This window comes from Sphingomonas cellulosilytica, assembly GCF_052321755.1.
Taxonomy (GTDB): Bacteria; Pseudomonadota; Alphaproteobacteria; order Sphingomonadales; family Sphingomonadaceae; genus Sphingomonas.
Map to the genome: position 1 here is coordinate 1 of NZ_JBQRTT010000001.1, position 115052 is coordinate 115052.

At 67.6% G+C, this 115052-nt stretch carries 97 protein-coding genes, 3 pseudogenes and 1 other annotated feature (1 of these 101 running past the window's edge); of the genes and pseudogenes, 52 read left to right on the plus strand and 48 right to left on the minus strand.

Annotated elements, in window-relative coordinates; genetic code table 11:
- On the minus strand, positions 1-745 hold a 745-nt coding region (locus ACTZQ5_RS00005), incomplete at its 3' end, for an MFS transporter (RefSeq protein WP_443583102.1).
- A 198-nt stretch (positions 746-943) separates the two neighbouring features.
- Here ACTZQ5_RS00005 and ACTZQ5_RS00010 point away from each other — a divergent pair.
- Together ACTZQ5_RS00010 and ACTZQ5_RS00015 are read left to right on the plus strand one after the other, a co-directional pair.
- Positions 944-2032, plus strand: coding sequence for a glycoside hydrolase family 43 protein (locus tag ACTZQ5_RS00010; RefSeq protein ID WP_443583103.1), 1089 nt, complete (start codon positions 944-946; stop codon positions 2030-2032).
- Between the two features lie 126 nt (positions 2033-2158).
- Positions 2159-3151: an IS110 family RNA-guided transposase gene (locus tag ACTZQ5_RS00015; RefSeq protein ID WP_443583104.1), complete on the plus strand. Its 993-nt coding sequence runs from the start codon at positions 2159-2161 to the stop codon at positions 3149-3151.
- 23 nt (positions 3152-3174) lie between these two features.
- On the opposite strand, the gene ACTZQ5_RS00020 is transcribed toward ACTZQ5_RS00015, so the two are convergent.
- From ACTZQ5_RS00020 to manD, 4 genes are all read right to left on the minus strand, one after another.
- Complete coding sequence (locus tag ACTZQ5_RS00020; RefSeq protein WP_443583105.1) at positions 3175-6390, minus strand: TonB-dependent receptor; 3216 nt, start codon at positions 6388-6390, stop codon at positions 3175-3177.
- A gap of 108 nt (positions 6391-6498) precedes the next feature.
- A complete protein-coding gene (locus ACTZQ5_RS00025; RefSeq protein ID WP_443583106.1) occupies positions 6499-7695 on the minus strand; it encodes an SGNH/GDSL hydrolase family protein in 1197 nt (398 codons plus the stop codon).
- A 138-nt stretch (positions 7696-7833) separates the two neighbouring features.
- Positions 7834-9474 carry a GH35 family beta-galactosidase gene (locus ACTZQ5_RS00030; protein WP_443583107.1) on the minus strand — a complete coding sequence of 547 codons (1641 nt, stop codon included), beginning with the start codon at positions 9472-9474 and terminating at the stop codon, positions 7834-7836.
- 1 nt (position 9475) lies between these two features.
- Positions 9476-10687, minus strand: a complete 1212-nt coding sequence (gene manD, locus ACTZQ5_RS00035) for a D-mannonate dehydratase ManD (protein ID WP_443583108.1) — start codon at positions 10685-10687, stop codon at positions 9476-9478.
- 127 nt (positions 10688-10814) lie between these two features.
- Between manD and ACTZQ5_RS00040 the strand changes: the two genes are divergently transcribed.
- On the plus strand, positions 10815-12860 hold the full coding sequence (locus ACTZQ5_RS00040) for an alpha-glucuronidase family glycosyl hydrolase (protein WP_443583109.1): 2046 nt from the start codon (positions 10815-10817) through the stop codon (positions 12858-12860).
- 38 nt (positions 12861-12898) lie between these two features.
- Positions 12899-13540: a cell wall hydrolase gene (locus ACTZQ5_RS00045; protein ID WP_443583110.1), complete on the plus strand. Its 642-nt coding sequence runs from the start codon at positions 12899-12901 to the stop codon at positions 13538-13540.
- Between the two features lie 12 nt (positions 13541-13552).
- Here the strand turns inward: ACTZQ5_RS00045 and ACTZQ5_RS00050 are convergent, their stop codons facing one another.
- Positions 13553-14812, minus strand: a complete 1260-nt coding sequence (locus tag ACTZQ5_RS00050; RefSeq protein WP_443583111.1) for a metallophosphoesterase — start codon at positions 14810-14812, stop codon at positions 13553-13555.
- A gap of 358 nt (positions 14813-15170) precedes the next feature.
- Here ACTZQ5_RS00050 and ACTZQ5_RS00055 point away from each other — a divergent pair, with 358 nt between their 5' ends.
- The 5 genes from ACTZQ5_RS00055 to ACTZQ5_RS00075 all read left to right on the plus strand — a co-directional run bounded on the left by ACTZQ5_RS00055 (position 15171) and on the right by ACTZQ5_RS00075 (position 24540).
- The gene (locus tag ACTZQ5_RS00055; RefSeq protein ID WP_443583112.1) at positions 15171-18356 is read left to right on the plus strand and encodes a TRCF domain-containing protein; all 3186 of its coding nucleotides are present in this window, start codon (positions 15171-15173) and stop codon (positions 18354-18356) included.
- Between the two features lie 86 nt (positions 18357-18442).
- Positions 18443-22447, plus strand: a complete 4005-nt coding sequence (locus tag ACTZQ5_RS00060) for a Pls/PosA family non-ribosomal peptide synthetase (RefSeq protein ID WP_443583113.1) — start codon at positions 18443-18445, stop codon at positions 22445-22447.
- The gene (locus tag ACTZQ5_RS00065; protein ID WP_443583114.1) at positions 22444-23019 is read left to right on the plus strand and encodes a 4'-phosphopantetheinyl transferase family protein; all 576 of its coding nucleotides are present in this window, start codon (positions 22444-22446) and stop codon (positions 23017-23019) included. The genes ACTZQ5_RS00060 and ACTZQ5_RS00065 overlap by 4 nt, the downstream gene beginning before the upstream one ends.
- Positions 23016-23543, plus strand: a complete 528-nt coding sequence (locus tag ACTZQ5_RS00070) for a GNAT family N-acetyltransferase (RefSeq protein WP_443583115.1) — start codon at positions 23016-23018, stop codon at positions 23541-23543. Before ACTZQ5_RS00065 ends, ACTZQ5_RS00070 begins: the two co-directional genes overlap by 4 nt.
- 31 nt (positions 23544-23574) lie before the next feature.
- Complete coding sequence (locus ACTZQ5_RS00075) at positions 23575-24540, plus strand: 2-hydroxyacid dehydrogenase (protein WP_443583116.1); 966 nt, start codon at positions 23575-23577, stop codon at positions 24538-24540.
- Here the strand turns inward: ACTZQ5_RS00075 and ACTZQ5_RS00080 are convergent.
- The 6 genes from ACTZQ5_RS00080 to ACTZQ5_RS00105 all read right to left on the minus strand — a co-directional run bounded on the left by ACTZQ5_RS00080 (position 24530) and on the right by ACTZQ5_RS00105 (position 31472).
- Positions 24530-25699 carry an MFS transporter gene (locus ACTZQ5_RS00080; protein ID WP_443583117.1) on the minus strand — a complete coding sequence of 390 codons (1170 nt, stop codon included), beginning with the start codon at positions 25697-25699 and terminating at the stop codon, positions 24530-24532. The two genes, ACTZQ5_RS00075 and ACTZQ5_RS00080, sit on opposite strands and share 11 nt — an antisense overlap.
- A 59-nt stretch (positions 25700-25758) precedes the next feature.
- Positions 25759-27408, minus strand: a complete 1650-nt coding sequence (locus ACTZQ5_RS00085; protein ID WP_443583118.1) for a Na+/H+ antiporter — start codon at positions 27406-27408, stop codon at positions 25759-25761.
- A 135-nt stretch (positions 27409-27543) separates the two neighbouring features.
- Complete coding sequence (locus ACTZQ5_RS00090; protein ID WP_443583119.1) at positions 27544-27906, minus strand: DUF4440 domain-containing protein; 363 nt, start codon at positions 27904-27906, stop codon at positions 27544-27546.
- A gap of 56 nt (positions 27907-27962) precedes the next feature.
- Positions 27963-28427 (minus strand): DUF4126 family protein, encoded by a 465-nt coding sequence (locus ACTZQ5_RS00095; protein WP_443583120.1) that lies wholly within the window; start codon positions 28425-28427, stop codon positions 27963-27965.
- Positions 28428-28465: 38 nt separating this feature from the next.
- Positions 28466-30016, minus strand: coding sequence for a PAS domain-containing hybrid sensor histidine kinase/response regulator family protein (locus tag ACTZQ5_RS00100; protein WP_443583121.1), 1551 nt, complete (start codon positions 30014-30016; stop codon positions 28466-28468).
- A 139-nt stretch (positions 30017-30155) separates the two neighbouring features.
- Complete coding sequence (locus ACTZQ5_RS00105; RefSeq protein ID WP_443583122.1) at positions 30156-31472, minus strand: chloride channel protein; 1317 nt, start codon at positions 31470-31472, stop codon at positions 30156-30158.
- Positions 31473-31678: 206 nt separating this feature from the next.
- Between ACTZQ5_RS00105 and ACTZQ5_RS00110 the strand changes: the two genes are divergently transcribed.
- Positions 31679-34075, plus strand: a complete 2397-nt coding sequence (locus ACTZQ5_RS00110) for a hypothetical protein (protein WP_443583123.1) — start codon at positions 31679-31681, stop codon at positions 34073-34075.
- On the opposite strand, the gene ACTZQ5_RS00115 is transcribed toward ACTZQ5_RS00110, so the two are convergent.
- Both ACTZQ5_RS00115 and ACTZQ5_RS00120 read right to left on the minus strand, forming a co-directional pair.
- The gene (locus ACTZQ5_RS00115; protein ID WP_443583124.1) at positions 34056-34229 is read right to left on the minus strand and encodes a hypothetical protein; all 174 of its coding nucleotides are present in this window, start codon (positions 34227-34229) and stop codon (positions 34056-34058) included. The genes ACTZQ5_RS00110 and ACTZQ5_RS00115 overlap by 20 nt on opposite strands.
- 52 nt (positions 34230-34281) lie before the next feature.
- Positions 34282-34758, minus strand: coding sequence for an Lrp/AsnC family transcriptional regulator (locus ACTZQ5_RS00120; protein ID WP_443583125.1), 477 nt, complete (start codon positions 34756-34758; stop codon positions 34282-34284).
- 130 nt (positions 34759-34888) lie between these two features.
- On the opposite strand from ACTZQ5_RS00120, the pseudogene ACTZQ5_RS00125 reads away from it, so the two are divergent.
- Positions 34889-35299 (plus strand): annotated as a pseudogene (locus ACTZQ5_RS00125) (EamA family transporter); the annotation flags it as partial.
- Between the two features lie 519 nt (positions 35300-35818).
- On the opposite strand, the gene ACTZQ5_RS00130 reads toward ACTZQ5_RS00125, so the two are convergent.
- The 4 genes from ACTZQ5_RS00130 to ACTZQ5_RS00145 form a co-directional block, all read right to left on the minus strand.
- Positions 35819-37312, minus strand: a complete 1494-nt coding sequence (locus ACTZQ5_RS00130) for a SulP family inorganic anion transporter (protein ID WP_443583126.1) — start codon at positions 37310-37312, stop codon at positions 35819-35821.
- Between the two features lie 67 nt (positions 37313-37379).
- Positions 37380-37435, minus strand: a sequence feature (sul1 is cis-regulatory element that is thought to sense ions involved in sulfur or methionine metabolism; They are found in Alphaproteobacteria).
- A gap of 50 nt (positions 37436-37485) precedes the next feature.
- Complete coding sequence (gene xth / locus ACTZQ5_RS00135; RefSeq protein ID WP_443583127.1) at positions 37486-38262, minus strand: exodeoxyribonuclease III; 777 nt, start codon at positions 38260-38262, stop codon at positions 37486-37488.
- Positions 38263-38281: 19 nt separating this feature from the next.
- Entirely contained in the window at positions 38282-38467 is a 186-nt protein-coding gene (locus ACTZQ5_RS00140; protein ID WP_443583128.1) for a helix-hairpin-helix domain-containing protein, read from the minus strand.
- Between the two features lie 173 nt (positions 38468-38640).
- The gene (locus ACTZQ5_RS00145) at positions 38641-40275 is read right to left on the minus strand and encodes a ShlB/FhaC/HecB family hemolysin secretion/activation protein (RefSeq protein WP_443583129.1); all 1635 of its coding nucleotides are present in this window, start codon (positions 40273-40275) and stop codon (positions 38641-38643) included.
- Positions 40276-40479: 204 nt separating this feature from the next.
- Here ACTZQ5_RS00145 and ACTZQ5_RS00150 point away from each other — a divergent pair, with 204 nt between their 5' ends.
- Complete coding sequence (locus ACTZQ5_RS00150; protein ID WP_443583130.1) at positions 40480-42546, plus strand: FecR domain-containing protein; 2067 nt, start codon at positions 40480-40482, stop codon at positions 42544-42546.
- Positions 42547-42841: 295 nt separating this feature from the next.
- Here the strand turns inward: ACTZQ5_RS00150 and ACTZQ5_RS00155 are convergent, their stop codons facing one another.
- Both ACTZQ5_RS00155 and ACTZQ5_RS00160 read right to left on the minus strand, forming a co-directional pair.
- Positions 42842-43558, minus strand: a complete 717-nt coding sequence (locus ACTZQ5_RS00155; protein WP_443583131.1) for an IS6 family transposase — start codon at positions 43556-43558, stop codon at positions 42842-42844.
- Between the two features lie 197 nt (positions 43559-43755).
- Positions 43756-44442: a glutathione S-transferase gene (locus ACTZQ5_RS00160; protein ID WP_443583132.1), complete on the minus strand. Its 687-nt coding sequence runs from the start codon at positions 44440-44442 to the stop codon at positions 43756-43758.
- A gap of 121 nt (positions 44443-44563) precedes the next feature.
- On the opposite strand from ACTZQ5_RS00160, the gene ACTZQ5_RS00165 reads away from it, so the two are divergent.
- Positions 44564-45454 carry an alpha/beta hydrolase gene (locus ACTZQ5_RS00165; protein WP_443583133.1) on the plus strand — a complete coding sequence of 297 codons (891 nt, stop codon included), beginning with the start codon at positions 44564-44566 and terminating at the stop codon, positions 45452-45454.
- Positions 45455-45497: 43 nt separating this feature from the next.
- Here ACTZQ5_RS00165 and ACTZQ5_RS00170 read toward each other — a convergent pair whose 3' ends face one another.
- Complete coding sequence (locus ACTZQ5_RS00170; protein WP_443583134.1) at positions 45498-46442, minus strand: Gfo/Idh/MocA family protein; 945 nt, start codon at positions 46440-46442, stop codon at positions 45498-45500.
- 358 nt (positions 46443-46800) lie between these two features.
- Here ACTZQ5_RS00170 and ACTZQ5_RS00175 point away from each other — a divergent pair, with 358 nt between their 5' ends.
- The gene (locus ACTZQ5_RS00175; RefSeq protein ID WP_443583135.1) at positions 46801-47808 is read left to right on the plus strand and encodes a zinc-dependent alcohol dehydrogenase family protein; all 1008 of its coding nucleotides are present in this window, start codon (positions 46801-46803) and stop codon (positions 47806-47808) included.
- Between the two features lie 85 nt (positions 47809-47893).
- Positions 47894-48874: an aldo/keto reductase gene (locus tag ACTZQ5_RS00180; RefSeq protein ID WP_443583136.1), complete on the plus strand. Its 981-nt coding sequence runs from the start codon at positions 47894-47896 to the stop codon at positions 48872-48874.
- A 168-nt stretch (positions 48875-49042) separates the two neighbouring features.
- Here ACTZQ5_RS00180 and ACTZQ5_RS00185 read toward each other — a convergent pair whose 3' ends face one another.
- Positions 49043-49939: a LysR family transcriptional regulator gene (locus ACTZQ5_RS00185; RefSeq protein ID WP_443583137.1), complete on the minus strand. Its 897-nt coding sequence runs from the start codon at positions 49937-49939 to the stop codon at positions 49043-49045.
- A gap of 91 nt (positions 49940-50030) precedes the next feature.
- On the opposite strand from ACTZQ5_RS00185, the gene ACTZQ5_RS00190 reads away from it, so the two are divergent.
- Complete coding sequence (locus tag ACTZQ5_RS00190) at positions 50031-50894, plus strand: aldo/keto reductase family oxidoreductase (RefSeq protein WP_443583138.1); 864 nt, start codon at positions 50031-50033, stop codon at positions 50892-50894.
- Here the strand turns inward: ACTZQ5_RS00190 and ACTZQ5_RS00195 are convergent, their stop codons facing one another.
- Entirely contained in the window at positions 50895-51206 is a 312-nt protein-coding gene (locus ACTZQ5_RS00195) for an ArsR/SmtB family transcription factor (protein ID WP_443583139.1), read from the minus strand. It abuts the gene before it with no gap.
- A gap of 131 nt (positions 51207-51337) precedes the next feature.
- On the opposite strand from ACTZQ5_RS00195, the gene ACTZQ5_RS00200 reads away from it, so the two are divergent.
- A complete protein-coding gene (locus tag ACTZQ5_RS00200) occupies positions 51338-52072 on the plus strand; it encodes an SDR family NAD(P)-dependent oxidoreductase (protein ID WP_443583687.1) in 735 nt (244 codons plus the stop codon).
- 167 nt (positions 52073-52239) lie between these two features.
- Here ACTZQ5_RS00200 and ACTZQ5_RS00205 read toward each other — a convergent pair whose 3' ends face one another.
- Entirely contained in the window at positions 52240-52728 is a 489-nt protein-coding gene (locus ACTZQ5_RS00205; RefSeq protein ID WP_443583140.1) for a MarR family winged helix-turn-helix transcriptional regulator, read from the minus strand.
- A 209-nt stretch (positions 52729-52937) separates the two neighbouring features.
- On the opposite strand from ACTZQ5_RS00205, the gene ACTZQ5_RS00210 reads away from it, so the two are divergent.
- From ACTZQ5_RS00210 to ACTZQ5_RS00225, 4 genes are all read left to right on the plus strand, one after another.
- Positions 52938-54083, plus strand: coding sequence for an HlyD family secretion protein (locus ACTZQ5_RS00210; RefSeq protein ID WP_443583141.1), 1146 nt, complete (start codon positions 52938-52940; stop codon positions 54081-54083).
- On the plus strand, positions 54080-55597 hold the full coding sequence (locus ACTZQ5_RS00215; RefSeq protein ID WP_443583142.1) for a DHA2 family efflux MFS transporter permease subunit: 1518 nt from the start codon (positions 54080-54082) through the stop codon (positions 55595-55597). The genes ACTZQ5_RS00210 and ACTZQ5_RS00215 overlap by 4 nt, the downstream gene beginning before the upstream one ends.
- 4 nt (positions 55598-55601) lie before the next feature.
- Positions 55602-57059 carry an efflux transporter outer membrane subunit gene (locus tag ACTZQ5_RS00220; RefSeq protein WP_443583143.1) on the plus strand — a complete coding sequence of 486 codons (1458 nt, stop codon included), beginning with the start codon at positions 55602-55604 and terminating at the stop codon, positions 57057-57059.
- A 633-nt stretch (positions 57060-57692) separates the two neighbouring features.
- Positions 57693-57866 (plus strand): hypothetical protein, encoded by a 174-nt coding sequence (locus ACTZQ5_RS00225; protein WP_443583144.1) that lies wholly within the window; start codon positions 57693-57695, stop codon positions 57864-57866.
- A 597-nt stretch (positions 57867-58463) separates the two neighbouring features.
- On the opposite strand, the gene ACTZQ5_RS00230 is transcribed toward ACTZQ5_RS00225, so the two are convergent.
- Positions 58464-59318, minus strand: a complete 855-nt coding sequence (locus ACTZQ5_RS00230; RefSeq protein WP_443583145.1) for a transglutaminase family protein — start codon at positions 59316-59318, stop codon at positions 58464-58466.
- 218 nt (positions 59319-59536) lie between these two features.
- Here ACTZQ5_RS00230 and ACTZQ5_RS00235 point away from each other — a divergent pair, with 218 nt between their 5' ends.
- From ACTZQ5_RS00235 to ACTZQ5_RS00250, 4 genes are all read left to right on the plus strand, one after another.
- Entirely contained in the window at positions 59537-59743 is a 207-nt protein-coding gene (locus tag ACTZQ5_RS00235) for a cold-shock protein (protein ID WP_443583146.1), read from the plus strand.
- A gap of 304 nt (positions 59744-60047) precedes the next feature.
- Positions 60048-60812 (plus strand): spermidine synthase family protein, encoded by a 765-nt coding sequence (locus ACTZQ5_RS00240; RefSeq protein WP_443583147.1) that lies wholly within the window; start codon positions 60048-60050, stop codon positions 60810-60812.
- Complete coding sequence (locus tag ACTZQ5_RS00245; RefSeq protein WP_443583148.1) at positions 60809-61213, plus strand: hypothetical protein; 405 nt, start codon at positions 60809-60811, stop codon at positions 61211-61213. Before ACTZQ5_RS00240 ends, ACTZQ5_RS00245 begins: the two co-directional genes overlap by 4 nt.
- A gap of 251 nt (positions 61214-61464) precedes the next feature.
- A complete protein-coding gene (locus ACTZQ5_RS00250) occupies positions 61465-62130 on the plus strand; it encodes an HAD family hydrolase (protein WP_443583149.1) in 666 nt (221 codons plus the stop codon).
- Between the two features lie 78 nt (positions 62131-62208).
- On the opposite strand, the gene ACTZQ5_RS00255 is transcribed toward ACTZQ5_RS00250, so the two are convergent.
- A complete protein-coding gene (locus tag ACTZQ5_RS00255) occupies positions 62209-62517 on the minus strand; it encodes a hypothetical protein (protein WP_443583150.1) in 309 nt (102 codons plus the stop codon).
- A 62-nt stretch (positions 62518-62579) separates the two neighbouring features.
- Positions 62580-62900, minus strand: coding sequence for a hypothetical protein (locus tag ACTZQ5_RS00260; protein ID WP_443583151.1), 321 nt, complete (start codon positions 62898-62900; stop codon positions 62580-62582).
- Positions 62901-63088: 188 nt separating this feature from the next.
- On the opposite strand from ACTZQ5_RS00260, the gene ACTZQ5_RS00265 reads away from it, so the two are divergent.
- From ACTZQ5_RS00265 to ACTZQ5_RS00280, 4 genes and pseudogenes are all read left to right on the plus strand, one after another.
- A complete protein-coding gene (locus tag ACTZQ5_RS00265; RefSeq protein ID WP_443583152.1) occupies positions 63089-64267 on the plus strand; it encodes a zinc-dependent alcohol dehydrogenase in 1179 nt (392 codons plus the stop codon).
- 113 nt (positions 64268-64380) lie between these two features.
- Complete coding sequence (locus ACTZQ5_RS00270; RefSeq protein WP_443583153.1) at positions 64381-65397, plus strand: SDR family oxidoreductase; 1017 nt, start codon at positions 64381-64383, stop codon at positions 65395-65397.
- Between the two features lie 146 nt (positions 65398-65543).
- Positions 65544-66041: pseudogene (locus tag ACTZQ5_RS00275) on the plus strand (patatin-like phospholipase family protein); the annotation flags it as partial.
- Between the two features lie 111 nt (positions 66042-66152).
- Positions 66153-66419 (plus strand): DUF3734 domain-containing protein, encoded by a 267-nt coding sequence (locus ACTZQ5_RS00280; protein ID WP_443583688.1) that lies wholly within the window; start codon positions 66153-66155, stop codon positions 66417-66419.
- A gap of 528 nt (positions 66420-66947) precedes the next feature.
- On the opposite strand, the pseudogene ACTZQ5_RS00285 reads toward ACTZQ5_RS00280, so the two are convergent.
- Together ACTZQ5_RS00285 and ACTZQ5_RS00290 are read right to left on the minus strand one after the other, a co-directional pair.
- A pseudogene (locus ACTZQ5_RS00285) lies at positions 66948-67120 on the minus strand (IS6 family transposase); the annotation flags it as partial.
- Between the two features lie 125 nt (positions 67121-67245).
- On the minus strand, positions 67246-67947 hold the full coding sequence (locus ACTZQ5_RS00290; RefSeq protein WP_443583154.1) for an OmpW/AlkL family protein: 702 nt from the start codon (positions 67945-67947) through the stop codon (positions 67246-67248).
- A gap of 128 nt (positions 67948-68075) precedes the next feature.
- On the opposite strand from ACTZQ5_RS00290, the gene ACTZQ5_RS00295 reads away from it, so the two are divergent.
- Positions 68076-69398, plus strand: coding sequence for a radical SAM protein (locus tag ACTZQ5_RS00295; protein WP_443583155.1), 1323 nt, complete (start codon positions 68076-68078; stop codon positions 69396-69398).
- Positions 69399-69426: 28 nt separating this feature from the next.
- On the plus strand, positions 69427-70077 hold the full coding sequence (locus ACTZQ5_RS00300) for a Crp/Fnr family transcriptional regulator (protein WP_443583156.1): 651 nt from the start codon (positions 69427-69429) through the stop codon (positions 70075-70077).
- Between the two features lie 9 nt (positions 70078-70086).
- On the opposite strand, the gene ACTZQ5_RS00305 is transcribed toward ACTZQ5_RS00300, so the two are convergent.
- Together ACTZQ5_RS00305 and cydD are read right to left on the minus strand one after the other, a co-directional pair.
- Positions 70087-71700 carry an amino acid ABC transporter ATP-binding/permease protein gene (locus tag ACTZQ5_RS00305; protein WP_443583157.1) on the minus strand — a complete coding sequence of 538 codons (1614 nt, stop codon included), beginning with the start codon at positions 71698-71700 and terminating at the stop codon, positions 70087-70089.
- Positions 71697-73328, minus strand: coding sequence for a thiol reductant ABC exporter subunit CydD (cydD, locus tag ACTZQ5_RS00310; protein ID WP_443583158.1), 1632 nt, complete (start codon positions 73326-73328; stop codon positions 71697-71699). Before cydD ends, ACTZQ5_RS00305 begins: the two co-directional genes overlap by 4 nt.
- A gap of 120 nt (positions 73329-73448) precedes the next feature.
- On the opposite strand from cydD, the gene ACTZQ5_RS00315 reads away from it, so the two are divergent.
- The 4 genes from ACTZQ5_RS00315 to ACTZQ5_RS00330 are packed head-to-tail and all read left to right on the plus strand — an operon-like array spanning position 73449 to position 77071.
- Entirely contained in the window at positions 73449-75017 is a 1569-nt protein-coding gene (locus ACTZQ5_RS00315) for a cytochrome ubiquinol oxidase subunit I (protein ID WP_443583159.1), read from the plus strand.
- A gap of 16 nt (positions 75018-75033) precedes the next feature.
- Positions 75034-76173, plus strand: a complete 1140-nt coding sequence (gene cydB, locus ACTZQ5_RS00320) for a cytochrome d ubiquinol oxidase subunit II (protein ID WP_443583160.1) — start codon at positions 75034-75036, stop codon at positions 76171-76173.
- 15 nt (positions 76174-76188) lie between these two features.
- Complete coding sequence (gene cydX, locus ACTZQ5_RS00325; protein ID WP_443583161.1) at positions 76189-76305, plus strand: cytochrome bd-I oxidase subunit CydX; 117 nt, start codon at positions 76189-76191, stop codon at positions 76303-76305.
- A 55-nt stretch (positions 76306-76360) separates the two neighbouring features.
- Complete coding sequence (locus ACTZQ5_RS00330; RefSeq protein WP_443583162.1) at positions 76361-77071, plus strand: Crp/Fnr family transcriptional regulator; 711 nt, start codon at positions 76361-76363, stop codon at positions 77069-77071.
- A gap of 3 nt (positions 77072-77074) precedes the next feature.
- On the opposite strand, the gene ACTZQ5_RS00335 is transcribed toward ACTZQ5_RS00330, so the two are convergent.
- Positions 77075-77608: a hypothetical protein gene (locus tag ACTZQ5_RS00335; protein ID WP_443583163.1), complete on the minus strand. Its 534-nt coding sequence runs from the start codon at positions 77606-77608 to the stop codon at positions 77075-77077.
- A 133-nt stretch (positions 77609-77741) separates the two neighbouring features.
- Between ACTZQ5_RS00335 and ubiM the strand changes: the two genes are divergently transcribed.
- Positions 77742-78911, plus strand: coding sequence for a 5-demethoxyubiquinol-8 5-hydroxylase UbiM (gene ubiM / locus ACTZQ5_RS00340; protein ID WP_443583164.1), 1170 nt, complete (start codon positions 77742-77744; stop codon positions 78909-78911).
- Positions 78912-78967: 56 nt separating this feature from the next.
- Positions 78968-79729 carry a sterol desaturase family protein gene (locus ACTZQ5_RS00345; RefSeq protein WP_443583165.1) on the plus strand — a complete coding sequence of 254 codons (762 nt, stop codon included), beginning with the start codon at positions 78968-78970 and terminating at the stop codon, positions 79727-79729.
- 232 nt (positions 79730-79961) lie between these two features.
- Here the strand turns inward: ACTZQ5_RS00345 and ACTZQ5_RS00350 are convergent, their stop codons facing one another.
- On the minus strand, positions 79962-80849 hold the full coding sequence (locus ACTZQ5_RS00350; protein ID WP_443583166.1) for a LysR family transcriptional regulator: 888 nt from the start codon (positions 80847-80849) through the stop codon (positions 79962-79964).
- Positions 80850-80955: 106 nt separating this feature from the next.
- Positions 80956-81713, minus strand: a protein-coding gene (locus tag ACTZQ5_RS00355) for an IS5 family transposase (protein ID WP_443583167.1) whose coding sequence is annotated in 2 segments (ribosomal slippage) — positions 80956-81380 and positions 81380-81713 — 759 coding nt in all. Because the reading frame shifts where the segments join, the coding sequence is not laid out codon by codon here.
- Positions 81714-81792: 79 nt separating this feature from the next.
- On the opposite strand from ACTZQ5_RS00355, the gene ACTZQ5_RS00360 reads away from it, so the two are divergent.
- From ACTZQ5_RS00360 to ACTZQ5_RS00380, 5 genes are all read left to right on the plus strand, one after another.
- Entirely contained in the window at positions 81793-82659 is an 867-nt protein-coding gene (locus ACTZQ5_RS00360; RefSeq protein WP_443583168.1) for an SDR family oxidoreductase, read from the plus strand.
- Positions 82660-82926: 267 nt separating this feature from the next.
- On the plus strand, positions 82927-83700 hold the full coding sequence (locus ACTZQ5_RS00365) for an alpha/beta fold hydrolase (RefSeq protein WP_443583169.1): 774 nt from the start codon (positions 82927-82929) through the stop codon (positions 83698-83700).
- Between the two features lie 472 nt (positions 83701-84172).
- Entirely contained in the window at positions 84173-84832 is a 660-nt protein-coding gene (locus ACTZQ5_RS00370) for a hypothetical protein (RefSeq protein ID WP_443583170.1), read from the plus strand.
- Between the two features lie 188 nt (positions 84833-85020).
- Entirely contained in the window at positions 85021-85158 is a 138-nt protein-coding gene (locus ACTZQ5_RS00375; protein WP_443583171.1) for a hypothetical protein, read from the plus strand.
- 68 nt (positions 85159-85226) lie between these two features.
- The gene (locus ACTZQ5_RS00380) at positions 85227-91283 is read left to right on the plus strand and encodes a hypothetical protein (protein WP_443583172.1); all 6057 of its coding nucleotides are present in this window, start codon (positions 85227-85229) and stop codon (positions 91281-91283) included.
- Positions 91284-91666: 383 nt separating this feature from the next.
- On the opposite strand, the gene ACTZQ5_RS00385 is transcribed toward ACTZQ5_RS00380, so the two are convergent.
- The 3 genes from ACTZQ5_RS00385 to ACTZQ5_RS00395 all read right to left on the minus strand — a co-directional run bounded on the left by ACTZQ5_RS00385 (position 91667) and on the right by ACTZQ5_RS00395 (position 96048).
- Entirely contained in the window at positions 91667-92656 is a 990-nt protein-coding gene (locus ACTZQ5_RS00385; RefSeq protein ID WP_443583173.1) for an amidohydrolase family protein, read from the minus strand.
- A 41-nt stretch (positions 92657-92697) separates the two neighbouring features.
- Positions 92698-95064, minus strand: coding sequence for a membrane-bound PQQ-dependent dehydrogenase, glucose/quinate/shikimate family (locus tag ACTZQ5_RS00390; protein WP_443583174.1), 2367 nt, complete (start codon positions 95062-95064; stop codon positions 92698-92700).
- Between the two features lie 483 nt (positions 95065-95547).
- Complete coding sequence (locus tag ACTZQ5_RS00395; RefSeq protein WP_443583175.1) at positions 95548-96048, minus strand: MarR family winged helix-turn-helix transcriptional regulator; 501 nt, start codon at positions 96046-96048, stop codon at positions 95548-95550.
- 82 nt (positions 96049-96130) lie between these two features.
- Between ACTZQ5_RS00395 and ACTZQ5_RS00400 the strand changes: the two genes are divergently transcribed.
- The gene (locus ACTZQ5_RS00400; protein ID WP_443583176.1) at positions 96131-97027 is read left to right on the plus strand and encodes an alpha/beta fold hydrolase; all 897 of its coding nucleotides are present in this window, start codon (positions 96131-96133) and stop codon (positions 97025-97027) included.
- Positions 97028-97100: 73 nt separating this feature from the next.
- Positions 97101-97490, plus strand: coding sequence for a VOC family protein (locus ACTZQ5_RS00405; RefSeq protein WP_443583177.1), 390 nt, complete (start codon positions 97101-97103; stop codon positions 97488-97490).
- Between the two features lie 33 nt (positions 97491-97523).
- Here ACTZQ5_RS00405 and ACTZQ5_RS00410 read toward each other — a convergent pair whose 3' ends face one another.
- The 3 genes from ACTZQ5_RS00410 to ACTZQ5_RS00420 form a co-directional block, all read right to left on the minus strand.
- Positions 97524-98387: a SphA family protein gene (locus ACTZQ5_RS00410; RefSeq protein ID WP_443583178.1), complete on the minus strand. Its 864-nt coding sequence runs from the start codon at positions 98385-98387 to the stop codon at positions 97524-97526.
- Between the two features lie 169 nt (positions 98388-98556).
- Positions 98557-99030 carry a DMT family transporter gene (locus tag ACTZQ5_RS00415; protein WP_443583179.1) on the minus strand — a complete coding sequence of 158 codons (474 nt, stop codon included), beginning with the start codon at positions 99028-99030 and terminating at the stop codon, positions 98557-98559.
- 12 nt (positions 99031-99042) lie between these two features.
- Positions 99043-100437 (minus strand): amidohydrolase family protein, encoded by a 1395-nt coding sequence (locus tag ACTZQ5_RS00420; RefSeq protein WP_443583180.1) that lies wholly within the window; start codon positions 100435-100437, stop codon positions 99043-99045.
- 138 nt (positions 100438-100575) lie between these two features.
- Here ACTZQ5_RS00420 and ACTZQ5_RS00425 point away from each other — a divergent pair, with 138 nt between their 5' ends.
- Complete coding sequence (locus ACTZQ5_RS00425; RefSeq protein WP_443583181.1) at positions 100576-101487, plus strand: LysR family transcriptional regulator; 912 nt, start codon at positions 100576-100578, stop codon at positions 101485-101487.
- A 39-nt stretch (positions 101488-101526) separates the two neighbouring features.
- On the opposite strand, the gene ACTZQ5_RS00430 is transcribed toward ACTZQ5_RS00425, so the two are convergent.
- Positions 101527-102546, minus strand: a complete 1020-nt coding sequence (locus ACTZQ5_RS00430) for a zinc-dependent alcohol dehydrogenase family protein (protein WP_443583182.1) — start codon at positions 102544-102546, stop codon at positions 101527-101529.
- A 116-nt stretch (positions 102547-102662) separates the two neighbouring features.
- Between ACTZQ5_RS00430 and ACTZQ5_RS00435 the strand changes: the two genes are divergently transcribed.
- Positions 102663-103565, plus strand: a complete 903-nt coding sequence (locus ACTZQ5_RS00435) for a LysR family transcriptional regulator (protein WP_443583183.1) — start codon at positions 102663-102665, stop codon at positions 103563-103565.
- A 90-nt stretch (positions 103566-103655) separates the two neighbouring features.
- Here the strand turns inward: ACTZQ5_RS00435 and ACTZQ5_RS00440 are convergent, their stop codons facing one another.
- On the minus strand, positions 103656-103961 hold the full coding sequence (locus ACTZQ5_RS00440; RefSeq protein ID WP_443583184.1) for a winged helix-turn-helix transcriptional regulator: 306 nt from the start codon (positions 103959-103961) through the stop codon (positions 103656-103658).
- A gap of 195 nt (positions 103962-104156) precedes the next feature.
- Between ACTZQ5_RS00440 and ACTZQ5_RS00445 the strand changes: the two genes are divergently transcribed.
- Positions 104157-105092, plus strand: coding sequence for an alpha/beta hydrolase family protein (locus tag ACTZQ5_RS00445; RefSeq protein WP_443583185.1), 936 nt, complete (start codon positions 104157-104159; stop codon positions 105090-105092).
- A gap of 402 nt (positions 105093-105494) precedes the next feature.
- Positions 105495-106649 carry an extracellular catalytic domain type 1 short-chain-length polyhydroxyalkanoate depolymerase gene (locus ACTZQ5_RS00450; RefSeq protein WP_443583186.1) on the plus strand — a complete coding sequence of 385 codons (1155 nt, stop codon included), beginning with the start codon at positions 105495-105497 and terminating at the stop codon, positions 106647-106649.
- 28 nt (positions 106650-106677) lie between these two features.
- Here ACTZQ5_RS00450 and ACTZQ5_RS00455 read toward each other — a convergent pair whose 3' ends face one another.
- From ACTZQ5_RS00455 to ACTZQ5_RS00480, 6 genes are all read right to left on the minus strand, one after another.
- Complete coding sequence (locus ACTZQ5_RS00455) at positions 106678-107550, minus strand: transglutaminase family protein (RefSeq protein WP_443583187.1); 873 nt, start codon at positions 107548-107550, stop codon at positions 106678-106680.
- Positions 107551-107558: 8 nt separating this feature from the next.
- A complete protein-coding gene (locus ACTZQ5_RS00460; protein WP_443583188.1) occupies positions 107559-107798 on the minus strand; it encodes an antitoxin Xre/MbcA/ParS toxin-binding domain-containing protein in 240 nt (79 codons plus the stop codon).
- A 92-nt stretch (positions 107799-107890) separates the two neighbouring features.
- Positions 107891-108064 carry a hypothetical protein gene (locus ACTZQ5_RS00465; protein ID WP_443583189.1) on the minus strand — a complete coding sequence of 58 codons (174 nt, stop codon included), beginning with the start codon at positions 108062-108064 and terminating at the stop codon, positions 107891-107893.
- Between the two features lie 449 nt (positions 108065-108513).
- Entirely contained in the window at positions 108514-108888 is a 375-nt protein-coding gene (locus ACTZQ5_RS00470; protein ID WP_443583190.1) for a response regulator, read from the minus strand.
- A gap of 64 nt (positions 108889-108952) precedes the next feature.
- Complete coding sequence (locus ACTZQ5_RS00475) at positions 108953-110098, minus strand: PAS domain-containing sensor histidine kinase (protein ID WP_443583191.1); 1146 nt, start codon at positions 110096-110098, stop codon at positions 108953-108955.
- On the minus strand, positions 110091-110825 hold the full coding sequence (locus tag ACTZQ5_RS00480) for an alpha/beta fold hydrolase (protein ID WP_443583192.1): 735 nt from the start codon (positions 110823-110825) through the stop codon (positions 110091-110093). Before ACTZQ5_RS00480 ends, ACTZQ5_RS00475 begins: the two co-directional genes overlap by 8 nt.
- 301 nt (positions 110826-111126) lie before the next feature.
- Here ACTZQ5_RS00480 and ACTZQ5_RS00485 point away from each other — a divergent pair, with 301 nt between their 5' ends.
- From ACTZQ5_RS00485 to ACTZQ5_RS00500, 4 genes are all read left to right on the plus strand, one after another.
- Positions 111127-112608 (plus strand): ATPase domain-containing protein, encoded by a 1482-nt coding sequence (locus tag ACTZQ5_RS00485; RefSeq protein WP_443583193.1) that lies wholly within the window; start codon positions 111127-111129, stop codon positions 112606-112608.
- Entirely contained in the window at positions 112605-114626 is a 2022-nt protein-coding gene (locus ACTZQ5_RS00490; RefSeq protein WP_443583194.1) for a hybrid sensor histidine kinase/response regulator, read from the plus strand. Before ACTZQ5_RS00485 ends, ACTZQ5_RS00490 begins: the two co-directional genes overlap by 4 nt.
- A 139-nt stretch (positions 114627-114765) precedes the next feature.
- Positions 114766-114984: a hypothetical protein gene (locus ACTZQ5_RS00495; protein WP_443583195.1), complete on the plus strand. Its 219-nt coding sequence runs from the start codon at positions 114766-114768 to the stop codon at positions 114982-114984.
- Positions 114985-115052: the 5' portion of a hypothetical protein gene (locus ACTZQ5_RS00500; protein WP_443583196.1), read on the plus strand. The gene runs 259 nt beyond the window's last position; only the first 68 of its 327 coding nucleotides appear in the window; the start codon lies at positions 114985-114987; its stop codon lies beyond the right edge, outside the window.

The following is a 115052-nucleotide window of genomic DNA, read 5'->3' on the forward strand; positions in this document are numbered from 1 at the left end:
GGCGGATCTCGGCGACCTTGCGGTCCGCCTCGGCCGTGCCGAACAGGCGGACGAGCACGGCATGCGCATCCGCATCGCGCCCCTTGGCGACGAGATAGCGCGGGCTTTCCGGGATCACCAGCAGCGCGACGAGGTAGATGGCGGCGGGGATCGCCTGCAGCCAGAACATCCAGCGCCAGGCGGGAAAGCCCGCCCAGAAGGTGGCGGTGGAGCCGCCGGCATAGCGGGCGATGACGAAGTTCGCGACGAAGGCGCCGGTGAGGCCGGTGATGATCATCACCTGCTGCACGCTGGACAGGCGCCCGCGGATCGCGGCAGGCGTGACTTCGGAGATGTAGACCGGCGAGATGACGCTCGCCGCGCCGACGCCCAGGCCGCCGATGATGCGCGCGACGATGAACACCGCCGAACCGCTCGCCGCACCGGCGAGCAGCGCGCTGACGAGGAACAGCACCGCGGCCAGCATCATCACCCGCCGCCGGCCGATCGCATCGGCGAGCCGCCCGGCACCGAACGCGCCGATCGCCGAGCCGAGCAGGATCGCGCCGACATTGACGCCGATGCCGAGCCGGCCGAGCCCGAAGGCCGCCTCCAGCCCCTTTTGCGTGCCGTTGATGACGCCCGAATCATAGCCGAACATGAAGCCGCCGATCGTCGCCACCGCGACGATCGCCGCGATGAACCCGTGGTTCACGCTTCCGCCCGCGCCTGTCGCGCCGCCACCTGTCCTGCCGATGTCGCTCATCATCCCTCCCTCACCCGCCAGTCCGCGCCGGTCGATTCATCTGGTAACGCTAACGCTTGGCCCCCGCGCGTCAAGCGCCGGTTCAACGAGCCGTTCTTTGCTGATCAGGTTCGCAGCCCAGCTTGCAGGACAGTTTTCGACTGATATGGTAGCGGTATCCAGGCCACGACAGAAGGCCGTCATAGGGAAGGATCGATCATGCGCCTGCGCCTTTCACTCTGCCTTGGCACCGCCGCGCTGGCCACGCTCGGCACGCTCGCCATCGCCCAGACCGCAACCGGCAACGACGCGCGCAGCCCCGACGGGCGACGCTACCTGTCGCAACCGTTGGTCAGCGGCATCTACACCGCCGATCCATCCGCCCATGTCTTCAACGGCAAGCTCTACGTCTATCCCAGCCACGACGTCGACGCCGGCATCCCCGACGACGACCTTGGCAATCAGTATGCGATGCACGACTATCGCGTGCTCAGCATGGATCGGGTCGGCGGCCCCGTGACGGTGCATCCGGTGGCGATCGACGTGAAGGACATCCCCTGGGCTTCCAAGCAGACCTGGGCGCCCGATGCCGCCTACAAGAACGGCACCTATTACCTCTACATGCCCGCCCGCGACAAACAGGGCGTGTTCCGCATCGGCGTCGCGTCCTCGACATCGCCGACCGGTCCGTTCAAGGCCGAGCCGCAGCCGATCCGCGGCAGCTTCTCGATCGACCCCGCCGTGTTCACCGACGGCGATGGGCAGAGCTACATGTATTTCGGCGGCATCTGGGGCGGGCAGTTGCAGCGCTGGACGACCGGCCGGTTCGATCCCGCCGGCAGCGATACGGACTTGAAGCAGGACGACCGGCCGGCGATCGCGCCCAAGGTCGCGCGCATGGCCGCCGACATGAAGCAGTTCGCCGAGCCGCCGCGCGACGTCCTCATCACCGATGCTGCCGGCAAGCCGATCCTGGCCGGCGATCACGACCGTCGCTTCTTCGAGGCGGCATGGATGTTCAAGCGCGGCGGCAAATATTACTTCACCTATTCGACCGGCGATACGCATTTCCTGAACTATGCGATCGGCACGTCGCCTTACGGCCCGTTCCGCTACACCGGGCACATCCTGCTACCGGTACAGGGCTGGACCTCGCATCATTCGATCGTCGAATTTCAGGGCAGATGGTGGCTGTTCTACCACGACACGCAATTGTCGAACCGCAACCACCTGCGTTCGGTGAAGGTCACGCCGCTGACCTTCAATCCCGACGGCACGATCCGCCTGATCGACCCGTTCAAGAGCTGAGGGCGCGGACGGGGGCGGGGCCCCCGCCCCCCCTGTCTGTTTGTATGATGGTATAAGGCGGTTGCGGAAGGGAGCCCGTCCCCCCCGAGGGTCTGGAGCCCGATAGGGAGCAAGGGTCCCTTCCGCTTGGTCATCAACCTGAACAGTTGCTTGGGGCTGCTGATCCCGCACGACATGGACAGGAGCCTTACCATGCCACAGCCCGTTGTCGGCTGCGACCGCTCGCGTGCCTTTATCGACACCTGCGATCTGCCGTCGGGAAGAACCGACCGGATCGCCAACACGCCGGATGCCATCGGCGTCTGGCTCGACACGCTCGACCACGATGTCCGCATCGTCTTCGAGGCCACCAGCGGCTGCGATGGCGAACTGATCGCCGCTCTGGCGGCACGTGGCCATCCCTTCTCGCGCGTCAATCCACGTCAGGCACGCGAGTTTGCCCGGGCCACCGGCACCCTGGCCAAGACCGACCGCGTCGATGCTCGCGTGCTGGCGCAGATGGGCGCAGCGCTCGACCTGCCCGCAACGATACCGCTCAGTCCGGCCCGTTCCCGCCTGGCCGATTTCCTGCGTCGCCGCAGGCAGTTGGTCGACATGCGCAAGGCCGAAAAGCTGCATCGCCACAGCGCTGGTCAGCCCGAGATCGCACAGGCCATCGAAGCCATGATCGATCTCCTCAGCCAGCAGATCGCCATGCTCGACCGCCAGATCGCCGGCTTCATCGCCGAGGACCAGGCGCTATCCGAGCAGGCTCGGCTGCTGACCGCCGTGCCCGGCATCGGCCCCACCGTTCTTGCCACCCTGCTCGGCGAGCTGCCCGAACTTGGCACCCTGTGCCGCCGCAAGATCGCTTCCCTCGCCGGCCTTGCTCCCCACGCACGCGAAAGCGGAACATGGCGCGGCGCCAGACGCATATGGGGCGGGCGGCGAAAGGTTCGCGAGGCCCTCTACATCGCCGCCCTGAACGCCTCCCGACGCATTCCCGTGCTCACCGCCATGCGCGACAGGATGCGCGCCAACGGCAAGGCACCAAAGACGATCCTCATTGCCGTCGCTCGCCAACTCCTCGTCATCCTCAATGCCATGATCCGGAAACGTCAGCCCATTGCGCTCGGATGAACATCACAGTTGCCCCCCCCGACTCAGAACCGGCCGCGGATACCGACCAAGACGGTACGACCCGGCTGATATTGGTTGAAGGTCGCGTTGCTGAACTGGAAGTAGCTGCTCTGCACTTCCTTGTTGATGTTGATGACGTTCAGCACGACGGTCGGCAGATAGCTGTTGTCGAAGACCTTGCCGAGATCGAGATTACCCGAGAAATCGAGCTGACCGTAATCACGGCCGAAGATTGCGGCATTAGGGATGCCGTTCTGATTGAGGCCCGAGGCCTGCGACCCTTCGTTGTAGGTGTAGGTAAGGCGCGCCGACAGGCCGTGGCCTTCGTAATAGCCGGTCAGAGTATAGGTGGTCGGCGCGACGCCTAGCGCCACCGCCGGTGCACCCGAGCCTTCGCCCTTCTGGTCTATGATGGTCAGATTGCCTTGGAAACCGAACCCGCGCACACCGATATAGTGCGTCAGGAAATCGAGCGGCTGGGTGATCTGGAATTCGAGGCCGTTCACCTTGAGCTTGCCGTCTGAATTGACTTGCTGCTGGATGACGATGCTGACGTCGCGTAGGGATTGCCCCGGCGTCACCCGCGCCGCGAGAGCGTCGCGCTGCGCCTGAGTGAGCGAGTCGACGGTGATCCCATAAGGCTCGAGGAACGAGAACGGCACGGTGTTGAGGCCGTTGACGGTGAAGCCGGTGATCGATTTGCGAAAGGCAGCGACGGCGATGACGCCTTCTCCGCCTGTATAGAATTCGAAACCCAGGTCGATGTTGTTCGAGATATAGGGGTTTAGCGCGTTATTTCCGACGGTGCCGACGTCGGCGGACGGCTGGACGAAGCTGGCGCCCGGCAGCAGTGCATTGGGATCGGGCCGGGTCATCGTCCGCGACAGCGAGGCGCGCGCCACGGCCTTGCCGCCGAGGTCGAGGGCGGCGGAGGCGGAGGGGAGGAAGTTCGAATAGAGGCGCGTCGATTCGGGGAATGTGATGGTATTGGGATAACGGCCGCCGTCGGGGATCGCCGGGGTGGTCGCATTGCCGGCGTTGCGCGGATCGGGCACGCTGACGCGGCCGCCGACGATCTGCCGGGTGTGGACGTAGCGGACACCGCCGTTGAGGCGCAGCGTATTCTCGCCGAATTCGACCACGCCGTTCATCTCGGCAAAGGTCGCCGCGACCTTTTCATGGATCAGGCCACCGTTGGCACCGCTGCTCGACGCGCCCGTCTCGGTCGCGCCGGCGAGCAGCGCGTCGTAGCTGGTCGCCTTGCGGAACTTGTCCCAATCCACCGTGATGAAGCCGGTGCGCTGATCGGCGAGCAGGTAGCCCGGCACCGCGGCGGTCGGCACCACCGACCCCGCGTAGACGATCGGCGGCCCGCCCGCGGTCGCATTGGTGCCGTAGCCGGGGAAGGTCGGGAAGCCGGCCGGCGTCGCCGATCCCGGCTGGTTCAACCCGGTGCACGGCGTCGTCGCGGTGTTGGGCGAGAGCAACGTCACGTTCGGCCCGTTGCCGCAGATCAGGTTCTGCCAGACGTTGGTGTTGTCGAACGGCAGGATGCGTCGCAGCGTGTCGTCATAGGCGCCGCCGACCCGGACGCTGAACCGCTTTTCGTCACCGAAGATCAGGCTGCCGCGCACGCCCTTGTTCTCGGTTCGGCGTTCCTCGCCGTTGAGATTGACGCGGCCGCCGCCCGCCCAGCCGAAATTGGCCGGATTGTTGAGATCGATGTTGGTGGTGATCGACGGGATGCCGCCGGTGTTGGCATAGGTGACGGTGGTGCCGCTGCTCGGCGGGGTGATGACCAGCACCGTCGGGCTTTCACGGCGGAAATGGCTCTTGTTCCAATTCGCCTGGATGTCGCCCTTGATCCAGTCGTTGACGATGAAGTCGGCGCCGGGGTTGACGCTGTAGAAGTCCACCGTGTCGCGATACGGGCGATATTCCAGGAAGAATTGCGCATTGGCATACGTCCCGCCCGTCACCACGCAACCGGTGCTGCAATCGCTGCGATCGTAGGTCGTCTTGAGCGGAATCGACGCGCCGTTGCGCACCGCCCAGTTCATCGCCGAGCGGGTGAAATCGGTCGTCCGCTTGCCGTAGATGCCATCGACGTAGAAATGGAAGGCGTCGCTGGGCCGCCATTCGGCGGAGGCGATGAAATTGTGCCGGTCGCGCGAGCCGTCCTCGTAGCGCGGACGGCCGAGCCGCGGGAGCAGGCCATTGTCGATCTGGTCGATCGTCGCACCGGGATTGTTGGCGAGCAGGAACGCCTGGTTGATCGTCGCGCCGGGGGTGAGCCCGTTGCCGGCATTGACGGGCACCGTGGCGGGGATGGTGAAGTTGCCGCCGCCGGTCGGGTTGAGCGTGCCCGACGTACGCTGCGCCGCGCTGAGGTTGGGATTGGTCCAGCCGATGGTTTCGAAGCCGTCGACGCGGAAGCGGTTGCGGACGCTGGCGGCACCGAGCAGCAGGCCGAAATCGCCCCTGGTCGCGCTGGCCATGACATAGCCGCGATAGCCCCAGTCGTTGGCGATGCTGACCTTCGATCCCTGCAGGCCGTAGCTGATATAGGGTTTGGGATTGTCGAAGGGGCGCGCCGAGCGGAGATTGACGGTGCCGGCGGCGCCGCCCTCGACCTGCGCGGCAGTGGGCGACTTGCTGACCGTCAGCTGGGTAAAGAGTTCGGTCGGCAGCAGGTCGAGATCGACCTCGCGGTTGGTGCTCTGCGCGTCGAAGCGGACCGAGGCGGTGGCGACCGGCGCACCGTTGAGCAGCACGCGGGTGAAATTGGTACCGAGGCCGCGAATGGCGACGCTGGTCCCCTCGCCCGTGACTTCGCGCGCGATCGTGACGCCCGGAATGCGGTTCACCGATTCGGCGATGTTGGTGTCAGGAAACTTGCCGATATCCTCGGCGAAGATCGAATCCGTGAAGCCGACCGAGTTGCGCTTGGCGTTGGTCTGGCTCTGCAGCGACGCGCGATAGCCGGTGACGACGATATCCTCGTTACCGGTGGCGGATGGATCGGCGGGCGCCTGGGCGCTGTCGTCGATCGCCGTCGGTGCGGTCTGCCCCGCCCCGTCCTGCGTCGCGGCGTTGGGCGCGGTCGTCGCACTGCTGGATGAGGATGCCGTCGGCGGACCCGGCGGCGGCGTGGACTGTGCCAAGGCAGGCCAGGCGGTGGTAGCGAGCAACAGCGCGGCGGTGCCGCCGATACGACGAACCTGTCGATGCGTTTCCATGACGATTCTCTCCCAACGGCCGGGCTTGTCGACGCCCGTACCTGTCGGCACCGCAGGGTAATGATAGCGCTACCCATGTCAAGCCCGTTGGCTTGACCAATAATCGCGTCAGGGTCGGGGCCGTTTGAAGAGGGTCAGCGGAACGGCACGCGCCATCGCATCATAGCCGGCGGAACTGGGATGCAGGCCGTCGCCGCTGTCATAGGCAGGAGCGAGATAGGCGGGCCGGTCGGGATCGCGCATCGCCCGGTCGAAATCGATGACGCCATCGAAATGGCCGGGCGTGCGGATCCAGGCGTTGACGGCGGCGCGCATCCCCTCGGAACCGGCATCGGGGTGGTAATAGCTGTTGGCCATGAACGGCATGATCGTGCCGCCATAGACCTTGAGCCCGCGGGCATGGGCGCGGGCGATCATCTGCGCGTAGGCGCCGGTGATACGCTCGACCAATGCCGCCTGCTCCGCCGCGCTCGCCGGACGATCGCGCTGAAGCACGCCGATATCGTTGATCCCCTCCAGCACGATCACCGCGCCGATGCCGGGCTGCGACAGCACGTCGCGCTCGAACCGGGCGAGCGCGTTCGGCCCGGTGCCGTCGAGCAGCACGCGATTGCCGCCGATCCCCTGGTTGACCACCGCGACCCTGCCGCCCAGCCGCCGCGCCAGCGTGTCGGTCCAGCGCCGGTTGGTGTCGGGCTTCACGCCGTAGCCATCGGTAATCGAATCGCCGAGCGCGACGATACCGGGTGGTGCGCCGCAGCGCCGCACTTCGAGTCCGCTGACGAAGAACCAGTGCGTGTTCGTCTGCGCGGCCGGCAGCGTCGCGTCGCCGACATGCGCCCCCTTGGCGACATAGGAGGTCGCACGCGCACCGGGATGCGAGGTTTGCGTGTCGGGATCGCCGGGCAGGTAGAGGCTGACGGCGAGATCGTCGAACGACGCGACGCGGAACGCGACCGGATCGCTCCACCAGTCGGCGCCGGGCGGGATCACCACGTCGGGCCGGCCGGCGAAGGTCAACGTCCGCGGACGCGCGGTCAGCATGCCGCCCGGCGCGGCCTGGCCCACAGAGGCCGCGGCGATGCGCAGCGGCTGCCGGCCGAACGCATTGGACAGACGCACCCGCACCGCGTCGCCCCCCGCCGATGTCCGCATCACCTGCCGCAGGGTCGCATCGGCAAGTGTGCCCGACGGCAGTGCATTATCGGTGCCCGGCACCATCTGCGACGCGCCCCAGGTCGCCTGCCACGGGCAGGATTGCGCCGGTGCGGCGGTCGCGAGCAGCAGCGGAAACAGGACAGGCATCGGTGATCTCCTGGAGCGGATTCGAGTCGTAGTCGGTGTCGCAATCCGCTTCGGCGGGGGGATGGCGGCGAAGGGCATGAGCGTCATCCGTGCCGCGACGGAATCGGCGCGAACGGTCCGGATCGCGTCGTCATGCCATCAGCGATAGCGGTACAGGCGCACCTTCTGGATGCCCCATTCGCCCGGCGGCAAGCGGATATGGCGGCCCTGATGCGTCTGGTCGCCGTTGAGCACGCGGCCGGCGGTCCACTGCCCCGCGGCGTCGAACGTGCCCTCCTCCGCGCGCTCGATGCCGACCAGCGGCGGCCCGTCAGCGGCACCCGTGAAGGTCACGGTGATCCCCTGGCCGGCGATCAGGAAATCGTCGGGGCCGGTCTGGATCACCATGCCGCCATAGCCGGCGGTATCGGGGGTCATCGCCGGCCGCTCGATATCGGCGAAGGCGACCGTGAGGCGGTAGCCGCCGAAATCATGGCGCTGCGGCGCATAATCGAGCGATTCGTCATACCGCTGGTGCGGTTTGAAGCCCGCGATGCGGCCGGTCGCCTGGGCGGCGAGGATGGGGCGTTCGAGCTGCCGCAATACGGCATAGGCGCCGGCGAGCGCGCCGGGCTGCGCATCCACCGAGTCGATCGAGAACGGGCCGAAGCCGATCGCATCGCGCTGCCCGAAGGCGTAGAAGGCATTGGCGGGGACGACGGGATTGTCTGCATTGTGCGCCTCCGGCACGAACAACGGGTTGTCGGGCCGGTGATAGGCATCGGCGATCGCGGTGAAATTGGGGAAATAGATATCGGGCGCGAGCAGATCGAGCGAGGGCGCGCCCGCCTTCCACACGTCGATCAGGTGCGGCAGCGGGCCACCGCTGGGATATTGGCCGGGCAGACGCCCCGGCCGGTTGAGCGCGACGTTGACGTACATCGGCAGCGGATAGGCCGCCTTGCCCGCCGCGGCGAGCGTGTCGGCGAAACGCGCATAATGCCAGGCGGCGAACACCTCCGCCGCGGCATCGCCTTCCCCGAACAGATCGGTCCAGCTGCCGTGCGTGCGGGCACCGCGCGCGGTCCACATCGCCTGCATTCCCGGCACCAGCGTGGCGCGATGGCGGACGAGATAGTCGATCAACGCCTGCGGCACCGGCTGCGCGAAGGCGGCATCGGCGGCCGGCGAATGGTCGCGCGCCACCGGCAGCATGCCGATTTCGTTTTCCACCTGCACCATCACCACGGTGTTGCGTGCGCCGTCCACCGCCTTGAGGTGCGCCAGCATCGCGGCGAAGGCGCGGGCGTCGGCCCGCAGCGATGCGGCGCCGAAGGTCGACAGGATCTCGACCGACTGACCATCGGGCAGCGCCGCGCGGGGGAAGCGCGCCTGATCGCGCTTCACCCAGCCGGGCACATAGGTCGACATCGAATTCTTGTAGGCACCGAACCACAGCAGCACGAGCTTCAGGTCGTTGGCGCGCGCAGCCTGGATCATCGCATCGAGGCTCGCCCAGTCGAACCGCCCCTCCTGCGGCTCCACCAACTCCCAGGAGACCGGCGCGAGCACGGTGTTGAGGTGCATCGCGCGCAGCCGCGGCCAGTGCGGTGCCATATAGGCCGCGCTGGAGGCGGCCGAATTGCTCAGCTCCCCGGCGATCAGCAGTTTCGGCTCGCCGTTCACGACCAGCTGTGTCGCCTCGCCCCGCCGTTCGAGGCGCGGCGTGTCGGCCCGTGCCGGCGCCGTCTGCGACAGCATCGATGCCCATGTCAGGACCAGGGCCGCGGATCGCATCATCTCACCAGCTCCACAGGGTGCCGTCCTCCAGCCGGTTCACCGGCAGGTAGGCGCGGACATAAGGGTGTGTCGCCGCCAGCGCCTCGTCGATGTCGACGCCGAGGCCCGGCGCATCGCCGGGATGCAGGCTGCCGTCGGCGTAGCGATAGGCGTGCGGAAAGACCGCCTGCGTCACCGGCAGATGCGGCATCAGTTCCTGGATGCCGAAATTGGGGATGGCGAGGCCGAGGTGCAGCGCCGCCGCCATCGCCACCGGCGACAGGTCGGTCGCGCCGTGGCAGCCGGTGCGGACCTGATAGAGGTCGGCGAGCGCGGCGATCCGGCGCAGGTGGGTGATGCCGCCGGCATGCACGACCGTCGCGCGGATATAGTCGATCGACTGGCTCTCGATCAGCGCCTTCGCATCCCAGATGCTGTTGAACACCTCACCCACCGCGATCGGCGTGGTGGTGTGCTGGCGGATCAGGCGAAAGCCGTCCTGGTTCTCGGCGGGTGTCGGATCCTCGATCCAGAACGGGCGATAGGGTTCGAGGTCGCGGCCCAGCCGTGCCGCCTCGATCGGGGTGAGGCGGTGGTGCACGTCGTGGAGCAGGTGGATGTCCGGCCCCAGCGCCTCGCGTGCCGCGGCGAACAATTCGGGGACGATGCGCAGGTAACGCTCCGTCGACCATACCGATTCGGTGGGCAGCGTGCCGTCGGCAGGCTCATAGGCCTCACCCGGCCGGGCGACTCCATAGGTGCTGGCGAGCCCCGGCACGCCGCATTGCAGACGGATTGCGCGATAGCCTTCGGCGCGGTGGCGGAGCGCGGCGTCGACCGTGTCGGCGATCGTCGCGCCATTGGCATGACCATAGACCATGCAGCCATCGCGGCTGGCGCCGCCGAGCAGCTGGTAGACGGGCAGGCCCGCGACCTTGCCCTTGATGTCCCACAGCGCCATGTCGACCGCGGCGATCGCGGTCATCGTCACCGGGCCGCGCCGCCAATAGGCACCCTTGTAGAGATATTGCCAGATATCCTCGATCCGATGCGCATCGCGCCCGATCAGGCAAGGGACGATGTGATCGGCGAGGTAGCTCGCCACCGCCAGTTCGCGGCCGTTGAGCGTCGCATCGCCGACGCCGGTGGTGCCATCGTCGCACACGACCTTCAGCGTCACGAAATTGCGGCCGGGCGACGTCACGACGACGCGGGCTTCGGTGATGATCGGCACGGGCCTTGGTCCTGCTCCCACGGCAGCCGTCTGGCGCGGCTTGCCTGTTTCGGTGATAGCGGTAACATGATCCGCGACGCGCCGGCTTGTCAACGCCCGGTGCGCACGGACGACGGATGGAGGATGGATGAAGGCTTTGGCGAGGCTCGCCCTGGCGGCGGGGCTGCTGCTCGCGGCTCCGGCCGGGGCGGAGGACGGCTACGACCTGTGGCTGCGCATGCGCGCGTTTCCGGACGCCACCGTGCTGCGCCACGGCGACACGGCGACGCTGCGGCTGGCGGAGGCGGAATTGCGCCATGGGCTCGCCGCGCCGCTGCCGCTGGTGGTGACGACGGCGGCGGACCCGGCGCTCGCCCCGCTACGGCTGCCGTTCGCGGGACTGGGCGACGAGGGCTATCTGGTGCGGCCTGCGATGCTTGGCGGCCGGCAGGTACTGGTGGTGGCGGGAAACACCGACCGCGGCACGCTGTACGGCGCCTTCGCGCTGATCCGGCATGCCGCCACCGGCGGCGACATCCGCACCGCAGCGCTGCGCTCCGCGCCAAGGCTGCCGCTGCGCATGCTCGACCATTGGGACAACATCGATGGCACGGTCGAGCGCGGCTATGCGGGCCAGTCGCTGTGGGACTGGTGGACGCTGCCCGACCATCGCAACCCGCGCTACGCCGATTATGCGCGCGCCAACGCCTCGATCGGGATCAACGGCACCGTCCTCAACAACGTCAACGCGAAAGCCGACAGCCTCACCGCACCCTATATCGCCAAGGCGGCGGCGCTCGCCGACGTGTTTCGGCCGTGGGGGATCCGCGTGTATCTGTCGGCGCGCTTTTCCGCGCCGATCGAGCTCGGCGGCCTCAAGACCGCGGACCCGCGCGATCCCGCCGTCGCCGCCTGGTGGCGGACCAAGGCGGACGAGATCTACCGCGCCATCCCCGATTTCGGCGGCTTTCTCGTCAAGGCGAACAGCGAGGGCCAGCCCGGCCCGCGCGACTATGGCGCCAGCCATGCCGACGGCGCCAACATGCTCGCCGCGGCGCTTGCCCCGCACGGCGGCACGGTGATCTGGCGCGCCTTCGTCTATGCCGAAACCGATCCGACCGATCGCGCCAAGCAGGCCTATGAGGAATTCAAGCCGCTCGACGGCACGTTCGCGGCCAACGTGCTGGTGCAGGTGAAGAACGGCGCGATCGATTTCCAGCCGCGCGAACCGTTCCATCCGCTGTTCGGCGCGATGCCGAGAACGCGGGTGATGGCGGAATTCCAGATCACCAAGGAATATCTCGGCTTCGCGACGCATCTGGCCTATCTCGGCCCGCTGTTCGCGGAAACGCTGCGCGCGGACACCGGCCGGGGCAAGCAGAGGGTGGCCGATACGCTGGCGGGCATGGCCGGCGTCGCCAACATCGGACGGGATCGCGACTGGAGCGGTTCGACCTTCAACCAGGCGAACTGGTACGCCTTCGGCCGGCTTGCCTGGGACCCGTCGCTGGCGCCGGACGCGATCGCGCGGGAATGGGCGCAGCAGACCTTCGGCACAGACCCCGAGGTCGTCGATACGGTGACGGCGATGATGGCGGGATCGCGCGAGGCGGTGGTGGATTACACCGGCGCGCTCGGCCTCGCGCACCTGATGGCGACCGGCCATCATTACGGCCCAGGCCCGTGGGTGAAGGACCTCGCCCGGCCGGAATGGAACCCGGTCTATTACCACCGCGCCGATGCGAACGGCATCGGCTTCGACCGCACGCGCACCGGCAGCGATGCGGTGGACCAATATGCACCGCGGGTCGCCCGCCGGTTCGCCGATCCCCGCACGACGCCGGAACGCGATCTGTTGTGGTTCCACCATCTCGCCTGGAACCGGCGCATGGCCGATGGCCGCACCCTGTGGGAGGATCTGGTCGCGCATTACGACCATGGCGTCGCCTATGTCGACGGCATGGCGCACCAGTGGGCGACCCTGCGTCCGCATATCGACGCCGAACGCTGGCAGAAGACCGCGACGTTCCTCGCCATCCAGGCGCGCGAGGCGCGGTGGTGGCGCGATGCCAGCCTTGCCTATTGGATGTCGGTCAACCACCTGCCGCTGCCACCGGGCGTCGCAGCGCCGGCGCACGACCTCGCCTGGTACGAGGCGCAACGCTTTCCCCATGCGCCGGGCAATCCCAAGTGACCGCTTGAGCCGATCCGCCGAGGCGCTAGGGCGCTGGCATGGCGCGACGCGGCAGGACATCTCGATCGCGGCGCGACCAGTCGTCGGAGCGCTGGTTGCTGCTGCTCGGCATCGCCGCGGTGGCGGCGGTCGCGGTCGGCACGATCGGGCCGTGGCCGCGCCCGCCCGCACCCGGCCCCGCGAGGCCGCTGACCATGGCGGAGGCGCGCGCCGCCAACGCCGCCGTGCCGATCGACCGCGCCCGCCGCCTGCCCGCCGCACGCTACCGCTTCCGCGGCGGGCCGGCGGCGCGGGCGCAGGCGGTCGAATGCCTCGCCACGGCCGCCCTCTACGAAGCGGGCGACGACCGACGCGGGCAGCGGGCGGTGATCCAGGTCGTGCTCAACCGGGTACGCGCGCCGGGCTTTCCCCGGACGATCTGCGGCGTCGTCTACCAGGGCTCGACGCGCGAGACGGGGTGCCAATTCTCCTTCACCTGCGACGGGTCGCTGCAACGGCGCCCCATCCACCTCGGCTGGGGCGAGGCACGCCGGGCGGCGCGTCGCGCGCTCGCCGGCCGTGTCTTCGCCGAGGTCGGCCGGGCGACGCATTACCATACCGACTGGATGGTGCCCTATTGGCGCGATTCGATGGTCAAGGTGGCGAAGGTCGATACGCACCTGTTCTACGTGCGGGATTGAGGGGCGCCCCCCTCATCGCGGTACGCGCAGCGTGATCCGGGTCAGTTCGGACGGACGGCCGAGGCGCAGGGCGAATCCCGGCCACAGGCCGGTGCCGTTGCTGACGTAGAGGGTCATCCCATCCACCGCATAGCGGCCGGAGACGAAGCCCGCATTGGCCGGTGCCACCAGCCGGTCGAGGCCGACGATCATCCCGCCATGCGTATGCCCCGACAGTTGCAGCGCCACCCCGCGCGCCGCCGCGCCGCGCGCGCGCTGCGGCTGGTGATCGAGCAGCAGCACCGGCGCGCCCGCCGGCGCCCCCACGAGCGCTGCATCGAGGTTCGGGCCGGCATGGCCGGTGGCGGGGGCGGACAGGTCGGTGACGCCGGCCAGCACCACCCGTTCGTCACCACGCGTCAGGACCGTGTGCGTGTTGGGCAGGATGCGGATGCCCAGCGCGGCGATGTGGCGCATCCAGTCGTCGTAATCGAAGAAATATTCGTGGTTGCCGGGGACCGCATAGACGCCGTCAGGCGCGCGTAAGGCCTGCAACGGCGCCACGTCGTCCCGGCGCATCGCCACCGACCCGTCGATGAAGTCGCCGGTCACGACGATCAGGTCGGCGCCCGCCGCATTGGCGCGCGTCACCACCGCCGACGCCCAGGCCGCCGGGAACAGGCGGCTGATGTGCAGGTCGGTGAGCTGCAACAGGCGATAGCCATCGAACTGACGCGGCAGGCCGGGGATGGTCACCGCCACGTCGCGGATCGGCGGCACGCGCAGCGCATTGCCGACGCCGATCGCGGCGAGCAGCGCCGCCAGTCCCGCCGCGGCATAGCGCAGCCCATCGGGCAGAGCGACGCCGCCGCCGCGCCGCACGATCCAGGCGATCCCCAGCCCCACATCGAGCAGGATCTGGAGCACCGCCAGCAGCACGATCGCGCCGAACGCCCAGTTGAACAGGATCACGATCGCGCGCGGAAATTCGGGCGCGAATACCGACCCCGACGACAGCCGGCTCCACAGATGATATTGCGAGGCGGCGAGCAGCAGCAGGGCGACCCCGCCCTTCACCCATAGCGGAAGGCCGAGCGGCAGCAGCGTGCGGGCGATGACGTACAGGCTGGGGATCGTGAAGATGAGGTGAAAGATCGTTCGTCTCCGGGACGGGGCAGGCGCCTGACCGGCGAGAAACGCGCATAGGGACCGATAAGCCCCGGCGCCATCCGAACGGCTGAAAATCCCTTTCGTAGCGTGGCCGTCGAGCATCGCTCCAGGCCTGATCGACATTCAAGATGAGGGATCCCCTCCGTCCCCCCCCCCTGGCGAGCAGGGCTATCGCATAGGGGCTGTCTGATCCCCGGCGATGTCTGCACCCCTCCGTCATGCGGGACTTGGTCCGGCATCCACCGTGCCGCACACCCATACGCTGTGGGATTGGCGGCACGGTGGACCCCGGAACGAGTCCGGGGTGACGCAGGATATTGGGATGGCATGCGCCTTCACCCGCAGCCGGCAGCCATCCCAGCCATATGCGATAGGCCTCCCCTGGCAGGGGAGGATCGAATGTCGATGCGACTGGATCGTTCGGGAACGGGCGCGAGGCCCAGCCGTTCGCTGTTCCCCCTTGTCGAGGAACGCGACGCGCGTGCGCACTTTATCGGAAGCCGAGATCGCCACCCTGCCCCCCATCGATCATCAGCCCGTCCCCCAACCGGGTATCGCCGAAACCGCCGCGGCGGCGGCCGAGTTGCTCGGCGGCGGCGACCTGCTGCTGGCGGTGACCGACGAGGTGCGGGCGCTGGCCGTCAGCCGCATGCTCGCGGCGCTCTGCCCCGATGCCACCGTGCTGTTCTGCCCCGGATCGGACGCGTTGCCCGGCGACAGCGCGCCCGCCTCCCCCGCCAACGTCGGCCAGCGCGTGTCGGCGCTGCACGCGGCGCGCGCCGCGCAGGCGGCAAGGACGCGCGGGCGGATCGCGATCGTCACCTCCGGCGAAGCGCTGGCACGGGCGTTGCCGAGCCCGGAAACGTTCGACGTCGCGCCGCCCTGCGTCGCGGCCGGCGAGCCGCAGGATCTGGCCGCGCTGTACGCCATGCTGCTCGACCTCGGCTACCTCGCCGACGAACGCGTCGACGAACCGGGCGAAGTGGCCTTGCGCGGGCAGGTGCTGGACGTGTTCCCCGCCGATGCCGAACAGCCGCTGCGCATCGAGGTGGCGGACGGGGTGGTGACCGGCATCCGCTCCTACGATCCCGCCGACCAGCGCAGCACCGGCGAGGTCGCCCGGCGCGAACTCGGTCGCGTCGCCGAACCGGCGCTCGACAGCGGGGCGACGACCCTGCTCGACCATCTTGCGCAGGCGACGGTGGTGATCGAGCCTGCCGCGGACGAGCGGCGGCGCCGGCTGCTGCTGCTCAGCGCCGATGCCGCCAGGCGCGGATCGCGCCGCGCGGCGCGCGATATGATCGCCGATGCCGACTGGCAACGGGCGCTTGCCGACCGCACCACGGCGACGATCGCACGCGCCGGCGAACCGCCCGCCCGCTTCGTCGAGGCCCGCGCACCGATGCGCGCCTTTGCCAAGGTGGGACTGGCGGCGCTGGACGCGGGCGAACGGCTGGTCGTCATCGGCAGCGCGCGCGACCTGCGTTTCCTCGCCCGGCGGGTGGAGAAGGCTCTGGCGAAACCGGTCGTGCCGGCCGCGGACTGGGCGGCGGTGGCAGCGGCCCCCGCCGGCACCGTCCTGACGCTGGCGGCACCGGGCGAGCGCGGCTTTCGGCGGGAGGGACTGCTGGCGGTCACCGCCGCCGACCTGCTCGGCAGCCGCGCCGATCGCGAGGATGGCGGGGCGCGGCGCGTCGACCTGTCGCTGGTGCAGACGGCGGAGATCCGCGTCGGCGACACGGTGATCCACGAGGATCATGGCATCGCCACCGTCGCCGGTATCGAACCGCTCGACAGCGCCGAGGGCGTGTCGGGCGACGCGATCAAGCTGCTCCATGCCAAGGACACCGTGCGCCTGGTGCCGGTCGCCGATGCCGATCGGCTGTGGCGCTACGGCGCGGAGGACGATGCCGTCACCCGCGACACGCTGGACGGCAAGAGCTGGCGCGACCGGCGCGCCGGCATCGACATCGCCATCGCCGAGACGGCGCGGCGCCTGACCGAACTCGCCGCCGAACGCGCCGAGCGGACGGCACCGGTGCTCGACCCGCCGGTGGCCGATTACGAGCGCTTCGCCGCCGGCTTCCCCTATTCGGAAACGCCCGATCAGTTGACCGCGATCGAGGCGGTGCGCGGCGACCTCGCCTCCGGGCGGCCGATGGACCGGCTGGTGATCGGCGATGTCGGGTTCGGCAAGACGGAGGTTGCGCTCCGCGCCGCCGCCGTCGCCGCGCTCGCCGGCCGCCAGGTGGCGCTCGCCGCGCCGACCACGGTGCTCGCGCGCCAGCATCTCGAAAGCTTCGCCGCCCGGTTCGAGGGCACGGGCGTGACCGTCGCCGGCCTCTCCCGCCTGTCGACCGCCGCCGAGAAGCGGCAGGTGAAGCAGGGCCTTGCCGACGGCAGCGTGCAGGTGGTGATCGGCACCGGCGCCGTGGCGGGCAAGGGCATCGCCTACAAGGACCTCGCGCTCGTCATCGTCGACGAGGAACAGCGGTTCGGCGCCGCCGACAAGAAGCGGTTGCAGGACCTGTCCGCCGGCCACCTGCTGACGCTGTCGGCGACGCCGATCCCGCGCACGCTGCAATCGGCGCTGGTCGGCCTGCGCCAATTGTCGGTGATCGCCACCCCGCCGGCGCGGCGCCAGCCGATCCGCACCGCGGTGTCGACCTTTTCGCCCGAGACGCTGCGTGCCGCGCTGCTGCGCGAGCGCGCGCGCGGCGGCCAGAGCTTCGTCGTGGTGCCGCGGATCGGCGACATGGCGCCGCTCGCCGAACGCCTCGGCAAGCTGGTTCCCGAACTGGAGCTGCTGCAGGCGCACGGCAAGATGCCGGCGGCCGAGATCGACGAGGCGATGGTCCGCTTCGGCCGGGGCGATGGCGACGTGCTGCTCGCGACCAACATCATCGAGGCCGGGCTGGACGTGCCGCGCGCCAACACGATGGCGATCGTCCATGCCGACCGCTTTGGCCTGTCGCAGCTCCACCAGCTGCGCGGGCGCGTCGGCCGCGGCCACCGGCGCGGGCAGGTGCTGCTGTTCACCGAAGCCGACGAGGGGATCGCCCCGCGCACGCTCAAGCGGCTGCGCACGCTGGAGGCGTTCGATCGGCTGGGCGCGGGCTTCGCGATCAGCGCGCGCGACCTCGACATGCGCGGCGCCGGCGACCTGCTGGGCGACACGCAGGCCGGGCACATGCGGCTGATCGGCGTCGAGCTGTACCAGCAGCTGCTCGAGGACGCGCTGCGCACCGCGCGCGGCGAGACGGTGGAGCGGTGGACGCCCGACCTGCGCATCGGCATCGAAGGGCACCTGCCCGAAGACTGGATCCCGGACGAGGACCTGCGCATCGCGCTCTATGCCCGGCTCGGCCGGCTGCGCGATGCCGCTGCGCTGGACGATTTCGAGGCGGAGCTGGAGGATCGCTTCGGCGAATTGCCCGAGGCGGCGCGGCAGCTGATCGGCGTCGCCCGGCTGCGCGAGCGGATGCGCGACCTCGGCATAGCCCGCATCGATGCCGGCCCCGCCGCGATCGCGCTGACCCCGCGCCGCGACGGCGCCGACCTGGGCGAGATCGACGGGCTGGAGGAAAAGGGCGGGCGCTTCCTGCTCAAGGAACGGCATGAGGCGGCGGAAGCGCGGCTCGACCGGCTGGTGACGCTGCTCGCTTGATCGCCGGATCATTTCGCAGGCGACCAATTCAGATCAGGATCGTTATGGACCGACGCTGACACAGGCTCAGGGATCAAGACGGTCGCATGCAGACGGACGACACGACGACGCTGGACACGTCCATCGTCGAGGCTTCGATCGCACCCGCTCCGGCGCTCAGGCCGGACGAACCCTATGCACGCGACGAACTGCTGCACGAACTGTTCGACGCGACGTGCAGCGGCCATGGCGCCGCCGTCGCGCTGGAGCTGATCGGCGCCAGCGAGGAATATGGCCGCAGCACCAGCTGGAGCTACGACATGCTGGCGCGGCGCAGCCTTGCGCTCGCGCACCGGCTGCGCGCGATGGGGATCGGACGCGGCGACCGCGTCGTGCTGTGCCTGCCGCGCGGGCTCGACCAATATATGGCGATCCTGGGCGTGCTGCGCGCCGGGGCGGCCTATGTACCGGTGGACTGGGGATATCCGCAGGACCGGATCGACTTCATCATCGAAGACAGCGGCGCCGCGCTGACCCTGACCGTATCGGGCCGTACGCTCGCCGGCGCGACGCTGGCGATCGATGCGGCACTGGGCGACCTTGCCGCCGAACCGGTCGCGCCGCTCGGCCGGGATGCAACGGGGGCATCGCCGGACGACCTCGCCTATATCATCTACACCTCCGGCACGACGGGGCGCCCCAAGGGGGTGATGATTACCCATGCCAACGCCTGCCACCTCGTCCGGTCGGAAAGCGCGATCCTGGCGCTGGAACCGGCGGACGTGGTGTTCGGCGGCTTCAGCCTCGCCTTCGACATGTCGGTGGAGACGATGTGGAGCGCCTTCTTCGTCGGTGCGCGGCTGCTCGTCGCGACCGAGGCGCTGGCGACGAGCGGCCCGGACGTGGCGGTGGCGCTGGCCGCGGCGGGGACGACGATCTGGCACGTCGTGCCCTCGCTGATCGCGCTGGTCGAGCAGCCGGTGCCGAGCCTGCGGCTCATCAACATGGGCGGCGAGGCCTGCCCGCCCGACCTGCCGCGGCGGCTGGCGCGGCCGGGCCTGCGCCTGCTCAACACCTATGGGCCGACCGAGACGACCGTCACCGCGACCTGGACGGAGGTGCATCCCGGCCAACGCATCACCATCGGCAAGCCGCTGCCCGGCTATACCGCCTGGATCGTCGACGAGCATCTGCGCCCCGTTCCGGCGGGCGAGGAGGGCGAGCTGGTCATCGGCGGCCCCGGCGTCGGCGTCGGCTACGTCAACCGGCCCGACCTCACCGCCGACAAGTTCACCGCCACGCCGTTCGACACCGTGTCGGGCGGCCCCGAACGCATCTACCGTTCGGGCGATCTCGTGCGGCTCGATGCGGCGGGCGACATCGACTTCGTCGGACGGATCGACACGCAGGTGAAGATCCGCGGTTTCCGGGTCGAGCTCGCCGAGATCGAGGCGGTGATCGGCGAGGCAGCGGGCGTCGCGCAGGCGGTCGTCCATCTGTTCACCGACGCGGACGGCGCCGAATTCCTCGCCGCCTTCCTCGTCGCACGCGCTGGCGAGAGCGTCGACGTGCCCGCGATCCGCACCCGCGTCACCGAACGGCTGCCCAATTACATGCGGCCCGCCGCCTATCAGCAGTTGCCCGCACTGCCGACGCTGCCCGCATCGGGCAAGGTCGACCGCAAGGCGCTCGTCCGGCCGGAGGTGGCGATCGACACCGATCGTGCCATCGCCGCACCCGCGACACCGATGGAGGGGGTGCTGCACCGCGTCTGGGCAGAGGCGTTCGCACCGCAGCCGGTGTCGGTGACCGACGATCTGTTCGAGGATCTCGGCGGCCATTCGCTGAAGGCCGCTCGCCTCGTCTCCGCCGCGCGCAAGGTGCCGGGGTTGCAGGGCCTGTCGCTGGAGGACGTCTATGCCGCGCCGACGATCCGCGCGCTGGCGCTGCGCATCGGCGGCACCGCCCCGGTCGCGGTGGCGGACGAATCCAGTTTCCACCGCATCGCCGACTGGAAGCGGCGGCTGTGCGTCGCGGCGCAGACGGTCGCGTTGTTGCCGATCTATGCGATCGCCGGGCTGCAATGGTTCTTCCCCTATATCGCCTACACGCATCTTGCCGGGCGGATGGACCGGATCAGCGCGCTGGTGCTGAGCGCCGCCTTCTTCACCATCGTGCCGGTCGCTGCGATGCTGCTGTCGATCGCGGCGAAATGGCTGATCGTCGGCCGGTTCAAGGCAGGCGATTATCCGTTGTGGGGCAGCTATTACTTTCGCTGGTGGCTGGTGCGGCGGATCATCGGCGTCACCGCGACCCCCTATCTGGCCGGCACGCCGATGATCCGCGGCTATTACCGCATGCTCGGCGCGAAGATCGGCAAGCGCGCGCATATCGGCGCCGGCGTGATCGATACCGCCGACCTGTTCACCTGCGGCGACGATGCCATCGTCAGCGACCAGGCGGTGATCGCCACCAGCTCGGTCGAGCGCGGCCTGCTGCGGCTCGGCACGGTGACGCTGGGCGCAGGATCGTTCGTCGGTGCGCAGTCGGTGGTCGGCCGCAATGCGGCCCTGGGCGAGGATGCGGTGCTCGACGACATGTCGGCGTTGCAGGCCGACACGGTGGTGCCGGCGCGGCAGCGCTGGACGGGATCGCCCGCCACCCATGCCGGCGACGTACCCGCCCGCACGGTGCGCGACGGGGATCGCGCCTCGCTCGCCACCGTCGGTCTGCTGATCGGCGCCTTGCTGCTGCCGATCCTCGCGATCCTGCCGATCGCCCCCGGCCTGATCGCGCTGATCGAACTCGACTGGGCGACGACGGGCTACGCCTATGTGCTCGTCTCGCCGCTGCTCGCGGTCACCTATGTCGTGATGATGTGCGTGCTGACGGTGGCCGCCAAGCGGCTGATCCTGGGGCCGGTCGCGCCGGGCGTCTATCCGCTCGATAGCGGCTTCTACGTCCGCTACTGGCTGGTGAAGCAGATCAACGACCTGGCATTGCGGCTGCTCCACCCGATCTTCGCGACGCTCTACGTCATTCCCTGGTACCGCGCATTGGGCGTCAAGGTCGGCCGGCGGGCGGAAATCTCGACCGCCAGCGCGATCGTTCCGGACCTCGTCGAGATCGGGCCGGAAAGCTTCATCGCCGATTCCGTCATCTTCGGCGCGGCGAAGATCGGCCATGGCACGATCGAGCTGGCGCACACCCGCATCGGCCGGCGCAGCTTCATCGGCAATTCGGCGCTGCTGCCGAGCGGTGCGGAGATCGGCGACGAGGTGCTGATCGGCGTCCTCTCCAAACCGCCCGAGGACCGTGCCGCCGCGACCGACAGCGGCAGCACGTGGTTCGGCTCGCCCGCGATCCGGCTGCCGGTGCGGCAGGTCGCGACGATGTTCGACGAGGGCGCGCGCTTCAACCCGTCGCGTGGCCTGATCGCCACGCGCCTGTCGATCGAGGCGATCCGCACGACGCTGTCGCTCACCGCCTTCCTCGTCTTCTTCAGCCTGTTGCTGTCGGTGGTCGGCGACCTCGACGATCTGGAGCGCGGCGGGCTGGTGATCGGCCTCAGCTTCCCCTTCCTCTACGTCGCCTTCTGCCTTGCCTGCGGGGCCTTCGTCCTGGCGCTGAAGTGGCTGGTCGTCGGCCGCTATCGGGCGCGCACCGCGCCGCTGTGGAGCCCCTTCGTCTGGCGCACCGAACTCGTCACCGCGACCTATGAGAACCTTGCCGTCGCCAATCTGCTGGAGCCGCTGCGGGGCACGCCGTGGCTCGGCCTCTACCTGCGGCTGATGGGGGCGAAGGTGGGCAAGCGCTGCTATATCGACACCACCGACCTGACCGAACACGATCTGGTGACGATCGGCGACGATGTCGCGCTGAACGATTTCGCGGGTCTCCAGACGCACCTGTTCGAGGACCGGGTGATGAAGGTCGGCGCGATCCGCGTCGGCGATCGGGCGACGATCGGCTCGCTCGCGATCGTTCTGTACGACGCGGAGATCGGCGCCGATGCGCAACTGGGCGACCTGTCCGTCGTGATGAAGGGCGAAACGCTGCCCGACGGCACCAACTGGGAGGGAAGCCCCGCCCGGATCGCGACCGGCGCGTGACGCCGCTGTGGCATGACGGGGCGCTCGACACGCTCGCCTGGGATGGTGCGGCACCGGTGGTGTGGCGGGTTGCGGACGGCGATGCGGACGGGCGGCACCGCCACGCCGCAGCGCTCGTCGCCCGGCTGGCCGGCACCCGGATCGGTGCGGTGACGCTCGCCCGCACCGCCGCCGGCGCGCCGCGCGTCGCGCAGCCGGCAGGCTGGCACCTCGGCCTCTCCCGACGGAGCGGCGGCGCGCTGGTGGCGGTCGCGCGCCGGCCGATCGCCGTCGATCGCGAACTGGTCGACGACGCACCGCCGCTGTGGGACATGCTGACCGCGCGCGAGGCGGAGGCGATCGCCGCGCTGCCGCCCCCCGCCCGCCCCCGCGCCTGGCTGCGTCGCTGGACGATCAAGGAGGCGCACGCCAAGCTGATCGGCGAGCCGCGCCGGATCGCGCCCGAGCGGATCGCGACGCGGGTGATCGATCCGGTCCGGGCCGCCGCAGGTTGCGAGGGCGTGTCGCGCTGCTGGACGCACGACACCGGCGATGCGATCGAGACGGTGGCGATATGGGCCCGCAGGGCATGAGCCGGGTCGCCGTGCGCCGCTACACCGATGCCGACCGCGCTGCGGTGCTGGCGATCTTCGACGACAATGCCGCGCGGTATTTCGGCGCGGGCGATCGCGGCTGGCTGGAAGAGACGCTGGATGCGCCCGACGGCCCGGCCTTCGCAGTGACGGTGGATGGCATGGCCGCGGCCTTCGGCGGGTATGAGATATGGGACCATTACAACAAGGCGCTGCTGTATTGGGGCATGGCCGCGCGCCGCTATCATCGCTGCGGCCTCGGCCGGCTGCTGCTGTACGAACGGCTGGTGCAGATCGCCGCGGACACGCCGCGGACACGCTACGTCACCGTCGACACATCGCCGCGCGTCGCGCCCTTCTTCCGCCATTGCGGGTTCGAGGACACGGCGGTGTGGCCGGAGGGGTATCGTTCGGGCATGACGATGCACGAGTTGCGGTTCGATCTGGCCGCGGTGTCTCCGGCAGGCCTGATCGCGCAGCGCGATGCGGCACTCGCCGCGGCCGAGGCGCGGATCGGCGGTTGAGCGCCCCGCAGCGACGCCCTATCGCCGTGGCATGACCCGCCCCGACATCCTGATGCCCGCCGCCATGCCGGCGGACGTCATCGCGGCGCTCGATGCGCGCTTCGTGCTGCACCGCCTGTGGGAGCAGGAGGATCGCGAGGCGTATCTCGCCGCGGTCGCCCCGCGCATCCGCGGGCTGGCGGCGAGCACGCTGGCCGGACGGCTGGATGCCGGCTGGTTCGATGCCCTGCCCGCGCTGGAGATCGTCGCGAGTTTCGGCGTCGGCTACGACAGGATCGATGCGGCCGCCGCCGCGGCGCGCGGGATCGTCGTCACCAACACGCCGGGCGTGCTTGACGAGGAGGTGGCCGACCTTACCCTCGGGCTGCTGCTGGCGACGCTGCGCCGCCTTCCGCAGGCGGATCGCTACGTGCGCGATGGCTTGTGGCCGGGCGGCCCCTTCCCGCTGTCGCCGACCCTGCGCGGGCGCCGCGTCGGCATCATCGGCCTCGGCGCGATCGGCAAGGCCGTGGCGCGCCGGCTGGCCGGGTTCGGCGTGCCCATCGCCTATCATGGCCGGTCCCGACAGGCCGGCGTCGCGCACGCCTATCACCCGTCCGCCGTCGACCTTGCCGCGGCCTGCGACGTGCTGATCGCGGTGGTGCCCGGCGGCGCGGCGACGCGGCATCTGGTCGATGCGGCGGTACTGGCGGCGCTGGGGCCGGACGGCGTGTTCATCAACGTCGCGCGCGGCAGCGTGGTCGATCAGGATGCGCTGGTCGCCGCTTTGGCCGACGGCACCATCCTGGCGGCGGGGCTCGACGTGTTCGCCGACGAGCCGCACGTGCCGGACGCCCTGCGCGCGATGGATAACGTCGTGCTGCTGCCGCATGTCGGCTCCGCCTCGCACCACACGCGCGCGGCGATGGGGCGGCTGGTGGTCGACAATCTGGCGGCATGGTTCGACACCGGGCGCCCGCTCACCCCGGTTGCCGAGACGCTGGCGCTTATCGGCTGACCGGTGCCAGCCGCTCGGCGAGGATGACGGCGGCGAGCATCGCCAGCGTCAGCACCGCGATGCCCAGGCCCAGCGCCTGCCACCCCGCCGCTTCGACCAGCAGACCGCCGAGCGGCGGGCCGAGCAGCGCGCCGCCGGCACCGAACTGCGTCAGCAGGCCGTTGGCGCTGGCGATGCGCGGATCGTGCGGCCGGTCGGCCCCGGCCAGCAGCGGCAGGCGCGCGAACAGCAGGGGCGAGACGATGCTGCCGATCCCCACCACCAGCACCGCACAGCCGCCGGCGCCGACGAGGCCCGGCGCAGGACCGAACAGCAGCGGCGCGAGCACCGCCGCCGCGATCAGCGCGCCCGCGGCGATGGCCACCGTCCGCCGCGACGACAAGGCGCCATGCCGCAGCAGCCGCAGCGCCACCACGAAGGCGGGCAGCGCCGCGAACGAGGCGACGGCCGCGATCAGCCCCGCCTCGCTCACCCCCGCCCCGCGCCGCTCGATCAGAAACGTCGGCAGCAGCATGGTGAGCGCGCACAGCGACAGTGTGTAGAGCCCGAAGGCGAAGGTCGCGACCCAGGCGGCGGGACGCGGCAGCACGACGCGCGGCTCCTCGTCGCAGGCGATCGGCACCCGCCAGGCCGGCAGCAGCGCAGCGGCGAGCAGCGCGGCCCATAGCGCCATCGTGCCGCTAGCGCCGAGCGGCCCGACCGCCACGCTGGTGATCGCGCCGCCGACCGCCATGCCGACGGGCACGAAGCTGCTCCACAAGGCGAGCGCGCGCGGCCGGCTGCGCGCGTCGGCCAACGCGGCGATCGCCGTGGGTGCGGCGATCACCACCAGCAGATAGGCGATCCCTTCCAACGCCCGGCCGACGAACAGCAGCGTCGCATCGCGCGCCAGCGCCTCGGCCAGTCCGGTCGCCGCCAGCAGCGCCACCCCGGCGAGCAGCGCGCGCCGGCAGCCGACCCGGCCGAGCGCCAGCCCAGCGCCGAAGCCGAGCAGCCCGCCGCCGACCTCCATCAGCGAGATGAGCAGCCCCGTCTCGGCGAGCGACAGGTCGAAGCGCACGCGCAGCAGCGGCGCCAGCGTGGCGAATTTGGCAAGCTGCGCGGCGGCAAGCACGCCGAGCAGCCAGAGCGTGACGATCGATATCCAGGGGCGGGCCATGGCGGACGGCTAGCCGCTGCCGCGCGATCCTGCGACCGCTAAGATCGCCGCCGGCGCCGCTATCGCATGCCGAGCCGCGTCAGCCGCGCATCGGCGAGGTCGAGTTCGCGACCCAGCTGTTCGGCCAGCGTGACGCTGATCTCGCGCCGTTGCGCCAGATCGAACAGCGCCTGGCGTTCCGCACGGATGCCGGCGAGCCGCAACGCGCGTTCGATGGCGCGGTCGCGCGCCTGCTCGTCGCGTTGCGCCTGGTCGCCCGTCACATCCTCGATCCGCTCGCGATATTGCGCCATCAGCCGCGCGGCGACATCGGTGTAGCGATCGGCATCGTCGGCTTCGCACAGCGCATGCTGCGCGCGCTCGATCGCGGTGATCGCGGCCTTGGCAGTGATCGTGCGGGCCTGGTCGCGCGCCGTCGTCGCCCCTTCCTCGGGGGGCAGGCTGAGGTCGCGCAGCAGGATCGGCAAGCCGACCGCGGCGATGACCAGCGAGGCGAGGATCACGCCCGATGCCAGCAGGATCAGCAGGTCGCGCGCGGGGAACGGCGCGCCATCCGGCATCGCCAGCGGCAGGGTCAGCGCGCCCGCCAGGGTGATCGCGCCGCGCGCGCCCGCCACCGACATGGCGGCGATCACCCGGCGCGGCGGGCTGCCGGCGCCCTCGTGCCCGCGACGGCGCGCGCGGAACAGGGTGAACTGGAGCGACAGCCAGACCCAGCCATAGCGCAGCACCGCCAGCACCGCGACGATCGCCGCGACATAGGCGAGCAGCCACCAGGCGCTGTCGTGGCCGGTGCCGGCGAGCGCCGCGCGTGCCCCCCGGAACAGCTCGGGCAATTGTTCGCCGAGCAGCACGAAGATGACGCCGTTGAGGGTGAATTGCAGCATGTCCCACACTGCGCGCCGGCGGATGCGGGTCGAGGCGCCGGTGTCGACGCCGCTGCCGGCAAAGGTCATCGTGATGCCCGCCGCCGCCGCGGCGAGGACGCCGGAGGCGTGGACATGCTCGGCGGCGAGATAGGCGCCGAACGGGATCAGCAGGCTGACGAGGATGTTCGAGCCGGTGTCGTCGCCGAAGCGCCGCGCGACCAGCGCCTTGCCCTGCACCGCCGCCCAGGTCAGCGCCGCGCCGATCGCGACGCCGCCCAGCGCGGTCCAGGCGAAGGTGCCGATCGCATGCGGCAGCGAGAAGGCGCCGCTGAGCGCGGCGGCGATGGCGAAGCGCAGGCAGACGAGCCCCGACGCGTCGTTGAGCAGCGATTCCCCTTCCAGGATGTGCATCATCCGCTTGGGGATCGCGACCTTCTGCGCGATCGCGCCCACCGCGATCGGATCGGTCGGCGAGACTACCGCGGCCAGGGCGAAGGCGACCGCCAGCGGCATCGCCGGCACCAGCCAGTGGACGAACAGGCCGAGCCCCAGCACGGTAAGGAACACGAGGCCGAGCGCCAGCCCGAGCACGATGCGGGCGTCGCGGAACAGCTCGTCCTTGGGAATGCGCCAGCCGTCGAGGAACAGGAGCGGCGGCACCAGCAGCAGGAAGAACAGCTCCGGATCGAGCTCGACGCGGATGCCGGCGAAGCTGCCGATCAGCGCGCCCAGCGCGATCTGGACGAGCGGGCGCGGTAATGCCGAGGGCAGGATGCGGGCGACGATGCCGCTGACGACCACGGCAAGCAACAGAAACAGGCAGAGCGCAACGATATCCAAATGGTCATCTCCCGGGGAACCGACCGCCTAGCACGGATCGGCCCGCCGCGCGCGCTCTCCTGCATCAAGGGCGCGGTCACCTCCCTTTCGCGCGTCCCGAACGACACACGGGCGGCGTCGTTCGGGAGCCGGCGTTCAGCCCGCGGTGGTGGCGAGGACCGGCGTCTGCTGATGCTGCACCACGCGCCACACCTCATGCTCCAGGCGGCGGATGACCGAGGTGCAATGCGCCTCATACGTCTCATCGCCGCGATGGGCGCGGACGCGATAGCCGATCACGATCAGCCCTTCCTGCGGGCGCGACACCTGCCGTTCGTCGAGGTCCGCGCCGTCCCACACCGGGGTCGCCGCCACTGCCTCGATCGCCGCATCGCCACGGTAGACGAACGGCGGCTGCGGCAGGACCATGACGACCTCGTCGTCCACCTTCTCACGGTAATTGTCGGGACCCTCGGTCCATAGGCTTTCCTCGAAGCTCCACAGGCGGCTGTCGTCCATCGTCGTCACTCCCGGTGTTGGATGGGGTGAAGCCGCCCGCGGGCCCGAATGTTCCCTTACCCCTTGATCCCGACCAGTTTCGGCGAGGTGATCGCAAGGCCGCTGCCGAACACGATCGCATCCTCGACGAAGCCCGTCGCCGTCTGCCCGAAGCGCCGCATCGCCGCGCAGCGCAGCCGCCAGCCGAGATAGGAGGAGGCCAGCGCCGTTCCCACGGCGACCGCGGCGCCCAGCACGCGCCGGTCGCGCGGGGCGACCGCCGCGCCGGCATAAGCGGCGGTGACGCTGCGCACGGCAAGGCCGATCGGCACGATGCGATCGGGCGCGGTCTTCATCTTGTCACCCGCCATTTCCGCCGCGGCGAACGCGGCTGCGCCTGCCGCGACCACCGGATTTTCCATCAGCGATTGCAGCGGCAGCGCGGCGGGCAGCTCCTTACGCCGGGTTGCCGTCGCCACCACGGCGAGCGGCGTGATGCCGCGCTGGCCCGCGACGAGGCCGATGAGGAAGGAGCGAATCATGACGGTGCCTCCGATAGGGATTACCCGGACACAATCCGTCAGATCGCTTCGATATCCCTCGCCGCGGCGGGATGTGCGGTATCGGGCGTGTTGCCCAGTACGGCGACGATCCCTTCCACCGAATAGGGCTTGCGCACGAAGTCGAAGCCATGGTCGCCATCCTCGGCCAGTGCATCGCTGTAGCCGCTGGTCAGCACGACCCGGATCTGTGGCCAGCGCTCCGTCGCCAGCCGGGCTAGATCGAGGCCGCTCATCCCCGGCATTATGACATCGGTGAAGATCAGGTCGAACTTGGCCGCCGCGACCTCCAGCAGCGCGACCGCCGCCTCGCCGTTCTGCACCCAGGTGACGATCTGGCCCATCTCCTCGAACAGTTCGCGGGCGAAGGCGCCGACCGCCTCGTTATCCTCGACCAGCAGGATGCGGCGGGTGCCGGGGTTCGCATCCGGCCGCTTGCGGCGGGCGGCACGCTGCGCCAGCCCGCCGTCGGCCAGCGGCAGGAACAGGGTGAAGGTGGTGCCCTGGCCGATCGCGCTGTCGACGTCGATCTCGCCGCCCGATTGCTTGGCGAAGCCGTGCACCTGGCTGAGGCCCAGCCCCGTCCCCTTGTGCAGCCCCTTGGTGGTGAAGAAGGGTTCGAAGATATGCCGCATCGTCTGCGGGTCGATGCCGCCGCCTTCGTCGGTGACGGTGACGGCGGCGAAGCGGCCGCTCGCGGCGCCATGGCCGCGCACCGCCGGCACGCCGTCCGCCGGCCGGCAGGCGACGCGCAGGCCGCCGCCCGCGGGCATCGCATCGCGGGCGTTCACCACCAGGTTGAGCAGCGCCGTCTCGAACTGGTTGAAATCGGCGTAGACGAGGGCGGGTGCCGCCGCCTCGATGGTCAGCCGGATCGCGGGGCCGGTGCTCGTTTCGATGATCGGGCGCATCGCGGCGAGGCGTTCGGCGATGTCGAACACCTCAGGCTTCAGCGGCTGGCGGCGGGCGAAGGCGAGCAGCTGCGCGGTCAGCGCCGCGGCCCGATCGGCGGTATCGGCGATCGCATCGATGTAGCGGTCGTGCTTCGCCGGATCGAGGCCGGGTCGCCGCAGCAGGTCGACCGACGAGCGGATGATCGTCAGCAGGTTGTTGAAATCATGCGCGACGCCGCCGGTCAGGCGGCCCACCGCCTCCATCTTCTGCGCCTGTGCCATCGCCTCGCGCGCGCGCTCCACCTCCTGCTGCGCCAGCCAGCGTTCGGTGAGGTCGCGCGTCACCTTGGCGAAGCCGATCAGCCGGCCGGCATCGTCGCGGATCGGATCGATCAGCACGCTGGCGCGGAAGCGCGTGCCGTCCTTGCGCATCCGCCAGCCTTCGATGTCGTATTTGCCCTCGCTCTCCGCGATGTGCAGCGCCCTTGCCGGTTCGCCGGCCTGGCGATCCTCTTCGGTGTAGAAGCGCGAGAAATGCTGACCAATGATCTCGTCGGCCGTATAGCCCTTGAACCGTTCGGCGCCCGCGTTCCAGCTGGCGACATGGCCCTCCGGGTCGAGCAGGTAGATGGCGTAATCCTTGACCGCCTTGACCAACAGCGCAAAGCGTTGATCCACATCGATTTCGTTCAGCACAGCTGCGTCGTCCGACCCCATCGCCGGCCGCTCACGACGCGCGACCGATTCCCATCCTCTCGGTCAGTGGCGCTAACCTTTCAACCGCTTTTTGGCGGGCGAGGCACGGCGATAGCGCCGGTCAGCGCATCGCAAAGGTCCTGGACAGGCCGTGGTAGAGTTTTTCCCGGCATATCAAGGCGCTGGTGCCATCGGCGATGAAGGCGGTGGCGAACATCGGCAGCATCAGCCCGCGGCTGACTGTGGTTTCGGACAGGATGATGACCGCGGTCAGCGGTGCACGGACGACGCCGGCGAAATAGCCGACCATGCCGAGGATCACGATCGCCGACGAGGGCGATCCGGGGAAGACGGAGCGCAGCAGGTTGCCGATCCCAGCTCCCACCGCCAGCGACGGCGCGAAGATGCCGCCGGGCAGGCCGGCGACCGCGGTGGCGAGCGTCGCGATGAACTTGGCGGGACCGAACCACAGCGGCGCATCGACGCCGACGATCATCGCCCGCGCCGCGCTGTAGCCGGTGCCCCAGGTGAGGCCGGTCGCGCAGCCGAGCGCGCCGACCACCAGCCCGCACAGCGCCGCGAAGACGACCGGCTGCCGCTTCGACCAGCGGGTGACGCGATGGGTGCCGGTGGCGAGCGTCAGCATCAGGCGCGAGAACGCGCCGCCCGCAATGCCGCCGACGACGCCTGCGACCGGCACCGCGACCAGCGCCGGGCCGAGCGCCATATGCGCGCCGATCAGGCCGAAATACACGTAATCGCCCTGCACCGATTGCGCGACCATGCCGGCGATGACGATCGCCGCGATGACCAGCAGCGTCACCCGCTGCTCATAGGCCGAGGCGAGCTCCTCGATCGCGAACAGCAGGCCGGCGAGCGGGGTGTTGAACGCCGCGGCGACGCCGGCCGCGCCACCCGCGATCAGCACCGCGCCGCGCAGCGGCACGCGCAGCAGCCGGTGGCTGAGCCCCATCACCGCCGCGGCGATCTGCACCGTCGGCCCCTCGCGCCCCACGGAGGCGCCGCCCAGCACCGCGGCGAGCGTCAGCAGCGCCTTGCCCACGACCGTCGGGATCGACACCAGCGACCGGGTCGCCCGTTCGGGATCCTGCTGCGCGGCGATCACCTGCGGGATGCCCGATCCGCGCGCGAGCGGGATGTAGCGGCGGGTCAGCCACACCAGCACGGCAAAGATCAGCGGCGTCGTCACCAGCGGCGCATAGGGATGGCGCTCGACGTAGCGATTGAACATCGCGCCGGCCGAATCGGCAGCCTCGGCAAAGACCGTGGCGGCGAGGCCGATCGCGACGGCGCCCATCAGGATCGCGATGCGGGTGCGGAACTGCACCGATCGCGGCCCACGGGCGCGCAGCAAGGCGCGATACCGCGACGGGGTCCATTTGCGCGCTCCCGCCCGGGTCGTCCGCAGTCCAGCCATGCCCGCCCGCTTACAGGCCCCCGGCGAAAAGGCCAGCCGCGGCGATCCCTTTCGGACATATATCGCGCGCACGACGATCCCGACGGCGCCGAAACCGACTAGCGCCGCACACGCGTCCCTGCATCCGGCCTCATTCTGAACACAGGTCGGCGGCAAGGACGCGCGGGTCCCATGGCGCTCTTGCGAGACGGATCGAATCCAGCCTCATGTCGCGTTTCCTTCGCAATCTCGGCCTCTCCCTCCTGCTGGTCGCGACCTGCGCCGTGCGGGCGACGCCGGCACAATTCGACCTCACCGGTCCGCGCCTCGACGTCGCGGTGACGCGCGGTGGCGCCACGCTGCCGCTGGAATGGGTGCCGAACCTCGCCGAGGGCGACCGGATCGCGATCAAGCTCGATCTGCCGGCCGGGCAGACGGACCGGTTCCGGCTGGTCGCCGCCTTTCTGCGCGGCGCGACCGACCGGCCGCCGCGCGACTGGTTCCACGACACGCTGAGCGGCAAGGCCAAGAACGGCGACCTGTCGCTGGTCGTACCCAAGGGCGCCCAGCAACTCGCGCTGTTCGTGCTGCCCGAACGGGGCGGCGGCGCCAATGCGATCGTCAGCGCGGTCCGCAAGCAGCCCGGCACCTTCGTGCGCGCGGTGCAGGACCTCAACCAGGCCTCGCTCGACCGTGCCCGGCTCGACACGTTCCTCGACCTGCTGCTCCAGGCGGCGGCGAAGGACCCCGAGAGCGTCAACGCCACCTCGCAGATGCTCACCCGCAGCCTGTCGATCAAGCTGAAGGCGGAATGCCTGCAACAGCCCGCCGACTTGCAGGCCGCGTGCCTGACCGGCGACCGCGAGACATTGCTGTTCGCCGATACGCACAGTTCGGCGCTCGCCGACACGCTGGCGGGGGCGCCGACCGACCTCGCCTTTCAGATCAGCGCGACGCCGCAGGGCGGCTATGGCACCTACAGCTCGTACATCGGCGTGATGCGCGACATCTTCCGCCTGTTCGGCGCGTTCCAGTCGACCCAGTTGCAATTCGTGCCGGCGCTCGCGCGGATGGGCGGGGATCGCATCACCCTGCTGCTCAACACGCCGCTCTCCTTCGGCAAGCCCGCCTCGGTGATGGTCATCGGCCTGCCCGCGATCGAGGCGCCCAAGCCGCCGCCACTGCGTGCGACCGATGGCAGCGCCTTGCTGTGCGCGCGCGCCGATGCGGTGCTGCCGGTGGAGGGGGCGCCACTGGTCTATGCGACCCGCTACGCCCACGACATGCGGGTGCGCGTGACGCGGCAGGACGGCACGCCGATCGACCTGCCCGTCCATGCCGATCCGCGCCGCGGCGGCTTCGTGCTCGACCGCGCCCTGCCCGACCAGGGCTTCGCGCCGGTGGTCGAGGCGCGGCTGCACGGCAACTGGGGGTTCACGCCGTTCGAGGGGCCGCGCCTCACCCTCTCCGATCCGCGGGTCAATCGCTGGGCGGCGCCCGCCGGCGCATCGCTGGTCGTCGGCCGCGACAACAGCCTGGAGCTGACCGGCGACGGCGCCGGCTGCATCGGCGCGGTGACCATGCGGCGCGGCGACGGCGCACCCCAGCCGCTGACGTGGAAGCAGAGCGGCCAGCATGCGATCACCCTTGCCATACCGCTCGACAAGGCGACGCCCGGCCCCGTCACGCTGACCGTTTCCGGCAGCGCTCAGGCCGCGCCCGTCACCCTGACGCTGCCTGCGTTGCAGGAGGTCGGCCGGCTCGACGACCTGACGCTTGCCGCGGGTGACGACGAGGCGGTGTTGACCGGGTCGCGGCTCGATCAGGTGCGCAGCGTGACGATCGGCAAGGCGACGCTGCAACCGGGCGCGCTCAGCCGCGCCGACGGCAGCGACCGGCTGGTGCTGGTGCCCGCCGATCCTGCGGCGCTGCGCGCGCTCGGCGCCGGCACGCGCCTGGCCGCGGCCGTGACCTTCACCGGCGACCGGCACAAGACGGTTCCCCTCACCGTCGCGCCGGCGCGTCCCGATCCGGTGCTGCTCCAGCGCAGCGCCCGGCCGCCGCAGCGCACCGGTGCGCTCGCCATCGCGCTATCGCCCGACGACGCCTTCGCGCAGGACGCCGCGGTCAGCTTCGCCTTCCGCCTCGATGCCGGCAGCCCGCTGACCGGGCGCGAGATCGTCGAGGTCGCCGCGGCGGACGGCGGCGCGAGCGTGCAGCGGACGGCGGGCAAGGGCTATGACGTGCAGGATGCGACCACCGGCATCGTCAGCCTGGTGCCGCGCGACCGGCTGGGGCCGCTGGTCCACGGCCGCCTGCGCTTTCGGGTCATCCAGGGTGGCGTCGCCTCGCGCTGGGCGCCGCTCGGCACCGCGATCCGCCTGCCCGAGGTGCACGGCCTGACCTGTCCGTCGGCGACGCGCTGCATCCTGGATGCGGATCGCCTGTTCCTCGTCCGCGCCATTGCAACCGATGACCGGTTCGCCACCGTGCAAGCGGTGCCCGACGGCTTTACCGGCAACACGCTCGACCTGACGATCCCCGCCACCGCCAAGGCCAAGCTCTACCTGCGGCTGCGCGACGCGCCTGAGGCGATCGGAATGGTCAGCCCCGGCGCGCCTTGACCAGCGCCAGCCCGGACAGGCCGCACAGCGCCAGTGCGAGCGCAAACCCGATGCCCGCGCCCCAGGCCGCGCCGCCCGATCCCGCCAGCCACCCGCCCGCCGCCATGCCGATCAGCGGGAGGACGACGAGCGACAGGCAACCGGCGGCGATCATCCCGGCAGTGTAGCCCCCTCTCCATCGGAACGGAACCGGTCGATCGGCGCAGTCAGGGTACGGCGACCTCCGCGCCCGCCTTCACCCGATCGAGCGCGATCAGGCTGCGGAAGCTCGCCACCGCCGCGTTCTGCGTGAACAGGCGGCGGGTCAGCGCCTCGTAGACGACCATGTCGGTGGTCACGATCACCAGCACGAAACTGATGCCGCCGGTGACGTAATAGCATTGCTGCACCTCGGGCGTCGCGAGGAACACCGCCTTGGCGGCCGCCACGGTATGGGGGCGCTCGTCGGTCAGCTGCACCTCCACCATCGCGGTGATCGTCAGGCCCAGCGCACGCGGATCGAGGATCGCGACATTGTGCCGGATGATGCCGGCATCCTCCAGCGCGGCGATCCGCCGCTGCACCGCCGCGGTCGACAGGTTCACGGCGGCCGCGATCGTGCGCTGCGGCGTCTTCGTATCGACCTGCAGGATGCGCAGGATCGCCCGGTCGAACGGATCAAGCGTCGGACGGCGGGAGGACATGCTGCGGGCCATGCGCGAGTAATTGTTGCATTCGGGCGGCTGAGCAAGCGCACATCGCTCGCCGGTGACGTGATAGGCGAAAGGCTGAGACAGCGGGACACCATCCATGATCGCATCGCAGGCGCCGGGCATGGGCCAGGATCGCACCGCATCGGGCATCGCCTGCGGGATGGCAGCGGGTGCGCTGTGGGGCCTCGTGTTCCTGGCGCCGGCGCTGGTGCGCGAGGCGACGCCGCTGCAACTCGCGATCGGGCGCTACCTCGCCTATGGGCTGATCTCCGCCATGCTGGTCGCGCCGCGCTGGCGAGTGCTGACCCGGCTGCTGGCACGGCGCGACTGGCTGGCGCTGGCGTGGCTGTCGGTCGCCGGCAACACGCTATACTATGTGCTGCTGTCGACCGCGGTGCAGACCGGCGGCATCGCGATGACCTCGCTCGTCATCGGCTTCCTGCCCGTCGCGGTCACGATCATCGGCAGCCGCGATGCCGGTGCGGTGCCGCTCGTGCGGCTGGCGCCGTCGATCCTGTTGTGCACCGCGGGCGTCGCCTGCATCGGCTGGCAGGCACTGGGGCGGTCCGCATCGACCGGCACCGCGCTGCCGCTGGTCGGCCTGAGCTGCGCGGTCGGCGCGCTGGCGTCGTGGACCGCCTACGCGGTCGGCAATGCCCGCTGCCTGGCGCGGCTGCCGGCGGTGTCCGCCCATGACTGGAACCTGCTCACCGGGATCGTCACCGGGGCGCAGGCCACGGCGCTGATCCCGTTGAGCGCGGCGATCGAGCCGGCCCGGCACCAGGCGCAGGGCTGGGCGATGCTGGCGGCGGTGTCGATCGGGGTCGCCCTCCTGGCTTCACTGGCCGGCAATGCGCTGTGGAACCGGATGAGCCGGCTGCTGCCGCTGACCATGGTCGGCCAGATGATCCTGTTCGAAACGCTGTTCGCGCTGCTCTACGGCTTCCTGTGGGAACGCCGCTGGCCGCTGCCGCTGGAGGTCGCCGCCTTCGCCCTTGTCGTGGCGAGCGTCTTGTCCTGCATCGCCGCGCATCGCCGGCATGCGCGGCGGTCAGTGCGGCACGGCGCCGAGCTCGAACCCGGTCTTGTCGTGGAGCGCGAACCGGTCGATCAGGTCGGCGCTGGCGCGGTTGTAGCCGATCACGGTCACCTCCGATCCATCCCGCCGCAGCCGGGCGACGATCTTGTCGAGCGCCGCCACGCCTGAGATGTCCCAGAAATGCGCCGCCGACACGTCGATGGTGACGGCGCGCCCGCCCTCGGCGGCGAAGGCGCGGGTGAAGCGATCGACGGAGGCGAAGAAGATCTCGCCGGAGACGCGATACGCCACCCCTCCGGCGCCGCCCTCGTCCGCGCGCTCGACGGCGAACATGCGGCGCACCTTGCCTGCGAAGAAGATGCCCGACAGCAGCACGCCCGCCAGCACGCCGCGCGCGAGGTCGTGGGTCGCGACCACGACCGCGACGGTCGCGAGCATGACGACCGACGAGGTCGGCGGATGCCGGCGCAGGTTGGCGATCGAATTCCAGCTGAACGTGCCGATCGACACCATCACCATCACCGCGACCAGCGCGGGCATCGGGATACGCCCGACCACCGGGCCGAGCACCGCGAGCAGGAACATCAGAAAGGCACCCGCGACGAAGGTGGACAACCGCTTGCGGCCGCCGGAGGTGACGTTGATGACCGACTGGCCGATCATCGCGCAGCCACCCATGCCGCCGACCAGCGCCGCCGCCATGTTGGCCGCCCCCTGCCCCATGCATTCGCGACGCTTGTCGCTGTCCGTGTCGGTCATGTCGTCGACGATCTGCGCGGTGAGCAGCGATTCGAGCAGGCCGACCGCGGCCATGGTCAGCGAAAACGGCAGGATGATGCGCAGCGTCTCCAGCGTCAGCGGCACGTCCGGCAGCGCCAGGCTGGGCAATCCTTCGGGCAGGCGCCCCATGTCGCCGACGGTGCGCACCGGCAGGCCCATGGCGATGCTGACGATCGCCAGCAGGACGATCGCGACCAGCGGCGACGGCACCGCCCGCGTGACGCGCGGCAACAGGTAGATGATCGCCAGCCCCGCCGCGACCATCGCATAGGTGTGCCAGCTGACCCCGACGAGCTGCGGCAGCTGCGCCATGAAGATCAGGATCGCCAGCGCGTTGACGAAGCCGGTGATGACCGATCGCGAGACGAACTGCATCAGCAGGTCGAGCCTGAGCAGCCCCGCCGCGATCTGGATCACGCCCATCAGGATGGTGGCCGCGAAGAGGTAGGGCACGCCGTGGTCGCGCACCAGCGGCGTCACCACCACGGCGACCGCCGCGGTCGCCGCCGAGATCATCGCCGGCCTGCCGCCGAGCAGCGAGATGACGATCGCGATCGCCACCGAGGCATAGAGGCCGACGCGCGGATCGACGCCCGAGATGATCGAAAAGCCGATCGCCTCCGGGATCAGCGCCAGCGCGACGACGATGCCGGCCAGGATGTCGCGGCGCGCTTCGCCGGCACCGGCGAACCATTCGGTTCGGAAACGGGAGAGTGGGTGGGTCATTGCCTGTCGTGAACGCAACACATGCCGGCCGCACGCGCGAAGGCGGCGCCTGTTCGGATCATGTGGAGGTTGCCCGGCGGATCGGCGGCCGGGATAGCCACCCGGATTTGCACCGGGTCCATGCGGATGGCGCGTCTTATCCCCAGCGGCCGCGATCGCGCAAGCCCGCAGGTTTATTCGTTCGCGAGCGTGATCCAGACGGGCGCATGGTCGCTCGACTTGTCCCGGCCGCGTACCGCCCGGTCCACGCCCGCATCGCGCAGCCGCGGTGCCAGCGACGGGCTGAGCAGCAGGTGATCGATGCGCAGGCCGGCATCGCGGCCATAGGCGTTCCGCAGGTAATCCCAGAACGTATAGAGCGTCGCATCGGGATGGACGGTGCGGAGCGCGTCGGTCCACCCTTGCGCCACCAGCCGGGCAAAGGCGGCGCACACCTCCGGCGCGAACAGCGCATCGTCCTGCCAGCGTTCGGGTTTGTAGACGTCGCGGGGCGTCGGCATGACGTTGTAATCGCCCGCCAGCACGACTGGCAGGCCGGTGTCGACCAGCGTCTGCGCATGGGCGATCAGCGCATCGAACCAGCGCATTTTATAGTCGAACTTCGCGCCTGGACGCGGATTGCCGTTGGGCAGGTACAGGCAGCCGATCAGCACGCCGTCCACCGCCGCCTCGACATAGCGGCTCTGGGTGGGATCGGGATCGTCGGGCAATCCGCGCCGCGTCTCGACCGGCAGATCGCGCCGGCTGAGGATGGCGACGCCGTTCCAGCTCGGCTGACCGTGCCAGATCGCGTGATATCCCGCCTCCTCCAGCGCGAGGCGGGGGAAGCGCGCCTCCGGCGCCTTCAGCTCCTGCAGGCAGACGACATCGGGGCGGCATTCGGCCAGCCAGTCGAGCAGCACCGGCAGGCGGCCGTTGATGCCGTTGACGTTATAGCTCGCGATCCGCAACGCGCGCGCCGCCCGTGCGTCAGACGCTCAGCTGTCCGCGCGTCGCCTCGTCCAGCTTGCCGGACAGGCCGGGCACCTCGTCGAGCTGGCGCAGGCTGGTGAAGCGTCCGCGCTCCTCGCGATACCGCACGATCTCGAAGCCATGGCCACGCAGCCCCTCGACGGCGTCGAGTTCGTCCTGGTTCGCGGTGTTGATATCGGTCACTGGCCGGTCCTCGTGGTGGATGACATGCCACGGCGACGTTGCCGGTCCATGCGAACCGATCCAACCCCCGTCCGCCCGATCGGTTCATCGCTTCGCGGCGGAGGATCGGCATCGGACGTTGCGAGAGCGCTTTGCGCCCTGAAGGTCCGGTGACGGAAAACACCGCCGTCCGATCAGAATATCCGCGACAGGCGCAGCGAGATGCGCGGGGTACGGTCGCCGGTGTCGAAGCGATCGGAATTGAGCGGCAGCGCCACCTCCACCATCCCGTCGATCCGGCCCGTACCCGCGCGCAGGCCGACGCCGCTCGACGCCAGCGAACCGCCGCCGAAGCCGTCCCGCAGGTTGCGCACGACCCCGCCATCGACGAAGCCGTAGACTTGCGTCCGGTCGATCACCCCGGCGATCAACCGACCGGTGTCCGCGCGCAATTCCGCCGAGCCCATGATCCCCTGGTCGCCGGTCCGCTCGGCATAATCGTAGGCGCGCGCGAACACCGGCCCGCCGATGCCGATCTCCGCCGTCGCGAGCAGCGGCCGCGAGGCGAGCTGGCCGGCCGAGGCGAGCACGATGCTGATCGGGCGCGACAGATGCGTCGTCCAGTCGAAGGTATAGGTCGCCGCGACGAAGCGCGCATCGCCATCCGGCCGCGAGATGAACCGGTCGCCTTCATGCGACACGCCGGCCAGCGGCAGGCCGGCGACGGCGGACACCTCGCCGCGGAACACGCCGCCGGCCAGCGGCGTGAAGCCGTTGACCGATCCGGTGAAGGTGGACAGCCGGTCGGCGCGCAGCCGCTGGCCGGCGAGCGACTGGTCGATGCTGACCGCCCGCCATTCCGCCGTGGCCCACAAGGCTTCGCTGCGACGGCGCAGCAGCGGCCGTGCATAGGTGACCGCCAGATCGCCGCTGTTGCCGATCACGTCGAGCGCGGCGAGCGACGCACCCGGATGGGACCGGCCGATCGATCCTGATACCGCCAGGATCGATCCCGCGGCATCGACCGGCGCGGCATAGCGCAGGCGGAGGAAGGCGAATTCGCTCGGCTGGATCGGCGTCTGCGCGACGATGATGCCCAGCTCGTCGCCATCGGATGCGACGTTGCGGATATTGCCGAGCAAGGTCGAGCGGATCGGCCCCACCTCCTTGCTGCCGCGGTTGTCGATCTGGAGGTAGGCGCTCGCGCGATCCTGATCGATGGTGACGAGCAGGATGCCGAAACCCTGCTGGCGGACGTAGCGGGTCTGCTTCACCGTCACGCCGGGCATGTCGGCGAGGAGCGACAGCGCCCGCTCCAGCGTCGCCTGGCGGACGGGGCCGTGCGTGACGAGCACTTTGACCAGCAATGCATCCGCAGCGGCGTTCCGTGCGCCGACCACGCGCACGGCGTCGATCCGGCCGGGGTCGAGCGTGACGCGCAGGATGCCGTCACGCATCGGCTGCGGTTCGACCGATGCCGTGGCGAAGGGGAAACCCCTGGCCTGCGCCACTGCCGCGACATCGCCCGCCAGCTTGGCGAGATCGGCACGGTCGAGCGCGCGACCGGTCGCGTTCGCCAGCACCTGCGCATAGGCGGCAGCCGGCAGCAGGCCGCCATCAGCGACGGTGATGGCGGTGATCGTCGGCGTGCGCTGGGCGGTGTCGGCGATGCCGGCCGGTGTCGCCACCTCGGTGGTGGCAGGCGGCTGCGTCACGTCCGGGCCGGGCGCCGGCAGCGATTTTTCGGTGATCGTCGGATCGGCGCGATCGAGCCGCACCTGTGCCCCCGCCACCCCCGCCTGGGCGAGGCCGAGGGCCGCCAGCGACATTGCCTGAATCGTCCGGTATCTACGCATCGTATCCCCACTCATCGCCAAGGGGCCTAGACGCGGCAGTGTTGGCATTTGGTTACCGCCGCATTTGCGATGGCGACGCGAGACATTCGGGTAACCATTCCGATCAAGCGGTTCGCAACGCTTCCCTGTCTATCAGCCCATGCTTGGGCGGTTCTCGCCCGACAGGGGAAAACGATAATGCGCAAGCTGGTGCTCGCCGTTCTGGCGACGTCCTGTTCGACTGCGGGGCTCGCCGCCTCGCGCGGCTGGACGATCAGCGAGGCGAGCGGCGGGGTCGTCGTCGCCCATGCCGGCCTCAGCAAGGCCGCGACGCGCGGCCTCGCCATCGCGGCGGGCGACACGATCACCACGGCCAAGGGCGGCCGGGCGGTGCTGGTGCGCGGCACGGAATTCATGATGATCGCGCCCGACACCCGGCTGCGCCTGCCCAGCGACAGCGAGGAGGCGAGCGGCCTCACCCGCATCGCCCAGGAATTCGGCAACGTCGTCTTCATGATCAAGAAGAAGATGACGCCGCATTTCGAGGTGAAGACGCCCTACCTCGCCGCAGTGGTGAAGGGCACCACCTTCAGCGTCAACGTCGGCGATTCGGGCACCGCGCTCCAGGTGCTGGAAGGCGCGGTCGAGGTGGCGACGCCCGACGGCGGCGCACACGACCTGATCCTGCCGGGCTCCGTCGCGCTGGTATCGTCGCGCGACCGCTTCCGCATGGAGGTGGAGACCGGCGGCGTGCGCCGGGTCATCCAGTCGCCGGCCGCACCGGCCATCGCGACGCCTGAACCGGTGGCCGACACGGTGGTGACCGCGGATACGGCGGCAGCGCCCGCGACGGCAGCGGCGACTGCCGCACCGGTCGTCGAGGTCGCGGCGCTGTCGCAGGCGGTCTATGCCGCACCGGTGTCGTTGCAGCAGACCACGGGTGGTATGGTGCAGGGCACGATCGGCGTCGAAACGAACGCGGCGCTCGCCTCGGTGGCGGCGGCGACGCGGGTCGCGACGGAGGCATCGTCCTCGGCGGTCAAGGTGATCGAGGCGGCAACCGAAGTCGCCACGACCCGCGCCAGCGCAGCGGCAGCGGAAAAGGCGAGCGCCGAGGCGGCCGCCGCCGCGCAGGCCAAGGCGGAGGCCGATCAGGCGGCACAGATCGCCGCCGCGGCCGCCGCCAAATCGGCGGAGGACGCCGCGCGCGCCAAGGCCGAACAGGATCAGGCAGCGGCGGCGCGCGTCGCCGCTGCGGCGGCGGCCGACGCGACGGCCAAGGCCGCGGCGGCGGCGGCCGATGCGGCGGCGCGCGCGGAAGCGGATCGCGTCGCCAAGGAGGCCGCGCAGGCCAAGGCGCTCGCCGATGCCGCCACCGCGCAGCAGGCCGCCGACGCGGCGCGCAAGGCGGCCGAGGACAAGAGCGCGGAGGACGCGGCCAGGGCCGCCGCCGCCATCGCGCAAAAGGCGCAGGACGATGCGCGCGCCGCGGCCGATGCCGCCGCGGCGGCCGAGGCGCAGCGTGTCCAGCAGGAGGCGCAAAAGGCGGCGGCGCAGGCCGCGGCGGACCAGGCCGCCCGTGACGCGGCCAAGGCGGCTCAGGACGCCGCCGCCTCGCAGGACGCGGCGGCCAAGGCCGCGGCCGACCAGCTCGCCGCGCTCGCAGCGAGGGCGGCCAGCGATGCCGCCAGGGCCGCCGAGGCCGCCAGCCAGGCCGCCGCCGACAAGGCGGCGCGCGACGCGCAGAAAGCGGCGGCGGATCAGGCCGCCCAGGCGATGAAGGACGCCGAAAAGGCGGCGCGCGATGCCGCCGACAAGGTCGCAGCCGACAACGCCAAGCTCGCCGACCAGGCAGCCAGGGACGCGGACAAGGCCGCCAAGGAGGCTGCGAAGGCCGCCGCCGATGCCGCGCAGGCGGCAGCGGACAAGGCCGCCAAGGACGCGGCCAAGGCAGCCTCCGACGCACAGGCCGCCAAGGCGGCGGACGACGCCAGGAAGGCGGCGGACGATGCGACCAAGGCCGCATCGGACAAGGCCGCCAAGGATGCAGCCAAGGCGGCAGCCGACGCCCAGAAAGACGCCGCCAAGGCAGCCGCGGACGCCGCCAAGGCGCAGGAACAGGCCGCCAAGGACGCCCAAAAGGCAGCCGACGACGCCGCCAAGGCCGCAGCCAAGACCTCCAACGACATCCTGAAGGGCGTGACCAAGGCCGCCGAAGACGCCGCCAAGCAGATCGCCGACAAGTTGATCGGCAAGAAGGGATAACGCCGGCGGACTATCGCCGTGCGGAGAACCCGTCCTTCATGCCGATGCGGCGTTCACCGGCATCGGCCTGAAGGATATGATGGAATGGCGGCATGGAGCTGCCCTCGCCTGCCGCAGATGGCGCACGACGTGGCGCCGAACCGCACCCGCCAAGCGGCTCGACAGGGTTCGCGACGCTTCCGCACCCGAATGCTTTCAGGCCGAAATTTTATTGGTTCGTGAAAAATGTGGCGGAGCTGTCAGTTTAAGGCGGACGCGTCTCCGGTGCTAAAGCTTCGATCAATAAGCCCGCAGATCAGCTGACGAGCACTCGCCAATCATCCAGTGCGGCTGAGCGTCGTTCCTTGTAGGTGTGTCGGTCGGTGAGATGGCGCTCCAGGCTGAAGTGGTTGTGGACGTTGGCGTGGACAGAAGCGAACTTCTGCAGGCTCTTCATCTGTCGGAAGCGGAGCATCGCCCGCTCCCGTCGTCGGAACGGCAGGTGTGAGTTCTCCACCCTGTTGTTGGCCCAGCGGCCCACCTCCTGGCGGTCAACATTGCCAAGCTCGTTCATCGCGGCACGATAGCTGCGCAGACCATCGGTGGTGATCGCCTCAGGCGAACCGTGACGCTTCAGCGCCTTCTTCATGAAGGTGAGCGCAGCTGCCTTGTCCCGCGTTCTGGTGACGTAGCTTTCCAGCACCTCGCCTTCATGATCGACCGCTCGCCACAGGTAGACCATCTCGCCGTTCAGCTTCACGTACATTTCGTCCAGGTGCCAGCGCCAGTGGCGAAAGCCACGCATGCGGCTTACCCGCCTGCGGCGCACCTCGCCGGCGAACATCGGCCCAAACCTGTTCCACCACATCCGCACCGTCTCATGGCAGATGTCGATGCCGCGCTCGAACAGCAGGTCTTCCACATTCCGCAGCGATAGCGGGAAGCGGACGTACATCAGCACCACAAGGCGGATCACCTCGGGCGATGAATTGAAGTAGCGGAACGGACTGGCTGGCTTGCGCGGGCGAGGCATGCCCTCACCTACCCTGCCCTGATTACCAGCCGGTGCACTTGGGCTGACAGAACCCACGTGAGGCATCGCGGCGGAAGGGACCCAGGAACGGTCGTTCAGAGCGCCCAGCCCGCTTCCCGACTCCGGTCGCTCATTCATCTTGGCGGCCGGCGCTTACCAACCGCTCCGGGCAGCTGCCCGGCTAGCCTTATTGAGAATTAGAGGAATGCGGGGCAGTCGGGCTGCAACTCGGCGTTCGCGGGCGGATCGACCCGCGCCCCGCCTTGCATGATGACAATCCGCTCGCCCGGACACCATGGCGCGACCCGGTACATGATCCGCCGGAACAGATCGGAGGCAAGGTGCGCTGTGAGCCACGTCTGCAAATGTTGCAGCGTCAGCGTGTCGAACCATCCGCGATCGACCGCGGCGAATTGCCGGACGAACGGCATGATCGCCGCATCGGCGATACCCATGCGTATTCCGGCGAGCTGTCCCGTGGAGCCTAGGCGGGCATCGAGTTCTCGCAGGAACAAAAGGCCGAGATCGCGATGCTCGGCCGCGTTCGAACCGTGCCGGTCGGGATATTTATACCGGTCGAGATGGTGCTTGAAGCTTCCGTCGTTGCTGGCGATCAGGGCCGGATCGTCGCGTGCCAGCCAGTCGTCCGGATCGCGGAGCGACAACGCCCATCGCATGATCGCGAGACTTTGGTCGATCACCGCGCCATCGGCGGTTCGCAGAATTGGCACGGTACCCTTGGATGAGATCGCAAGCATCGCATCGGGCTTGGCCGAGAGACGAACCTCGCGAAGTTCATAGCGCACGGCACTGACGGCCAGTGCCAGTCGCGCACGCATCGCATAGGGGCAACGACGAAAGCTGTAGAGGATGGGATCGGCCATCACCCCCTATGCGGCGCAGGGGCGGCGTTTGAAAGGTACGCGGGGCGTGCCCCACCCGGCCACGTCGGCTACGCTGCGAGAAAACGGGAGGACGCACCATATGATCCGGAGCAGGAATGGCATGAGGCGGCGCGGCGTGGGCCCGGGGATCGGCGCCTTGCTCGGGGCGTTTGCCACCGCCTGTTCGCCGCTTGGCGCCTTTGACAGGCTGGTGCCGAAGGATCGCGGCGGTACTCTGGTCGCTAGGGGGCTGGCCTACGGATCGGCGCCGCGCCAGCGACTGGACGTCTATGCACCGCGTGGCATTTGCGGGCAGCCGCGACCGGTCGTGGTGTTCTTCTACGGCGGCAGCTGGAACAGCGGGACGCGGGCGGGCTACGCGTTCGTTGGCCGCGCGCTCGCGGCGCAGGGGTTCGTGACCGTCGTCCCCGATTACCGACTGGTGCCTGACGTCCGGTATCCGGCGTTCGTCGAGGACGGTGCTGCCGCCGTGCGCTGGGTGCGCGCGAACGCCGACCGATATTGCGGCAATGGCCGCTCGGTCGTCCTGATGGGCCATTCGGCAGGCGCGTATATCGCCGCGATGCTGGCGGTCGATCCGCGCTGGCTGGGAGAGACGCGGTCGGTGGTGCGGGGGTTCGTCGGACTTGCCGGACCCTATGACTTCGCCCCGTTTGATGTGGATGCGAGCCGTGCGGCCTTCGGGCAGGCCTTTGATCCGGCGGAGACGCAACCAGTGACATGGGCGGGAACCGGTGACCCGCCCACACTGCTGCTCTACGGGACCAAGGATACCGTCGTGCGCCCCCGAAACAGCGAAGCGCTGGCCAACAGGCTCCGCGCGGGCGGCGTTGCCGTGAAGCAAAGGGCATACCCCAAACTTGGCCATGTCGGCATCCTGCTTGCGCTTGCCCGCCCCTTTCGCAACCGTGGACCGGTCCTGGCGGATGTCGCGAGGTTCATTCGGTCGACGGTGAAGGTGGATGACGCCGATCGTGGCCGAGACAGATGAACGTTCGCGTTTCGTTGGGCGCTTTCCGACTGCCGATAGTGAGTCAGATACGTTGTTGTTTGTCGCCGTCCTTGTAGTCCGCGCCAGCAGAGACTTCTCCACGAATGCCTGCCTCCGCATGGCGGACGACGGCCTCGCAAATCACATGCGTCGCCAAGATGGCGGCCGCATCGACCGGCCTGCGCTGCCGAACCGCGATCAGGAAATCGTCGCACATCGCTTCGAAGCCGCGTTGCCGTCCGACCGAAATCCAATCCGGCCGTCGTTGCACGCTTTGCGTACCCTGTGCTTCGACACGCTCGGCAAGGTTCCGCACGCTGTGCCGCATCCCACCACCGATGACGTCCAGACGCTCCTCATCGAGTCCGCTGTTCCGATGCATCATCCCGATTGCGGTAAACCCGTCGCCTGCCAGCGTGAGGGTGATGCCGTGCAGCATGTCGTTCACGACATGGGTTTCGATGGTGCGGCGGCGAACCGGCGCAGGGGTGAGCGACAGCAACGTATCGACGACGTGAATGAAGTCGTCGAAGACGACACGACGGGGCAGGTCCGGTTGCCGGTGCCGATGCTTTTCCATGACGACGAGGTTCGCATCGACGGCGCGCAAGGCGACATAGTCCGGCGCGAACCGCCGATTGAACCCGAGGACGAGCGGCGTGCCCCTCGCCGCAGCCAGGGTAACGAGCGCTTCCGTTTCAGAGAGGGTATCCGCGAGCGGTTTGTCGACGAAGGTGGGGATACCCCAGTCGATCAGAAGCCTGACCAGTTCGCCATGCGCGGGCGTGGCTGCATGGACGAAGGCGGCATCGAACGACGTCGCGGAAAGCGCGTCGGCCACACTGGCGTGCCGATTAACGATCCGGAACTCGCGACCGACTTCGTCGAGAACAACTTTGTTCCTGGTCGTGAGATGGATATCGAGATCGCCGCGCTGCGACAGCACCGGAAGATACGCCTTGCGGGCAATGTCGCCCAGCCCGATCATGAGTATGCGCATATCCATATCTTCCGGTCCACTACGATCGCCATCTGCGTCGGCTAAGGCTACGCAAGACCTTGCGTTCCCTGCAACCAGTAGTCAGGGCGACCCATAGTCGGTCAATCCAAGGCGCTCGACTGCTTCCCGGAAGCGGTCGTTCATTCATTATGGTCCGCCGGCTGATTCCGCGCGCTCTGGCATCGCCGCCGAACGGCCGTAGCCGGGCGAATGTAGCAACGGAGCATTTATGCAAGCGGGGCTGAACCTCGCCCCAATGTCCTCGCTTGCGCGTTCCGACGCCACCAGAGGCCAGCGCGCGTTAGCTCGCGAGTGTGTGGTTCGTGCGAGACAATGGAGTTTGATCATGAAGGCAATGGTTCTGCGCAGCCCGATTGGGCTTGATCTGCTAGCACTGGAGGAGCGCCCTGATCCCGGCGCCCCTGGCGCGGGCGAAATCCGGGTAGCGCTGCATGGCAGCTCGCTCAACTTCCACGATCTCGGCGTTGCGACCGGCCGGATGCCGACGGCGGACGGGCGCATCCCGCTGGCGGACGGCGCCGGCGTCGTTGAAGCGGTCGGCGAGGGCGTGACCGAGTTCCGGCCGAAAGATCGTGTTGTCTCCTGCTTCTTCCCGGATTGGCAGGATGGACCACCCACCGCCGGCGACTTCCGCCGCACACCCGGTGACGGGATCGACGGCTTCGCGCAGGAACATGTCGTTCTGCCTGCCACGGCGTTCACGCATGCGCCACGTGACTACGATGCCGTGGAGGCCGCCACGATCACGACGGCTGGGCTCACCGCATGGCGAGCCCTGGTCGGCGACGGCAAGCTCAAGGCCGGCGACACCGTGCTGCTACTCGGTACCGGTGGCGTGTCAATCTGGGCGCTTCAGATCGCCAAGCTCATGGGGGCGACGGTGGCGATCACGTCGTCGTCGGGTGCGAAGCTGGAGCGGGCGCGCGATCTCGGCGCCGACCATGTCCTCAACTACCGCGACCAGCCGGAATGGGGCCGTGCTATCGCCAACTGGACCGGGGGTCGCGGAGTCGACCATGTCGTCGAGGTTGGCGGGCCGGGCACGCTGGCACAGTCGATCGCTGCGGTACGTGTCGGCGGGCACATCTCGCTGATCGGCGTGCTGACCGGCAGTGCCGGCGAGGTGCCGACCGCGGCGCTCATGGCGAAGCAGGCGCGGCTGCAGGGACTGATCGTCGGCAGCCGGCGCGAGCAACAGGACTTTGTACGCGCCCTTGATGCCAGCGGCATCCGGCCGGTCGTGGATCGCCGCTTCGCGCTCGAGAAGCTGGCAGACGCGTTCCGCTTCGAGATGGGCGCGACGCACTTCGGCAAGATCGGCGTCGAATGGTGAGCCGATCGCGCTGAGGTCCGGCGCGGTAGGCGACTTCCTGCCAAGCCGTTCGTTGGACCCACAAACCCGAATTGCGAGAACAACGATGGATTATACCAAGCTCGGCAGCACCGGCCTCGACGTATCTCGGCTATGTCTCGGATGCATGACCTACGGCGTTCCCGACCGTGGCAATCACGCATGGACGCTCGACGAGGAAGCCAGCCGTCCGATCCTGCGCAAGGCGGTAGAAGCCGGCATCAACTTCTTTGACACGGCAAACGTCTATTCGGACGGCACGTCGGAGGAGATCGTCGGCCGCGCGCTGAAGGAATACACCCGCCGCGACGAGCTCGTGATCGCCACCAAGGTGCACGGCCGCATGCGCCCTGGTCCCAACGGCGCAGGTCTGAGCCGTAAAGCGATCATGACGGCAATCGACGCGAGCCTTGTGCGGCTCGGCACCGACTATGTCGACCTTTACCAGATCCACCGCTTCGATCACGAGGTGCCAGTCGAGGAAACCCTGGAGGCGCTCCATGACGTCGTGAAGGCGGGTAAGGCACGCTACATCGGCGCGTCCTCGATGTATGCCTGGCAGTTCGCGACCATGCTCCATGTGTCGGAGGCGAACGGTTGGACGCGGTTCGCTACGATGCAGAACTATCTGAACCTGCTCTACCGCGAGGAGGAGCGCGAGATGCTGCCGCTTTGCGCGGCCGAGGGTGTCGGTGTCATCCCGTGGAGCCCGCTGGCGCGTGGCCGTCTCACACGCGATTGGGACGACACGACCGAGCGGTCAAGGACCGACGAATTCGGCAGCACACTCTACGTGCATACCGCGGACGCGGACCAAAAGGTGGTGATGGCCGTGGCCGCAATCGCCGCCGAGCGCGGTGTCCCGCGTGCACAGGTGGCGCTGGCATGGGTGCTGGCGAAGCCTGAAGTTTCGGCACCCATCATCGGTGCCTCAAAGGCTGCTCACCTCGACGATGCGATCGCCGCGTTGGACCTTGGGCTGTCTGAAAGCGAAATTGCCCGACTGGAGGAGCCCTACGTCCCCCATACGGTTGTTGGCTTCTCATAGACCCCAAGACCCATTTCCGGTCATTCAGCACTCGGATTTGGCACGCCACCTTCTGCCATTCGTCCACTTTGGTGTTGAACCTATTCGGGAGGCCATCCGCCGCCTGCAAGTCGCTCCCTCACGCCAGAATAGCCGATCCGGCACGGTGCGGCATGGGGCACTGACTTTCTAGCTGCGGATGAAATCGATGAACGCGCGTAGCGGTGGCGGCAATAGACGGCGGCCAGAGTAGTATAGGAACGGGCCGGAAAAGCACTGCCACCAATCGGGCAGCACCGCTTCCAGTGCGCCGCTGTCAAGCGCCGGCCGCAGCCAGTCCTCGAACAGCGACACAATTCCACCACCCGCGACCGCTACGTCGACGAGCAGATCCGCCGCGCCAGCCACGCTGGCGATCAGCGGCCCTTGTGGCTCGATTCGCACGATCTCGCCTTCTCGCTCGAACTCCCATGGACTGGTGAGCGCGCCACTGGTGAAGCGGCCACGCAGGCAGGCGTGGTCGAGCAGATCGCGCGGGTGACCCGGCCGCCCCCGCGCGTCGAGATAGCCGGGGGCTGCCGCGGTCGCGAAGCGCTGGACGCGCGGACCGATCGGCACCGCAATCATGTCCTGCTCCAGCCGCTCGTCATACCGGATGCCCGCATCGCAGCCCGACGCCACCATGTCGACGAAGCCGTCCTCGGCGACGACTTCGACCTGAATGTCGGGATATGCGGCGAGGAAGCCTGTCAGAATCGGCGGCAGCACCAGCCTCGCTGCGCTGACCGGCACGTTGAGCCTCAGCTTCCCCGCCGGCCGGTCGCGGAACAGGTTCACGACGTCGAGTGCCGCCTCGACCTCGCTGAGCACGGGTGCCAACCGCTCGATCAGCCGCGTTCCGGCCTCGGTCGGCACGACGCTGCGCGTGGTGCGATGGAGCAGCCGGACGCCCAACCGCGCCTCCAGCCGCCGCACGGCTTCGCTGAGCGTCGACGCGCTCGATCCAACGGTACGCGCCGCGTCGCGGAAGCCGCGTGCCTGCGCAACCGCCAGGAACGAGTTGAGATCGGCAAAATCGGCCTTCATTGTGCGGTTTTCCGTACAGCCCGTGCAAATCACTCCGGCTTATCGCGATGATCCGCAAGCCGTATCTCAGTGCCAGCACAGGAGATTGACGATGATCATCGAGCAGGCAGGCACCTATTCCTTGGCCGGACGCAGCGTGAAGCGGCTTGGCTATGGCGCAATGCAACTCGCCGGGCCCGGCGTGTTCGGTCCACCACGCGACCACGGTGAGGCGCTGGCGGTGCTGCGCGCTGCCGTGGAGGCGGGTGTGGACCACATCGACACCAGCGACTTCTACGGTCCGCATGTCACCAACCGGCTGATCCGCGAGGCGCTGTTTCCCTACCCCGACGACCTGCTGATCGTGACCAAGATCGGCGCACGGCGCGGTGACGATGCGTCATGGCTGCCCGCTTTCGAGCCGGACGATCTGGCTCGCGCGGTCGAGGACAATCTGACGAACCTCGGGCTGGAGGCGCTCGACGTCGTCAACCTGCGCCTGATGTTCGATGTTCACGGGCCGGCGGAAGGGTCGCTCGCCGCGCCGCTCGAGGCGGTGGCAGACCTCCAGCGTCAGGGGCTGGTGCGTCACATCGGCCTCAGCAACGTGACGCCGACGCAGTTCGAAGAGGCCCGTAGGATCGCCGAGATCGCCTGCGTCCAGAACCAGTACAACCTTGCTCATCGCGACGACGACGCCTTTATCGACGCACTGGCGGCGGAGGGGGTCGCCTATGTTCCGTTCTTCCCGCTGGGCGGGTTCAGCCCGCTCCAGTCGGCGGCTTTGTCCGACGTGGCGGCACGGCTGGAGGCGACGCCGATGCAGGTGGCGCTCGCCTGGCTGCTCCAGCGCTCGCCCAACATCCTGCTGATCCCCGGTACCTCGTCGGTGGCGCATCTCCGCGAGAACCTTGCCGCAGCCTCGCTGACGCTGCCCAAGGATGCCGTGGCCGAACTCGACGCGATCGGCGGGTAATCAGGCCGGCCGGTTGGCGAGCACCGCGTCGAGCAGGCCGGGAAAGCGCCGTTCGAAGTCCGCCCGGCGCAGCGTGTTAATCATCTCGCGCCCGGCCTGCGTGGTCTCGATCAGCCCGGCCGCGCGCAGCAGCTTCAAATGGTTGGACAGCGTGCTCTTCGGGATCGACTCGCACGGCGCGGCATCGGTGCAGCTCAGCCGCTCGGTCGCGGCGAGCCGCGCCACCATCCCCAGCCGATTGGAATCGGCCAGCGCGTGCAGCGCCAGATCGAGCGGAACGTCCTCCAGCCGGGGATGGGTGAAGCGGGGCATGCGACGGATATAGGGCACACGCATCGATTTAATAGTTCGGGAATATTGAACTGATGAAGCGACACGCCATCTTGTGCCCCGCCGACAGCGCACGAAGCCGTGATCGCGGGCCTGATTTTTGGAGAATGCACATGTCCCTTCAAGGCAAGACCGCGCTCGTCACCGGCGGATCGCGCGGCATCGGTGCGGCGATCGCCAGGCGACTGGCGGCCGAGGGTGCGACCGTCGCGATTACCTATGCGGCAAACAGGGCCGCGGCGGACGCCATCGTGACGGCAATCAAGAGCGCGGGCGGCACCGCCTTCGCGTTTCAGGCCAACGCTGGCGATCCCGCCTCGCAGCGCGCTGGCGTTGAACAGGCTGCGGCGGCATTGGGCACGATCGACATTCTGGTCCACAATGCCGGTGTGGCGGAATTCTCGCCCATCGCGGACGACACCGATGAGACCTTCGACCGCCAGTTCGGCGTCAACGTGAAAGGCCTGCACGTCGGCACGCGCGCGGCGCTACCGCATCTCAACGATGGTGGGCGGATCATCTTGATCGGAAGCATCTCGGGCGAGAAGGCTTTCCCGGCGACCTCGGTCTATAGCGCAACAAAGGCGGCGGTGGCGGCGCTGGCGCGCGGATGGGCCAAGGATCTCGCGGCGCGCAACATCCTGGTCAACACCGTGCAGCCGGGTCCGATCGACACCGACATGAACCCTGCCGACAGCGAGTTCGCACAGCAGATGATCGGCGCGATCCCGCTAGGACGATATGGGAAAGTTGAAGAAATTGCGGGGGCAGTGGCCTTCTTCGCCGGACCGGACGCGAGCTACATCACCGGCACCACCCTCAACATCGACGGCGGCGCCGCGGCCTAACGCGCAGCGACCGGCCCTCTCGCTGGGCGGAAGGGCCGGTAATGCTCGATGCTCGGAAAGACCCAGAAGCAATCATTCGGCGAGTCAATGCCTCGTCTCAGCTTCGGCCATTCGTTCATCTAAAGATAGCAGATCGTAGGCCCGTCAACCGCCACGAGCCCCTTCACCTACGCGGTCGAATTAAGTGCCTCGATCACCTCGTCGAGCAAGCCGGTCAGCGTCCGCATCTTCTCCGGCGACAGACTGACGCTGGCATAATGGTCCTCGCGGCCCGCGAGCAGGCCGAGCCGGGCGACCATCGGCTCTGCCGCGTCGGTCGCGTACAGCCGCTTGACCCGGCGGTCACCGGGGTCGCTGCGCCGTTCGACCCATTGCAGCGCCTCCAGCTTGTCGAGCGTCTGGCCCATCGCCACCGGGCCGATCTCCAGCTTCTCCGCCATCTCCTTCTGAGTCCAGCCGGGGTGGAGCCAGATCGCGCCGAGCGCCCGCCATTGCGCCTGGGTCAGCGCCTCGTCCGCGGTCAGCGCCATCGCGCGTGCCCGCTCGTCGAAGCGTTTACGCAGCAGCCGGGCGATCAGCGCGACCTGCGATGCGAAGCTGCGCTGGACGCCATCGGCGGAGGCGGGTTCGGGCGGGGCTCCGGCAGGAGCGATCATCAATGTCCTTCTCCGATGCCGGCATGGCGGCGGTGCCACCATATAATGCGCTGCTGCCGGATGTCAGCGCTTCGGAGCTTGATCGAGAAAGGTCAATGCTACTTATCTGTAAGCTGCCTCATTATCAGGTTGCTTTCCATTCCTTGCGGGTGCACCGGCGCGACATTGACCGAGATCATCGGGGCGAGTCCCCGGATCCGCGAGGTAATATGAGCCTGGATGACCGCCCCCATTCCCGCCCCGACCCAGACGCGCTGGCCGATGCGCCGCCGATCACCGATCCCGCTCCGGTAGTGCAGGCGACCGACCCGACCACGGTGCGACGCAGCCGGCTGCGCCTGCCCCTGCTGCTCGCAGCGCCGATCTTCGCGGTCGCGATCGGCCTGTTCTTCTATCTGAGCGGCGGCCGCTACCAGTCGACCGACAACGGCTATATCCAGGCGGGACTGGTGCCGGTCGCCGCTAGCGTCAGCGGACCGGTGGTCGCGGTGATGGTCCACAACAACCAGCGCGTCCGCGCCGGTGACATACTGTTCCGGATCGATCCCGCCCCCTTCCAGGCCGCGGTCGACGAGGCGGCGGCAGAGCTCGCCAACGCCCGCACCCAGGTGTCGTCGCTGCGCGCCAATTACCGCGAGGGCGAGGCCGGCCTCGCCGCCGCCCGCGCGCGCCTCGCCTATGCGGACCGTGAGGCGGCGCGGCAGAAGTCGCTGCTCGCAGAGGGTATCTCGTCGCAGAACCAGTACGATCAGGCGGTGCTCGCGGCGCAGACCGCGCGTCAGCAGATCCAGACCTCGGTGCAGCAGAACGCCGGCGTCGCCGCGACGCTGACCGGCAGCGTCGACGCGCCGACCGCGGCGCAGCCGGCGGTGCAGCGCGCCGAGGCGGCGCTGGAACGCGCCCGCCTCAACCTCGGCTATACGGTGGTGCGCGCCGCACAGGAGGGCATCGTCACCAAGGTCGACCAGCTCCAGCGCGGCAGCTACGTCACGGCCGCCAAGCCGGTGTTCACGCTCGCCGGCACGCGCCTGTGGGTCGAGGGCAATTTCAAGGAAGACCAGCTCAACCATATGCGCGTCGGCCAGCGCGCGACCTTCCACGTCGATGCCTTCCCGGATCTGGAGCTGATCGGCCGGCTGACCAGCTTCAGCCCCGGCACCGGCAACAGCTTCGCGCTGCTGCCGGCGGAGAATGCGACGGGCAATTGGGTCAAGGTCGTCCAGCGCCTGCCGGTCGAGTTCAGCATCGACCGCGTACCGCCGGGCGTGCCGCTGCACGCCGGGCTCAGCGTCGAGGTCAAGGTCGACACCGGCCACCGCCGCCACCTGTTCGGCAGTGACGCCGCCGCGCGATGACCGGCACCTATCCGGACCCGGTTTCGCGCCGCTTCATCACCGCCGCGGTGATGGCGGCGACGGTGATGAACTCGCTCGACAGCACGATCGCCAACGTCGCGCTGCCGCATATCCAGGGCAGCGTCTCCGCCTCGGGTGAGGAGATCACTTGGGTGCTCACCTCCTACATCGTCGCCGCCGCGATCATGACCCCGCTAACCGGCTGGCTGGCCGGGCGGTTCGGGCGCAAGCGGCTGATGCTGTGGTCGATCGTCGGCTTCACCGCCGTCTCCGGCCTGTGCGGCATCGCCAATAGCCTCGGCGAGCTGGTCGGCTTCCGCCTGCTCCAAGGCGTGTTCGGCGCGGCGCTGGTGCCGATGAGCCAGGCGATCCTGCTCGACATCAACCCGCCCGAACGCCACGGCCCGGCGATGGCGGTATGGGGGATGGGCGCGATCCTGGGGCCGATCATCGGCCCGGCGCTCGGCGGCTGGCTGACCGACAATCTGTCGTGGCGCTGGGTCTTCTACATCAACCTGCCGATCGGCGCGCTCGCCTTCGCCGGCCTGTCGGGGTTCCTCACCGAGACCAAGGATGCCGCGCGGCCGCGGCTTGACCTGTTCGGCTTCGCGATGCTGGCGCTGGCGATCGGCTCGATCCAGCTGATGCTCGACCGCGGCCAGACCAAGGACTGGTTCAGCTCGACCGAGATCTGCCTCGAGGCGGCGCTCGGCCTGTTCTTCGGTTACCTGTTCGTCGTCCACACGCTGACCGCGCGGCGCCCGTTCATCGACATCGGCATGTTCAAGGATCGCAACTTCCTGACCGGCTCGATCTTCGGCTTCTTCCTCGGCACCGTGCTATTCGGCGTGCTGGCGCTGCTGCCGACGATGCTGGAGACGCTGATGGGCTATCCGGTGGTGCTGACCGGGCTGGTCACCGCGCCGCGCGGCATCGGTACGTTGATCTCGATGATCGTCGTCGGCCGGCTGATCAAGACGGTCGATGCGCGCATCCTGATCTTCGTCGGCTTCGCCATCGCCGCTTACTCACTGCACATCATGTCGGGCTTCACGCTCGGCATGAACGAGCGGCTGGTGATCGTCTCGGGCTTCATTCAGGGCATCGGCACCGGGCTTGTCTTCGTGCCGCTGACCACGATCGCCTTCGCGACGCTAAACGCGCGCTACCGCAATGAGGGCGCAGCGATGTTCACGCTGACCCGCAACATCGGCTCGGCAGTCGGCATCTCGATGCTGCAGGCGTTGACCATCCGCAACGGCGCGACGGTGCATGCGCGGCTGGTCGAGGGCATCCGGCCGGACAATCCGCTGCTGCCGTCCGCCTTCGACTTCGACGCGCCGTCGGCGGTCGCCATGCTCAACGCGCAGATCACGCGCCAGGCGGCGATGGTCTCCTACGTCGATGCCTTCTGGCTGCTCTTCCTCCTCACCCTCGCCGTCATCCCGCTGCTGCTGCTGATGCGCCGCCCCCGCGCCGGCGGCGGCGACGGCCCGACGATCCACATGGACTGATCCGATGCGCGTTGTCCCCCTGCTCCTCTCCGCCGTCGTGGCCGGCGCGCTCGCCGGCTGCACTGTCGGCCCCGATTTCGCGCGGCCGCAGGCCCCCGCCGCGACCGGCTACCAGCCCGCCGGCGAGGCGCCGCCGCCGCGCGTGGCGTTCGGTGACGGGCCGGAGCAGCGCTGGTGGACCGCCTTCGGCTCGCCGCAGCTCGACGCGCTGGTCGATCAGGCGATCGCCCACAACCGCAGCCTCGCCGCAAGCAACGCGACGCTCGCCGCCAGCCGCGACGAGGTTCGCGCCATCGCCGGCCGTCGCCTGCCGCAGGTCGACGCCAACGCCCGCGTCGACCAGCAGCAGGTCAACCTTGCCGCCTTTGGCTTTTCCGGCAACAATCCGCTCGCACCGGGCGGCAATCCGGAATTCAACCTCTACACCGTCGGCGGCGGCATCAGCTACGACCTCGACTTATTCGGCGGCCTGCGCCGCAGCGTCGAGGAGAGCGCAGCGCAATCGGAGGCGCAGCAGCGCCAGACCGAGGCGGCGCATCTGTCGATCGCCGAACAGGTGGTCAATCAGGTGCTGACCATCGCCGCCCTCAACGCGCAGATCGCCACCTCCCGCGCGCTGCTCGCTGACGACCAGCGCAACGTCGACTTGACGCAAAAGCGCCGTGCCGGCGGCGAGGGCACGTTGGTTGAGGTGCTTAACGCGCAGAGCCAATATGCCGCCGATCGCGGCGATCTGCCGCAGCTCGACCAACAATTGGCGGAAGCGCGGCACCTGCTCGCGACTCTCATCGGCACCACACCCGACGCGTTACCGCCGACAGACATCGCGCTCGACCGGCTGACCCTGCCGGCGACAATCCCGGTGGCGCTCCCGTCTGCGCTGGTCCACCGCCGCCCCGACATCCTCCAAGCGGAGGCGCAGCTGCACGCCGCCACCGCCGCGATTGGCGTCGCCACCGCGCGCCTCTATCCCGACATCACCTTAGGCGCGACTTTGACGCAGGGCGCGCCGGCGGTCGGCGACCTCGTCAAAAACGCCTTTCGTGGCTACGACCTGTTCGCCGGGCTGACTGCGCCGATCTTTCAGGGAGGCACGCTGAAGGCCGAGCGCGCAGCGGCGGTCGACCGTGCCCGCGCCAGTCAGGCGAGCTACGAACAGACCGTGCTGGTCGCGTTCAGCCAGGTCGCCGACCTGCTCTCGGCGATGCAGAACGACACCCGCTCGGTCGCCGACCAGCAAGCCTCGCTCGCGGTCGCGGACCGCTCGCGCCATCTATCGCGGCGCAGCTTCGAGGTCGGCAACTCCGGCATCCTGCAGGTGCTGGAGACCGAGCGCCTCTACCAGCGCGCCAGCAATGGTTTAGTCGTTGCGCGGACGCGGCAGTTCCTCAACGTCGCCCGCCTTTACGTCGCGACGGCAGGAGGATGGCTGCCAAGCAAGCCGATCACAACGAAGAGGTAAGCAGATCCTCGGGCGTGCGGCGCTACAGTAGACCCAGCTCCGGTCGTTAAGGCCGCTGGAGGGCGAACCCAGAACCGGCCGTCCGCTAAGGTCCTTTCACGGCCGACAAATCTGTGCTGGGATTTGCTACGAGCGGGGCGACTAAGCCCAGCAATTACCGTAACCCCGCTTTCTCCGCTCTCGCCGCCATCTTCAGCCAGCGGCCGGCGGCGCGGGAGTGCAACGCCCGTATGTTCGCCATTGTCGCTTCCGTAGCATATCGCCGCTCCTTCTCGACGTTCGCTCGGTGATGTTCGGCAACGGTTTGCTCGGCCATGTAACGATCCTGGCCGAGAGTACGGAGGAGTTACCTGCTGGTAGGGGCTGGCTCCGCAGGCAGAAGTTCGCCCGCACGAAGATCGACACTGGTCTATTCCAAGCCGCGCTTCATCCTGACACTCCGGCGTTCGACCAAGTTCCGTACGTGTGCCGCATGGCGCGGCAATCCACGATCTTAGGCAATTGTCGCCAATTTCATTCAGTTGTCGCTTTCCCGGCGAAGGCGTGTTAAACGATCTCATCTGCAGCAACCCCATTGTAGGCGCTGCCGGCTGAGAGACTATCGCGCTCCCGCTTACGAACGGGAGACCACTCGTGGACCTGAATTACATCCTGAGCCGCCATCAGCTGTCGCTGGTCGCAGCAGAAACTGCCGCTGGCTCTGAAGCTCGTGCCGCTCATCTCGGTCTCGCTCAGGGCTATGCCGCACGCATCCGCAGGTTCCAGCAGGAGGCGGGTGCCACTGCCAACTCGGCACCGATTGCATGAGCTGGCGCCAAGCAACGAGCAGCGCAGGCGACCGACCTTCTACGTCGCGAGGGATCAACCTGGGCATGGACGAGAAAAATGTGCGTGCCGCCTGTGCCAATCATGGAGCCACCATCAGCGCCATAGAGGTGCTCCAGTCCGGCGGGACGAGAGTCGTCCTGATGAGCAGTGCAGCGGCAGAAACGATGCGCAAGGCGTTCGGCAAGCGAGTTCTCACGGGTCAGGTCCAGCGCGCTCCGCTGAGAACCTGGAGTCGATAGTGGCGCTCCAGGTCGATAGTGGCGCTCCAGAACGCAGGGATCCGCGCCACCTCGGCGGCGGTCACCTCAGGATGAAGCGCGCAGCTGCCTGCTCAGTGAAGAGGGCAACGTAGCCCAAACCAAAAATGTGCGCGCTGATGGCGCTACGGCGCACGCACATTTTTGAGCGAGTACGTCGTCGTAGCAGCGGGGCTATGGCTGCTGCCATCCGCGTAGGTGGTAGCTGGTTACGGCGCGCCCGCGATGTGCCCGCCAGCGCGCCGATGGATGGTGCGACAGCTCTTGGGCTGCACCATCCGATATGGCATCCACATAGTCGTCGGCGGGTCGTGGTGCATCACTCCTGCTTGACCGTTACCGAAACCTCCATTCCAGCGAAGTCGCCGACATCACCAGTGTAGCCACCGGTAACCGGCATGATCTGTCCGTTGCAGCGACCCACGGCAACGGCGATCAGGTTGGCCGATCCAACCCGCTGGTGCGTCGGATCGAACGCGATCCACCCCGCGCAGGGCAGGTAGACTTCCGCCCAGGCGTGAGTGGACCCGCCATCGTCGCTCGCCGCATCGGGATCGAAGAGGTAGCCGGACACGGCCCGCGCGCCGAAGCGAAGGTGTCGGACCGCGTCGATGAACAGCGCGGCGATATCCCTGCAGGAACCGCTGCCGGCGGAGAGCGTCTCGAGCGGCGCCTGCGTGCCTTCCTCGTCGCGCGTTCGGTAGGCGACCGCCGCGGTAATGCCAGCGTTGATGTCCTTCAGCAGAGAGAGCGTGTCGGTCGGCGAGCTGAGGACGAAACCTTCGGCCCAGCGTGCCAGCGCGCCGTCCTCGTCGGCGTGGGTGGGAAGTAGTAACGCACCAAGGTCGGCAGCCTCATCGTCCGAATAGCGAAACGGGTAGGCATGCGCGGTCGGCGCGATCCGGAACACAGGCCATTCCGGCGCCGATTGTTCGACCAAGCTATCGACCGCAATGACGAGTTCGGAGGCCGGCTCGGTGAAGCGGGCGGTGACGACGACGTTGCCGAACACGTCCTGCGCCCATACCAGATCAGTCGTCGGCACGCAGTCGAGCTCGCTTTCGAGCACCCGCAGATCATGATCGCCACGCGGCGTCAGCAGCAATCGATGGGGCCCGAGCGTCACCGGACGGTGGTAGCGATAGGTGGTGCTATGACGAATGCGAAACTTCATGCCGGGGTGAACGCATCAGACGGCATGCAGGAGCTACGGAGATATTCCGGATGCCGGACTATCTTTCCGGCACCGATCACCTATATTCGGACAGCTAAACGTCGCCTGCGACGGATATTGGGCCGCTTAGGCTCCCCTTGTCCCTTTCTAGCCTCACGAAGCCGGGATGCGCCGCTGTTTGCGCATGCCCGACCACGCATGGGACAGAGGATACCCATATGATTACCGGCACAGTCAAATTCTTTAACGCCGACAAGGGCTATGGCTTCATCGCGCCTGAAGACGGCAGCACCGACGCCTTCGTCCATATCACAGCGGTAGAGCGCGCCGGAATGCGCACGCTCAACAAGGACGAGCGCGTTTCCTATGAGCTGGAGACGGATCGTCGTGGCAAAACATCTGCGGTGAACCTCCAGACTGCCTGAGCAGGGTCGATCGGCGGTGGCCAGCACGGTCACCGCCGAACTCTCACAGCTCAGGAGCCGCCATGTCATCACTACCTCTTTATCGCGGCGAGGCTGCTCGACAACGGTCGGCCGCAGAGGCATCGCCCCTCCAAAACGTACGCGAACGGTGCGAGCGTGCAGCGCAGGCCTGGGATGCACTCGCCGTCCGCAGCGAGCGAGCCGACGCAGCTCGCATCAAGGCGGCTTCTGACAAGCTGCTGGCCGACACGAGCGAGAACCCGGACCGCGGGTTTGTCGCACCCGATCGTCGCGGCAGCTGAGCTTGACGACCGTCGATCCCGCCATCAGCAGCCGCGGTCGGCCGCGAGCAGGCTTGCTCGTCGACACGGCCGAGATACCCGGCGGAGGCGAGCTGCGCCTCCTGCGTCATGGACCGCACTACGAGATCATGTTCGGGAACGAACAACTGATGGGAAGCTGGTCCTATCGGTCGGAGCAGGCGCTCGCGACCCTTGCCCTCGGCGGACTGGGTGAAGCGCCGCGCGTCCTGATCGGCGGTTTGGGCATGGGGTTCACCCTCGCAGCAGCGCGAGCCACTCTCCCAAGCGACGCCAGCATCATCGTCGCGGAGCTCGTGCCCACGATCGTGGCATGGGCTGGCGGACACCTGCGCCATCTGTTCGGCAGCTCGCTCGTTGATCCGAGGGTATCCGTCGAGGTGCGGGACGTACACGACCTGATCGTCGAGCAACCTGCCGGCTTCGACGCCATTCTCCTCGATGTCGACAATGGCCCGGACGGGCTGATCAGCCTCGCCAACGAGCGGCTTTACTCCGACTGGGGCCTGCGCGCGGCGAGCGCGGCGCTACGGCCGGGCGGCGTGCTCGCGATCTGGTCGGCTTACCCGGACAACAGCTTCTCCTATCGCGTCCGTGCGGCCGGCTTCGAAGTCGAAGAGTTCAGCATCGACACAGACGGAGGGGACGGCAACCCGGACCACACGATCTGGCTCGTAACGGCGGGTCAATCAGGCAATAGGTCGAGCGGCACGGCCGCGGCCGGTTCCTGTGTAGGAGTTGAGGTATGACGAAACGCACGCCTTCGTCGTTCCTGTGGTTCGACATGTGGATGGAGGGTTGCACGACCGCCCTTCGCATGTTTGAGACAATGGCCGCTGTGCCGGCGGTCGTGAACGCCCGCATGCCGATGATCGGGGCGGCTGCCGTCAGTCCTCTGACGGGCGACTGGCCCGAGCTATACAAGATGGTGGCCGAGAAAACCGAAGCGTTCACACAGGCGGGCCTGTCGATCACGCGCGACATGCAGGCGATCCAGGCCGAGATCATGAGGTCGACGCGATCAGCGGGGAGCGCTGCCGCCTCATCAGCCCGCATTGGGCACCATGCCATTGGGGCTGCCGGACGAGCACTGGAACCGATACATGCTGCGGCGACCGGGAATGCAACGCGCTTACGTGGGCGCCGTTGACCGACTATCGACGTTAAGCCGCCTCAGCCTACTTGACCCATCTCCGGTAATTCACCGGCATTTTGATCTGCCCTGGAAGCGGACACTTGTTCATCGTGATCGGAGGCGGTGATGATGAACGGTCCGCTGCTATCCCCGACGCTTCATCGTCTAACTCGCAGCCCACCGAGCAGCAGTGCCAAACGCACTATCTCGTGGTGCCGATCACCGTCTGCCGTGCGTTGGAACGGTAACTCAGGAGCGGCGACACCATGACGATCAAGGCGGTATTATTCGACATCGACGGCACCCTCGTGGACAGCAACGACTACCACGTGGCGGCATGGCAGGCCGTCTTTAGCCAGACTGGCGCGACATTCGACGATCAGGTGGTCCATGACCAAATCGGCAAGGGCACCGACATGCTCGTGCCGACGCTACTGCCCAACACCGGCGCGGCCGAGCAGGATAGGATGGGCGAGGAGCACGGCCGGATCTTCAAGGCTAATTACCTGGAACAGGTGAAACCCTTCGCCGCCGCGAAGGATTTGCTCGTCAGGGTCAAGGGCAGCGGCCGGCAAGTCGTACTGGCCTCCTCTGCGTCGTCGGATGAACTCGACCACTATTCCGCTCTGCTGGATGCCCGCGAGATCATCAGCGTCTCGACCACGTCGGATGACGTGGAGAAGACCAAGCCTGCGCCTGACATCTTTGCCACCGCGCTCAAGAAGCTGTCGCCGCTCAGTGCCAATGAGGTGATCGTCGTCGGTGACACGCCCTACGACATCGAAGCGGCCGCCAAGTGCGGCATCGCCGCAGTGGGCGTCCGCTCGGGCAAGTTCAGCGACGAGACGCTGACGGCCTCGGGAGCCGTGGCGCTGTACGACGACGTCGCCGCCCTGCTCGCTGACTTCGAAGCTTCGCCGCTGAACGGCTGAGGAGGCACGCTGGACAGGCCATTGGTGCAGCAACGACCTGCGCGATCATGGGCCGGTGAGACCCATGATCGCAACCGATCAGTCGTCGGCGACGTCCGCGGAGTGGAACTCCTCAAAGGCCGAACGGACTTCGTCAGCGACGCCGTCCTCCTCGATGTCGACCGAGACCACCACTCGACCTTCGAGCGCTGCATCATCGCGGTCCTCAGGTGTTGGCTCCCCGGCCTCGGTATCCGATCCGGCCTCCTCGACGCCGACGGTGTTGTTGGGCCCGTCAGCCGCGATGAAGATGTCCGTTCGTTCGATCCCGAACTGCTGGACCAGTCGCTCGACCGTCATCTCCGCTTCACGCCGGGTATCGAATTTTGCACTCAGGCTCGTGCTCATGGTGTTCTCTTTCCAGTGGAGGGGCTCACATCAGTAAGCAGAAGGTTGGACAGGTCAGGAAGTTAGTCGGCTCCTTCGTCCGCATCGATGTCGCGACCCGCTTTGGCGAGCTTCTCGGTCTTTTGGGGATCATCCGCATCGACCTGCGAAGCGACATCCTGATCAGCTTTCGACGATCTGTTCTCGTCCTTCTGTGATCCACTCGATAGGGATGTCGCGTTCAGCGGCTTCCGATCGTCGTTCAGATCGCCCTCGCTGCCATCTTCGGTGACGCTGGCTTCGTCCTCACCGCCGTCGGGATCGAACGGCCGCTTCGCCGCATCGTCATAGAGCTCGTGGTTGTTCGAGCCGCGGTCGTCGCCCGGTGCGTTGGCGTCAGTCATGGGCTGTTCTCCATCCACATCGAACAACGCGATGGCTGCGACATCGGGCTCAACGATCCAAGCGATTGGACTTACGGTGCTTGTCGGCGCGCGCGGCATATTGGTCGGGCCTGAAACGCTAGCAGGATCGTTGCCCATTCGAACGTATCACCGAGCCGTGATGCGAACCCCTGACAAGGAGATTTTCGATGCGCGCACTCTGCTGGCATGGAAAGGGCGACGTACGCGTCGACACCGTTCCTGAACCCGAGATCCAGCATCCACGCGATGCCATCATCAAGGTGACGGCGTGCGCAATCTGCGGGTCCGATCTCCATCTCCTCGACGGCTACCAGCCGACGATGGAGGCAGGCGACATCCTTGGCCACGAGAACATGGGCGTTGTGGTCGCGCTGGGCTCTGAGGTGACCAACCTGAAGATCGGTGATCGGGTCGTCGTTCCCTTCACCATCAGCTGCGGCGACTGCTTCTTCTGCCGCAAGGGCCTGTTCTCGGCGTGCGAGCGCACCAACCCCAATGCCGAGATGGCGATCAAGGCGATGGGCCACTCGCCTGCCGGCTTGTTCGGCTTCAGCCACATGCTCGGCGGCTATTGCGGCGGCCAGGCCGAGTACCTGCGCGTGCCCATGGCCGACGTCGGCCCGATCAAGGTGCCCGACAGCGTGACCGACGAGCAGGCGCTGTTCCTCTCCGACATCTTCCCGACCGGCTACATGGCCGCCGAGAACGCGCAGATCGAGCCTGGTGACACCGTCGCCATTTGGGGCTGCGGTCCGGTCGGCCAGTTCACCATCCGCTCCGCGCTGATGCTGGGCGCTGGACGCGTCATCGCCATCGACGAGGTGCCCGAGCGCCTCGCGATGGCCGAAGCCGGCGGCGCGGAGACGATCGACTTCTCGCAGGTCGATGACGTTTACGACGAGTTGCAGTTCCGCACCAAAGGCCGTGGACCCGACAGCTGCATCGATGCCGTCGGCTGCGAGGCCTCGGCACATGGCTCGGCGGACTCGGTCCTCGACAAGGTGAAGGCGGCGACGTTCCTCGCCACCGACCGCGTGCACGTCCTGCGCGAGGCGATCATGAGCTGCCGGATGGGCGGCACCGTGTCGATCCCGGGCGTGTACGTCGGGATGGGCGACAAGGTCCCGATCGGGGCGATGATGAACAAGGGCCTGACCATCAAGACCGGGCAGACCCATGTGCAGCGCTACACGGCACCCTTGCTCGCACGCATCGAAGCGGGCGACATCGACCCGAGCTTCGTCGTCACGCATCCGGCCAGCCTGGAGGACGCGCCCGCGATGTACGAGAAGTTCCGCGACAAGAAGGAAGGCGTCATCAAGGTGGTCCTGCGCCCGCATGGCTGACGTCCACAGGGACTAACATGAGGAGCGCGCCGGTCTAACGGCCGGCGCGCGGCCCAGCGTTCACACGACAATCCACGGCTGGCTCTTCCAGGTTGTGCGAGATGGGATGGTTCATGACGATCAAATCGAAACCGCTGCGTGAGCAGGTCATCGTCGTGACAGGTGCGACAAGCGGCAACGGATTGGCGACGGTGGAGGAGGCGGTCACGCGAGGAGCGGCTGTCGTCGCCGTGGCCCGGAACGCAGCCGCGCTTGAGGCCTTGAGGCATCGTCTCGCAACAAGCGGCGGTCGTATCGCAACCTGCGTCGCGGATGTAAGCGACGCCGCCGCGGTGGATCGGATCGTCGATGCCGCAACCGAGGCGTTCGGCGGCTTCGACAGCTGGGTCAACAATGCGGGCGTGGGCACCTACGGCACGCTCGAGCAGGTGCCGCCAGAGGACCACCGACGGGTCTTCGACGTCAACTACTTCGGTACGCTTCACGGCTCGCTTGCCGCTGCGCGTCATCTACGCGCGCGTGGCGGCGGTGCCATCATCAACGTCGGGTCCATCCTCGGCGACCGCTCGATCGTGCAGCAGGGGCCGTACTGCGCGACCAAGCACGCGGTGCAGGCGCTGACCGACACCCTGCGCATGGAGCTCGAACGGGAGAAGACAGGCATCTCGGTCACCCTCGTCAAGCCCGGCGCGATCGACACACCGTTTCCGGAGCATGCGCGCAACTTCATGGACGAACCTGCACGCCTGCCGCCGCCGCTCTACGCGCCGAGCGTCGTCGCCGATGCGATCCTGTTCGCCTGCGCCCATCCACGACGGACCCTGTACGCGGGCGGCGGCGGGCTGCTCTCGTCGATGCTCGGGCAGATGGCGGCGCGGCTGACCGACGTCATCATGGAGGTGACGGGCACCACGCTGCAGCAGAAGCCCGACGATCCCGGAGATGCCACGCGCCAAGACAACCTGCATCGTCCCCGCACGGACGCACTGCGCGGCAGCCAGAAGGTCCATGCACGACGATCCAGCATCGCGCTGCAAATCCAGAAGGCGCCTTCACCGCTGCTTGCACTTACGGTCCTTGCCGCAGGCGCCACCGTTGTTCGCAGCCTATGGTCCAGTAGGCGGAGATGACGGGAACAGGCAGCGCCGAGCGTCCGGCCCGAGACTTTGATGTCGTGCTAGTCCTCAGTGGCGGTAACGCGCTGGGTGCCTTTCAGGCCGGGGTCTATGAAGCACTCCATACGCATGGCCTACAGCCGGACTAGGTCGTCGGAGCGTCGATCGGTGCCATCAATGGAGCGCTGATCGCCGGCTCGCCACCCGGAGGCAGGATCAATGCGTTGCGCTCCTTTTGGCGGCCGCACGTGATCGGACCGATGGATCTGGCGCAACCGTGGCTTTCTCCAGGTTTCGAGACCAGCCGCCGATCAGCGGCCGTGGCGTGGACGGCGGTCGCCGGACGGGCGGGCATCTTCGGTCCCGTCATGTCGGCATTGACGCCTTGGGCGAACCACCGGCCTTCGATTTTCAAAACCGAGCAGCTCGCCGCCACACTCGACGGCGCCATCGACTTCGCCAGGCTGAATGACGGCTCCTGCCGGTTCACTGCGACGGCCGTCGACCTGGCGACGGGTGAGGATGTCATCTTCGATACCGGCACGCACGACATTCGTTCACACCATATACGTGCCAGCGCCGCCCTCCCGGTTCTCTTCCCCCCGGTTGAGATCAACGGCAGATGGTTGGTGGACGGCGGGCTTTCGGCGAATCTGCCTCTGGACCCTGTGTTGTCCGATCCGCCGTCCCAATTAACGCTCTGCATCGCCGTCGACCTTCTGCCGCTCGATGGACGGCTGCCCGCGACGCCCGGTGAAGCGGCAGGTCGGATGCAGGACCTCATCTTCGCTGCTCAATCGAGACGCTCGATCGAGCGATGGCGAGACGAGTACATGGGGCGGAAGGACCGGGCCGTCTCGCTGATCAGGCTCGAATACACGCAACAAGATGACGAGGTCGCTGGCAAGGCATTGGACTTCTCCGGACCCACGGTAGAGCGCCGCTGGGCGGCCGGCCACGCTGCAGCGATGCGCGTCATCGACAAACAGGAGCAGGGCGCGCTGGAGATCGGCGCAGTCGGGTTGTCACTCGTCTAACCCGACAAGGAAGCCTCCGTAGGCGCCGCGCGTTCCTAGCCTCGGACGGCCGTCAGCGTTCAGACTTCTCACTCCCGTCTTGCACCGGGCGCATGATTCATCGTCGCAAGCTCGGCCGGCCGCACCTCGTGGATCATCTGTTCCAAGATGTACTGACCCGGATACTTGTCGAGACGCCATCTCAGCAGCCTGGCGCCATGCCGGAAGGACGCCCGTGACCTGATCGTAGAGCACCTCTACGTCCCCACGTCGTTTGAAGCTGCTCAGCGGACGCACGATGCTGCTGCCCTACGCCGTTGCCGAACCTTCTCGGCGTTCGGCGCTCTATCGACAGGCTACTCACCTCCATGGAGTTGAAGGTGGTGGGTTCGTGGAAACGCCTCGACACCTGGTTGCGAAGAGGACCCACTTGCAGACATTCAGCTGCACTTGTCGGCACTCCAGAAGCGGACATCCATTCATCCGTCGGGCCCTACGATCCCCGCGGCTGCAAAGCATGCAGATAGACTGGAAGCGGGGACTTTCGTGCAGGCGGGTAACCCGCTGCCGACGGATGTCACCGGCGAAGAGCGGACCAAACCTGTTTCACCACAGCTCACCGTCTCATGACAGATATCGATGCCGCGCTCGAATAGCAGATCCTCGACGTTCGGCAGCGGCAACGGGAAGCGCACGTACATCAGAACCACCAGCCGGATCACTTCAGGCGACGAGTTGAAACGGCGAAACGGGCTAGGTGGGAGCGCTCTCGATCTCTGACTCGTCCCGGACCGTTATCAGCCTCCTGCCCCGCCCGCCATGTTGGTTTGACGAAGCCCGCCCGATCCTACAGCCGCACGCCGAGGCCGACGCCGAACACCAGAGGATCGAGCGCGACCTTCACGCGCTGGCGGCCGAGCACAGCGGTGTCGAGGCGGGCTTCGGTGTCGATGTCGATATATTTGACGTCGAGGTTCATGAACACCTTGGGCGTGATGTCGATATCCACGCCCGCCTGCGCGGCCCAGCCGAAGCTGTTCTTCAGGTGCACGCCGGTCCGGCCGACCGCCGACTGCAGCCCGGACGAGGCCTTTTCATTCCAGAAGATGGTGTAGTTGATGCCAGCACCGACATACGGGCGGACGTGGCCCCTGGGCGCGACATGGTATTGGACGGTGAGCGTCGGAGGCAGCACCCAGGTCGACGCGAGATCGCCGATCGCGCCCGTCGTGCCGCGCACCCCGCCGATCCCATGCTTCGTGGTCGAGGCGATCAGTTCGAAGCCGATCGTGTCGGTCGCCATGTAGGTCGCATCGACCTCCGGCATGACGCTGTTGCCCACCTTGACCGCTTCGCCGGGCAGTGCGGGCCGGATGCCCCCCGACCGCTCGTCGGGGGCGACGAGGATCGCGCGTGCGCGCAACAGGACGTCGCCGGCCCGCACCCCCACGCGCGCGTCGTCCCGACCGGTCTCCTGCGCCACGGCGGGGGCGCCGGCTGCCGCCGCGACGATCGCGAGCAGGCCGACGGTGGCCCTGATGATGGTCATGCCAAATTTCCCTTGCTGGTCAGGAGCCCCAGTTAGGCGCGGCGGCATGACCCCGCCTTGACGGCCGACAACCCTGGGTTTGACCGCGGTCAAAGGCATCGCGCCGCGGTTCGCACACGACCTGCGGCATGTGGTCCTATCACGCCGATCTGCTCGCCCGGCCCGTGCCGCGTTACACCAGCTATCCCACCGCAGCCGAATTCGGCGGCACGGTCGGCCCGGACGACATGGCCGCAGCGCTCGACGCGGTCGGGGCGGCCGCGCCGATCTCACTGTACCTGCATATCCCCTATTGCCGGACGATCTGCTGGTATTGCGGCTGCAACACCGGCGCAGCGAACCGGACGGCGCGGCTCGAGGGGTATCTGGCGCGGCTGCACGACGAGATCGATCTGGTGACCAGGCGCCTGGGCGGGCGCGGGCGGATCGGGCGGATCGCGTTCGGGGGCGGCAGCCCCAATGCGATCCCGCCGGTCGCCTTTGCCGCACTCGTCGCCCATCTGCGCAGGGCGTTCGCATGCGCGGATGCGATCGTGTCGGTCGAGGTCGATCCGCGCGGGTTCGATGCGGACTGGGCGGCGGTGCTGGCGGATGGCGGGGTCACCCGCGTCAGCCTTGGCGTGCAAACCTTCGATCCTGCGCTGCAGGCCGCGATCGGGCGCGTCCAGCCGCGCGCCGATATCGTCCGCACGGTGGAACTGCTGCGCGGCGCCGGCGTGGCATCGATCAATTTCGACCTGATGTACGGGCTGCCCGGTCAGGACGATGCGGCGCTGGCGGCGACGCTGGAGGCGACGCTGGCACTCGCGCCGGAACGCCTCGCCGTGTTCGGCTATGCTCACGTCCCGCACATGATCCCGCGGCAACGTCGGATCGACGCGACCGCGTTACCGGATGCGGCGGCGCGCTTCGGACAGGCGGCACTGGCGCATGAGCGGCTGACCGCGGCGGGGTATCGCCCGGTCGGCTTCGATCATTTCGCGCTGCCCGGCGACGCGCTGGCCCGCGCCGCCGCGGACGGCACGCTCCGCCGCAACTTCCAGGGTTTCACGGAGGATCGCGCCGACATCCTGATCGGCCTGGGCGCCAGCGCGATCAGCCAGTTTCCCGATCGCTTGCTGCAGAACGCCAAAAACGCGGGCGACTGGCACGCGGGGATCGGTGCCGGCCGGTTCGCCACCGCGCGCGGCATACGGCGCAGCGCGCTGGAACAACAGCGCGGCCGTGCGATCGAGACCTTGCTGTGCCAGGGGCGGGCGGACCTTGCCAACCTACCCGAACGGGACGCCGTGAAAGCGCGCCTCCACGCGTTCGAATCGGTCAGCCTGATCGCCTGGCAGGGTACGCGCCTGCAACTGTCGGACGCCGCCCTGCCCTATGCCCGCACCATCGCCGCCGCCATCGACGCATGGCGCGTGGTCGACGACGCGCGCTTCAGCCATGCCGTCTGAGCCACCGTCCCGCTGCGCCGCGTGCGCGGTGCGCGAGACGGCAATGTGTGCCGGCCTGCAGGATGCGGAACTCGCCGCGCTTCACCGTATCGGCCGGCGGCGCCGTGTCGCCACCGGGCAGCGGGTGTGCTGGGCAGGCGACCCGTCGCTCACCTGCGCGAACCTGGTGTCAGGCGTGTTGAAGGTGGCGCGGTCGGAACCGGATGGTCGCGTGCAGATCGTCGGCCTGCTCTATCCAGGCGATTTCGTCGGCACCCTGTTCGCCGAACGGTCCCTCGATACGATTGCGGCGCTGAGCGAGGCGGATCTGTGCGTCTACCCGCGTCTGGCGCTGGAGACGGTGCTCGCCGACCATCCCGCTGCGCGGCGGCTGGTATTGCGGCGGACGATGGCGACGCTGGCCGAAACGCGCCGCTGGATGCCGATGCTGGCCCGCGCGCGGGCCGATGCGCGCGTGGCGGCGCTGCTGCTCGACATGGCGCGCCGGTGCGAAGCCCGCGGACCGGAGGCGTTCCGCCTGCCGTTGTCACGCGGCGCCATGGGGGAAGCGCTGGGCCTCGCGATCGAAACGGTCAGCCGGCAGATGACCGCCTTCCACGACGAGGGCCTGATCGAACTGTCGGGCGTGCGCGGGGTGCGCCTGATCGACGGAGCGCGCCTCGCCGCCGTGGCCGGTTGAGCCTGCCCGTCAGGCTACCGATCGCCGAGCCGCGACGCCCGCCTGCCATTGCCGATCGCACAGCGCGGTCAGCACGGAGCGATGGCTGACCACGATCAGCCCCTGCCCGGTCCGCTTCAGCCGCACATCGAGCCGCCCGGCGACCTGCGCCGCGAGGTCGCCGTCCAGCCCCTCGATCGGCTCGTCGAGCAGCAGCCATGGTGTGCGCGCCAGATAGGCCCGCGCCAGCGACAGGCGCCGCCGCTCGCCGCCCGACAGCCTTGCGCCGTCGTCACCCAACCATTCGTCCAGCCCCTGCGGCAACGTGCGCACCACCGCGTCCAGCCCCGCATCGGCCAACGCCTGCCAGAGGCGGTCGTCATCGGCCGTCGCGTCGGCGAGGCAGAGGTTGTCGCGCACCGTCCCGGCGATCAGCGCGGCATCCTGCGGCGCCCAGGCGAATGTGGCGCGGAGCACCTCGCCCGGGAGCGTGGCGGCATCCTGCCCGCGCAACGCCACGCGACCGGGCATCAGCGGGCGCAGACCGAGCAGGCCCTCGACCAGGGTGCTCTTGCCGCTTCCCGACGGACCGACGAGCGCGATGCGTGCGCCCATGGCGCACCGGCCGGCGTCGATGACGAGGGAAGCATCGCCGAGCGAGGCGGGGACGGACGATTGACCGGACCTTTCGGCATCGAAGACGGCGTCGAGCCGCGCCTCGGCTTCGGCCAGCCGACCCCGTTCGGTCATCGTGCGCAGGACGGGCGCGATCGCGTCGACCGTCATCGCCGCCGCCAGTGCCGCCAGCGCGGCGACCGCTGCCCCTCTGGGAGCGGCCAGCATCAGCGCCGACGCCGCGGCGAGCGCCACGCCGGCGGCATGGAGCCATTCGAAACCCGCCATCACCGACGCCTGCCTTCTTTGCGCCACTGCCAGCCTGTCCCCGGCATCGGCAATCCGCTCGACCGCCCAGGCCTCCAACCCGAAGCAGCGCAGCTCTGCCGCCGCGCCGGCCAGCATCGCGACCTCTTCGCGCAACGCACCCGTCGCGCGCTGCACCGCCCGGCCGGGCGCCTCAAGGCGCCGGGCGAGGAGGTGGCCCAGCAGAAGCGTGCCGATCGCACAGGCCACCGTTGCCGCCGCCGGCCATCCGCCGAGCAGCGTCAACGCGCCCCCCGAGAGCAGCGCCGCCATGACACCCCACGGTCCGGACAGGCGAACAAAGCGCAGTTCGACGGCATCGATGTCGCCGATCAGCCGTGCCGTCGCCTCGCCGCGACCAAGCGCCAGCGCCGCCTCCGGCGCCATCGCGGTCAGCGCCCGGAACAGCGCCGGGCGCAGGCGCGCCAGCGCACCGAATGCGGCGGCATGCCCCGCCAGCCGCTCGCCATAGCGGGCGCCGGTGCGCACGATCGCCAGTAACCGGATGCCCGCCGATGGCAGCATGTAGTTGAACCCTTGCGCCGCGACGATCCCCGCCCCGCCCGCCCGCGCCGCGGCGGTCAGGAACCAGCCCGACAGGCCGAGCAGCACGACCGAGGCCGCCGCGACCAGCGCGGCGCACCACGCGGCGTGGCGCAGGCGGCGACGCTCCGCACGGCGTTCGGCGGCGATCAGGCCGGCCAATGGGCTGCGGTGGGTCATGCGACGTCTCCCAGCCGGATGATGCGCGTCGCGATGGCGGCGAGCGCGGGGCTGTGCGTGGCGATCACCGTCGCGCGGCCTTGCGCGGCATGGGCGATGGTGGCGATCAGCGCCGCCTCCGCCGCCGTATCCAGATGCGCCGTCGGCTCGTCGAGAAGCAGGAAGGGAGCGGGCTTGAGCAACGCGCGCGCGAGCGCGATACGCCGCCGCTCGCCGCCGGACAGGCCGCTGCCGCGCGCGTCGAGCGGCGAGTCCAGCCCGCCGAGGCGCCGCGCCAGCGCCGGGTCCAGTCCCGCCATCACCACCGCGCGCCGCACCGCCACCTCGTCCGCCTGGCGGTGCGCCAGCAACAGGTTCTCGCGGATCGTGCCCGCGATCAGCAGCGGATGCTGCCCTGCCCAGCCCGCCTGCCCGCTCAGCGTGGCGATCGCTCCGCCCCCCGCCTCCAAGGCACCCCCCGACAAAGGGGCGAGGCCGAGCAGCATGTGGAGCACGCTGGTCTTGCCGCTGCCCGATGGCCCCAGCAGCGCGACGATCTCGCCCGATGCGACCGTGAACGACAGGCCCGACACCGCCGCCCGGTCGCTGTCCGGATAGCGGATGCTGACGTCGCGCACGGTCAACGGCGCGACGATCGCCTCGCAGGCCGACGGGATCGGCTCGGGAAGCGGCATCAGCTGTTCGGCGGCTACCTCGGCCGCCTGCTTGTCGTGATAGGCTGCGGCAAGGCGACGCATCGGCGCGTAGAATTCGGGTGCCAGTGCCAACACGAAGAAGGCGCTGCCGAGCCCCAACGTCTCGGGCGCGCCGAACGGCAGCAGGCCCAGCAGCGAAAAGCCGCAATAGACCGCGACCAGTGCGACCGACAGCGCCGCGAAGAACTCCAGCGCGGCCGACGACAGGAAGGCGACGAGCAGCACGCGCATCGTCCGCCGCGCCAGGTCGCTCGCCGCCGCAGCGATCGCAGCCGTCTCGCGCGCCTCCGCGCGAAAGGCGAGCACGACCGGCAGCGACCGCACCCGGTCCGCGAAGCGCCCGGACAGGCGGTGCAGCGCGACGAACTGGCGGCGCGATTCATCGGCGGCCGCGCCCCCGGCAAGGATCATCGCGGCGATGAACGGCACCAGCGTCGCGCACAGGATCAGCGCCGCGAACCAGCTGGCGCAGGCAGTGGCGGCGAGCACCAGCAGCGGCGCGATCGTGGCGGCGGCGCGCGCGGGCAGGAAGCGCGCGACATGCCCGTCCAGCGCCTCCACGGCATCGATGGCTTGCGCGGCCAGCATGCTCGCGTCGACCGGCAACCCGGGCTCGCGGTACAGCGCGCCCGCGATCACCCGGGCGCGTTGCCCGCGCTTCGCCGCCGCCGCACGGCGCGCGCCGACGCGCAGCGCAGCCGCCGCGAACAGTCCGCGCGACGCCCCCGCGCCGATCGCGAGCAGCGCCCATGGCCATGGCGCCCCACCCCGCGCCACCGCCGCCACGCCCCCGGCGATCGCCGCCGCGAAGCCGATCGCGGCCATCGTATCGAGCAACAGCAGCCCGGCCGCGCCATCGCGTGGTCCGGCCGCCTGCTTCAGCCAGCGGGTGCGTGCCCTTGCGGCGCCGCGGTCGTGCGTGATCGTGGTCATGCCGGACCCGTCAGGCGTACGGGCCAAAGCGTCTTTGACCGCGGTCAATGTCCGCGCCGGAACGGGATCGTAGCGACCGCTAGGAAGGGGCCGGGGTGCTCCTCATATTGGAGACGTCATATGGATCCGGGGGTCGTCGACCTGTCGCGGCTGCAATTCGCCGCTACCGCCTTGTATCATTTCCTGTTCGTGCCGCTGACGCTGGGCCTGTCGATGATGCTGGTCATCATGGAATCGGTCTATGTCATGACCAACCGCCCGGTGTGGCGGGTGACGACGCGCTTCTGGGGCAAGATCTTCGGCATCAACTTCGTGCTGGGCGTCGCCACGGGCCTGACGATGGAATTCCAGTTCGGCACCAACTGGTCGTATTTCTCGCATTATGTCGGCGACATCTTCGGCGCGCCCCTGGCGATCGAGGGGCTGATGGCCTTCTTCCTAGAGGCGACGTTCGTCGGCCTGATGTTCTTCGGCTGGGACCGGTTGTCGAAGCTGGGCCATCTGATCGTCACCTTCATGGTCGCGCTGGGCACCAATCTGTCGGCGCTGTGGATCCTGATCGCCAATGGCTGGATGCAGAATCCGGTCGGTGCGGCGTTCAATCCCGACACGATGCGGATGGAGGTGGCCGATTTCGGCGCGGTGCTGTTCAATCCCGTCGCCCAGGCCAAGTTCGTCCACACCGTCAGCGCAGGCTATGTCTGCGCATCGGTCGTGGTGCTGGGTGTCTCGGCCTTCTGGCTGCTCAAGGGGCGGTTCCTGCCGGTCGCGCGCCGGTCGATGACGGTGGCGGCGGCGTTCGGCCTCGCCTCGTCGCTGTCGGTCGTCGTGCTGGGCGACGAGAGCGGCTATGCGCTGACCGACAACCAGAAGATGAAGCTCGCCGCGATCGAGGCGGTCTGGCACACGGAACCCGGCCCGTCCGGCCTGACCCTGTTCGGCTATCCCGACACCGTCGCGCGCGAGACGCGGTACAAGGTCGAGATCCCGTGGCTGCTCGGCCTGATCGCGACGCGCAGCCTGGACGGCACCGTCACCGGCATGTCCGAATTGGTGCTGAAAGCGCAGGAGCGGATCACCTCGGGCGTGATCGCCTATGATGCGGTTCAGCGGCTGAAGGCGAACCCGCAGGACATGGGCCAGCGCGCCCGGTTCGAGGCGCACAAGCGTGACCTCGGCTATGCCCTGCTGCTCAAGCGGCAGGTCGACGACCCCCGCGCCGCGACATCCAAACAGATCGAAGCGGCGGCGTGGGACACGGTGCCCGATGTCGGCCTGCTCTTCTGGAGCTTCCGCGTCATGGCGGGGATCGGCTTTGCGATGATCGCGCTGTTCGCCACCGCCTTCGCCCTGTGTTCGCTGCGGATGCACATGGATGCGCGCTGGTTCCTCCGCCTCGCGGTGGCCGCCATTCCGCTGCCGTGGATCGCGATCGAGCTGGGCTGGGTCGTCGCCGAACTGGGCCGACAGCCCTGGGCGATCGAGGGCGTGCTGCCGACCTTCCTCGCCACCAGCTCGCTGACGCGCGGAGCCTTGTGGACGACGCTCGCCGGCTTCACCGCGTTGTATGGTGTGCTCGCGGTGATCGAGGTGCGGCTGATCCTCGCCGCCATCGCGCACGGCCCGGAGGAGCGCAGCGACCAGCCCGCACCCGGTCCGATCCCCGCCGCCATTCCCGTCACCGCCTGACAATAAGGATTGGGACATGTTCGATTATGAGATGCTGCGCCTGATCTGGTGGGCGCTGCTGGGCGTGCTGCTGATCGGCTTCGCGCTGACCGACGGCTTCGACCTCGGCGTCGCCGCGCTGCTGCCGTTCGTCGCGCGCGACGATGCCGAACGGCGGATGGTCATCAACTCCATCGGCCCGACGTGGGAGGGGAACCAGGTCTGGTTCATCCTCGGCGGCGGCGCGATCTTCGCCGCGTGGCCGTTCGTCTATGCGGTCAGCTTCTCGGGCTTCTACCTCGCGATGTTCCTGGTGCTGGCCGCGCTGATCCTGCGGCCGGTCGGCTTCAAGTATCGATCCAAGAAGCCCGATCCGGCTTGGCGCACGCGCTGGGACTGGGCACTGTTCGTCGGCGGGTTCGTGCCCGCGCTCGTCTTCGGCGTCGCGGTCGGCAACGTGCTGCTCGGCGCGCCCTTCCGCCTCGATGGCGACCTGCGATCCTTCTACGAGGGCACGTTGCCGGGACTGTTCACGCCGTTCAGCCTGCTCTGCGGGCTGTTGTCGGTCGCGATGCTGGTGCTACACGGCGCGGCGTGGCTGGCGATCAAGGTCGAGCATGGTCCCGTCCACGACCGGGCGCGCCGCTTCGGCACGGTCGCGGCGACCCTCTCCATCGTGTTGTTCGCGGTCGGCTTCGCCTTCGTGGCCTGGGGCGACATCGGCTATCGCATCGTCGGCACAGCCGATCCATTCGGCCCTTCCAACCCGCTGCGCATGACGGCCGAGCGCGCGGGCGGCGCCTGGCTCGACAATTATGCCCGCTATCCCTGGATGATTACGCTCCCCGTACTGGGCTTTGCCGGCGCCGCACTGGCGCTCGTCGGCATCCGCACGGGACGGGAGGCGCTGGCCTTCACCGGATCATCGCTCGCGGCGACCGGGATCATCGCCACCGTCGGCGTGTCCATGTTCCCGTTCATCCTGCCCTCCAGCATCGACGCGCACAGCAGCCTGACCGTGTGGAACGCGTCGTCGACCCACAAGACGCTGGGCATCATGCTGTTCGTCACGCTCGTCTTCCTGCCGATCGTGCTCGCCTACACCGCCTGGGCGTACCGCGTGATGTTCGGCCGCGTGACCAGCGACGACGTGCGCACCAACCCCGACTTCTATTGAGAAAGGACGCCGACCATGTGGTACTTTTCCTGGGTCCTGGGCCTCGGCCTCGCGATCGGCTTCGGCATCCTCAACGGCATCTGGCACGAATTCCATCTGCCGCACGAGGATGACGCACCGCCGCACGGCTGACCCTGGGACAATCTGTCCCGACGACAGGGGATCATGGGTACGCTATGGCGCGATCATGATCCCCAACGACATCTGCGCCGATTGCGCGGTACGCGACCGGGCTTTGTGCGGCAGCCTGGACGATTCCGAACTGGTCGCGCTCAACGCCATCGGCCAGCGCCGCCGGGTGGACCGGGGCCAGACGATCGCCTGGGCGGGCGACGAAGCCGTGGTCTGCGGCAATCTGCTGTCGGGCGTGCTGAAGCTGGTCGCCGCGACCGCCGACGGACGCGAACAGACGGTCGGCCTGCTCTACCCCGCCGACTTCTTCGGCCAGCCCTATGCCGGCGAGGTGGATTTCACGCTGACCGCGCTGACCGATGCCGAATTGTGCGTCTTTCCCCGCGCCGCGTTCGAGCGCGTGCTGGAGGATCATCAGCGCATGGAGCGGCTGCTGCTGCAGCGCACGTTCGAATCGCTGATTGACGCGCGCGGCCGCATGCTGGTGCTGGCGCGCAAGTCGGCGGGCGAGAAACTCGCCGGCTTCCTGCTCGACATGGCGGCGCGGGTTGGCGACAGCGGTTGCCGCGCGAGCCGCGACGGGCCGGTGACGTTCGACCTGCCGCTGACGCGCGGCCAGATCGCCGACGTGCTGGGCATGACGATCGAGACGGTGAGCCGCCAGCTGACACGCATGAAGCAGAGCGGCGTCATCGGCCTGCCCGGCGGGCGGGCAATCACGATCAGCGACAGGGCGGCCCTGGTCGCCCGCGCCGAGGCGGCCTGAGCGTCAGGCGTACAGTCCATCCGCCAGCGCGTCGACGATCAGCGCGCGTGCGTCCTGCGTCAGCCGGTGGCCGGCGAGCGCCAGGATCGTCACCTGTTCGAAATCGATCGCCCGCCGGCAACTGCTGAAGAAGCCGCGCAGCATGTATCCCAGCGTCTCGCTGCACGGCCGATCGTCCCCCTCGGCCAGCGCAGCGACGAGTTCGCGCGCGCACTCGCCGTCTGCAGCGTGCCGTTGGCGAATGTGCTGCAACAGCGTCTCGGCCAACGGATCGTCATGCCCGTGCAGCAGCATCGCGTCGAGCAACGCGCACTCGTCGCCTTCTCGCGCGGCGATCCCGTTCAGCGCCGCGAGGAATGGGGACACGATATCGGCGTCAGGCCAGCGCGGCAGCGCGTCGGCGATCGCCTCCGCCTGGGCGCACAAATCGACGCGGCGGCGATGCTCGCCGGCTAGGCGGACGAGATCGATCTCATCGATGACGTGCCAGCGACGCGCAAACGGCACGACGCTGCCTTGTAGCGGGCTGCGGTTCATGGCGACGCTTCTCCTTCGGACCGTTCCTGGTCCCGCCACGGCGAAGCGGCATTGACGGCGGTCAAAGCGAACAAATGGACCGGCTCCTACCCCCGCGATCATGCAGACTCCCATCTTGCAAACCCCTGCGATCATGCAAACTGACGTGATCGTGGTGGGCGGCGGCCCGGCGGGACTTGCCTTCGTGCGAGGCCTCGCGGGCAGCGACCTTTCCATCACGCTGATCGAGCGACAGCCGCGCGCCGCCCTTGCCGATCCCGCCGACGATGGCCGCGAGATCGCGCTGACGCATCGCTCCGAGGCCACGCTGCGCGAACTGGGCGCCTGGGACACCATCCCTGCGGGTGCGGTGGCACCGCTGCGCGAGGCGCGTGTCCTGGATGGCCGCTCTCCCTTCGCCTTGTCGTTCGCGCCCGGCAAAGGCAGCACGGACCGTCTGGGCCAATTGGTCGCCAACCATCATCTGCGCCGCGCAATGTTTGCCACGGTGCAGGATCAGCCACGGCTGTCGTGGGAAACGGGCATCGGCGTTGCCCAGGTGCGGCGGCACGGCCGCGGCGTCGCGGTGACGTTGGATGACGGGCGAAGGATCACCGCGCCTTTGCTCGTCGCCGCAGACGCCCGGTTCTCCGCCACGCGCGCCGCGCTCGGCATCCCGGCGCGTGTCCAGCATCTGGGCCGCACGATGCTGCTGGTCCGGGCGGCGCACGCGCGCGATCACGATCACGTCGCCACCGAATCGTTCGGCTATGACCAGACAGTGGCGCTGCTGCCGCTCGCCGGGCGGGTATCGTCGGTCGTGCTGACCCTGCCGACCGACCTTGCCGCGCGCGTGGCCGCTCTGCCCCCCGCTGCCTTGTCCGCCGAACTTACCCGCCGCACCGATGCGCGGCTCGGGGCGATGGAGGCGCTGGGGCGCGTCTACGCCTATCCGCTCGCCACCGTGTGGAGCACGCACTTCGCCGCGCCGCACGCGGCGCTGATCGGCGATGCGGCAGTCGGAATGCATCCGGTGACGGCGCATGGGTTCAACTTGGGACTACGCAGTGCCGCGTCGCTCGCTGCGCTGGTGCGAAAGGCGGCGGCGACAGGCGGGGACATTGCCGCGCCGTCGCTGCTGCGCCGCTACGAGGCGGCACATCGGCTTGCCGCCGGCCCGCTGTTCGCCGCGACCGAGGCGATCGTGCGGCTCTACACCGACGCGCGCCCCGGTGCCCGGATCGCACGGCCCGCGTTGCTCCACGCCGCCGCCCGCCTCTCGCCGGTGCGTGCCGGCATCGCGCAGGTGCTGATGCGACACTGACGCCCCTTTGACCGCGGTCAAACGGCCGACGCGCGCGGTGCGCTAGGCGGACGGCCATGGACCAGCTCACGTCACCCGCCCCCTTCTGGCAGCGCAGTCATCATCTCGGCCGCATGGACCTGGCCGATCTCGTCCGGGCCTATTTCAGCCATTACGCGGTGATCGTCTATCTGGCGCTCACCGCCGCCTGCCTCATCGCCTTTGCCCGCTGGCCGGCGGCGGCGATTCCGACCGTCGCGACCGTGCTGCTGATCGCGTTCGCCTATCCGTTGATATGGTATGTGCTGCATCGCTGGGTGCTGCACAGCCGCTGGATGTTCCGGACCCCCGTACTGGCGGCGACGTGGAAGCGCATCCACTACGATCATCACATGGATCCCGACCGGCTCGAGATCCTGTTCGGCGCTCTTTACACCACGTTGCCGACGCTGCTGCTGGTGGCGGCGCTGCCCGGCTGGCTGATCGGCGGCACCGGCGGTGCGCTGGCCGGACTCGCAGCCGGCCTGCTGTGCTCCTGCTTCTACGAATTTGCGCATTGCGTGCAGCATCTCGGCTGGAAGCCTCGCCACCCATGGCTTGCGGACATGAAGCGGCGGCACATGGAACACCACTTTCACGATGAAAGCGGCAATTTCGGCATCACCAATTTTGCCTGGGATCGCCTGTTCGGGACGCTCTACACCCGGCGTGACCGGCCGGCGAAGAGCCCGACCGTCTTCAACCTCGGCTATACCGAGGCGGCGGCGCGCCGCTATCCCTGGGTCGCGAACCGCACGCGCGCGGGTTACGGGCATGTCGGATCGCGACGGCGGCACTAACGCTGCTTATCACCTCGACTGCTCAAGCACGGAGGGCGAGGTGCCGGTGGATGGTGTTGCTATGATCAATCCAGTCGCGCTGAGCACTGGACCCACTTGTAGTCATTCGCCGCCCACGATTGACTACCCAACTTCGGCCGCTCGTTAATGTCGACGGCAACGCCTATGCTCTCCTGGGCCTGCTCTCTTCAGGCGCCCAGCTTTCCCATCTTGAACGGTTTCGCGCTCGCCTTCACCCCTCAATGTAGGCGGCAAGCTCCTCCGGCGTCCCAGCGGGGAACGATCGCCGCAGAAACGCCAGTAATGCAGCCACCCTGGCGTTGAGCAGCCTGCGGCTCGCATAAAGAGCCCATAGCGAGATGTCGGAGCCCGCCACGTCGCCCCAGTGCGCGAGCCGACCGTCGGCAATATCACGGCCGACAAGAGACATCGGCAAGCGCGCCGCCCCGCCCCCGGCGCGAACCGCGTCGCGGATCATGACCATGGACGACAGCCGCATGACCGGTTCGACCCTGACCTCCGTTAATCCATCCGCGGCGCTCACCGACCAGATCGTCGTGGCATCATCGCCGCGAACCACGACCGGCACCGCCGCGTCAGTCGGCGGCAGGACGCCGGGCACGGCCACCACCGCCAGTCGGTCGTGCAGGAACGGGCGACCAACCAGCGTCTCGTCAACCGCAGGGTCGACGCGAATCACTAGGTCGTAGCCTTCCTCAATCATGTCTACCGCCCGGTCGTCGGTCGTCACCTCAAGGCGCACCTCGGGGTGCTGCCGCACGAACTCGGCCGCCAGCCGTCCCATCGCCACCTGCCCGAACAACAGGGGCACGCTGATCCGCAACCGACCCCGCACCCGCTCGCCACCCGACGCGATCGCCGTGGCGGTCTCCTCCAACTCGCTTAGCAATGCGCCGGCACGCTCGAAGAGCGTGCGTCCTTCCTCCGTCAGCTTGAGATCGCCGCGACCCCGCTCGAACAGACGCAGGTCAAGCGCCGCCTCCAACTCTGCAACGCGCCGCGATAGAGTTGCCTTTGGCCGCCGCGCGGCGCGCGCCGCCTTGCTGAAACCGCCGTGGCGGGCGACGAGCGTAAAGTCGGCGAGCGCAAGCAGATCCATGTCGTTCCACCAGTGAGACGCCGCGTCCAGATCGCGCGACTAGTTGCACAACCACGGATCACGCATCTTCGCCCGGTCAGCAAGACCTAGGGTCAGGACTCGTTGATCACAGCCAGAAGATGACAGTGGCAGCTAGGGCGACGGCGGAGAAGAAGGCGGTGGGGCAGCGGTCGTAGCGGGTGGCGACGCGGCGCCAGTCCTTCAGACGGCCGAACATGATCTCAATGCGGTTGCGGCGCCGGTAGCGGCGCTTGTCGTATCCGACCGGCTCGTTGCGCGATCGCCGGCCCGGGATGCAAGGCTGGATGCCCTTGGCTTGGAGAGCGTCCCTGAACCAGTCGGCGTCATAGCCGCGGTCGCCGAGCAGCCACTGTGCCTTTGGCATGTCATCGAGCAGCGCTGCTGCGCCGGTGTAGTCGCTGACCTGGCCTGCGGTCATGAAGAAGCTCAAGGGGCGCCCGTTCGCATCGGCTACTGCGTGGAGCTTGGTGTTCATGCCGCCTTTGGTGCGGCCGATCAGGCGGCCAAGATCCCCTTTTTAACCCGCAGGCTCGATGCCGTGCGGTGCGCCTTCAGGTAGGTTGCGTCGATCATGACCGTCTGCGGCTCGGCGCCAGTTGCAGCCAGACCTTCCATCATTCGCGTGAACACACCGGCCTCGCCCCAACGCTTCCACCGATTATATAGCGTTTTGTGCGGGCCGTACTCGCTGGGTGCGTCGCGCCAGCGCAGCCCATTGCGGTTGACGAATACGATGCCACTCAGCACCCGCCGGTCGTCCACCCTCGGCTTGCCGTGGCTTTTGGGAAAGAACGGCCGCAGCCGCTCAATCTGCTCATCCGTCAGCCAAAACAGGTCGCTCATTCTGGTCTCCTTGCGGAGCCTGAATCAGATCGCAACGCTCACATCAATGGGTCCTGACCCTAGCGAAGGAGCAAATGCCATGACCATTCTTGTCACAGGGGCCACCGGCCGCGTCGGCCGCCACGTCGTCGACCAGCTCGTCCAACGCGGCGCCGATGTCCGCGTGCTCACACGCGATCGCGCCAAGGTGTCCGTTTCCGCTGGCGTAGAGGTGGCGCAAGGCGAGCTGCTCGACATCGACGCGGTGCGTTCCGCTCTCGCCGGCGTCCGCACACTGTTCCTCCTCAACGCCGTCACCGGCGACGAATTCACCCAGGCGATCGTCACGCTCAACCTGGCACGCGAGGCCGGGATCGAGCGCGTGGTCTACCTTTCGGTCTTCGATGCCGACCGGGCCGTCAACGTGCCGCACTTTGCGGTGAAGTACGGCGCCGAGCGGATGCTGGAGGCCATGGGCTTCGGCGCAACCATTCTCCGCCCGACCTACTTCATCGACAACGAGGTCATGGTGAAGGACGTGATCCTAAACCATGGCGTCTATCCGATGCCGATCGGCGACAAGGGCGTCGCGATGGTCGACGCCCGCGACATCGCCGAGGTCGCCGCGATTGAGCTGATCCGCCGCGACACCGCGGAAACGGCGCTGCCGATCGAGACGATCAATGTCGTCGGGCCGCACACGCTGACCGGGGAGACGGTGGCCGCGATCTGGTCGGACGTGCTCGGCCGCCCAGTTGCCTATGGCGGCGACGATCCCAGCGGGTTCGAGGCCAACATGGCGACGTTCATGCCCAAATGGACCGCCTATGAAATGCGGCTGATGGCCGAGCGCTACGTCAGCGATGGCATGATCCCCGAGGCTGGCGACGTCGAGCGCCTAACCGCGTTGCTGGGCCGCCCGCTCCACAGCTATCGCGAGACAGCCTCGCGGATCGCCGGCGCCTAAGCTTCCACCGGGAATCCGTCCGCCTGTGCTGGCATCGTCCAGCGACAGGCGGACCCAGAAGCCGACATTCGCAGTGAGGCAGACGCTGCCCGAAAGCGGCCGCTCGTTCATGCCAAAGACCCTTTTCTGAACAGGCAGCCTTACCCGGCCCCACCGCCTTTCGGCGTGGGCATAGGGGCCGATCTGTACCGCAGTCAGCCAATAAAGGCCGGGCCCGCGAAGCGACCGTGCTCGTTGAGCTTCTCACAACGACGAGGCGGTGACGGCATGAACACGATTGAGCGCGGCACTGGCCGCACGCTGCTTCTGATCCACGGCCTGGGCGGGAGTTGGCGATCGTGGAGCACCGTCTTGGACCCACTCAGCGCCTCGCGGAAGGTCATCGCGATCGACCTTCCCGGCCATGGGGCCACCCTTGCCGAGCCCGACAGCGAGACGTTCGATGGCTTGGTCGGCAGCGTCGAGCGCTACATCGCGGAGGCTGGCTTGTCTGGCGTCGATGTCGTCGGCAGTTCCATGGGCGCGCGGATTGTGCTTGAGCTCGCGCGGCGCGGGCTCGTCGGCAACGTTGTCGCGCTTGATCCTGGCGGCTTCTGGCGAGGCTGGGAGCGCACCTTCTTCAGAACTACCATCGGCGCCTCCGGTCGCTTGCTGCGGGCCATCCGGCCCGGCTTGCCGGCGTTGAGCCGAAACCCAGCGTCGCGCACGGCGCTGCTCGCTCAGCTCTCCGCGCGTCCTTGGGCGCTTGACGGGGAGACCGTCGCGACCGAGCTGGAAGGTCTCAGTAAAACGCCGACGTTCGATGCGCTGGTCCGGAGCCTTGCCACGGGACCTGAGCAGTCCGGTCCCGCCACTGCCGGCACCGGCCGTGTCGTCATTGGGTGGGGCAGGCACGACCGGCTCTGTCTCCCCAGACAGGCTGCGCGCGCGCAGGCAGCCTTTCCCGGCGCCGAGCTCCACTGGTTTGATGCTAGCGGGCACTTCCCAATGTGGGACACGCCGGAGGAGACCGTTGCCGTCATTCTCAACGCAACGAGGTGATGCCCCACCCGCTGGACGACTCGCTTGCGCAATGATGGCAGCATCGACCCACAACACGACATTCGACGGTCGTTTCGCGCTACCCAACTTCGGACGTCCATTCAGGTTCACCCGACACCTTGATCGGTGACGGCGGAGATGGTGAGATGTGGGACAATCCTGCCATTTGTATGCGCCCTGCCGAACGGCAACTATCGTCAGAAGCCGTCGTTCAGCGCTCGCCCGACCGGCATCGCAGAACGACATAACCTGGCCGGGAACAGACAGACGCCTTTCGGGAGACGGCCTCGCGGTACCAGTCGTTCGCATCGGCGCGCTCTGTTTACAGTGGCGGCTGGCTCAGCTGCCACTTTTCATAGCGAGCAGCCGAGGAGTTGATAGAAGCCACTCGGCTCCACATATTGGCGCTGTGTCGATAAGCGCTCGCTCGATCCCCGTCGGAACCAAGATCACAATCTGGGAGGAGCCGGTCTTGGGGCAGCCGGCGATAACGTTGCTGAGCCCCCGGATCGCCAGTGTTTTTGCCCGGTGGAGCGCACTAGAAAAGCAGCTGAATCAGCTCTTCACGCTTGTGACCGATGCCGATCTCGCCGCCAGGAGCAATTTCGATGGCCTCAAGGGATGGGACCGTCGTGTGGACGCGATCGTCGCACAGGCTGCACATCGTTTAGATCCAGCCACGTCCGATCTTGTCAAGGTTGTGCTGCGCTTGGTGAAATCTCCTGCCGCGAAGCGCGATGAACTTGCCCACCGCGTGTGGGCTATAGCGGAAGGTTTCGAGACGGAACTCGCCCTGCTACCGCCCGACGACCAGCATAGTTTCGCCGAATCTATCGTTGCCGTGAAAAGAGCCGGCAAGTGTGATGTACCGATCGACAACGATCCGCTGTATAATGGTAGCACGCTCGTTTCGGCATCAGATCTTGATGCGCTCATCCTGGAGCTGAAAAATGCCGGAGGGCGGATGAACAGCCTCATTCGCGGGCATTTCTTCCCTCGGTTCGCTGACCTCACCGGCGGCGGATTTGCCGACTACCGCCAGCGACTGGCCGACGACCCGGAAATCTCCGCACGCATCGTCAATGTCACGAAAGCTCGTGAGCGAGCCGAGCGAGTAGCGCGTCGGCAATAGCGGAAATTGGGCCGGCAGCAGACTGGCAAGTTCTAGGAGGTCAGTGTCGAATGCGGACCTCCAGCTGGCCATGCAGCCCTGCGCTAACGCAGAATTGGGCCGGCCGACCGGCTATACCCTCCTTATGGCAACTCCAAGATCGCACGTTGGATGCGCTTCTCCGCTTCCGTAACTCGAGGCCCTGCTCGATGCTGGACGCGATCGCCATGCCGATCATATCGAACGCCTTGCCAGTCTGTTCGCGGATCCCGATTATCCTGCGGAGCGACGTCGAGGACTACGCCACTGCGCTTCAGGAGCGGCTACAGGAGCCGGGCAACGGATGAGGTTGGATAAGACGGCATGACGGCGCCACGAGCAACGGCCGCGATCGTCGGGACGCGCGAGCCGCGCGATGACTAACACCCCGGGATCAGGTGAACGCCGCGCGCGGCGCGGCTTCAATTATCAGGACCGCGCGTCCGCCGTGCTAGCTTACCAAACCATTCTCGACGGAACGCTGACGTTCATCGCGCTTGCGGACGACGAGGCTGGGATGTTCGACGACTTCGTCATCGGCACCGCCGGGCGGGTCGTCGGCCATCAATATAAATCGTCGGACAAGCCGAAGCCCGTCGGCGTGCGTGGGTTGCTGCTCGGCGCGGACAACGTCATCGCCGACTGCGCCGGCACGTTCATCATGTTGGAGCGGGCCTTCCCGGGCAACGCGATCGAGCTGCGCTATGTGACGTCGCATTACGCCGCAACCGGCGACAAGGGGCAATTCGGCGTGCCGGGTAAGGACTCGGCGGACTTCTTCAAGGTGCTCGCCAGTCATCGCCAACGCTCGCTGGTCGACTGGCGAGCGACTGTGTGGCGACCGATCATTGACGATCTGCTCAAGAATTCGGGCTTATCCGTCACCGATTTCGAGCGATTTCTCAGCCGTCTCTCGATCATCCTCGGAGCACCCTCCAAGATCGAGCTGAACGCCGCGCTCGACGACGGCGCGCGCACTCAAGTCATCGAGCTGGCCCATAAGCTGGGAGATCTCGCCAGCGGAGAGGATGGCCAGACCCGATGGACGCGTCGGGAATTGCTCAATGAATTGGGCTGGGCAGACCGGTTTCAGCTTCGCTTCGAGCATCGCTTTCCACTCGGCGCGCACGTTCAGAGCAACGAAGCGACGGAGGCCGACCTCGAGGCCGCGCTCAGCACGCACACCACAGGCTATATCTCATTGCTCGGGCCGCCAGGCGCCGGCAAGTCGACCCTGCTTGAACGCTTCATCCAGCCAGGCCCGGGGCGCGATGTGGTACGCTATCTCGCGTTCGTGCCCGGCGAAGCGCAGGGCCAGGGGCGCGGCGGCGACGCCAACTTTCTCGCTGACATTAACAGCCAGCTTTTCGGCCTTGGTCATCAGCCCGCGCGCGCCAAGGACGACACGCTCGAGCAACGGCGCGAAACCTTCGAGCGCCTGCTCAAGGGCGCGGGCAAGCGTTACGCGACCGACCAGCAATTGACGATCATCGTCGTCGACGGTCTCGATCATGTCCCGCGCGAGGAGCGTCCCGAGGCCAGCTTCTTGCGCGCGCTGCCGCTGCCGCAAAGCACCCCGCCCGGCGTCCTCTTCGTCCTTGGCAGCCAGCGGATCGATCTCGCCGACATCCCGCCAGAGGTTCGCGATCAAGCGGGCCAAAGCGGGCGTCGGGTCGATATTGTCCCGCTCGATGAGGTCGCCGTCAGCGACATGATCCGGTCGATGGGTCTCGATGGAAATGTCGCGACAGCCGAGGTCTTCGCGGTCAGCCAAGGTCACCCGCTAGTGACCCATTATCTGCTGGACAAGCTACGGCTCGCCTCGCCGGCGCAACGCGACGCCTTGCTTGCCGGCGGCTTCGAATATGATGGCGATCTCGAGAAGATCTACGGCAAGGCCTGGCGAGAGGCCCGCGCGGCTGGCGCGGACGTCGCCAAGGTGCTGTTCGTCCTCGGCTTTGTCGAGGGACGGATCGAACCGACGCTTCTCGCGCGGTGGCTGTCCAGTCAGGCCGTCGACCAAGCCTTCAGGCTGGCGCATCATCTGATCGATTACGCGGGTGATGCGTGGCGTGTGTTCCACAACAGCTTTCGTCTGTTTCTGCGCCAACAGGCGATCGAGCTCTACGGCAAGCCTGATCCCGCCCTCGCGGAAGAGACGATCTATCGCGAGCTCGCGTCGCTCGCCAAGGTCGCGCCGAGTGGCAGCGATCAACGTTTCCTGGCTTTTCGCTACTGCTTCCTCGCCGGTGATCGGGATCAGGCGACCGCCTTGGCCAGCCGCCGCTACTTCGTCGGCCAGTTCATCGATGGGCGCCGGAGCCTCGATGTGGCCAAGGATATCGAGGACGCCTTCCGCTGCATCGGGCCCACGCCGGCGCCCGAGACCTTGTTCGATCTGATGCTCGCCAAGGATGAGATCTGGCGACGCCAGGACGCACTCGGCACCGCCCAGCAACTGATCGAGGCGCAAATCGCCGCCGGCGCGCTCGACTTGGCGGAAGGCCAGCTTGAGTCGCATCATGTGGTTGGCGACGAATGGCACGTCATCAACGCGTTGCTCGACGCCGATCTCCCCGAGCGCGCGCGGCGGCTGTTCGATCGCAAGAGTCCCTGGAAGTGGTTCGACGACGGCGTTGGCGAGGATGGCGCCGATGCCGTCGCGACCTGGACCGACCTCGCCGTGATCCTGCTCGACGACGAGCAGATCGAGCGGCGCATCCGAATTCCCGCTGGGAAAGAGGCCAGCGACAAGGACGTGTACTCGAACACGACCAGAGGCGAGTATCTCGCCAAGCTGCGCTTCGCGCTCGCGCGGGCGACACTGCGGCACGGCCCCGATCGCGACGTAACCGAAACGGCGACGCGCTTCGGGGTATCGGCGAACGCCAAACTGGCGATCCTGCTGCTCGACGGCGCCCAAGCTCGATTGCTCGCCGCTCAAGCAGCGGAGGCACTGCGGTGCCTCGCCGATTACGAGACGCGTTCCCAGGACGAGACGCTTGACGGATCTTGGCATTTGCACGCCGCGCGGCTGGCGCTCGCCGCCGACGATGTCGACCGCGCCAAGCGTTTCTTCGCTCGGGCGCGAGTTCCCGATCTCTCCAACTTCGAGCACAAATCCGAGGAGGTGGTCGATGCCGTTGATCGGCTGTACGATTATGCGTCGCTGGCGGCGCGGCTGATTCAGGGGGAAATCCACGCGGCGGCGCCGAGCGAGTTTCTGTTCCGAGGCGCGCAGAACCAGATCATTCGCCTCGGCAAGACGATTGGCGGAATCAAGGCGGGAGGCTTGGTCGACGCAGCCGAGGTGACCTCGACGCTCAAGGGGGCGCTGACGTTCCTCGCCGGCGCTGTCGCGACACGTCTCGACGACGTCCTGCTCGGCTACAGGGTGCGGCGGATCGACAAGCCGCTGTTCAACGCGATCTGTGACTTGGTCAGCACCGTGCCCAGCGTGGCGCCTAAGTTCGCGGCCGCCTTCGACGCTTGCCTGCAACTGCAGATCTGCAGTTTTCGCGACAACGCCTATATTCATGGCCGCTTCGCCGAGACCATGTTCGCCGCCGATGGTGACGCGGTCGCCGCCGTCGCGCGGCTGGAGCGAGCCCGGTCCGCCTTTAACGACGCGCGATCACCCCAGGATGTCATCGACCAACTCGCCGAATTGGCCATCGCTTATGGCGCGATCGGCTTTCCCGATCGCGCGCGCGCGCTACTCGGCGAGATGCGCGAAAAGTCATTGGGCTCTTATCTCGCCGCCAAGAAGGACGGTCAGTATCACGCCTGGGAAGGCCTGCTGACTGCCGCCAATCGCGCAGATCCCGCCGGCGCGGCTGATCGCGCTTTCACCATGCTCCGACAGGTCGCCGGCGTCGAGGAGACGCACGCCAATGATCAGGCCTCGCGCATCGCCAAATCGGTGCTTGTCGAGGCGATCGCCAGCGGTCCGACACCGGCGTGGGACGCCTATGATTGGGCTGTGGCATCCGCCGGCCCGTGGCCGTGGCCAGCGCTCGTCGACGCCGTCGCGCGCGGTATTCTGCGGCGGCGACACGATCTGGCGCTGCCGCTGGCGGTGACGTGGACGGCGCTGTGCCTGCCTTATTATGACGAGCCTTATCACAGCGTGACGCGGTTCGGGCAGTTTCTCCACGATCTCGTAGCATTGGCGCCCGATGAGGATTTGTCTGCGATCGACCGGGTCATCGTCGATGGCCTGGCGCGCGATGCCATGCCCTCGAAACGGACAGCCTTGGTGCGCGCCTTTCGCGACGCGCTCGCCGATCGCGGCGTCGAGAACTCAGCCGCTCACGAAGCGGCGCGACACCTGACCGAGCGGGTCGCCCCGACCGATGACGATGACGATGGCCTGCCTGACTATTTCGACCTGAACTCGTGGGAGGAAATCGAACAGGCGGTGACCGCCGATCGCGCCCGTCGCGATGCGCGGACCAACACGCACTATGGTACCTTGGTCAACACGACGCTCGGTAAGCGCATCGGGCGGATTCTGCGCGCCAAACCTTGGGCCGAGGCTAGATCATTCGCGGCGCGCCACGAACAATTGGTCGGCGACCGTCCGGTGCGCGACGCGCTGGCGCGGGCGGCCTTGGCGGCCGGCGATCGCGCCTTCGCCGAGACATTGCTGCTCGACGGCGCCAAGGACTGCCAAGGCTGGGGCGGCTGGGCCGACAGCAAGCTGCTTCGTCATCACCAAGCGCGGCATCTGCTCGGCCTGGATGACGCGCACCAGCAAGCACGCAATGACTTCCTGCGGGATCTGGCCGTTGGCGGCCATGGCACCGGTTCGGCTCTGTGGAGCGTGGATGAGATTTTTCCGCTACTATTCGAGCAGGTCGACTGGCCGGCGATGTGGGACCGGCTCGCGGAGCAGCTTCAAGGTTATGTGGAATTCCAAAAGGTCGCCGCGATCCCGCGCGATCCCGACCAAGCGCGTGACGATCTTGACCTTATCGCTCGCCTGTTCCTCGACGCGGCGCGGTTCGGCGCGTCGGATCCGCGCGAACAGGCGGGTGACGGGTTGCTCGCGCTCGTCCGAGCAGGCGACCTGGAAATCTTCCGGCGCGCCTGCGCGCGCCTGCTCGACGGCGATAGCCGTGATACGTTGCTGGGTCTTCGCCTATTATTCGAGGCCCACGACAATCAGCGGGTCGCCGACGCCTTTCGCGACACACTGACTCCCCTCGCTGCGCACGAGGATGGATGCATCGCGGCGCTTGCCGAGAGCCTCAGTCATGCCTGGGGTGGCGCGGCGCTAATTCCCGATGTTGGTCTGCCAGCGATCTATATACTCGAGTTGCCGCCACTCGATCGAACCGATCGCAGCTTGCGTGACGCCGACTCTCTCGCGCCCGTGATCGATGATCCCGGCGCATGGACCGAGGGGTTCGAGAGCTGCATCGACATGTTGTCCCGCTATGCAAGCGTGCCAACAGCCAACATCCGCCACAGGGTCGCCCGGCTAATAAATGGCTGGGGTGGATCAGCAAGATTTGGCGCGAAGGCGACAAATGACCTCGAGCACAGGCTCAGACCCCTTGGCCTGCTGCTACCCTTCGCCCGGCCACATATCGTCGTGGCGGTGCGGGCGCTTCGGGTCGTCATCGGTGATTTCTGGCGGGCGCATCGATTGTCACAGGCTCAATTCGAGCTCCTGCTCCATCGCCTCGACGGCGGCCCCGTCTTGCCACCACGCAACGCACTGCTCGCCCGACCGACTGACGCGACATGGCCAGCCTTGCCCAGCAACAATTGGAGCAGCCGCGCCGACGACTGGCTCAATGGAGTGGACCTGCGGCGATCAGCGGGCGACGAACGTGTGGTGAGCGAATGGTGTCATTACACCTTTTACGAACTGAGCTCGCTTTTTCGCGAGGACATGTTGTCCACGCGTGGCGTTGGACTCGACGACGCCGACGACTTCGAGGCGGCGGTTGACCAGATGCCCAGAGCCTTCTGGGCGGACGGCACGATCACACTGTTTCAGGATAGCCATGCAATTTCAGCCCTGTCTCTCAATCTGCGTGTGTCGGGCATAGGCGAGCGCTCGGAGGCGCTGATCTTCAATCCGGTGATCGCCACGCGGCTGGGTTGGCGGCAGACCGAGAGCGACCCCCTGGCCTTCAGCGACGATAATGACGTCCTCATGGTCCAGACCGCCTCCTGGCGCGATGGTTGGCCTCAGGAGATGCAGCATGGTCGCGAGATGCGCTGGGCCGATGGGCAGCGCGTTGAACTCACCGACGCCGGCTTGGCTCGTCTCTCGAAGGAAGAACAATTGCCGCCACTTGCGACGGCGCGCTGGCGAACAGTCACCACGCGAAACCCGACGACGACCAACATGTCGCGATGGCGCAGCGACGCTGTTTCGGATGACGAGCACGTCGCGGATCCGCAGTCGCCTCATTAAACGCACATTGGACCAACCCGCGACCGATATGCCGGCCTTCATCGACACGCCCTCACTAACGCTTCCATGCGCGGGGCAGCGCACCGCCCGATTGCCGACGGGACGGCAGCTTTTGTCCTGAGCTGGGTTCGCCCGAATCGTCCTAGATCGGGGCGCATTGCTGCCGGACGATCCTGCGCTCAGCGAATGGCCGGTTTATAGCTGATTCTGCCGTTCGAAGCCCAACCGTCGAAAGACGCATTCTGGTCGAGAGCCGACCGGCGACTTAGGGCTGCGAGGACCCAATTTCAGCCATGCACGGCCACTGGACGACGAGCCTAAATCTGCCGTTCGTTCATCCGAAAATGACGGACTCGCAGCTCGATCAGCGCTCCCGTGGCGATCTACTTTCCTGCTGCGGTTGTCAGGCGTTCCCAGTTCGCGAATGCGAGCCCACGGCGCGTCTCCTCGTCGACAGCTAAGGCTTCCAGAAAACGTCGCGGCTCGCCACCCTCCCGATACTGATATGGGAAGTCGGTCGAGAACAGCAGGCGCTCAGGACCGACAATATCGAGGCATTGCTGAAGATAGGTAGCACTCCACATACCGCTGCCGGTGACATAAAGGTTGCGGCGTGCATATTCGATCAGCGAGCCATCGAGATCGAGAGCGCGCTCCATGACGGCGGATGTCCGCTGAAGGTAGAACAGCACCACCTCGCCCCAATGGCCTAGGATGATCTGCAGCTCCGGCAATTCGTCGAAGACCCCGGCCGCGGCAAGGCGTATCCATTCCAACCCCGCTTCATAATGCCAACCGAGGCCAAAGGCGGCGAGCGCGAGATCGGCTCGCTCGCCAATCCCCTCGTACTGGGCTGCGCGAACCGCCGGTGCCGGCGTTTGAGGGTGAATGAAAAGCGGCACGCTGAGTTCCGCGGCCTTTGCCAACATGGGCCGTAGTGCCGGATGGTCGAGGTGACGGTCTCGCGTACGGCCACACAGCAGCGCACCCTTGAGGCCGAGGTCGTTCACCGCGCGCTCGAGCTCGCGAGGAGCGTCATCGGGATCAGCCGTCGGCAGGGCTGCGAAACCTTGGAAGCGGGCGGGATGGCGAGCGCACGCATCGGCAATCAGGTCGTTCACGCGCTTAGCCGTCTCAACCGCCGATCCAGCCTCCAGATTGTGAAGACCAGGCGTGGTCAGCGAAAGCACTTGAACGTCGATGCCCTGCTCATCCATCAAGGCGAGGCGACCTTCACCGAGGTCAGCTAAACGTTCGCCCGTGATCCCGCCATCGGCGATGGCGGAGACGGGATCATGTGGTGGCGGAGCCGACGCCCAGGCGTCCCGGACGAACGGGGGCAAGACATGTTCTTCGATGGCGATCAGGCGCATGGACTACCCACATCAACTATGGTGGCAAACATCACTGTGTGTCAGCTTCTCGGTAGCGCGTAGGCGAGCGTGTAATCGCCGTACCGTGTACCCAGCGCGCCGTGGCCGCCGGCGGTGATCACGACATATTGCCGCCCGTCGCGCCCGCGATAGGTCATCGGCGTCGCCTGCGCGCCGGCGGGCAGCCGTGCCTTCCACACCACGTCACCCGTGGTGAGGTTGTAGGCGCGCAGATACTGGTCGGTGGTCGCCCCGATGAAGGCGAGGCCACCCGCAGTGATGATCGACCCGCCGAGGTTCGGCACGCCGGTCTTGATCGGCATGCCGAGGTGCGATCCGAACAGCCCGGTATCGCGCGCGGTGCCTAGCACCTTCTTCCACAGGATGCGGCGGGTGTTCAGATCGACCGCGGTCAGATGGCCCCAGGGGGGCGCAACGCAGGGCGCGCCGAAGATGCCGACCCACGCCTTCACCACCGCGACATAGGGCGTGTTGTACTGCGTCTGCAGCTGGGCCTGCATCGCGTTCTCGCCGCCCTGCTTCTGCTTCATCATCGGCGCGACGCGCGGGTCGTCGCGGCGCATCAGCCACAGCTTGAACGGCATCTCCATCGTGTTGACGGTCATCACCCCGCGGACGGGATCGACTGCCGCGCCGCCCCAGTCGGTGACGCCGTCGAAGGCGGGATGGCCAATGATCGGCTTCAGCCCCATCGGCTGATAGATGCCGGTGCCCTGCGCCCGGCGGATGTCGATGCGGCAGAATAGCTGGTCGATCGGCGTCGCGCCCCAGGTCGCGGTTTCGGTCGGCGCCGCCGGGGTGAAGCTCGGCATGCCGGTCGAGAAAGGCTGCGTCGGTGATACGCGCACCCCCGGGGTGGCGCCGTCGGTGCGCACCGGTTTCTCGGTGATCGCGGCGATCGGCGCGCCGGTCAGGCGGTTGAGGAAGAACACTTGGCCCATCTTCGTGGTCTGGACCAGCGCAGGGATGACCTGTCCGTTGGGTGCACGATAGTCGAATAATGACGGCCCGATCGGCAGGTCCATGTCCCACATGTCGTGGTGGACCAGCTGACGCGTCCAGCGCAGCTTGCCGGTCGCGACGTCGAGCGCGACGACCGAGGAGCCGAACTGGTCGTCGAACGGCCGGCGATAGCCAATCCAGTAGTCGGGCGAGGCATTGCCCGTGCCGAGATAGACGAGGCCGTTGGCGGCGTCGGCGGTAATCGCGCCCCAGACGTTGGGCGTGCCGCGCGTATAGGTCTGGCCCGCCGGCAGCGGCGCAATTGCATCCTGCGAACGGCCGACATCCCAGGCCCAGACCGGCGCGCCCGATACCGGATCATAGGCGCGCACGACGCCCGAGGGGATGTCGCGGTTGACGTTGTCGATGATCCGCTCGCCGATGATCAGGCGGTTGTTGACGACGACGGGGGGCGTCGTGCCGATCTGATCCGACGGCTTCGACGTCCCCATGTTGGCGCGCAAATCGATCGCGCCGCCATTGGCGAAGCTGGGGCACGGCCGCCCGGTGTCGGCGTCGAGCGCGACCAGCCGCGCGTTGAAGGTGGGCGCGAAGATGCGGCGCGGGCACGGCGTTCCCGCGGGCGCCTCGAAATAGTTGACCCCGCGGCAGACCAGGTAGTTGTTGCCGGCGATGGCTGCGTCCTCGTGCCAGCTCCATTTCGTCTTGCCGGTGGTCGCGTCGATGGCCTGGACGAAGGAGTGCGGCGTGCAGGTGTAGAGCGTGTCGCCAATGTGGATCGGCGTCGCTTCGGAGTGATACTCTCGCTTATGTTCCTGGGTCTCTGCCACCATCGGCAGGTCGCCAGTCCGCTGCGTCCACGCCAGCTCCAACCGGCCGACGTTCTGAGGCGTGATATCTGCCAGCGCCGAATAGCGGCGCCCCGACAATGTGCCGCCGTAATCGCGCCAGTCGCTGTCGGCCTCGCCGATCGGCGCCGACGCCATTGGGGGTACGGCTGACGCGCCCTGCGCCTCCACGCCCTCACCATGCAACACCAGACCAGTGAGGCCTGCCACGACCAGCGCCGCCGCGACCGCGGGCACGGCATGCGCGCGCGATCGCCATGACCGCGCTCGCCAGTCGGTCAGCAGCACCAGGATCAGCAGCACCGTCGGCGCGACCACGCGAGGCACAAGCTGCAGCCCGTCGAGCCCGACCTCCCACAGCGCCCAGACCAGCGTTCCGATCCAGATGGCGATGAATAGCCAGCGCCCCAGCGGGTTGCCTCGCCCGAGCAGGGCGCCGCTTGCCACCATCGCAATGCCGACGATGAGGTAATAGGGCGACCCGCCGATCGACGCGAGGACGCCCCCTGCCACCGCGAAGAACCCGCCGAGCAGGGCGACGACCCATGCCAGCACCGCCCGATAGACCTGCGCCATCGTCTTACCCCTTCACGCCGTAGCCGCTGAACGCGCAAAAGGGGCGGAAGTCTCAGGCGGACTGTAGCCGACCCACCTCATTATGCGGCGCTATGCGGCTCCATGATCCAGCTTCCGCATCTGCGCTGGATCGAGCGATGGGCTGGCGATTGTGCACGTACGAACGCAAACGCTTAAATGACCCAATTGCGGTCGTCCAACAGCCTGAATGAGGTGCCCAGTTTCGGACGCTCGTTAATGTGAGTTCGTCGAGGCTCCAGATCCTGAGGGCTGCGAGTGGCGAGAAGGGGAACAAAACTGCCCTTTGCAAAGCTTTTGCCCAATGGCGGGTTCAACCGAGAGCTGCCGTTCGCGAGCGTCCCCAAAGGTATCATATTACATCGGTTATGTCGTCGGTGGTGCTCGTGTCCATCAACGGCAGTTTTCCCGTAATCTATTTTCGCACTGCTTGGCAGTCAGATTGACAGGGCCTTCTGACAAACTTCAATCCGCGCCGGACTTCGCGAGCCATCCAGCGGTGTCTAGAAACTCGCTACTCTCCCCAACCACCTTTCGAAGACTCTCCTCCAGCCCGTTCAGGGGTGCATGACCCACGTGCTCCGCCCACCTGCGCCTGCTCGCGTTGAGGATTTCTCCCCCGATCGCTAACATCTCTCGCCCTCTCGCAGTAAGGACCAGCTGCTTGCGCCGAGCATCGCCGCCGTCTGCGACGCGAGTCACATAACCACGAACTTCGAGCGCGACGATCGTCTTTGCAGCAGCTTGTTTAGTGACCGATAGCGTTCGCGCCAACGCGACGGCACTATCCGCTCCGGAGAGGATGGCGCGCATGGCAAACTCGTGGCTGGCGCGCACATCGGGGTGGCCACGCCGTGCAAGCTCCCGCGTGACTTCATCTATCAAGGACCGGAAGGCGGCCAGCAGAAGCAGCGCGAGCTCCGGGCCAGCGCGCGGTTCTTGGTCCGTGATGCGCGGCTCTTCCATATCTCGTCCCATAGAACGAGACTATCGACATAGGCAACCCAGTTACCTATATGGGCAACCCGGTTGTCCATAGGAGGTCGCGATGCCCGCTCAGCCAGCTCAGCCCTTGATCTACGAAATGCGGCATGGTCACGCGCCTGTCCGCGACGGCGAACTCCACTACCTCCAACTCGGCGAACAGGGTTCGCCGATCCTTCTGGTTCATGGATTTCCGGAGACGGGACGGGTGTTCGAGCGCCTCATGCCGCATCTCGCGGCTGTGCACCGGGTCTTCGCGGTCGATCTCCGCGGCTTCGGTCAGTCAAGCAAGGCGCAGCCTGAACATGGCAGTGCCCGCGCTGCGGAGGACCTGCACGCCTTCATCAACCATCTCGGCCTTGGTCCCGTCCACCTGCTTGCCCAGGACATCAGCGGCACCGCCGCGTTCCGGCTCGCCGTGGGGCACCCGAAATCGGTCCGGAGCGTTGCTGCAATCGAGACGGGGCTGCCGGGCTTCGGGCTGGAGATGCTGGCCGATGTCGGAAAGGGGGGTGCCTGGTATATCGGCGTCCTCGCGACCGAGGGCGCGGCGGAGGCCTTTTTCCGAGGACGGGAGCGTGAGCTCATTCTCGATTTCATCCTGCCGGCCGCGACGGCACGCATGGAAGCGATACCGACGGGCACGCTCGACGCGATCGTCGCCGACTACACGCGGCCGGGCGGCTGGTCGGGCGCGCGGGCCCTCTATGCATCGATGTTGCGCGAGGGGCCGGAAGTCCTACCGCTGGCCGCCGAGCGCCCGCTCACCTTGCCGGTCCTCACCATAGACCGACACGGGAGCGACTTCACCCTCAAATCCTTCGGCGCGGCACATGCCGGAGGCGTCCGGCATGCGACGGTCGACGATGTTGGCCATTACATCGCCCTTGAGGCGCCCGATCGCCTCGCCGACATCCTGCTGTCCTTCACGGCGGCCGTGGATGCTGAGATGTCCGATTGAGCGCGGGGCCCCGCGCGACCTATGTGCGACGAAACGGCGAGGAAACTCGCCGCAATGAATAACGGAGTAGTACATGTTCAACCATGTCATGGTCGGTTCGAACGATCTCGACCGATCCAGGCGCTTCTACGATGCCGTACTTGGAACCCTTGGTGCCGGCGAGCCGGTAAGAAACGTCGCCGACAGCGGCCACGCACGACTTTTCTATCGCCACAATGGCAACAGCTTTTGCGTAAGCGAGCCTATCGACGATGCCGAAGCGACCCCGGCCAACGGCGGGACGATCGCCTTTAAGTGCGATACGGCCGAGGGCGTTCACGCCTTTCACGACGCCGCGATCGCAAATGGCGGCACGTCGATCGAGGATGCTCCAGGCTTGCGCAACAGCAACATGGGGCCGGTGCATCTGGCCTATGTCCGCGATCCCGACGGCAACAAGCTTTGCGCGATCTACCGGCCGTAGCGGATCGGCCGGCATTCGCTTTCAGCCGGCCGGTTAGAGCGGAGCGACCACCTTCAGCCACAGACTCGTCCCCTCCGCCCGGTTTCGGGCATTGAATTCCTTTAGGGCCTTGAGGTCGACGATGGTGCGCCCGATCCGCCATTGCAACGCAGGTCCGATGGCGTCGACCCGTCCGCGAAAGCCGTCGCTTCCGACCAGAATGCCGGCCTGGCGATCGTCCGTCGTCTGTCTCAGCAGATAGCCGTTCAATCCGAGCCGCAAATTGGCGCGGACAGGATAGCTGGCGGAGATGTCCGCGTGGGCGAGATCCCCGGACGTGTATCCCGTCGCATGGTTCGTCGCGTTGATCGTATAGGTTGCCTTCGCCGACATTTCGAAGCCGCTCGCGGGCAAGTAGCTTATGGCGACGATCGGCCGGACCGCGACGTGGTTCGAGCCTCCGTTCAGCGCTCGCGATCGATCGTAGCTTCCGACCGGAAGGACGAAGTCGGCCGCGATCGCCGGGTGCAGGTCACCAAGCTTCCAGCCGAGCACCGGGCCGACGGTCAGGTCGCCCAACCCATCGAAGCGGTGGCGTCCGGCATTGTCCCTCAGGCGCAGCGAAGCCAGGGAGCCGATTGCGAACACCCCCAGCCTGCCGCCCGCGATGGTGATCGGGGACATGTAGAACAGCCGGGCCACCGCCGCCCTTGCTGACAAGCGAAAATCCTGCTCGACCGGGTGGCCATCGCCATCGATGAGGCGATCGGCCTCATAGTCGTTGACGTAGACGACCACGAAGGCCCCCGGCTTTGGCGGCAGCGCTCCCGCCAAGAAGCCCTCGGACCCCTTGCCGATGGAGTCACCGGCGCCTTCGGACGCTCGCGCCGAAGGGGCCAGGCCGATCAGGATAGCCATCGACGCAGCGCGAAGTGTGCTCCCCGCACGTGCATGGCCGTGAGAGAGCAGACGATCCATGCCGTGCGCGCGACCGTGCCCAGGGGTGCCGTGATCCGGCTCTGCGCGCTCTGAAGTGCACCCGCGATCCGACAGGCGTAAGAAGCCTTTCATCAGTTCGTCCCGGAGGTCAGGATGCGATCGCGGTGCGTGCGAGCCGGTCGCCGAACAGCGCGATGATCACGCCCACGGTCATCAGCCCGCTGCCGATCAGTCTTGCAGCGGTCGCCGGCCGAACCGCGGCACCGAGCAATCCGAAATGGTCGATGACCACGGACGCAAGGAGCTGACCGGCGATTACCAGCGACAACACGACCGCGAGCCCGAGGCGAGGCGCGAGCATGACCGTGCAGAAAATCGCGCCTGCTCCGAGCAGGCCGCCCAGCATCCGCCAGGCCGGCTGGCCCGGAAGCTGACCAATTGAGGAGAGGCTGCCGCTCGCCGCAGCGATCAGGAAAAGGGCGAGCGTTCCCACCGTGAACGAGACGAAGGCAGCCGCGATCGGCTGACCGCCGAGGCCCGCCGCGAGCTGGCTGTTCACGGCGGCCTGGGCGGCGATCGCGGCCCCGGCCGCAATCGCGAGCGCGAGAAAAAGAGGGTTCATTTGCGCCTCCGGTCAGGGTTGGAAGATGAAGCTGTCGTCAAACGGTCCCGGACGATGTCCCACCGCCTCGAACAGGTGATTGCGCGACTCCTCGGTCGCGGCTTCCAGGCGGGACAGGTTGAGATCCAGCACGACGCCGTGCCGCTTCCGGATCCGGCCGCCGATGATGACCGTGTCGACGTTGCTGCGCTCGGCGGCATGAACCACCGTGCCGAACGCGTTGTTGGAGGGGTAGAGATTAAGGGCATCGGTTCGGATCATCACGATGTCGGCCTGCTTCCCTAGGGTGAGGGAGCCTGTTCGGTCCCCGAGTCCCGCAACCCTGGCACCGCTCAGCGTCGCGGCCTCGAGCAGGTCCTGCACCGTGATTGCGTCGGGCACTGCTTGGTGCCCCAGATAGCGGCGGCCCTGTCCGGCCGAGCGCTGGAGATAGAAGGCGACGCGCATCTCCATGAACAGGTCGCCGCTATACGAACTCTCATTGTCGACGCTCAGCGCAGGCTTGATGTCGTAGTCGCGAGCGATCTGGAAGGCGCACATCCCGTTTTCGAGCGCATAATGCGCATCGGAGCGCGGACAAACGTTCACGCTGACTCCGCTCTGGTGAAGGATCTCCCACCCAGCTTCGGGCACGCCCGTGCAATGGTTGAAGATGTTGTCGGCGCCAAGCAGGCCATCGCGCTGCAAGGCCGGCAGTTCCGCCGCCATCTCCGCGCCGAAGAACTCGGTCACGATGCGGAGCCCAAGCCGCCGGGCGACGGCCCAGGTGTCGCGATCGATCTGGGACATCATCGCGAGCGTGACCAGGCTTTCCCGGCGACTGGCATATTTAGCCTGCAGCCGCTCCAGATCCGCTGGCCAGCTGCTCTTGTCCCATTCACCGGTGAGCGGCGCGCCTGGCGCATGGACGGCACGGATACCAGCGTCCAGCAATGCTTCCACCGCGGCGTCCGAGTGATCGGGACTGCGCGCATTGTGCGAGTTGTCTACGATCGTCGTGATACCGGCGTCGATACAGCCGAGTGCGGTCAGCAGGTTGCCGACATACGTGTCACGCGGCCGATAATGTGTGGCGTAGGAGAAGTGCGTGGCGTTGCAATAATTCTCCAGCGTCGCGGCGTTCGGATTGATGCGCCGGAGCTGACCCTCCCATGCATGACGATGGGTGTCGATCAGGCCGGGAAGGACGATGGAGGAACGCGCATCAACAATCTCCGCATCGTCCGCCTGGATCGACGGTCCGATCGCCGCGATCCGGTCTCCTTCGATCAGGATGTCGCCCGAGGCGAGATTTCCGATCTGCGGATCCATGGAGATGATCGCGCCGCCCCGAAGCAGCATACGCTTCGACGTCTGGGGCGCCGGCAACGTGCTGATGTCGCGCGGGAGGAGCTTGCTGCCCACCATGTTCGGAGACCCTCGATCTGTTACCGCAAATCCAATGCGCCATCCACGACGCGAATATAATTGACTGCTTTTTGAAAGGGTCTTGAAGAGAACGAGGTATAATCCGACTTCCTGCCGCGCAGAGGAAAAGGGCATAGAATGCGTGGGTCGGAGTTTGCTGAGCTGAAGGCGTTCGCCACCGTCGCCGAGCGACTTAACTTCTCCCGTGCCGCGGAGCAGCTGGCGCTCTCGCCATCGGCGCTCAGCCAGACGATCCGCTCGCTGGAGGCCAGATTGGGCGTCCGCCTGCTCAATCGTACGACGCGCACCGTGGCGCTCACCGAAGCCGGCAGCCGTCTGTACGAGCGCGTTCTTCCCTTGTTCATCGGCTTCGACGAGGCGATAGACCGCACCATCGAGGAGCGTGACACGCCGGCGGGAACGGTGCGGCTCTGCGCGCCGCAAATGGCAATTCTGCACCTCCTGCAGCCGATGCTCTCCGGCTTTCAGGAGCGGTACCCTGACATCGTCCTGGACATCACCAGCGACGACAGTGTCAACGACATCGTCGAACGCGGTTTTGATGCAGGCATCAGGCTCGGCCAGCTGATCGAACAGGACATGATCGCGGTACGGATCAGCGAGCCGCTGCAACAGGTGGCGATCGCTTCCCCCAGATACCTGGAGCAGCATGGCGAGCCTGAAACGCCACAGGATCTGCTCGGGCATCGGTGCATCAACTGGCGACGCCCCGGCCGAGCCGACGTCTATAGCTGGCCTTTCGCAAGCGGCGACCAGACGATGAACCTGACCGTCAACGGCACGCTTATCGTCAACGACTGCGCGGTCGCATTGCGATCTGCGATCGATGGTCTTGGCATCACCGTCTGGGTCAGGGAGTGGATCGACGAGGAGGTTCGCTCCGGCCTTCTGAAGCCATTGCTTGAAGCCTGGTCGCCGCCGTCGTCGGCCTTCTATCTGTACCATCCAGGAGCAAAGCACGTGCCCGCGGCGCTGAGGGCCTTTATCGACTATCTTCGCAGCGATGCGGGCGAAAGACCTGACGTCTGACTAGGTGCTGGGAGTAGCGCACGCTCGCATATCCGGCGCCTACCCGACGTCAATGACCACCTTGCCGAACGGACCCCGGTCGAGATGATCGAACGCAGCGGGAAGATCGGCCATCGAATAACGCGAATCCACAACCGGACTGAGGCCGGTCCGGTCGACGGCGCGGACGAGACGCTCCAGCGCAGTCCGGCTGCCGGTGCCGATGCCATGAATGCTGACGTCCTTCAGCATGAGTGGCATCGCCGGTGCGCTGAAGTCCCATCCGTCCAGCGCGCCGATCTGACAGATGTGCCCGCCCACGGCCGCGAGCTCGACCGATTGGCCCAGGTGCGATCCGCCGATAACCTCGAGCACATGGTCAACACCGCGGTCGCGCGTGATGCGGTAGACCTCCTCCATCCAATCCTCGCGGTCCCGATAGATATAGTGATCCGTTCCCAACGCCGTGGCCCTAGCCTCATTGTCCGGATCACCGCAGACGATGAGTTCGGCGCCGTTCGCCTTAGCGATCTGAATGCCGAACAGAGCCACACCGCCAGTGCTGGGGATGAGCACAGTATCGCCGGCACGGACCCCGGCGCGCTCCACGAGCGCGAACCAGGCCGTGAGACCCGCCACCGGCAGCGTGCAGGCCTGCCAATGCTCCAGGCTTGACGGCGCGACCACGAACCAGCTCTCCGGCATCGCGACATATTCGGCGAGCACGCCGGGATAGAAGCCGCCGAGCGTTCTGTAGGCGGGAGTCCGCGCCGTGCCCGGGCGCAGGCCATCGATCCAGTCAGGCGTGGCCGTCGAGATCACCCGATCCCCCACGGCGAAGCGCGACACATCGGCGCCGATTGCCACGACTTCCCCCGAGAGATCGGAAGCGGGCGTGAAGGGAAATCGCAGCGGGAGGCCGCGCCCTGTCTCCACCACCATCTTGTCGCGGTAGTTGAGCCCTACTGCACCCACCTTCACGAGAACCTCGCCCGCCGCTGGATCAGGGATCGGCACCTCCCGAAGCGCGAGATGCTCCCTGCCGACCGCATCGATCTCCCAGCGCCTCATCTTTCGCATGCACTTCGCTCCTGAACGGCTTGGCTCCGCCACGCCCGAACCAGTGCAAAGTGGAGTATCGCCGCTGTTCCATGTAGAGAGCATTATCGGCACGGCCTGTTGTAGATGGAGTTACAATGGACGCGACAGAGTTCGGGGAACTGAAGGCGTTCCTCGCCGTGCACGAGGAACGGGGCTTCCGTCGCGCGGCCGCCAAGCTGGCAACCTCCCCCTCGGCGATCAGCCGAACCGTGCGCGCGCTCGAGGCGCGCCTGGGTGTCAGGCTGCTGAACCGTACCACAAGGAGCGTTGCTCCGACCGAGGCGGGATCCGCCCTCGTGGCGAGGGTGAAGCCGATCCTTGGCGAGATGGAAGCGGCGCTGCGAGAGGTCGGCAGCTTCCAGCACAGCCCCAGGGGCACGGTCCGCGTGAACCTGCCGAAGGTCGCAGCCACGGTTGCGATCCTGCCGAAGCTGCACAGCTTCGCGGCCTCCTTTCCGGACGTCCGTCTCGACCTCGTCGTCGACAACAACATCACGGACGTGGTGGCCCGCGGCTTCGACGCAGGCATCAGGATCGGTTCGCAGCTCGGCAGCGACATGGTCGCGGTTCGACTCACCCCGGACTTCCGGATGGCCGTGGTGGCGTCTCCACGGTATTTGGAAGCGCATGCCCGCCCGGCCGCACCGGGCGATCTCAAACAGCACCGCTGCGTCACCTACAAGTGGGATGACACCGGCGCCTTGTTTCCATGGGCTTTCGACTTTCCTGCGGGGCGCGAGATCGTACAGGTCGAGAGCGTCCTGGCGGCAAACGACACCGACCTGCTTCTATCGGCAGCCTTGCAGGGGGTAGGCATCGCCTTCCTGACCGAAACGGTGGCCGCTCCGCACATCGTGGAGGGAAGCCTCGTGCGATTGCTGGACGAATGGTGCGGACCGGTGCCGGGCTTCCATCTCTATTATTCGAGCCGCCTGCACATGGCGGCTGCGCTGCGGGCCTTCATCGATCACATGAAGCTATCAGGCTCACGGAGTTAGGACGCCGGCGGCCTGATTGGAAAGTGGCCCGCGAGCGCCGGACGGTTGGCAGCCTGACGTACTTCACCTCCGGAGCCGCTCCCTGCACTGTTACCCGTGCCGCGCATCAAATCGCTCTCGACTGGCGCCAACGTCGGCGCGGTGATCGATCGCCCACTGGGCCAGTTGCCGGACCGCTCCCGACAGCGAAAGCCCGAGCGGCGTGAGCGCATATTCCACCTGCGGTGGCGTCGTGTCATGTACGGTCCTCTTGACGAGACCATCTCGTTCGAGAGCCTTCAACGTGAAGGCCAACATCTGCTGCGAGATGCCTGGAACATGGCGCTTGATGCTGTTGAACCGCTCGGCGCGGCGATGCAGCACCACCACGATCTGGACCGACCATTTGTCGCCCACCCTCGACAATATGTCACCTACGCCCGTGCAATCGGGGAGCGATACGACTTCGTCGGTCCTGTCCATCTGACCTGGTCCTGTAAAGATGCGTTCTTGTGCCAGGCGGTAAGTCTCATGATCTGTGTAGGTCTACAATCCGGACCTGTCATCGTGTGGAGAAGCGATGGTCCGGAACCGACGCAGGAGGAGCGATCAATGGCCGGCAATTGGATCCCACGCGACCCGAACATGGACGCCCCAATTCCCGTGATGTCCGTGCGATCGATCAGGCTGCCGGATCGGGTGCGTGGCGAAGACCTGCAGGTGCGCGTGTCCGCACCCGTTACCGGAAGCGGGTTGCCGGTCATTCTGTTCTCGCACGGGTTCGGCTCGTCCATGGATGGATATGCCCCGTTGACGGACTATTGGGCGGCACATGGCTTTGTCGTGATTCAGCCGACGTATCTCGATGCACGGAGGCTCGGGCTTCCCGAGGACGATCCCCGCCACCCGACGATCTGGCGGACACGCGTGAGCGACGCGAAGCGCATCATCGACGAGCTGGAGGAAGTCATAGGGCAGGTCCCAGGCCTTTCAGGCCGGGTGAATGATGAGCGCCTTGCCGCGGCCGGGCACTCGTTCGGCGGACAGACCACCAGCTTGCTTTTGGGCGCGCGGATGGTGGCTTCCGGCGCCCGCGAGGGCATGTCGGATCAGCGGATCAAGGTCGGCATCCTCTTGGCGGCAGGTGGCAAAGGTGGCGAGGATCTCAGTCCCATCGGGCGCCAGATGACGCCCTATCTCGACATGTCCTTCGATCAGATGCGAACTCCGACGTTGATTGTTGCCGGCGACGCCGACCACTCGCCTCTCACGAACCGGGGCCCAGATTGGTTCTTCGATCCTTACTATTTAGCCCCGGGCAGCAAAGCGCTTCTAACGCTGTTCGGCGGCGAACACATGCTTGGCGGTATCTCCGGCTACGCCGTCGCCGAGACAACAGACGAGAACCCGGATCGGGTATCAATCATTCAACGAGTTACTACTGCCTATTTGCGGCGAGGCTTGCTCAACGACGCTAGCGGCTGGACGACGTGCGCCACAGCTTTGGCCGGAGAAGGAACCGCGATCGGCAAGCTGGAATTCAGATAGTGCGCACGGGCACCGTGTCACGCAAAATGGCAACTTCTGTCAGATCCAGACATTCGGTATTTCTGGGGGAGCGACCGGGTCTGGTCGGGAGCTGCCGCCAGCGGGACGACCCAATCTCGGCCACTCGCAACGGCTCTCCGCTTCACAGTTACTGCCATTCGTTCATCTCGGACGCGCGGGTCAATCCAGTCTTGGTGCCTGCCACCAAGAGTCTCGAAAGCGATGGTAACGAGCTCGTTTCGCTCGAGAGGCGGCCCGAGCGGCCACAATCACCGGCTGCTTTCGAATGGCAGACCAGGCCATCTCTACCTTGCAATCGAAGCAGCCAACCCCGATATTTGTGCAACGCAGCATCCGCCGCTCCCGATCTCGCGCGGTAGAGCAAGCCACAAGGACGCCGCGGTGCCTCGTCTCTCCGAAACTCTCGCCCGTCTCTCCCGCTTGCGCGCATCGCATGGAGGAGTCGGCAGTCCTGCCGATGCCGGCCGGCTGACCGAACTTGCATCCTTCGGCGCCAATCCCGGCGCGCTCCGCGCACTCGTCCATGTTCCTGACGAGGTCGCGGAATCCCCTGCCCTCGTGATCGTGCTGCACGGGTGCACACAGACCGCCGGCGCCTACGACCTCGGGTCAGGCTGGTCGGAGATGGCCGACCGCCATGGCTTCATCCTACTGTTTCCCGAGCAGCAGCGGCAAAACAACCCCAACCTCTGCTTCAACTGGTTCTCCCCGGAGGACAATCGTCGGGACCATGGCGAAGCCCGTTCGATCCGCGAGATGATCGCCGCTGTCGCCGACCGGTACGCCGTTGATCCGGCGAGGACCTTCGTGACCGGCCTTTCCGCCGGTGGGGCGATGGCCTCGGTGATGCTTGCCGCTTATCCGGAGATCTTTGCAGGCGGCTCGATCATCGCGGGCCTGCCTTTCGGGTGCGCCAACACCATGCCGGAGGCGTTCGGCGTCATGCGGGGGCAGGGCACCCCCGGCGAGCCCGGACTTGCGGCGCTGATCCGCGGGGCTTCGCGCCATGGAGGCCCCTGGCCGACCATCTCGGTCTGGCACGGCAGCGATGATGCGACCGTGAACCCGGTGAACGCGCACGCGATCGTCGAGCAATGGCGCACAGTTCACGGCGTGAGCTCAAAGCCCAGCCGCGTCGATATGGTCGACGGCCATCCTCGGCGGGTCTGGCGCGACGGTGCCGGCAGGGACGTGATCGAGGAGTTCAGCGTCGCCGGCATGGGCCATGGTACACCCCTCGATACAACGGGCGAGCACGGGTGTGGCAAGAGCGGGCCTTACATGCTGGATGTCGGCATCTCGTCGACACGTCACATCTGCGCCTTCTGGGGATTGACCGGGCATCGGATCGCCGGCGGGCAAGCGCCCGGTCGAACGGTGGCTGATGCCTCGGACAGCCAAGCGCGATCAACCACGTCTGCCCCCGATGCGGCGAACGCCGAGCCTGCTCTCGATGCGGCTACGCCGGCAGGTGGTGTCACGGACGTCGGTCAGGTCATCGAACGCGCCCTGCGGGCCGCAGGCCTGATGCGCTGACCGGGATAGTCCGCTCACGTCGCCGTCGTCACGCTCCGGCGTGACCGGCCGTGACTGCAACCTCTACGGTCATACCGACAAAGTCCTGCCGCGCGCCCGTGTAGCTGCCCTGAACGGGAAGGATCTGCTCAATGGTTCGCGCCACCGCGACGGGGATTAGGTCCGCTCCGCCCAGCCGGGCATGCGTCGGGTCGAAGGCGATCCAGCCCGCGCAGGGAAGGTACACTTCCGCCCAGGCGTGGGTGGAGCCGTGCTGCCCGTGCTCGCCGTCCTCACCCGTCCTGAGATAACCGGACACCGCCCGTGCGCCGAATCCGAGCAGGCGCACGGCTTCGGTGAACAGGGTCGCGAAATCGCGGCACGAGCCGCTGCCCAGGCGAATGGTCTCGTGGGGCGCCTGCGTGCCTTCCTCCTCCCGAGCGACGTAGGAGAACTGCCCAGCTATCCCGGCGTTGATTTCGTTGAGCAGCGTCAGCGTGTCGATCGCAGGCTCGGCCCCTCTGAAGCCTGCCACCCAGGCGCGCACGCTGTCGGCGGCGTCGGGGTGTTGCGGAAAGCACAGGGCACCCAAGTCGTTGGCTTCTTCCGGTGAGTAGGAGAACGGGTAGCGATGGGCGGACAATGCAATCTTGAAGATCGGCCAGGCGGGAGCGGACTGATCGACCACGATCCTGCTGTCGATCACGAGCGCGTCGCTCATCTGGTCGAAGCGGGCCGTGGCGATCAGGTTGCCGAACACGTCCTGCGTCCATTCGATCTCGGCGGACGGCGTGCACTCGATCGAAGCGTTGACCAGTCTGAGATCATGCTGTCCCCGCGGACAAAGCATCAGCCGGTGCGGCTGAAGCGCGACCGCTCGCGAATAGCGGTACGTCGTCCGGTGAGCGACCGTCAGGATCATCGCCGCTGTCAGCCCGACGTGCGCGCGCGGAGCTCCCGCTCCACCGCGTCGAACCCGTCGGCGTTCGCGAGCGCAAGATCGAGCGGGCGCCCTTCAAGCAAGTCGTTGTAGCTGTTCAGGAACGCCCTGGCCGCATCCGGCACGAGCAGGTTCCATGCCAACAGGCTGATGCGGCTCTGCCGTTCGACCGCGGCGGGCGCCAACCGTGTGATGGTACCGCTGGGGCGAAATGCCTTGCGCTTCCGCATGGGCGAAGTGCTGGTACCGACCTGTGTGGGTGTCACTTCGTCCACAAGCGTCTCCTGAGATGTCGTTGTCTGATCGCCCTCGACAGGAGGTCTCAAGCGAGCGGAGCCAGCGTGAAGGCCGCCCCGTACGCCTGCTGCACCGATCTGATCTGGTCGGCGTAGCCGGCGGCCAAGCCATGGTGGACGTGGCGCACCTCGGGCGACGTCGCGCCCGTGGAGCGCATGAGCGAGATCTGGTGACGCGATAACAGTTGGTTGAGGTCCACGGCGTAGCTCCTGCTGGCGTAAGCAAGAGCGCGAGAGTCTCTCAGTCAGGGGCGCCTACGTACGACATGCCCGTGATACCGCCTATATAGTGGCTCTGGGGCAGGACGGTAAGGCCGTGGCGCGACTGCCTGCGGCTCGAGGACCGGGTCCAAGGATTGCTCGATGTATTCCGCCGACGCTGTTCGGATAGGTGGGCGTGGATTGCGGCCCGGTTGAGCTGACGTTTGCGCGTTTCGCTATCGGGCGTGCGCTTGGCGGCGTCCAGCTCCGCCAGGCAGAGGTCGCTGGCGGACGGCTGGGGCGTTTCAGGAACGGAATTTCCGATCGGTAAAGCCAACCGGCTGATCGGTCAGTAGCGTCCGAAAGGTCAATAGTCGCAACGGGTCCGGCCGGACCGCAATTCCGCCGGCCGAGGCGGCTCAGCCCAGGTCGCATCATGTGGCGCGCGCTAGTGGGCGAGCGTGCTCTGCACCTTCTCGATCATGCCGGCCTGCGTCCAGGGTTTGCGCAGGAACCGGCCGCCATCGGGCAGGGCCGCCTCCGTCAGGCGGTGATGCCCCGAGGTCAGCAGGATCCGCATGTCGGGCCAGCGCTGATGCACAAGCCGGGCAAGCTCCAAGCCGTCCATGCTTCCCGGCATGTCGACATCGGAAAAGAGGAGGTCGATGCCCTCGTGTTCCGCAAGGATCACCATGGCCTCGTCCGCCCCGATGGCCTCGAACACCCCGAAACCCGCGTCCTCCAGCATGTCCACGCCAAGCATGCGGACGAGCGCCTCATCCTCGACGAGGAGCACGGAAATCCTTGCTTCAGATGCGATCATCGGGCGTCCTTCCGGAGAGCCCGGTCGAGATGAACGTCCGGGGTTGCAAGAGGTTCATCGGCTCTCAAACGCCCTCACCGTCAAACGGCTTGAGCGGTATCGTGCACGTGAAGCAGGTCGCAATCGCATCCGACTGGACGGTGAGCGTGCCGCCGTGCGCCGTGGCGATGGCGGAGGCGATGTGCAGGCCGAGCCCGAGCCCCTGCTTACGCACGCGGTCGTCGCCGCGGTAGAAGGGCTGGAACAACCGATCCAACGAGGCGGACGGTATCGCGGGACCGCTATTGGCGACCGAGATCACCAGCTTGCCGGCCGTGGTCTCGGCGAGAACGCGGACCGGCTGATCCCTGGCGCCGTGCGTCAGTGCATTGCCCAGCAGGTTAGACAATAGCTGCCCGATCCGGACCCGATCACAGTGGACCGGTTCGTCGATGGCAAAAGTCGCGACGACGACCTGATCCGGCGCAATCGAGCGCAGCTCGGCAACCACCTGGTGCAGCACCGGTTCGAGCGGTTCCGCCGCATTGCGCGACAGGGTAATGCCGCCCCCGAGACGCCCGCGCGCGAAGTCGAGGACATTGTCGATCAGCCCGGCGGCGCGCACGACGCTGCCGTTCATCAGGCGGAGCACCATCGCGCCCCGGTCGCTCAGCGCCTCTTTCTCCAGCATGCGGACGCCGCTCGCGATCGAGGCGAGCGGATTGCGCAGGTCATGGCCCAGCACGGCAATGAACTGCTCGCGCAGCTCCGCGTCCTCGCGCTGCACGAGCACGGTCGCCTCCGCGGCGTTGCGCGCCTCCAGCAGGCCGCGTTCATAGGAGCGTCGTTCCGCCGCCACGAAGATGGTGAAGCGGATGAACGCCGGCAGCCCTTGGGCGTCGCGCCGCTCCACCGCATTCACCAGCACCGGGATCCTGCGCCCGCCGGCCGCGACGATGTCCAGCGCCACTTCGCTGAACTGCCCTTGCATCCGCAGCATCGGAGCGAAATGGGTCTCGTAGAAGATCCTGCCCCCGACGCTCAGCAGGTCGGAGAAGCGCCTGCCGGCCAGCGCCGCGGGCTCGCAGCCCAGCCAGGAGGCGAAGGTCCGGTTGGCCCGGCTGATGCGACCGTCCTTGTCCGCGGCCAGGTAGCCGCAGGGCGCGGTCTCGAACAGGTCCTCGAAATCGATCGCATTCTCGGGCGGAGGAGTTCTCGCCGGCTCAGACAAAGGCTTTGATCGCGGCGATCGTCTCGGCGGGCGCACTGAGGTTAGGGCAATGGCCGGTCGCGTCGAGCATTATGAACTCGCTGCCCGATATGGCCCGGTGGACATACTCGCCCACGGGGACGGGCGCGATCACGTCGTCACGACATTGGAGGATCAGGACGCGCGCGTCGATCGGTCCCAGGTCGGCGCGGTTGTCGGAGAGGAATGTAGCGGCCGCGAACCTTTTGGCGATCTCCGGGTCCGTGCGGCAGAAGCTCTCGGTCAATTCCTGCCCGAGCTCGGGCCGGTCGGGGTTGCCCATGATCGCCGGCGCTATCGCCTGCGACCAGCCCATGTGGTTGGAATCGAGGAAGTCGAGCAGTTCCAGCACCTGCTCGCGACTGAACCCGCCGGTGTAGTCCGCGTCGTCGATATAGCAGGGAGAGGGCCCGACCAGGACCAGATCAGAGAACAACTCCGGCGCCTCGCGCGCCGCGAGCAGGCCGATCATCGCGCTGACCGAATGTCCCACGAACACCCCGTCGACGATCCCCAGCGTACGGCCCAACGTGACCACATCTTCGGCATAGCCGGCGAGCGTCGCATACCTGCCGACCTTATAGGCGGTGAGGTCCGATCCCCCGAACCCCATATGGTCGAACAGAATTGTCTGGAAATCCTGCTCGAATGCCGGAGCGACAAAGCGCCACATGTTCTGGTCGCATCCGAAACCGTGCGCGAACATCATCGGGCGCGTCCCCGAGCCGGCGATGCGGACGTTGAAACGCCGTCTCACGCTATCTTGGTTGCCTCCGGGGCTTGTCATCGCAGGCGGAGGTCGGTCGAGCGGCATATCCGAACCTCGGCAGGAGCGTAGATTGCGGCGAAGCAAGGCACACCGAGTTTCGATGCACGCGCAGACCGTCAGGCATGCTAGCACAGGTTGACGGATCCCCCAACCAGAACGCCTCTGATGAACGAGGATGTTCGGTCGGTGGACTCCCACACGCCACGCGGACAATCCCGTCCCGGGGCAAGGAGCATTGTGAATGCCTTTTCCTGAACAGGCGGCGCTCGGGATAGCGGGTCTCGACGACATCCTTGCCGGAGGACTGGCGCGAAGCCGTGTTTACCTGCTTGAGGGATCGCCCGGGACCGGCAAGACCACGATCGCCATGCAGTTCCTGATGGAAGGCGCCCGGGCCGGGGAGCCTGTCCTCTACATCACGCTGTCGGAGACCGATGTCGAGTTGCGGGCGAGCGCGGAATCGCATGGCTGGTCGCTCGACGGCATCGACATCTATGAACTGGTGCCGCCGGAAAGCCTGCTCGACGAGCAGCAGCAGCAGAGCCTGCTCTATTCGTCGGATCTCGAACTGGGCGAGACGACCAAGGGCATCTTCGACGCGATCGAGCGCACGAAGCCGGTGCGCGTGGTGCTCGACAGTCTCTCGGAGATCCGCCTGCTGGCGCAGAGCTCGCTGCGGTACCGGCGACAGGTCCTCGCGCTGAAGCACTATTTCGCGCAGCACAACATCACGGTGCTGATGCTGGACGACCTGACGGCCGAGCAGCACGACAAGACGGTCCACAGCGTCGCGCATGGCGTCATTCGGCTGGAGGAGCTGGCGCCCGAATACGGCGCCGATCGCCGGCGCCTGCGTGTCATCAAATACCGCGGACGTCGCTTCCGCGGCGGCTTTCACGACATGGCGATCCACACCGGCGGCGTTCGCGTGTTCCCGCGCCTGGTCTCGGCCGAGCACCGCCGCGAGTTCAGCCGGGAGATGCTGACCTCCCGGTCCGCCGAGCTCAACGCGCTGCTGGGCGGCGGCGTGGAGCGGGGGTCCAGCATCCTGATCCTCGGCCCTGCGGGAACGGGCAAGTCGCTCCTGACCCTGACGTTCGTCGCGACCGCGATCGCACGCGGCGAGAAGGCGGCCATGTTCGTGTTCGACGAGGAGCTCGGCCTGCTCATCGAGCGGGCCAAGGGGCTCGGCTTCGATCTCCAGTCGATGGTTGACCAGGACCTGCTGGTGCTGGAGCAGGTCGACGCGGCCGAGCTGACGCCGGGCGAGTTCTCCGAGCGGGTGCGGACATGCGTGGAGGTGCATGGCGCGCGCACGGTCGTGGTGGACAGCCTCAACGGCTACCAAGCGGCGATGCCGGGCGAAACGGCGCTCGTCCTGCACATGCATGAGTTGCTGCAGTTCCTCAACCGGCAGGGCGCGACCACCTTCCTCACCGTCGCGCAGCATGGGCTGGTGGGCGACATGCGCTCGCCCGTGGACGTGACCTATCTCGCCGACACGGTGGTGCTGTTGCGCTATTTCGAGGCGCTGGGCCGGGTACGTCGCGCGATTTCGGTCGTGAAGAAGCGGACGGGCGCGCATGAGGACACGATCCGCGAGTACCGGATCGACGGTCGCGGCGTCACGCTGGGTGAGCCGCTCACCAACTTCCAGGGCGTGCTGCGCGGGGTGCCCACCATGGTCGGTGACGGTCCCGACCTCCTCGAGCCTGGGGCGTGATCGATCGCCCCGAACGGGCGTTGCTGTTGGCGCCGCGCGGCCGCGACGCGGCGGTCGCGTCCGCCATGCTGTCGGAGGCCGGTATTGCCGCCGAGGCCTGCCCTTCCCTCCCCTCCCTTGTGGAAGAGATAAGCGCCGGCGCGGGGTTCGTCCTCGTGACGGAGGAGGCGCTGGCGACCACGAATCCGTCCTCGCTCGTCGGCTGGCTGCGCGATCAGCCCGAATGGTCGGACCTGCCGTTCATCCTGCTCACCACGCGGGGCGGCGGGCTCGAGCGCAACCCGGCCGCCGCGCGGTACCTCGGGCTGCTCGGCAACGTCACCTTTCTGGAGCGGCCGTTCCACCCCACGACCCTGATCAGCCTCGCGCAAGCCGCGCTGCGGGGGCGCCGGCGCCAGTATGACGCTCGCGCCCGACTGGAAGAGCTGCACCGGAGCGCGGATCGGTATCGCACCCTGTTCGAGTCCATCGACGCGGGTTTCTGCATCGTCGAGGTGATTCATGGCGCCGACGGGGCAACCGATTACCGGTTCGTCGAGATCAACCCGGCCTTTATCCGGCAAACGGGGATGACCGACGCGCTTGGCCGGCGCATGCGCGACCTGGCGCCGGACCATGAACAGCACTGGTTCGACACCTATGCGCGCGTGGCGCGCACCGGGGAGTCCGCCCGCTTCGAGCTCCCCGCCGACGCGCTCGGGCGCTGGTTCGACGTTTATGCGTTTCGGGTCGGCGATCCGGAGGCGCAGCGTGTCGCCATCCTGTTCAACGACATCAGCGCACGCCGTGCGGTGGAGCAGGACCTTCGCGAGCTCACCGCCTCGCTGGAGCACCGCGTCGAGGCGGCCACCGCCGAACGGGAGACGGCGCTCGCGAAGCTCCACGAGGCGCAGAAGCTGGAGACCCTGGGCCAGCTGACCGGCGGCGTCGCCCACGATTTCAACAATCTCCTGACCCCGATCACGGGCGTGCTCGACCTGCTCAACCGACGCTACGGCGTCCAGGACGAGCGCGCGGGCCGCCTGATCGGAGGCGCGCTCGAATCCGCCGAGCGCGCCCGCCTGCTGGTGCAGCGGCTGCTCGGCTTCGCGCGGCGACAGGCGCTTCAGACCCGCTCGGTCGATCTTGCGGGCCTGCTCGATGGCATGCGCGACCTGATCGCCAGTTCGATCGGCGCCACGGTCGAACTGCACCTCCGGGTCGATCCCGCGCTTCCGCCGACGTTGGTGGACCCAAACCAGCTGGAGCTGGCACTCCTCAACCTGTGCGTCAACGCCCGCGACGCCATGCCGCGCGGCGGCACGCTGACGCTGGCGGCAGAACCGGCCGCACTCGGCCCGGGCGAGGTGCCGCAGGTCACGCCGGGCCTCTATGTCCGTATATCCGTGATCGACACCGGAACAGGCATGGACGAGGCGACCCTGGCGCGGGCGATCGAGCCCTTCTACTCGACCAAGGAGGTCGGCAAGGGGACGGGCCTCGGGCTGTCGATGGTGCATGGTCTCGCCTCCCAGCTCGGCGGCGGGTTCCGGCTGTCGAGCTCACCCGGCGAAGGGACGCGGGTGGACCTGTGGCTGCCGGTCGCGTCCGGGCGCCCGTCTGAGCGACGCGCGTCCGCCGACGAGCAACTGCCAGTCTCCCGCGCGCTGTCGGTCCTGCTGGTCGATGACGAGCCGTTGGTCCGGAGCGCAACGGCGGAGATGCTCCGAGAACTCGGCCACCGGGTTCGGGAAGCGAACAGCGGACCCGACGCGCTGGCCCAACTGGCGGAGCACAGGGTCGACATCCTCATCACCGACTACAAGATGCCCCGGATGGATGGGGCCGAACTGGCGAGGCGCGCGAAGGAGATCAGCCCCGCGCTGCCGATCCTGCTTATCACCGGCTATACCGGCCCGGCCGAGAACGCGCCGGACCTGCCGCGGCTTGACAAGCCGTTCCGCAGGTCGGACCTGGCGAACGCCATCAATCGCACGGTCGATCCGGACAGCAACGTCGTCGTGCTGCGGCGTTCGTGAAGCAGATCGTTCGGAGCGTTTCGAGCCGCCGGTTGTAATGCGAGGCACGCCCTCCCATCTATTATCGACTGGGCCGTCGACCTGAGCACCGGCCCGGCTGAGAGACTGTGCAGCGCTCCCGCTTGAACGAGGAGCAGCCATGTCCCGTGCCATCAACGTCGATGCGACCGAAGCCGAAGTCCTGAAGACGTGCGCGTCCAAGGGAGTCACGATCAGCGCCATCGAGGCGCTTGTCTCCGGCGGAACCCGGGTCGTGCTGATGAATGCGACCGCGACGCAGGTGATGCGGGACGCCTTTGGTCGAAAGGTCCTGACCGGCGACGTGCGCCGCACACCGCTACGCAGCTGGGCGCGTTAGGTGGAGAACACCGGCGAGACGCGGGTCACGACCTCGACCGTCGAGTTCCGCAGCCCCTTCAGGATCGG

Bases quoted from the DNA above. Each gene is read 5' to 3' on its own strand.
- ACTZQ5_RS00385 (WP_443583173.1), bottom strand. From the start codon at position 92,656: ATGCGCCTGATCGCCATCGAAGAACATGTCTTGCCCCCGTTCGTCCGG.
- ACTZQ5_RS00345 (WP_443583165.1), top strand. From the start codon at position 78,968: ATGGACCAGCTCACGTCACCCGCCCCCTTCTGGCAGCGCAGTCATCAT.
- ACTZQ5_RS00335 (WP_443583163.1), bottom strand. From the start codon at position 77,608: ATGAACCGCAGCCCGCTACAAGGCAGCGTCGTGCCGTTTGCGCGTCGC.
- ACTZQ5_RS00245 (WP_443583148.1), top strand. From the start codon at position 60,809: ATGACGAAACGCACGCCTTCGTCGTTCCTGTGGTTCGACATGTGGATG.
- ACTZQ5_RS00410 (WP_443583178.1), bottom strand. From the start codon at position 98,387: ATGGCTATCCTGATCGGCCTGGCCCCTTCGGCGCGAGCGTCCGAAGGC.
- ACTZQ5_RS00230 (WP_443583145.1), bottom strand. From the start codon at position 59,318: ATGAAGTTTCGCATTCGTCATAGCACCACCTATCGCTACCACCGTCCG.
- ACTZQ5_RS00165 (WP_443583133.1), top strand. From the start codon at position 44,564: ATGAGGCGGCGCGGCGTGGGCCCGGGGATCGGCGCCTTGCTCGGGGCG.
- ACTZQ5_RS00095 (WP_443583120.1), bottom strand. From the start codon at position 28,427: ATGATTCGCTCCTTCCTCATCGGCCTCGTCGCGGGCCAGCGCGGCATC.
- ACTZQ5_RS00430 (WP_443583182.1), bottom strand. From the start codon at position 102,546: ATGCGAAAGATGAGGCGCTGGGAGATCGATGCGGTCGGCAGGGAGCAT.
- ACTZQ5_RS00380 (WP_443583172.1), top strand. From the start codon at position 85,227: ATGACTAACACCCCGGGATCAGGTGAACGCCGCGCGCGGCGCGGCTTC.
- ubiM (WP_443583164.1), top strand. From the start codon at position 77,742: ATGCAAACTGACGTGATCGTGGTGGGCGGCGGCCCGGCGGGACTTGCC.
- ACTZQ5_RS00455 (WP_443583187.1), bottom strand. From the start codon at position 107,550: ATGATCCTGACGGTCGCTCACCGGACGACGTACCGCTATTCGCGAGCG.
- ACTZQ5_RS00020 (WP_443583105.1), bottom strand. From the start codon at position 6,390: ATGGAAACGCATCGACAGGTTCGTCGTATCGGCGGCACCGCCGCGCTG.
- ACTZQ5_RS00040 (WP_443583109.1), top strand. From the start codon at position 10,815: ATGAAGGCTTTGGCGAGGCTCGCCCTGGCGGCGGGGCTGCTGCTCGCG.
- ACTZQ5_RS00350 (WP_443583166.1), bottom strand. From the start codon at position 80,849: ATGGATCTGCTTGCGCTCGCCGACTTTACGCTCGTCGCCCGCCACGGC.
- ACTZQ5_RS00200 (WP_443583687.1), top strand. From the start codon at position 51,338: ATGTCCCTTCAAGGCAAGACCGCGCTCGTCACCGGCGGATCGCGCGGC.
- ACTZQ5_RS00395 (WP_443583175.1), bottom strand. From the start codon at position 96,048: ATGGAAGAGCCGCGCATCACGGACCAAGAACCGCGCGCTGGCCCGGAG.
- ACTZQ5_RS00050 (WP_443583111.1), bottom strand. From the start codon at position 14,812: ATGTCGATCAGGCCTGGAGCGATGCTCGACGGCCACGCTACGAAAGGG.
- ACTZQ5_RS00250 (WP_443583149.1), top strand. From the start codon at position 61,465: ATGACGATCAAGGCGGTATTATTCGACATCGACGGCACCCTCGTGGAC.
- ACTZQ5_RS00295 (WP_443583155.1), top strand. From the start codon at position 68,076: ATGTGGTCCTATCACGCCGATCTGCTCGCCCGGCCCGTGCCGCGTTAC.
- ACTZQ5_RS00030 (WP_443583107.1), bottom strand. From the start codon at position 9,474: ATGATGCGATCCGCGGCCCTGGTCCTGACATGGGCATCGATGCTGTCG.
- ACTZQ5_RS00090 (WP_443583119.1), bottom strand. From the start codon at position 27,906: ATGGACGACAGCCGCCTGTGGAGCTTCGAGGAAAGCCTATGGACCGAG.
- ACTZQ5_RS00210 (WP_443583141.1), top strand. From the start codon at position 52,938: ATGAGCCTGGATGACCGCCCCCATTCCCGCCCCGACCCAGACGCGCTG.
- cydX (WP_443583161.1), top strand. From the start codon at position 76,189: ATGTGGTACTTTTCCTGGGTCCTGGGCCTCGGCCTCGCGATCGGCTTC.
- ACTZQ5_RS00080 (WP_443583117.1), bottom strand. From the start codon at position 25,699: ATGGCCCGCCCCTGGATATCGATCGTCACGCTCTGGCTGCTCGGCGTG.
- ACTZQ5_RS00305 (WP_443583157.1), bottom strand. From the start codon at position 71,700: ATGACCCACCGCAGCCCATTGGCCGGCCTGATCGCCGCCGAACGCCGT.
- ACTZQ5_RS00045 (WP_443583110.1), top strand. From the start codon at position 12,899: ATGGCGCGACGCGGCAGGACATCTCGATCGCGGCGCGACCAGTCGTCG.
- ACTZQ5_RS00470 (WP_443583190.1), bottom strand. From the start codon at position 108,888: ATGATCGCATCTGAAGCAAGGATTTCCGTGCTCCTCGTCGAGGATGAG.
- ACTZQ5_RS00170 (WP_443583134.1), bottom strand. From the start codon at position 46,442: ATGATCGGGCTGGGCGACATTGCCCGCAAGGCGTATCTTCCGGTGCTG.
- ACTZQ5_RS00220 (WP_443583143.1), top strand. From the start codon at position 55,602: ATGCGCGTTGTCCCCCTGCTCCTCTCCGCCGTCGTGGCCGGCGCGCTC.
- ACTZQ5_RS00315 (WP_443583159.1), top strand. From the start codon at position 73,449: ATGGATCCGGGGGTCGTCGACCTGTCGCGGCTGCAATTCGCCGCTACC.
- ACTZQ5_RS00480 (WP_443583192.1), bottom strand. From the start codon at position 110,825: ATGATGTTCGCGCACGGTTTCGGATGCGACCAGAACATGTGGCGCTTT.
- ACTZQ5_RS00260 (WP_443583151.1), bottom strand. From the start codon at position 62,900: ATGACTGACGCCAACGCACCGGGCGACGACCGCGGCTCGAACAACCAC.
- ACTZQ5_RS00130 (WP_443583126.1), bottom strand. From the start codon at position 37,312: ATGACCCACCCACTCTCCCGTTTCCGAACCGAATGGTTCGCCGGTGCC.
- ACTZQ5_RS00375 (WP_443583171.1), top strand. From the start codon at position 85,021: ATGCTGGACGCGATCGCCATGCCGATCATATCGAACGCCTTGCCAGTC.
- ACTZQ5_RS00060 (WP_443583113.1), top strand. From the start codon at position 18,443: ATGCAGACGGACGACACGACGACGCTGGACACGTCCATCGTCGAGGCT.
- ACTZQ5_RS00115 (WP_443583124.1), bottom strand. From the start codon at position 34,229: ATGATCGCCGCCGGTTGCCTGTCGCTCGTCGTCCTCCCGCTGATCGGC.
- ACTZQ5_RS00445 (WP_443583185.1), top strand. From the start codon at position 104,157: ATGGCCGGCAATTGGATCCCACGCGACCCGAACATGGACGCCCCAATT.
- ACTZQ5_RS00265 (WP_443583152.1), top strand. From the start codon at position 63,089: ATGCGCGCACTCTGCTGGCATGGAAAGGGCGACGTACGCGTCGACACC.
- ACTZQ5_RS00425 (WP_443583181.1), top strand. From the start codon at position 100,576: ATGCGTGGGTCGGAGTTTGCTGAGCTGAAGGCGTTCGCCACCGTCGCC.
- ACTZQ5_RS00400 (WP_443583176.1), top strand. From the start codon at position 96,131: ATGCCCGCTCAGCCAGCTCAGCCCTTGATCTACGAAATGCGGCATGGT.
- ACTZQ5_RS00120 (WP_443583125.1), bottom strand. From the start codon at position 34,758: ATGTCCTCCCGCCGTCCGACGCTTGATCCGTTCGACCGGGCGATCCTG.
- ACTZQ5_RS00280 (WP_443583688.1), top strand. From the start codon at position 66,153: ATGCAGGACCTCATCTTCGCTGCTCAATCGAGACGCTCGATCGAGCGA.
- ACTZQ5_RS00110 (WP_443583123.1), top strand. From the start codon at position 31,679: ATGTCGCGTTTCCTTCGCAATCTCGGCCTCTCCCTCCTGCTGGTCGCG.
- ACTZQ5_RS00270 (WP_443583153.1), top strand. From the start codon at position 64,381: ATGACGATCAAATCGAAACCGCTGCGTGAGCAGGTCATCGTCGTGACA.
- ACTZQ5_RS00405 (WP_443583177.1), top strand. From the start codon at position 97,101: ATGTTCAACCATGTCATGGTCGGTTCGAACGATCTCGACCGATCCAGG.
- ACTZQ5_RS00145 (WP_443583129.1), bottom strand. From the start codon at position 40,275: ATGTCGCTGGCGGCCCTCGGCCTCGCCCAGGCGGGGGTGGCGGGGGCA.
- ACTZQ5_RS00175 (WP_443583135.1), top strand. From the start codon at position 46,801: ATGAAGGCAATGGTTCTGCGCAGCCCGATTGGGCTTGATCTGCTAGCA.
- ACTZQ5_RS00330 (WP_443583162.1), top strand. From the start codon at position 76,361: ATGATCCCCAACGACATCTGCGCCGATTGCGCGGTACGCGACCGGGCT.
- cydD (WP_443583158.1), bottom strand. From the start codon at position 73,328: ATGACCACGATCACGCACGACCGCGGCGCCGCAAGGGCACGCACCCGC.
- ACTZQ5_RS00070 (WP_443583115.1), top strand. From the start codon at position 23,016: ATGAGCCGGGTCGCCGTGCGCCGCTACACCGATGCCGACCGCGCTGCG.
- ACTZQ5_RS00460 (WP_443583188.1), bottom strand. From the start codon at position 107,798: ATGCGGAAGCGCAAGGCATTTCGCCCCAGCGGTACCATCACACGGTTG.
- ACTZQ5_RS00365 (WP_443583169.1), top strand. From the start codon at position 82,927: ATGAACACGATTGAGCGCGGCACTGGCCGCACGCTGCTTCTGATCCAC.
- ACTZQ5_RS00235 (WP_443583146.1), top strand. From the start codon at position 59,537: ATGATTACCGGCACAGTCAAATTCTTTAACGCCGACAAGGGCTATGGC.
- ACTZQ5_RS00420 (WP_443583180.1), bottom strand. From the start codon at position 100,437: ATGGTGGGCAGCAAGCTCCTCCCGCGCGACATCAGCACGTTGCCGGCG.
- ACTZQ5_RS00150 (WP_443583130.1), top strand. From the start codon at position 40,480: ATGCGCAAGCTGGTGCTCGCCGTTCTGGCGACGTCCTGTTCGACTGCG.
- ACTZQ5_RS00290 (WP_443583154.1), bottom strand. From the start codon at position 67,947: ATGACCATCATCAGGGCCACCGTCGGCCTGCTCGCGATCGTCGCGGCG.
- ACTZQ5_RS00390 (WP_443583174.1), bottom strand. From the start codon at position 95,064: ATGGCGCAGGTCTATCGGGCGGTGCTGGCATGGGTCGTCGCCCTGCTC.
- ACTZQ5_RS00435 (WP_443583183.1), top strand. From the start codon at position 102,663: ATGGACGCGACAGAGTTCGGGGAACTGAAGGCGTTCCTCGCCGTGCAC.
- ACTZQ5_RS00415 (WP_443583179.1), bottom strand. From the start codon at position 99,030: ATGAACCCTCTTTTTCTCGCGCTCGCGATTGCGGCCGGGGCCGCGATC.
- ACTZQ5_RS00190 (WP_443583138.1), top strand. From the start codon at position 50,031: ATGATCATCGAGCAGGCAGGCACCTATTCCTTGGCCGGACGCAGCGTG.
- cydB (WP_443583160.1), top strand. From the start codon at position 75,034: ATGTTCGATTATGAGATGCTGCGCCTGATCTGGTGGGCGCTGCTGGGC.
- ACTZQ5_RS00155 (WP_443583131.1), bottom strand. From the start codon at position 43,558: ATGCCTCGCCCGCGCAAGCCAGCCAGTCCGTTCCGCTACTTCAATTCA.
- ACTZQ5_RS00185 (WP_443583137.1), bottom strand. From the start codon at position 49,939: ATGAAGGCCGATTTTGCCGATCTCAACTCGTTCCTGGCGGTTGCGCAG.
- ACTZQ5_RS00495 (WP_443583195.1), top strand. From the start codon at position 114,766: ATGTCCCGTGCCATCAACGTCGATGCGACCGAAGCCGAAGTCCTGAAG.
- ACTZQ5_RS00025 (WP_443583106.1), bottom strand. From the start codon at position 7,695: ATGCCTGTCCTGTTTCCGCTGCTGCTCGCGACCGCCGCACCGGCGCAA.
- ACTZQ5_RS00010 (WP_443583103.1), top strand. From the start codon at position 944: ATGCGCCTGCGCCTTTCACTCTGCCTTGGCACCGCCGCGCTGGCCACG.
- ACTZQ5_RS00215 (WP_443583142.1), top strand. From the start codon at position 54,080: ATGACCGGCACCTATCCGGACCCGGTTTCGCGCCGCTTCATCACCGCC.
- ACTZQ5_RS00160 (WP_443583132.1), bottom strand. From the start codon at position 44,442: ATGGCCGATCCCATCCTCTACAGCTTTCGTCGTTGCCCCTATGCGATG.
- ACTZQ5_RS00195 (WP_443583139.1), bottom strand. From the start codon at position 51,206: ATGCCCCGCTTCACCCATCCCCGGCTGGAGGACGTTCCGCTCGATCTG.
- ACTZQ5_RS00205 (WP_443583140.1), bottom strand. From the start codon at position 52,728: ATGATCGCTCCTGCCGGAGCCCCGCCCGAACCCGCCTCCGCCGATGGC.
- ACTZQ5_RS00105 (WP_443583122.1), bottom strand. From the start codon at position 31,472: ATGGCTGGACTGCGGACGACCCGGGCGGGAGCGCGCAAATGGACCCCG.
- ACTZQ5_RS00180 (WP_443583136.1), top strand. From the start codon at position 47,894: ATGGATTATACCAAGCTCGGCAGCACCGGCCTCGACGTATCTCGGCTA.
- ACTZQ5_RS00360 (WP_443583168.1), top strand. From the start codon at position 81,793: ATGACCATTCTTGTCACAGGGGCCACCGGCCGCGTCGGCCGCCACGTC.
- ACTZQ5_RS00485 (WP_443583193.1), top strand. From the start codon at position 111,127: ATGCCTTTTCCTGAACAGGCGGCGCTCGGGATAGCGGGTCTCGACGAC.
- ACTZQ5_RS00255 (WP_443583150.1), bottom strand. From the start codon at position 62,517: ATGAGCACGAGCCTGAGTGCAAAATTCGATACCCGGCGTGAAGCGGAG.
- ACTZQ5_RS00075 (WP_443583116.1), top strand. From the start codon at position 23,575: ATGACCCGCCCCGACATCCTGATGCCCGCCGCCATGCCGGCGGACGTC.